The 112,122-nt window shown below is 63.1% G+C and carries 108 protein-coding genes, 3 tRNA genes, 1 pseudogene and 1 riboswitch (2 of these 113 only partly in view); of the genes and pseudogenes, 51 read left to right on the forward strand and 61 right to left on the reverse strand.

The features are described 5' to 3' along the window. Positions 1-339 carry the 3' portion of a pentapeptide repeat-containing protein gene (locus tag ACO08C_RS05655; RefSeq protein WP_421788250.1) on the forward strand. The gene continues 963 nt to the left of window position 1, outside the view, so only the last 339 of its 1,302 coding nucleotides appear in the window; the start codon falls outside the window, past its left edge; it ends in the stop codon at positions 337-339. A 61-nt stretch (positions 340-400) separates the two neighbouring features. On the opposite strand, the gene ACO08C_RS05660 is transcribed toward ACO08C_RS05655, so the two are convergent. Continuing rightward, entirely contained in the window at positions 401-877 is a 477-nt protein-coding gene (locus ACO08C_RS05660; RefSeq protein ID WP_421788251.1) for an Hsp20 family protein, read from the reverse strand. Positions 878-1,103: 226 nt separating this feature from the next. Between ACO08C_RS05660 and ACO08C_RS05665 the strand changes: the two genes are divergently transcribed. After that, complete coding sequence (locus tag ACO08C_RS05665) at positions 1,104-2,042, forward strand: class I SAM-dependent methyltransferase (RefSeq protein WP_421788253.1); 939 nt, start codon at positions 1,104-1,106, stop codon at positions 2,040-2,042. On the opposite strand, the gene hisN is transcribed toward ACO08C_RS05665, so the two are convergent. The 3 genes from hisN to ACO08C_RS05680 all read right to left on the reverse strand — a co-directional run bounded on the left by hisN (position 2,039) and on the right by ACO08C_RS05680 (position 4,275). Beyond that, positions 2,039-2,827, reverse strand: coding sequence for a histidinol-phosphatase (gene hisN / locus ACO08C_RS05670; RefSeq protein WP_421788254.1), 789 nt, complete (start codon positions 2,825-2,827; stop codon positions 2,039-2,041). The two genes, ACO08C_RS05665 and hisN, sit on opposite strands and share 4 nt — an antisense overlap. 44 nt (positions 2,828-2,871) lie before the next feature. Further along, positions 2,872-3,261 (reverse strand): helix-turn-helix domain-containing protein, encoded by a 390-nt coding sequence (locus ACO08C_RS05675; RefSeq protein ID WP_421788256.1) that lies wholly within the window; start codon positions 3,259-3,261, stop codon positions 2,872-2,874. Positions 3,262-3,378: 117 nt separating this feature from the next. Further along, positions 3,379-4,275: an N-formylglutamate amidohydrolase gene (locus tag ACO08C_RS05680; RefSeq protein WP_421788258.1), complete on the reverse strand. Its 897-nt coding sequence runs from the start codon at positions 4,273-4,275 to the stop codon at positions 3,379-3,381. A 114-nt stretch (positions 4,276-4,389) separates the two neighbouring features. Between ACO08C_RS05680 and cpdR the strand changes: the two genes are divergently transcribed. Continuing rightward, a complete protein-coding gene (gene cpdR / locus ACO08C_RS05685; protein WP_421788260.1) occupies positions 4,390-4,755 on the forward strand; it encodes a cell cycle two-component system response regulator CpdR in 366 nt (121 codons plus the stop codon). 75 nt (positions 4,756-4,830) lie between these two features. Here the strand turns inward: cpdR and ACO08C_RS05690 are convergent, their stop codons facing one another. Continuing rightward, complete coding sequence (locus ACO08C_RS05690) at positions 4,831-6,834, reverse strand: alpha/beta hydrolase family protein (protein WP_421788262.1); 2,004 nt, start codon at positions 6,832-6,834, stop codon at positions 4,831-4,833. Between the two features lie 166 nt (positions 6,835-7,000). Beyond that, the gene (locus tag ACO08C_RS05695; RefSeq protein ID WP_421788264.1) at positions 7,001-10,087 is read right to left on the reverse strand and encodes a TonB-dependent receptor domain-containing protein; all 3,087 of its coding nucleotides are present in this window, start codon (positions 10,085-10,087) and stop codon (positions 7,001-7,003) included. 280 nt (positions 10,088-10,367) lie between these two features. Here ACO08C_RS05695 and ACO08C_RS05700 point away from each other — a divergent pair. Together ACO08C_RS05700 and ACO08C_RS05705 are read left to right on the forward strand one after the other, a co-directional pair. Next, positions 10,368-10,442: transfer RNA gene (locus ACO08C_RS05700), tRNA-Val, on the forward strand. A gap of 104 nt (positions 10,443-10,546) precedes the next feature. Next, entirely contained in the window at positions 10,547-11,623 is a 1,077-nt protein-coding gene (locus ACO08C_RS05705) for an Mrp/NBP35 family ATP-binding protein (RefSeq protein ID WP_421788266.1), read from the forward strand. Here the strand turns inward: ACO08C_RS05705 and ACO08C_RS05710 are convergent. The 8 genes from ACO08C_RS05710 to motA all read right to left on the reverse strand — a co-directional run bounded on the left by ACO08C_RS05710 (position 11,620) and on the right by motA (position 20,179). After that, complete coding sequence (locus ACO08C_RS05710) at positions 11,620-12,381, reverse strand: ABC transporter ATP-binding protein (RefSeq protein WP_421788268.1); 762 nt, start codon at positions 12,379-12,381, stop codon at positions 11,620-11,622. The genes ACO08C_RS05705 and ACO08C_RS05710 overlap by 4 nt on opposite strands. After that, positions 12,378-13,346: a FecCD family ABC transporter permease gene (locus tag ACO08C_RS05715; protein ID WP_421788270.1), complete on the reverse strand. Its 969-nt coding sequence runs from the start codon at positions 13,344-13,346 to the stop codon at positions 12,378-12,380. Before ACO08C_RS05715 ends, ACO08C_RS05710 begins: the two co-directional genes overlap by 4 nt. Further along, the gene (locus ACO08C_RS05720) at positions 13,343-14,182 is read right to left on the reverse strand and encodes an ABC transporter substrate-binding protein (RefSeq protein WP_421788272.1); all 840 of its coding nucleotides are present in this window, start codon (positions 14,180-14,182) and stop codon (positions 13,343-13,345) included. Before ACO08C_RS05720 ends, ACO08C_RS05715 begins: the two co-directional genes overlap by 4 nt. Beyond that, complete coding sequence (locus ACO08C_RS05725; protein WP_421788274.1) at positions 14,127-16,007, reverse strand: TonB-dependent receptor; 1,881 nt, start codon at positions 16,005-16,007, stop codon at positions 14,127-14,129. Before ACO08C_RS05725 ends, ACO08C_RS05720 begins: the two co-directional genes overlap by 56 nt. A 100-nt stretch (positions 16,008-16,107) precedes the next feature. After that, positions 16,108-16,288, reverse strand: a riboswitch (cobalamin riboswitch). Between the two features lie 27 nt (positions 16,289-16,315). After that, the gene (locus tag ACO08C_RS05730) at positions 16,316-17,134 is read right to left on the reverse strand and encodes a WecB/TagA/CpsF family glycosyltransferase (RefSeq protein ID WP_421788276.1); all 819 of its coding nucleotides are present in this window, start codon (positions 17,132-17,134) and stop codon (positions 16,316-16,318) included. Positions 17,135-17,245: 111 nt separating this feature from the next. Then, on the reverse strand, positions 17,246-19,015 hold the full coding sequence (gene mnmD / locus ACO08C_RS05735) for a tRNA (5-methylaminomethyl-2-thiouridine)(34)-methyltransferase MnmD (protein WP_421788277.1): 1,770 nt from the start codon (positions 19,013-19,015) through the stop codon (positions 17,246-17,248). Between the two features lie 21 nt (positions 19,016-19,036). Further along, complete coding sequence (locus tag ACO08C_RS05740) at positions 19,037-19,237, reverse strand: PLD nuclease N-terminal domain-containing protein (protein ID WP_421788278.1); 201 nt, start codon at positions 19,235-19,237, stop codon at positions 19,037-19,039. Between the two features lie 69 nt (positions 19,238-19,306). Further along, positions 19,307-20,179, reverse strand: coding sequence for a flagellar motor stator protein MotA (gene motA / locus ACO08C_RS05745; RefSeq protein WP_421788280.1), 873 nt, complete (start codon positions 20,177-20,179; stop codon positions 19,307-19,309). Positions 20,180-20,410: 231 nt separating this feature from the next. Here motA and ACO08C_RS05750 point away from each other — a divergent pair, with 231 nt between their 5' ends. Next, a complete protein-coding gene (locus ACO08C_RS05750; RefSeq protein ID WP_421788281.1) occupies positions 20,411-21,697 on the forward strand; it encodes an MFS transporter in 1,287 nt (428 codons plus the stop codon). Positions 21,698-21,706: 9 nt separating this feature from the next. Here ACO08C_RS05750 and ACO08C_RS05755 read toward each other — a convergent pair whose 3' ends face one another. Genes ACO08C_RS05755 through ACO08C_RS05765 form a run of 3 tightly spaced genes read right to left on the reverse strand, consistent with a single transcriptional unit; the run spans position 21,707 to position 24,443 of the window. Then, on the reverse strand, positions 21,707-22,918 hold the full coding sequence (locus ACO08C_RS05755) for a lytic murein transglycosylase (RefSeq protein WP_421788283.1): 1,212 nt from the start codon (positions 22,916-22,918) through the stop codon (positions 21,707-21,709). Beyond that, entirely contained in the window at positions 22,915-23,712 is a 798-nt protein-coding gene (locus tag ACO08C_RS05760) for a DUF1194 domain-containing protein (RefSeq protein WP_421788285.1), read from the reverse strand. Before ACO08C_RS05760 ends, ACO08C_RS05755 begins: the two co-directional genes overlap by 4 nt. Next, positions 23,709-24,443, reverse strand: a complete 735-nt coding sequence (locus ACO08C_RS05765; RefSeq protein WP_421788287.1) for a DUF1194 domain-containing protein — start codon at positions 24,441-24,443, stop codon at positions 23,709-23,711. The genes ACO08C_RS05760 and ACO08C_RS05765 overlap by 4 nt, the downstream gene beginning before the upstream one ends. A 162-nt stretch (positions 24,444-24,605) precedes the next feature. Here ACO08C_RS05765 and ykgO point away from each other — a divergent pair, with 162 nt between their 5' ends. From ykgO to ACO08C_RS05795, 6 genes are all read left to right on the forward strand, one after another. After that, positions 24,606-24,731 carry a type B 50S ribosomal protein L36 gene (gene ykgO / locus ACO08C_RS05770; protein WP_421788289.1) on the forward strand — a complete coding sequence of 42 codons (126 nt, stop codon included), beginning with the start codon at positions 24,606-24,608 and terminating at the stop codon, positions 24,729-24,731. Between the two features lie 135 nt (positions 24,732-24,866). Beyond that, on the forward strand, positions 24,867-25,415 hold the full coding sequence (locus ACO08C_RS05775; protein WP_421788291.1) for a tetratricopeptide repeat protein: 549 nt from the start codon (positions 24,867-24,869) through the stop codon (positions 25,413-25,415). Then, positions 25,415-26,320 carry an alpha/beta fold hydrolase gene (locus tag ACO08C_RS05780; protein WP_421788293.1) on the forward strand — a complete coding sequence of 302 codons (906 nt, stop codon included), beginning with the start codon at positions 25,415-25,417 and terminating at the stop codon, positions 26,318-26,320. Before ACO08C_RS05775 ends, ACO08C_RS05780 begins: the two co-directional genes overlap by 1 nt. A gap of 87 nt (positions 26,321-26,407) precedes the next feature. Further along, positions 26,408-26,680, forward strand: a complete 273-nt coding sequence (locus tag ACO08C_RS05785; RefSeq protein ID WP_421788294.1) for a DUF2312 domain-containing protein — start codon at positions 26,408-26,410, stop codon at positions 26,678-26,680. Positions 26,681-26,687: 7 nt separating this feature from the next. Then, on the forward strand, positions 26,688-27,131 hold the full coding sequence (locus ACO08C_RS05790; RefSeq protein WP_421788296.1) for a hypothetical protein: 444 nt from the start codon (positions 26,688-26,690) through the stop codon (positions 27,129-27,131). Continuing rightward, positions 27,118-27,636: an ASCH domain-containing protein gene (locus ACO08C_RS05795; protein WP_421788298.1), complete on the forward strand. Its 519-nt coding sequence runs from the start codon at positions 27,118-27,120 to the stop codon at positions 27,634-27,636. The genes ACO08C_RS05790 and ACO08C_RS05795 overlap by 14 nt, the downstream gene beginning before the upstream one ends. A 242-nt stretch (positions 27,637-27,878) precedes the next feature. Here the strand turns inward: ACO08C_RS05795 and ACO08C_RS05800 are convergent, their stop codons facing one another. After that, positions 27,879-29,330, reverse strand: a complete 1,452-nt coding sequence (locus tag ACO08C_RS05800; RefSeq protein WP_421788299.1) for a sigma-54-dependent transcriptional regulator — start codon at positions 29,328-29,330, stop codon at positions 27,879-27,881. 182 nt (positions 29,331-29,512) lie between these two features. On the opposite strand from ACO08C_RS05800, the gene ACO08C_RS05805 reads away from it, so the two are divergent. From ACO08C_RS05805 to ACO08C_RS05840, 8 genes are all read left to right on the forward strand, one after another. Next, complete coding sequence (locus ACO08C_RS05805; protein WP_421788301.1) at positions 29,513-30,334, forward strand: CPBP family intramembrane glutamic endopeptidase; 822 nt, start codon at positions 29,513-29,515, stop codon at positions 30,332-30,334. A 59-nt stretch (positions 30,335-30,393) separates the two neighbouring features. Next, positions 30,394-31,332 carry an alpha/beta fold hydrolase gene (locus ACO08C_RS05810; protein ID WP_421788302.1) on the forward strand — a complete coding sequence of 313 codons (939 nt, stop codon included), beginning with the start codon at positions 30,394-30,396 and terminating at the stop codon, positions 31,330-31,332. Positions 31,333-31,417: 85 nt separating this feature from the next. Then, entirely contained in the window at positions 31,418-31,714 is a 297-nt protein-coding gene (locus ACO08C_RS05815; RefSeq protein WP_421788304.1) for an aa3-type cytochrome c oxidase subunit IV, read from the forward strand. 84 nt (positions 31,715-31,798) lie between these two features. Then, a complete protein-coding gene (locus ACO08C_RS05820; protein ID WP_421788305.1) occupies positions 31,799-32,920 on the forward strand; it encodes a Re/Si-specific NAD(P)(+) transhydrogenase subunit alpha in 1,122 nt (373 codons plus the stop codon). 13 nt (positions 32,921-32,933) lie between these two features. Further along, complete coding sequence (locus ACO08C_RS05825) at positions 32,934-33,272, forward strand: NAD(P) transhydrogenase subunit alpha (RefSeq protein ID WP_421788307.1); 339 nt, start codon at positions 32,934-32,936, stop codon at positions 33,270-33,272. Continuing rightward, a complete protein-coding gene (locus ACO08C_RS05830; RefSeq protein ID WP_421788308.1) occupies positions 33,269-34,033 on the forward strand; it encodes a hypothetical protein in 765 nt (254 codons plus the stop codon). The genes ACO08C_RS05825 and ACO08C_RS05830 overlap by 4 nt, the downstream gene beginning before the upstream one ends. Before the next feature lie 23 nt (positions 34,034-34,056). Continuing rightward, positions 34,057-35,457 (forward strand): NAD(P)(+) transhydrogenase (Re/Si-specific) subunit beta, encoded by a 1,401-nt coding sequence (locus tag ACO08C_RS05835; protein WP_421788310.1) that lies wholly within the window; start codon positions 34,057-34,059, stop codon positions 35,455-35,457. Positions 35,458-35,467: 10 nt separating this feature from the next. Next, a complete protein-coding gene (locus tag ACO08C_RS05840; RefSeq protein WP_421788312.1) occupies positions 35,468-36,505 on the forward strand; it encodes a helix-turn-helix domain-containing protein in 1,038 nt (345 codons plus the stop codon). Here the strand turns inward: ACO08C_RS05840 and ACO08C_RS05845 are convergent. From ACO08C_RS05845 to ACO08C_RS05860, 4 genes are read right to left on the reverse strand one after another with little or no spacing between them, the layout of a single operon-like run. Further along, positions 36,487-36,849, reverse strand: a complete 363-nt coding sequence (locus tag ACO08C_RS05845) for a VOC family protein (RefSeq protein ID WP_421788314.1) — start codon at positions 36,847-36,849, stop codon at positions 36,487-36,489. The two genes, ACO08C_RS05840 and ACO08C_RS05845, sit on opposite strands and share 19 nt — an antisense overlap. A 10-nt stretch (positions 36,850-36,859) precedes the next feature. Then, the gene (locus ACO08C_RS05850; RefSeq protein ID WP_421788316.1) at positions 36,860-37,300 is read right to left on the reverse strand and encodes a hypothetical protein; all 441 of its coding nucleotides are present in this window, start codon (positions 37,298-37,300) and stop codon (positions 36,860-36,862) included. Between the two features lie 2 nt (positions 37,301-37,302). Further along, a complete protein-coding gene (locus tag ACO08C_RS05855) occupies positions 37,303-39,063 on the reverse strand; it encodes an N-acyl-D-amino-acid deacylase family protein (protein ID WP_421788317.1) in 1,761 nt (586 codons plus the stop codon). A 12-nt stretch (positions 39,064-39,075) separates the two neighbouring features. Then, positions 39,076-39,786 (reverse strand): helix-turn-helix domain-containing protein, encoded by a 711-nt coding sequence (locus ACO08C_RS05860; protein ID WP_421788319.1) that lies wholly within the window; start codon positions 39,784-39,786, stop codon positions 39,076-39,078. 96 nt (positions 39,787-39,882) lie between these two features. Between ACO08C_RS05860 and ACO08C_RS05865 the strand changes: the two genes are divergently transcribed. Beyond that, positions 39,883-40,446, forward strand: coding sequence for a hypothetical protein (locus ACO08C_RS05865; RefSeq protein WP_421788321.1), 564 nt, complete (start codon positions 39,883-39,885; stop codon positions 40,444-40,446). Here the strand turns inward: ACO08C_RS05865 and ACO08C_RS05870 are convergent. Continuing rightward, entirely contained in the window at positions 40,425-41,345 is a 921-nt protein-coding gene (locus ACO08C_RS05870) for a bile acid:sodium symporter family protein (protein WP_421788323.1), read from the reverse strand. The two genes, ACO08C_RS05865 and ACO08C_RS05870, sit on opposite strands and share 22 nt — an antisense overlap. A 128-nt stretch (positions 41,346-41,473) precedes the next feature. Here ACO08C_RS05870 and ACO08C_RS05875 point away from each other — a divergent pair, with 128 nt between their 5' ends. The 3 genes from ACO08C_RS05875 to ACO08C_RS05885 all read left to right on the forward strand — a co-directional run bounded on the left by ACO08C_RS05875 (position 41,474) and on the right by ACO08C_RS05885 (position 44,351). Continuing rightward, positions 41,474-41,929 carry a host attachment protein gene (locus ACO08C_RS05875; RefSeq protein WP_421788325.1) on the forward strand — a complete coding sequence of 152 codons (456 nt, stop codon included), beginning with the start codon at positions 41,474-41,476 and terminating at the stop codon, positions 41,927-41,929. Positions 41,930-42,009: 80 nt separating this feature from the next. Further along, the gene (locus tag ACO08C_RS05880; RefSeq protein ID WP_421788327.1) at positions 42,010-43,236 is read left to right on the forward strand and encodes a parallel beta-helix domain-containing protein; all 1,227 of its coding nucleotides are present in this window, start codon (positions 42,010-42,012) and stop codon (positions 43,234-43,236) included. Next, positions 43,236-44,351 carry an SO2930 family diheme c-type cytochrome gene (locus ACO08C_RS05885; RefSeq protein ID WP_421788328.1) on the forward strand — a complete coding sequence of 372 codons (1,116 nt, stop codon included), beginning with the start codon at positions 43,236-43,238 and terminating at the stop codon, positions 44,349-44,351. The genes ACO08C_RS05880 and ACO08C_RS05885 overlap by 1 nt, the downstream gene beginning before the upstream one ends. Here the strand turns inward: ACO08C_RS05885 and ACO08C_RS05890 are convergent. The 4 genes and pseudogenes from ACO08C_RS05890 to aceA all read right to left on the reverse strand — a co-directional run bounded on the left by ACO08C_RS05890 (position 44,348) and on the right by aceA (position 48,875). After that, positions 44,348-44,740, reverse strand: a complete 393-nt coding sequence (locus ACO08C_RS05890) for a hypothetical protein (protein WP_421788330.1) — start codon at positions 44,738-44,740, stop codon at positions 44,348-44,350. The two genes, ACO08C_RS05885 and ACO08C_RS05890, sit on opposite strands and share 4 nt — an antisense overlap. Before the next feature lie 335 nt (positions 44,741-45,075). Beyond that, positions 45,076-45,696 (reverse strand): annotated as a pseudogene (locus ACO08C_RS05895) (AAA family ATPase); the annotation flags it as partial. 242 nt (positions 45,697-45,938) lie between these two features. After that, complete coding sequence (aceB, locus tag ACO08C_RS05900; RefSeq protein WP_421788332.1) at positions 45,939-47,570, reverse strand: malate synthase A; 1,632 nt, start codon at positions 47,568-47,570, stop codon at positions 45,939-45,941. Positions 47,571-47,591: 21 nt separating this feature from the next. Then, positions 47,592-48,875 (reverse strand): isocitrate lyase, encoded by a 1,284-nt coding sequence (gene aceA, locus ACO08C_RS05905; protein ID WP_421788334.1) that lies wholly within the window; start codon positions 48,873-48,875, stop codon positions 47,592-47,594. A gap of 157 nt (positions 48,876-49,032) precedes the next feature. Between aceA and ACO08C_RS05910 the strand changes: the two genes are divergently transcribed. Further along, a complete protein-coding gene (locus ACO08C_RS05910) occupies positions 49,033-50,451 on the forward strand; it encodes a helix-turn-helix domain-containing protein (RefSeq protein WP_421788336.1) in 1,419 nt (472 codons plus the stop codon). Between the two features lie 3 nt (positions 50,452-50,454). Here ACO08C_RS05910 and ACO08C_RS05915 read toward each other — a convergent pair whose 3' ends face one another. The 4 genes from ACO08C_RS05915 to glpK are packed head-to-tail and all read right to left on the reverse strand — an operon-like array spanning position 50,455 to position 54,299. Then, positions 50,455-50,832 (reverse strand): hypothetical protein, encoded by a 378-nt coding sequence (locus ACO08C_RS05915; protein ID WP_421788338.1) that lies wholly within the window; start codon positions 50,830-50,832, stop codon positions 50,455-50,457. After that, positions 50,819-51,046, reverse strand: coding sequence for a hypothetical protein (locus tag ACO08C_RS05920; RefSeq protein ID WP_421788339.1), 228 nt, complete (start codon positions 51,044-51,046; stop codon positions 50,819-50,821). The genes ACO08C_RS05915 and ACO08C_RS05920 overlap by 14 nt, the downstream gene beginning before the upstream one ends. A gap of 56 nt (positions 51,047-51,102) precedes the next feature. After that, positions 51,103-52,752, reverse strand: a complete 1,650-nt coding sequence (locus ACO08C_RS05925) for a carboxylesterase/lipase family protein (protein ID WP_421788340.1) — start codon at positions 52,750-52,752, stop codon at positions 51,103-51,105. A 53-nt stretch (positions 52,753-52,805) separates the two neighbouring features. Continuing rightward, on the reverse strand, positions 52,806-54,299 hold the full coding sequence (gene glpK / locus ACO08C_RS05930) for a glycerol kinase GlpK (protein WP_421788342.1): 1,494 nt from the start codon (positions 54,297-54,299) through the stop codon (positions 52,806-52,808). A gap of 90 nt (positions 54,300-54,389) precedes the next feature. Here glpK and ACO08C_RS05935 point away from each other — a divergent pair, with 90 nt between their 5' ends. Then, entirely contained in the window at positions 54,390-55,307 is a 918-nt protein-coding gene (locus ACO08C_RS05935; RefSeq protein ID WP_421788343.1) for an alpha/beta fold hydrolase, read from the forward strand. Here ACO08C_RS05935 and ACO08C_RS05940 read toward each other — a convergent pair. The 8 genes from ACO08C_RS05940 to ACO08C_RS05975 all read right to left on the reverse strand — a co-directional run bounded on the left by ACO08C_RS05940 (position 55,304) and on the right by ACO08C_RS05975 (position 69,814). Next, on the reverse strand, positions 55,304-55,963 hold the full coding sequence (locus ACO08C_RS05940; protein ID WP_421788344.1) for a DUF6624 domain-containing protein: 660 nt from the start codon (positions 55,961-55,963) through the stop codon (positions 55,304-55,306). The two genes, ACO08C_RS05935 and ACO08C_RS05940, sit on opposite strands and share 4 nt — an antisense overlap. Continuing rightward, on the reverse strand, positions 55,960-56,262 hold the full coding sequence (locus ACO08C_RS05945) for a hypothetical protein (protein ID WP_421788346.1): 303 nt from the start codon (positions 56,260-56,262) through the stop codon (positions 55,960-55,962). Before ACO08C_RS05945 ends, ACO08C_RS05940 begins: the two co-directional genes overlap by 4 nt. 19 nt (positions 56,263-56,281) lie before the next feature. After that, positions 56,282-59,512 carry an amidohydrolase family protein gene (locus ACO08C_RS05950; protein ID WP_421788347.1) on the reverse strand — a complete coding sequence of 1,077 codons (3,231 nt, stop codon included), beginning with the start codon at positions 59,510-59,512 and terminating at the stop codon, positions 56,282-56,284. A gap of 139 nt (positions 59,513-59,651) precedes the next feature. Then, entirely contained in the window at positions 59,652-63,308 is a 3,657-nt protein-coding gene (locus tag ACO08C_RS05955) for a M1 family aminopeptidase (RefSeq protein ID WP_421788349.1), read from the reverse strand. 24 nt (positions 63,309-63,332) lie between these two features. After that, entirely contained in the window at positions 63,333-64,220 is an 888-nt protein-coding gene (locus tag ACO08C_RS05960; protein WP_421788350.1) for an ABC transporter ATP-binding protein, read from the reverse strand. Positions 64,221-64,357: 137 nt separating this feature from the next. Continuing rightward, positions 64,358-67,606: an error-prone DNA polymerase gene (locus tag ACO08C_RS05965; protein WP_421788352.1), complete on the reverse strand. Its 3,249-nt coding sequence runs from the start codon at positions 67,604-67,606 to the stop codon at positions 64,358-64,360. Next, positions 67,603-69,180: a Y-family DNA polymerase gene (locus ACO08C_RS05970; protein ID WP_421788354.1), complete on the reverse strand. Its 1,578-nt coding sequence runs from the start codon at positions 69,178-69,180 to the stop codon at positions 67,603-67,605. Before ACO08C_RS05970 ends, ACO08C_RS05965 begins: the two co-directional genes overlap by 4 nt. Continuing rightward, a complete protein-coding gene (locus tag ACO08C_RS05975) occupies positions 69,077-69,814 on the reverse strand; it encodes an ImuA family protein (protein ID WP_421788355.1) in 738 nt (245 codons plus the stop codon). Before ACO08C_RS05975 ends, ACO08C_RS05970 begins: the two co-directional genes overlap by 104 nt. 109 nt (positions 69,815-69,923) lie before the next feature. On the opposite strand from ACO08C_RS05975, the gene ACO08C_RS05980 reads away from it, so the two are divergent. From ACO08C_RS05980 to ACO08C_RS05995, 4 genes are all read left to right on the forward strand, one after another. Next, positions 69,924-70,268 (forward strand): type II toxin-antitoxin system RelE/ParE family toxin, encoded by a 345-nt coding sequence (locus tag ACO08C_RS05980; protein ID WP_421788656.1) that lies wholly within the window; start codon positions 69,924-69,926, stop codon positions 70,266-70,268. Then, the gene (locus ACO08C_RS05985) at positions 70,265-70,588 is read left to right on the forward strand and encodes an XRE family transcriptional regulator (protein ID WP_421788357.1); all 324 of its coding nucleotides are present in this window, start codon (positions 70,265-70,267) and stop codon (positions 70,586-70,588) included. Before ACO08C_RS05980 ends, ACO08C_RS05985 begins: the two co-directional genes overlap by 4 nt. Before the next feature lie 85 nt (positions 70,589-70,673). Beyond that, positions 70,674-71,498: a ferredoxin--NADP reductase gene (locus tag ACO08C_RS05990; RefSeq protein WP_421788358.1), complete on the forward strand. Its 825-nt coding sequence runs from the start codon at positions 70,674-70,676 to the stop codon at positions 71,496-71,498. Then, on the forward strand, positions 71,498-73,315 hold the full coding sequence (locus ACO08C_RS05995; protein ID WP_421788359.1) for an ABC-F family ATP-binding cassette domain-containing protein: 1,818 nt from the start codon (positions 71,498-71,500) through the stop codon (positions 73,313-73,315). The genes ACO08C_RS05990 and ACO08C_RS05995 overlap by 1 nt, the downstream gene beginning before the upstream one ends. 1 nt (position 73,316) lies before the next feature. Here the strand turns inward: ACO08C_RS05995 and ACO08C_RS06000 are convergent. After that, positions 73,317-73,392: transfer RNA gene (locus ACO08C_RS06000), tRNA-His, on the reverse strand. Positions 73,393-73,517: 125 nt separating this feature from the next. Here ACO08C_RS06000 and hisS point away from each other — a divergent pair. Together hisS and ACO08C_RS06010 are read left to right on the forward strand one after the other, a co-directional pair. Continuing rightward, the gene (gene hisS / locus ACO08C_RS06005) at positions 73,518-74,849 is read left to right on the forward strand and encodes a histidine--tRNA ligase (protein WP_421788361.1); all 1,332 of its coding nucleotides are present in this window, start codon (positions 73,518-73,520) and stop codon (positions 74,847-74,849) included. Then, complete coding sequence (locus ACO08C_RS06010) at positions 74,849-75,712, forward strand: Rossmann-like and DUF2520 domain-containing protein (RefSeq protein ID WP_421788363.1); 864 nt, start codon at positions 74,849-74,851, stop codon at positions 75,710-75,712. The genes hisS and ACO08C_RS06010 overlap by 1 nt, the downstream gene beginning before the upstream one ends. 484 nt (positions 75,713-76,196) lie before the next feature. Here the strand turns inward: ACO08C_RS06010 and ileS are convergent, their stop codons facing one another. After that, positions 76,197-79,316, reverse strand: coding sequence for an isoleucine--tRNA ligase (gene ileS, locus ACO08C_RS06015; RefSeq protein WP_421788364.1), 3,120 nt, complete (start codon positions 79,314-79,316; stop codon positions 76,197-76,199). 116 nt (positions 79,317-79,432) lie between these two features. Then, on the reverse strand, positions 79,433-80,950 hold the full coding sequence (locus tag ACO08C_RS06020; protein ID WP_421788366.1) for a leucyl aminopeptidase: 1,518 nt from the start codon (positions 80,948-80,950) through the stop codon (positions 79,433-79,435). Between the two features lie 112 nt (positions 80,951-81,062). Between ACO08C_RS06020 and ACO08C_RS06025 the strand changes: the two genes are divergently transcribed. From ACO08C_RS06025 to ACO08C_RS06035, 3 genes are all read left to right on the forward strand, one after another. Continuing rightward, entirely contained in the window at positions 81,063-81,983 is a 921-nt protein-coding gene (locus ACO08C_RS06025; RefSeq protein ID WP_421788368.1) for an alpha/beta hydrolase, read from the forward strand. A 90-nt stretch (positions 81,984-82,073) separates the two neighbouring features. Beyond that, a complete protein-coding gene (locus ACO08C_RS06030) occupies positions 82,074-82,559 on the forward strand; it encodes a hypothetical protein (RefSeq protein WP_421788369.1) in 486 nt (161 codons plus the stop codon). 181 nt (positions 82,560-82,740) lie between these two features. Continuing rightward, entirely contained in the window at positions 82,741-83,256 is a 516-nt protein-coding gene (locus tag ACO08C_RS06035; RefSeq protein ID WP_421788371.1) for a curlin-associated protein, read from the forward strand. 66 nt (positions 83,257-83,322) lie between these two features. Here ACO08C_RS06035 and ACO08C_RS06040 read toward each other — a convergent pair whose 3' ends face one another. Continuing rightward, positions 83,323-84,405, reverse strand: coding sequence for a DUF2855 family protein (locus ACO08C_RS06040; RefSeq protein WP_421788373.1), 1,083 nt, complete (start codon positions 84,403-84,405; stop codon positions 83,323-83,325). A 146-nt stretch (positions 84,406-84,551) separates the two neighbouring features. On the opposite strand from ACO08C_RS06040, the gene ACO08C_RS06045 reads away from it, so the two are divergent. Then, positions 84,552-85,232: a type 1 glutamine amidotransferase domain-containing protein gene (locus ACO08C_RS06045; protein ID WP_421788375.1), complete on the forward strand. Its 681-nt coding sequence runs from the start codon at positions 84,552-84,554 to the stop codon at positions 85,230-85,232. A gap of 7 nt (positions 85,233-85,239) precedes the next feature. Here the strand turns inward: ACO08C_RS06045 and ACO08C_RS06050 are convergent, their stop codons facing one another. From ACO08C_RS06050 to ACO08C_RS06075, 6 genes are all read right to left on the reverse strand, one after another. Beyond that, positions 85,240-86,499 carry a hypothetical protein gene (locus tag ACO08C_RS06050; RefSeq protein ID WP_421788377.1) on the reverse strand — a complete coding sequence of 420 codons (1,260 nt, stop codon included), beginning with the start codon at positions 86,497-86,499 and terminating at the stop codon, positions 85,240-85,242. A gap of 202 nt (positions 86,500-86,701) precedes the next feature. Continuing rightward, a complete protein-coding gene (locus tag ACO08C_RS06055) occupies positions 86,702-86,869 on the reverse strand; it encodes a hypothetical protein (RefSeq protein ID WP_421788379.1) in 168 nt (55 codons plus the stop codon). Positions 86,870-86,872: 3 nt separating this feature from the next. Next, positions 86,873-87,265, reverse strand: coding sequence for a hypothetical protein (locus ACO08C_RS06060; RefSeq protein WP_421788381.1), 393 nt, complete (start codon positions 87,263-87,265; stop codon positions 86,873-86,875). Positions 87,266-87,398: 133 nt separating this feature from the next. After that, complete coding sequence (locus ACO08C_RS06065; RefSeq protein WP_421788382.1) at positions 87,399-88,145, reverse strand: Crp/Fnr family transcriptional regulator; 747 nt, start codon at positions 88,143-88,145, stop codon at positions 87,399-87,401. 205 nt (positions 88,146-88,350) lie between these two features. After that, on the reverse strand, positions 88,351-89,283 hold the full coding sequence (locus tag ACO08C_RS06070; protein WP_421788384.1) for a class I SAM-dependent methyltransferase: 933 nt from the start codon (positions 89,281-89,283) through the stop codon (positions 88,351-88,353). A 235-nt stretch (positions 89,284-89,518) separates the two neighbouring features. Further along, positions 89,519-89,608 (reverse strand) — tRNA-Ser (locus ACO08C_RS06075). Between the two features lie 301 nt (positions 89,609-89,909). Here ACO08C_RS06075 and ACO08C_RS06080 point away from each other — a divergent pair. The 4 genes from ACO08C_RS06080 (at position 89,910) to ACO08C_RS06095 (ending at position 91,882) form a co-directional block, all read left to right on the forward strand. Further along, positions 89,910-90,215, forward strand: coding sequence for a hypothetical protein (locus tag ACO08C_RS06080; RefSeq protein WP_421788385.1), 306 nt, complete (start codon positions 89,910-89,912; stop codon positions 90,213-90,215). A gap of 178 nt (positions 90,216-90,393) precedes the next feature. Beyond that, positions 90,394-90,966, forward strand: a complete 573-nt coding sequence (rplU, locus tag ACO08C_RS06085) for a 50S ribosomal protein L21 (RefSeq protein WP_421788387.1) — start codon at positions 90,394-90,396, stop codon at positions 90,964-90,966. A 3-nt stretch (positions 90,967-90,969) separates the two neighbouring features. Further along, a complete protein-coding gene (rpmA, locus tag ACO08C_RS06090) occupies positions 90,970-91,236 on the forward strand; it encodes a 50S ribosomal protein L27 (RefSeq protein ID WP_421788389.1) in 267 nt (88 codons plus the stop codon). Positions 91,237-91,351: 115 nt separating this feature from the next. Further along, on the forward strand, positions 91,352-91,882 hold the full coding sequence (locus tag ACO08C_RS06095; protein ID WP_421788391.1) for a GNAT family N-acetyltransferase: 531 nt from the start codon (positions 91,352-91,354) through the stop codon (positions 91,880-91,882). Here the strand turns inward: ACO08C_RS06095 and ACO08C_RS06100 are convergent. Both ACO08C_RS06100 and ACO08C_RS06105 read right to left on the reverse strand, forming a co-directional pair. Further along, on the reverse strand, positions 91,879-92,553 hold the full coding sequence (locus ACO08C_RS06100; protein ID WP_421788393.1) for a hypothetical protein: 675 nt from the start codon (positions 92,551-92,553) through the stop codon (positions 91,879-91,881). The genes ACO08C_RS06095 and ACO08C_RS06100 overlap by 4 nt on opposite strands. Before the next feature lie 136 nt (positions 92,554-92,689). After that, positions 92,690-93,607, reverse strand: a complete 918-nt coding sequence (locus ACO08C_RS06105) for a hypothetical protein (protein ID WP_421788395.1) — start codon at positions 93,605-93,607, stop codon at positions 92,690-92,692. Positions 93,608-93,803: 196 nt separating this feature from the next. Between ACO08C_RS06105 and obgE the strand changes: the two genes are divergently transcribed. The 9 genes from obgE (at position 93,804) to ACO08C_RS06150 (ending at position 101,793) form a co-directional block, all read left to right on the forward strand. After that, positions 93,804-94,847, forward strand: coding sequence for a GTPase ObgE (obgE, locus tag ACO08C_RS06110; protein WP_421788397.1), 1,044 nt, complete (start codon positions 93,804-93,806; stop codon positions 94,845-94,847). Further along, entirely contained in the window at positions 94,844-95,500 is a 657-nt protein-coding gene (locus ACO08C_RS06115; RefSeq protein ID WP_421788398.1) for a nicotinate-nucleotide adenylyltransferase, read from the forward strand. Before obgE ends, ACO08C_RS06115 begins: the two co-directional genes overlap by 4 nt. A gap of 25 nt (positions 95,501-95,525) precedes the next feature. Further along, positions 95,526-96,506, forward strand: a complete 981-nt coding sequence (egtD, locus tag ACO08C_RS06120; protein WP_421788399.1) for an L-histidine N(alpha)-methyltransferase — start codon at positions 95,526-95,528, stop codon at positions 96,504-96,506. An 83-nt stretch (positions 96,507-96,589) separates the two neighbouring features. Beyond that, positions 96,590-96,964, forward strand: coding sequence for a ribosome silencing factor (rsfS, locus tag ACO08C_RS06125; RefSeq protein ID WP_421788657.1), 375 nt, complete (start codon positions 96,590-96,592; stop codon positions 96,962-96,964). 6 nt (positions 96,965-96,970) lie between these two features. Continuing rightward, positions 96,971-97,441, forward strand: a complete 471-nt coding sequence (rlmH, locus tag ACO08C_RS06130) for a 23S rRNA (pseudouridine(1915)-N(3))-methyltransferase RlmH (protein WP_421788400.1) — start codon at positions 96,971-96,973, stop codon at positions 97,439-97,441. Between the two features lie 5 nt (positions 97,442-97,446). Continuing rightward, positions 97,447-98,661, forward strand: a complete 1,215-nt coding sequence (locus ACO08C_RS06135) for a murein hydrolase activator EnvC family protein (protein ID WP_421788401.1) — start codon at positions 97,447-97,449, stop codon at positions 98,659-98,661. Between the two features lie 30 nt (positions 98,662-98,691). Beyond that, a complete protein-coding gene (locus tag ACO08C_RS06140) occupies positions 98,692-99,981 on the forward strand; it encodes a S41 family peptidase (protein ID WP_421788402.1) in 1,290 nt (429 codons plus the stop codon). A 118-nt stretch (positions 99,982-100,099) separates the two neighbouring features. Next, a complete protein-coding gene (locus ACO08C_RS06145; RefSeq protein ID WP_421788403.1) occupies positions 100,100-101,287 on the forward strand; it encodes a divergent polysaccharide deacetylase family protein in 1,188 nt (395 codons plus the stop codon). Further along, positions 101,287-101,793 carry an RNA pyrophosphohydrolase gene (locus tag ACO08C_RS06150; RefSeq protein WP_421788404.1) on the forward strand — a complete coding sequence of 169 codons (507 nt, stop codon included), beginning with the start codon at positions 101,287-101,289 and terminating at the stop codon, positions 101,791-101,793. Before ACO08C_RS06145 ends, ACO08C_RS06150 begins: the two co-directional genes overlap by 1 nt. 54 nt (positions 101,794-101,847) lie before the next feature. On the opposite strand, the gene ACO08C_RS06155 is transcribed toward ACO08C_RS06150, so the two are convergent. Beyond that, positions 101,848-102,246: a DoxX family protein gene (locus ACO08C_RS06155; RefSeq protein ID WP_421788405.1), complete on the reverse strand. Its 399-nt coding sequence runs from the start codon at positions 102,244-102,246 to the stop codon at positions 101,848-101,850. 9 nt (positions 102,247-102,255) lie between these two features. Further along, a complete protein-coding gene (locus ACO08C_RS06160) occupies positions 102,256-102,732 on the reverse strand; it encodes a YybH family protein (RefSeq protein WP_421788406.1) in 477 nt (158 codons plus the stop codon). A 134-nt stretch (positions 102,733-102,866) separates the two neighbouring features. Between ACO08C_RS06160 and ACO08C_RS06165 the strand changes: the two genes are divergently transcribed. Continuing rightward, complete coding sequence (locus tag ACO08C_RS06165) at positions 102,867-103,772, forward strand: LysR substrate-binding domain-containing protein (protein WP_421788407.1); 906 nt, start codon at positions 102,867-102,869, stop codon at positions 103,770-103,772. 64 nt (positions 103,773-103,836) lie between these two features. Here ACO08C_RS06165 and ACO08C_RS06170 read toward each other — a convergent pair whose 3' ends face one another. The 7 genes from ACO08C_RS06170 to ACO08C_RS06200 form a co-directional block, all read right to left on the reverse strand. Continuing rightward, a complete protein-coding gene (locus tag ACO08C_RS06170) occupies positions 103,837-104,100 on the reverse strand; it encodes a CBU_0592 family membrane protein (RefSeq protein ID WP_421788658.1) in 264 nt (87 codons plus the stop codon). Further along, entirely contained in the window at positions 104,097-104,498 is a 402-nt protein-coding gene (locus ACO08C_RS06175) for a F0F1 ATP synthase subunit epsilon (RefSeq protein ID WP_421788408.1), read from the reverse strand. The genes ACO08C_RS06170 and ACO08C_RS06175 overlap by 4 nt, the downstream gene beginning before the upstream one ends. Before the next feature lie 66 nt (positions 104,499-104,564). Further along, positions 104,565-105,332 carry a hypothetical protein gene (locus ACO08C_RS06180; RefSeq protein ID WP_421788409.1) on the reverse strand — a complete coding sequence of 256 codons (768 nt, stop codon included), beginning with the start codon at positions 105,330-105,332 and terminating at the stop codon, positions 104,565-104,567. Positions 105,333-105,568: 236 nt separating this feature from the next. Continuing rightward, the gene (atpD, locus tag ACO08C_RS06185) at positions 105,569-107,002 is read right to left on the reverse strand and encodes a F0F1 ATP synthase subunit beta (RefSeq protein WP_421788410.1); all 1,434 of its coding nucleotides are present in this window, start codon (positions 107,000-107,002) and stop codon (positions 105,569-105,571) included. Between the two features lie 26 nt (positions 107,003-107,028). Continuing rightward, positions 107,029-107,916: a F0F1 ATP synthase subunit gamma gene (locus ACO08C_RS06190; RefSeq protein ID WP_421788411.1), complete on the reverse strand. Its 888-nt coding sequence runs from the start codon at positions 107,914-107,916 to the stop codon at positions 107,029-107,031. Positions 107,917-107,939: 23 nt separating this feature from the next. Next, positions 107,940-109,469, reverse strand: coding sequence for a F0F1 ATP synthase subunit alpha (gene atpA, locus ACO08C_RS06195; protein WP_421788412.1), 1,530 nt, complete (start codon positions 109,467-109,469; stop codon positions 107,940-107,942). Between the two features lie 8 nt (positions 109,470-109,477). Further along, a complete protein-coding gene (locus ACO08C_RS06200; protein WP_421788413.1) occupies positions 109,478-110,035 on the reverse strand; it encodes a F0F1 ATP synthase subunit delta in 558 nt (185 codons plus the stop codon). 233 nt (positions 110,036-110,268) lie between these two features. On the opposite strand from ACO08C_RS06200, the gene solA reads away from it, so the two are divergent. Beyond that, entirely contained in the window at positions 110,269-111,369 is a 1,101-nt protein-coding gene (gene solA, locus ACO08C_RS06205) for an N-methyl-L-tryptophan oxidase (protein ID WP_421788414.1), read from the forward strand. On the opposite strand, the gene ACO08C_RS06210 is transcribed toward solA, so the two are convergent. Further along, positions 111,354-112,122, reverse strand: partial view of a primosomal protein N' gene (locus tag ACO08C_RS06210; RefSeq protein ID WP_421788659.1) — the final stretch only. It continues 1,367 nt past the right edge of the window; 769 of the gene's 2,136 nt are visible here — the last part of the coding sequence; the start codon falls outside the window, past its right edge — the gene reads right to left on this strand; its stop codon occupies positions 111,354-111,356. The two genes, solA and ACO08C_RS06210, sit on opposite strands and share 16 nt — an antisense overlap.

A 112,122-nucleotide genomic window follows, 5' to 3' on the forward strand; every position in this document is an offset into this window, starting at 1 on the left:
TGCCTGCGGGGGGCCGATCTAAGAGGCGCGGACCTGACGGGTGCACGGCTCAACAATGCCGACCTGCGTGATTGCAAGCTCGGTCCGCTGAAGCTGGAAAACGACCGGATTCTTCCCGCCTCGCTGGCGGCGGCAAAGATCAGATATGCCGATCTGTCCGGCGCGGACTTGCGGTATGCCAAAGCGTCCGGAGCCGATTTCTCCTACACTTCGCTGGTCGGGGCAAAAGTCCTGGATGCGCATTTCACCGGATCCTGCTTTACCGGCGCCCGCATCGACGGCGACTTCCGCAACGATGTCCACGACGCCGATGGCGCGGTTGATCTGGACGCTGCCTGATCAAACTAAAACGCGCGCCTGAAGGGGCAGGCGCGCGCTTCGTTTCAGTTTCGAAAGGCCGTTAGGCGGCTTTCGTTTTACCGCCTTCGATCACCTTGCGGGCTTTGCCGCCGGACTGGCCGATTGCGATACGGCGCGGCTTCGCGTTTTCCGGGATTTCCCGGCGAAGCGTGACCGCCAGAAGGCCGTTTCTCAGTTCCGCGTTGTCGACCACAACATGGTCGGCCAAATGGAAGCGGCGCTCGAAAGCGCGCTCTGCGATACCGCGGTAGAGATAGTTCGGACCTTCGTCTTCGGACTGGCTCTCCTTGCGGCCGGATACCGTCAACACGTTTTCCTGGACTTCGACCGTCAGGTCATCCTCACCGAAACCGGCGACCGCCAATTCAATGCGGTAATCGTTCTCGCCGAGTTGTTCGATATTGTAGGGTGGGAAGCCAGCCGATGGATCCGACTTGCTGGCCGAATCGATCATATTGGCCAGACGGTCAAAACCGACAATGCTGCGGTAGAGTGGTGAATAATCCAAGGTTCTCATAATCTTATCCTCCTTAGAAGCGACAAGTTCGCGGGTCGGGCCCGAACCTCCAGACCGTCCCCAATGACCGCGGCTTTAAGCCCGCCATTTGGCCGGGCCGGGCCGCGCGCAGAGCCCTGACAGGCGCCCTGCATGACCTAAATGGGAATGTGTTGCCGCGCTTGCAAGAGGCGCGTCGAGCCTTTAGGCGTGTGCCGTCATTGGGAATAGAATTGGGGAGTTTCACATGCGGCGTATAGGCGTTCTGGCGGCGTTGGGGCTGATCGTTGCGGGGTGCAGTGGATCGACGGAATCAGATGAATCGGTGGCCGTAGCCGAACCGGAGGCCGAGATCGTTGCCGAGACCGTCCTGCCCGCCGAAACGGAAATCGACGCTGCCGATCGGGGCTCGCTGGAATGGGCCATCGCCGGCGATTGGCGCGGCGAGAATGCCGACCGCGACACCTTCCGGAATCCGCTGGAAACCCTGACGTTTTTCGAGATCGATCCGGCATCGACGGTGATCGAGATCTGGCCCGGCGGTGGCTGGTATACCGAAATTCTCGCCCCCTGGATCAACGCCAATGGCGGGACCTACATCGCCGCGCACTTTCCCGCCGACAGCGCGAGCAGCTACCGTCGCCGCAGCCGTGCGGCATTCGAAGCGCGCTTTGTGAATACCGAGCCGTTCGGTGATATCGATCTGCGCGGTTGGGGGCCAGCCGATGGCGGTCTGGGTGATCCGGGCTCGGCGGACGCTGTGCTGACATTCCGCAATGTCCATAACTGGATGCGCGGCGGCTTTACCGAGCGTGCCTTTGCGGATTTCTACGATGTGCTGCGCCCGGGCGGCGTGCTCGGCGTCGTGGAACACCGCCTGCCCGATACGCGCGAGCAGGATCCGCTGGCCGAGTCCGGCTATGTGCAAGAGGCCTACGTTATAGCCCTGGCGCAGGAAGCCGGGTTCGAGCTGGTCGCGAGCAGCGAAATCAATGCCAATCCGCTCGATACCGCGGATCATCCGAATGGGGTCTGGACGTTGCCGCCGGCGCGCCGCGGATGGGATGATGCGGACTTCGATACGGCGCCGTTCGAGGCGATCGGCGAAAGCGACCGCATGACGCTGCTGTTCCGGAAGCCCGAAACGGAGTCAGTGCCGGAATCCGGGACCGACGACGCAAACTAAAGCGCCAGTTTCTCCAGAGCCGCAGCATGCAGTTCGCGGGTGGCGGCTGCGACCAGCCGGCCGGTGGCGAAATCGTCACCGCCGCGCCAGTCTGTGATCAGGCCGCCGGCGCCCCGCACCACCGGTATCAGCGCATGGATGTCGTGCGGCCCAAGCCCGCTCTCGACGACCAGGTCGATACCGCCGGCGGCGAGCAGAGCATAGGCATAAGCGTCCATGCCGAAACGGGTGAGGCGGACGTCGCTGTGCAGCCTGGAGAACAGCTCGGCCTCACGATCCCTGAACAGGTAAGGGTCGGTTGTCGCGAGAATCGCGTCCGCCAGCGCCGCCGTACCGGACACCGCCAGCTCGCGCCGGGCACCGCGTATTTGCAAGCCAGCTTGCTTGCCATGACCGGAAAACCGCTCACCCGTATGGGGCTGATCGATCACGCCCAACACCGGACGGCCGTCATAGGTGAGCGCGATCAGGACGCACCAAGTCGGGGATCCGGCGATAAAGCCGCGCGTACCGTCGATGGGATCGAGGGTCCAGGACCAGCCATTGCGGCTGTCTTTTGGCGGAAACTCCTCGCCGAGCACGCCGTCGCCGGGCCGTTCGGCTCGGATCAATTCGCGCATGGCCTGCTCGGCGGCGCGGTCGGCGGCGGTCACCGGATCGAATCCGGAAGCGGCCTTGTTCTCGACGTCGGGCGCCTGCCGGAAATAGGGTAAAATGGCAGCACCGGCGGCATCCGCCAGCCGGTGTGCAAGAGCGAGTTCAGTATCGAGGTCGCGGCGGTTCATGCCGCTGGCGTATCAGGCTGTTGCGCGCCTGTCAGCCGTGAGACTCAAGCGGCGTCATTGGCGGGCTCGGACGGCTCCAGCGATTTCGCCAACTCCAGGAGACGCTTTCGCGGCCGCTCCCCCAGCTTGTAATAGGCACGGACGAGATCCATGGTTTCCTTTTGTGACAGGATGTCCGGCGACATCGTGTCGGTATCTTCATCGGACTCGTCATTCACGGCCAGCCCGTCATAGAAATACTGCGCCGGGACATCGAGCGATTGCGCGAGCTCGAACAGGCGCGAAGCGCTGACACGGTTGGCACCGCACTCATATTTCTGGATTTGCTGGAATCGGATTCCGACCGATTCGGCCAGCTGCTGCTGGGTCAATCCCAGCAGACGGCGGCGGCGGCGCAGCCGCTTGCCAATATGAAAGTCGATCTCGTTCGTCATCGTGTCGGCTCCGCTTGTCGCTTTTCACCCCACGCCGGTCCGGCGTATTCGCGTGAAAGGGGAGCAAGCCCCATGCCGAACACGTGCTGCGGCATCTAACTTATATAAAACAGTAACTTAGAGCCTATTCTCGTGCCAATTGACGGCGGCGAGGTCAGTGAGCACAGTCGTCAAAACGGTTTGCAGCGCCGCGAATGTCCCGGAACGGGTCACTCGTGTCTCGTCAAGGTAAAGACCCCGGTTGATCTCGATCTGGACCGCGTGCCGGCAGTCCTTCGGCCGCCCGTAGAAGGCGGTGGTGTATCCGCCGGCATAGGGCTGGTTCCGGCGCACGGTAAGGCCGGCATCGCGAAACGCCGCTTCGATGCGGGCCATGATCTCGGGATCACAGGAGGTGCCGTGACGGTCGCCAAGCACGGCATCGATCCCGCCTCCGGCTGCGGCCGGCATCGAATGCATGTCGAGCAGCAATCCCATGCCGAAGACATCGCATGCCGCCTGCAGTTCGACCTCGATAGCGCCATGATAGGGCCGGTAATAGGTCGCGATGCGGCGACGGGCTTCGGCCAGGTCGAGCGGCTGGGTGTAGATCGGGCGGCCATCCGCACTGATGCGCGGCACGACGCCGAGCCCCGCCTGCACGTGCGGCGTATCGCCGGTTTCGTCGCCGGAGAAATCCGCGAACAACTCGCGGTCCAGCTCCCGTGTCGAGCGGTTGGGATCGATAAAGACACGCGGAAACGGTGCAAGGATTGTGGTGATGCCGATGCCGGGACCCGGCTCGACCAGCAAATCCATATAGGCATCTTCCGACCGCCGCAGCACCGGGAGCGGCAAGGCAGCCTGTGCTATAATGTCCGGCGGATAGGTGCGGCCGCTATGCGGCGATGCGATCAGGATCGGCGTTTTCCGGGTTTCCGGGCGGCGCACGATGACCGGCTCGTCTATCCGGCCGATGATGGCCGGTGACGGGTCCATGGCGGGCAAGGCGCGATTGGGATGAGCCGGTGTCATGCGGGCACCTTGGCGGCAGCTGTATTCAGCGGTCAAGCGGTTCAGCCGCGTTCAGCGGGTTTTTACCTTAATGAGCTAGCTTGGTGTCTGATTATTGAGGGTGGAGACCGCACAATGGCGAAAATACTGCTGGCGGAAGACGATGGATCCATGCGCGACTTTCTGGCCAAGGCGCTGAAGCGCGCCGGTCATGAAGTCACGGCCTGTGCCGACGGGGATGAAGGCCTGTCCGTGTTCGAGGCCAATCAGGACAATTTCGATCTTCTGCTGACCGATATCGTGATGCCGGGCATTGACGGCATCGAGCTGGCGCGGCGTGCCGCCGAGCTGGCGCCTTCGCTGAAAATCATGTTCATCACCGGCTTTGCCGCCGTGGCGCTGAGCCCGGGCTCGAGTGCACCGACGAATGCGAAAGTGCTGTCCAAACCGTTCCATCTTCGCGAGCTGGTGGACGAGGTCGACCGGGTCATGGCGGCCTAACCCGTCCTTCACGTCTGGAACAAAAAAAAGGCCCGCTCGTTTGAGCGGGCCTTCAATTTGCGCCGAAGCGGCCGGCTAGTTCTGGCCAGATCCCTGACGTGGCGGATTCTGATCCGTTGCCATGCCGCATTCATTCGCCAGCCAGCCGGTCAGCTCGCGGAAGAGCGTCAGCTGGTTGTCGAAGTTCAGCGTGTTGGAGAAGTGATCCGCATCCGGTAGTTCGACATAGCGATGCGGGATGCTGTTGCGCTGCATCGCCCGGATCATGAACTGGCTCTGGTATTGCGGCACGCGCTGGTCGACCTCGCCATGGATGATCAGGATCGGAATCCGGATATCCTCGGCGAATTCGTTGGGCGACATGCCGGCATAGCCTTCGGCAATCAGTTCACGCTGGATCGGGCTGTTGCCGAAATCGCGCTGGATCACGTCGAGATCGGACACGCCCGCACCGGCGATCACGCAATTATAGACTGGAGGCTGGCGGACCGCCGCGGCGAACGCGGCATAGCCGCCATAGCTCCAGCCGAACATCGCGATCTCGTCGGGATCGGCCAGGCCCTGATCGATCAGGTAGCGGACGCCATCATCCTTGTCGTCGGACATGGTGATGCCCCACTGCCCCCAGCTGGAGAGCCAGTGGTCGAGACCATAGCCTTCGGACCCGCGATATTGCGGCTGCATGACCATATAGCCGCGATTGGCGAGCACCGAGACCCATTCATCATAGGCGCGGTTCTCGGCTACCCAGGGGCCACCGTGCGGCACGACGACGAGCGGATAGGGCGCTTCCCCGAAGGGCGGCAGGGTCAGAATGGCCGGAATGTTGCGGCCATCGCGCGAAGTGTAGTTGATGAAGGTTTCGCGGCCCAAAGCGGCATCCAGCAATTGCGGATACTGGCGGCCGATCACGACCGGCTGACCGTTCTCGATGTAGTAATAGACTCCCGGCTCCTGCGAGGATTGCGAGAACACCAACATCTGCGAACAGTTGTTCACGCAGCTGTAGACCGTGTTGCGGGTATCTGGAAACGCCGCATCGACCATGTTCTGGATCGAGGCGGTGCGTTCGTCAATGAAGGCCCGCTGGAGCTGGCCATCGGCGTAGAATGAGAACCCGGCCAGCTCTGCTTCGCGGTCGATGTCGGGTTCGAAGATGGGTCCGAGAATGTCGACATCCTCGCGCTGATAGATGGTGCGGACGATGTTGCCTGTGCGCAAATCCATGATGTGTGCGCCGATCGTGTTCTCGCCATTGTGGGCGAGCACATAGGCCCGCGAGCTGTCATCCGGATCGAAGCCGACGACACTAACGCCCGACTGGCCATAGCGATCATATTCGGTCAGCGACCAGGACATGACTTCGCGCCAGCGCGTGTCGTCCGGATCGGGGCGCCAGAAATAGCTGACCGTCTCGCTGCCCGTATCGAGCGAGGACGCAAATCGCGGATTGCCGTTCTGGTCGAGCTCGTAGTTGAAGAAGCGTTCGCTGGCGCGGAGGATCCGCTGCTGGCGCCCGGTTTCCACATTGTACCGGTAGAAGTCGGGATTGGTGACGCTGTTGATCGAGCGGCTGCCGATATCCTCGATATCGTCGTCGCTATCGAGGCCTGCTGTCCGAATGATGATGTGGTCGGGATCTTCGGCCACGCGGCGGACAATGTCGAAATCATCGGAAACGCGGCGGAAACCCCCGCGGCCGGAGTGGTGCACTATTGCCTGCCGGAAACCGTAAACGCCTTGGTTCACGCCCTCGATACGATCGCGGATCTGCTGGCGGAAATTGACCAGCAGGTATTCCGGCGAAATCCAGCTGACATTGAGGATATCCATCCGTTCGGCGCCGAGCCGTACCGGATCGCCGGCCAAATTGTCGGTACGGCGCACCTCCACAATGTAATTGCCGTCGCGCGCGGTCAGCCGCCGCAGCGCAAGATACTCGCCGTCAGGCGACAGCGCGACATTCGACACCGCGGAATAGGTTGCAAAGTATTCCAGCGGGACAACTTCGCCCTGGCGGGCATCGGCGGAAATTGAAAATCCGAGCGCCAGGGCGCCCGCGAGTCCGAATCTGAACATGTCTGGTCCCTTGGTTTAAACCGGTCCTGTCACCTCAAGTATGTGCGGAATCCGGGAGAGGTCAAAGTGCAATGTCGCAGTTTGCGCAGCCGCGACGGGTATCAGCGCAAAGAAAAACGGCGGCCTCTTACGAGACCGCCGTTTCCCTTAGATCAGTCGGTTCGGATTAGAACTCTTTCCGAACACCGATGAACCAGCGGCGACCCATCTGGTCGTGGCCGACACCGAGAGGCCGGTTGAAGACGGAGAACACGCCGTTGGCATCAACGTAAGGCGGATCTTCGTCAAACAGGTTCTCGATACCGACATTGATGGTCCAGTCGTTCGGCGTCCAGGAGACGGAAGCCGTGTGGACATAGTAGTCGTCGGTGTACCAGATCGGACGGCAGACCGTACCCGGGCAGGTGTCGTCCGCACCGAGCGCCGGCTCGTTCTCCTCGCCGGCACCCACATAGCGGGTGAACCAGGAGAAGCGCCAGTCGTTGCGGTCCAGCGTTGCCCGGACGTTACCGACCCAATGCGGAACGTCGGTCTCACCAGCATTGTCATCAACCGTGCCCAGCACGTTGAAGATCTGCTCGTTCGCGCGGGTGGCACGAACGTCCAGGGTGAAGCCCCAGTCGCCCAGGAAGCTGATGTCGTCCTGGAACACCAGGTTAAAGTCGACGCCCTTTGAGGTAATCGTACCGATGTTGATGAAGGACGAGTCAACCAGGTCGATGAAGCCATCGCCGTCCCGCGTGATGCGGTTACAGAAGCCGGACGAGAAGTTCGGCTGATCTGCGTAACAGTCATTGATGATGAAGGTCTGACCCGGCTCTGCGATGGAGTCCGTCACGACGATGTCGTAATAGGTCACCGCGAAGCGGAGATCGAATGCGTCGAACCAAGGTTGTTCGATCACCGTGCCGAAGGTCTGCGACGTCGAGGTTTCGGCATTCAGAGCCGTCGTACCACCGGTGATGATCTCGATGCCGTAGGACGGCTGACGGTCAGGGTCCAGTCCGAGTGCGAACGGATTCACACCGGCAGCCTGACAGTTGGCGATCACGATCGAGCTACGCGTCTCACCGCTCGGATCATACGTATCCGGCGTATTCGGGTTGCCGTCAGACTGACGGGCATTGACCGGAACCACGCAGGGGTCGGAGATCGTGTTGAAGCCCGAGGCGCCAGCAAGGAATTGCTCGCGGGCGTTCGGTGCGCGGTAGGACGTGCCGTACGAACCCCGGAAGGTCATCCAGTCGTTCGGACGATAAACACCCTTCACCGAGTAGGTGAAGTCCGAGCCGTAATTGTTCTCGTCGGTGTAACGGCCGGACAGGTTGAAGGTCAGTTCTTCCACGAAGCGGCGGCCGCGGATCGGCGACAGCTCGGTTTCGAAGAAGGCTTCCCACAGATGACGGCGGCCAGCGGCGCCGCGGTCCGTGTTCCGGCGGTGCAGATTGCCGTTGGCACGAACGTCGTCAGCCTGCGAGTCGAGGGCGTCTTCACGCCATTCAAAACCGAGGATGAGCGGCACGTCAGAACCGTTGGCGAGCTGCATCAGCGTACCGGAGAAGATACCACCGATCATCGTCTGCTCGACGACGGTGCGGTTGGTGGCCTGGGTCAGCAGGTAATCAGCTTCTTCCGGCGTGAAGTAACCGCCGCCTTCCTGGTACAGGTTGGCCGCGAACAGGTTCACCGGAACACAATCCAGGACAGCCGGCTGCGGGTCCGTACAGGAGTAGGTGCCCGTGACCGGATCATACTCCGTGTTGTACAGCGAGGTCTGCAGACGGTCTTCGTTCACACCGTAGATGCGCTGGAAGCCCTGCGAGCGGGCATACGAACCGAACAGTTCGTAGGTCCAGTTGTTGAACAGCGGCAGATCGCCCCGGAATCCGGTGACAAAGCGGGTCTGCTGCAGTTCCGTGTCATTCCGGTCGAGGTGACCGTTGACCCGGACGATCGGGAAGTTGTCCGAGAAGATCGGTGCCAGCGCATCCGGAATACCGAAGCCCGTGAAGCAGTTCACGCCGTTCGGGTTGGACACGTTGTTACACGGGTTGAACGGGTTCGAAGCCGGAACGTCCGTGGCAACAAAGAAGGGGTCGCTGCGGATGATCGACTGACGGTTGGCGACCAGCAGCTCGTAGAAAACGCTGGTGTTGGAACCCCAATCAATGTCGTGCTCACCATAGGAGAACAGGCTGTAACGCTCCTGCTCCGGGATCCAGTCCGACTGACGGGCACGATCCGAGGCGTTGTAGTTATAGAACGGATCGTAGAAGTCGAAGTCGGCCAGGCCGTCGCCATTGCCATCGACAACAACGCCGCCGAGCGAGCTTTCCGACCAGCCCGGGATGTTGATGTTGGTCTGACCCGGCGTCCAGTAGACGGAGCCGTAGCCGGCAATCGACATACGGTTGATCAGCGACAGGCGGCATTCCGTAAAGTCTGCGCCCATGCCCGGCAGCACGTCTTGGTCAGCCGTGTAGATCTGGCCGTTTTCGTCGACGCGAGCGAAGGTCTCACAGAAGGAGATATCGCCAACCGGCGTCGCTTCACGATGATTGTACTCGAAACCGAAACCGGCATAGCCGCGGTCAGAGGTTACGCCCCAGGCACCGGCATAGGTGGTTTGCACGCCATCCTGACCGGTCGGCGCCTCACGGCGGTATTCGAACTCAACACCTTCGAAGTCCGTGCGAAGGATCACGTTAGCCACACCGGCGACCGCGTCCGAACCGTAGATCGAGGACGCACCGTCCAACAGCAGGTCAAAGCGCTCAACGATGATGCCCGGAATAACCGTCAGGTCTGGACTGGACGGCGCGCCGCCAATACCGGCCGGCGACATGCGGCGGCCATTAACCAGAACCAGCGTCCGGCTCGCATCCAAGCCGCGCAGGTTGACCTGGGACGAGCCCGGGCCGTTGTCCAGCACGAAACCGGTGAAGGTTTCGTCGATCTGGAAGCCGGCGGCTTGCGATTGCGACTGCAGAACTTCAGCTGCGTTGACCAAGCCGACTTCACGTGCCTGCTCACCGGAAATGATCTGCACCGGTGAAATGGACGTGAATTCGGACCGCTGAATACGAGAACCGGTGACGATGATCGTATCGCCGTCATCCTCTTCTTCTTCAGCTTCCTGTGTTTCATCAACAGCGTCCTGAGCGAACGCCGGCGTAACGGTCAGGCCCGCCGCAGCGAAACCTGCCAGAATGGTAGAGCGCAGAAGACGCTCGCGATCCCAGAAACTGCTCACTGTCATACCCCTTCATGACTTTTCTAATTTGGTCCGCCGCGATGTTTCAGACGACAGCGAGGCGAACGCGCACAGCCGGAAAGTGGCTACTTTCCTGACCGCACTATCGCGTCGCACAAATGACACGTAAAGCGCGCGCCCCATATTCGCCGCATTTCCGCCCTGTATGTTGCATAAAAGTCATACGGCAGGCATGTCCCTGTCATGTTAGGCCTCCGGTGAAGCTCGGGCTTGCGTCCAGCAGGCACCGGCGCTAAGAGCCCTGCTCCCTTTGATGGACGGGCGCGTAGCTCAGCGGGAGAGCACTACGTTGACATCGTAGGGGTCGCTGGTTCAATCCCAGCCGCGCCCACCATTTCCTCCGATTAAACAGATAGTTGAACGATTGCTGTCCAGCATGCATTGGCAGTCGCGCTGGCGTCATTATCTTACAGGCCGGAGAGCCAAGGAGCCCGTCCTGTGTCCGATGAATTGACCGCAAAACTGGATCGCATACCCGACCCGAAAACGGGCAAGGGATTGCAGGCGGCGGGCCGTCTCGACGGGGTCGCAGTGCGCAATGGCGTTGCCACAATCGTGCTGAAAGTCGAGCCGGACGAGGCGATTGACCGGCTCAAGGCGGACATCGAATCGGCGGCGCGAGAGGTCGACGAGGTCGATCGTGTGCAGATTATTACCACGCTTCAACGCCCGGCGGGCGGAGGTCGCGACAAAGCCGCTCCGCGCCAAGCGAGCGCTGCTGCCCCGCGGCCCGCCCGGCAGATCATCGCCGTCGCCGCCGGCAAGGGCGGGGTTGGGAAATCCACGGTGGCGGCCAATCTGGCAGCAGCGCTGGCAAAAGCCGGGCAGCGCGTCGCGGTCCTGGATGCAGATATTCACGGCCCGTCCATTCCGCGCCTATTCGGGCTGCGCGACATTAAGGGGCTACGCAAGACCGATACAGGAATCGAGCCGGCGGATGCCCATGGCGTGCGCGTTGTCTCGATGGGGTTTCTGACCAAGCCCGGCCAGCCGGTGGTCTGGCGCGGCCCGATGATCCAGGGCGCGATCCAGCAATTCCTCAACGAGACTTACTGGGGCGATCCCGATGTGCTGATCATCGACATGCCGCCGGGCACGGGGGATGCGCAGCTGGCGATCGCACAAACAGTCTCGATCGACGGGGCGGTAATCGCCTGCACGCCGCAAGATCTCGCCCTCGACGATGCCCGCAAGGCTATCGCCATGTTCGAAAAAACCCACACACCGATTCTTGGCCTCATCGAGAATATGAGCGTTTTCCTGTGCCCGCATTGCGGCGAGCCGAGCGAAATTTTCGGCCATGGCGGAACGCGCGCCGAAGCCGAGGCCATCGGCGTACCCTTCCTTGGCGAGATTCCGCTGACGATCGAGCTGCGCGAGCGCTCAGATACCGGGCGGCCGGTGGCTTTCGATGACGGCCCTGTCGCTGACGCCTTCGCCCGGGCGGCGATGGCCATGCTTGACTCGGCCCGGGAAGCCCGCAAGCCGGCACCCGAGATCGTTTTTTCCAGCTAGCCGGTTTGCCAGGTCTGCACCGCGATGCCGTCCGGCGCGTTGAGGCCGAACACGTTGCGAAGCGTGTCAGCGTCGAGCGCCAGGCGAGGAGCGCCATCAGCGGCGATCCGGCCTTCATGGACCACGATCACCCGATCCGCAAAGCGGCTGACCTGGTCGAGACTGTGCCCCGCGAATGCGACGCAGCGGCCGTTTTGTGCTTCGGCGGTCAGGATTTCCATGACCGCCAGCTGATGGCGCGGATCCAGGGCCGCGCCCGGCTCGTCCAGCAACAGCGCCTCGGCCTGGGTGGCCAGCGACCGGGCCACCAGGATGCGCGCCTTTTCGCCCGAGGAGAGCTCGCTGAAGGCGCGGTCTGCCAGGTGGCCGGTGTCAGTCAGCGCCAGGGAGGTTTCGACCGCTGCGCGGTCGGCCTCGTCCAGCCGTGTCAGCGGCTTGAGAAAGGGAAATCGTCCGAGCTCGACCACACGCCGCGCGATCATCGGCCAGGCGAGACGGGAATCGGCCGGCAGGTAGGCGATTCGTCGGGCCCGCTCGCGGTCGGTGAAACGGGACAGGTCCACACCCTGCAGACGGATCGTGCCGCGCGCGGGTGGCATGACGCCGGCCAGGCAGCGGATCAGGGTGGACTTGCCTGCGCCGTTGGGCCCGACGATCGCCGTGACTTCGCCGGACCGGAGGGCCAGGGCCGGCACCTCCAGCACAGTCCGCCCGTCATAGGCGCAGGCCAGATCCTCGATCTCGAAATGCGCGGTCATGGCGCCTGCCTCCCGGCACTGCGGATCAGCTGGAAGAAAAAGGGCACACCGATTAGCGCCGTCATCACGCCGAGATAGAGCGGCACGCCCTCGCCCGAAATCTGCCGGGTGGCGGCATCGGCCAGCATCAACAATGCGCCGCCGCCCAGCGCCGAGGGCAGGAGCAATTCGGCGGGCTGTGCGTCGACATAACGCCGCAAGAGGTGCGGCACGACCAATCCCACAAAACCGATCGCCCCGGCGACCGCGACGCTGGCACCGACCGCCAGCGCGGTGCCGAGGACGAGCCGGATCTGCAGTCCGCGCAGATCGACACCGATAGCGCGGGCGCCCTCTTCACCCAGCGCCATCCCGTCAAGCGCCCGGCCTGTGGTCAGGATCAGCGCGCCACCGGTCAATGCCAGCGGCAGCGCGATCTGCACGTCCGTCCAGCTGGTATTGCGCAGCGATCCCATCAGCCAGTAGGCGATCTCCGATAGGGCCCAGGGATTGGACGAGAAATTCATGGCGAGCGCGACCAGCGCGTTGGCCATGGCGCCAATGGCGACACCCGACAGGATCAGCGTGGTCGCGGTGGCGCGGCGTCCGGCGATCAGCAACATCAGGACCGCTCCGATACCGGCGCCCGCGATGGCCAAGGCGGGCAAGACAAGGGCCGACAGGGCGGTCAGTCCGAAATAGAGCGCTGCGACGGCACCCAGACCGGCGCTGGCCGACAGGCCGATGATCCCTGGATCGGCCAGCGGGTTACGGAAATATCCCTGCAACGCAGCGCCCGACAGAGCGAGCGCAGCGCCGACGACAAAGCCGAGCACCACGCGCGGCAGACGCAATTCCAGCAAGATCAGGCGCGCCGTTTCATCACCCTGTAAAAGCGCCCCGGCCGGAAAGCCGCCCGCGGACAGGCCGGCCAGCGCCGCCAATGCACATAGGCCCGAGAGGATGAGCCAGAGCCGTGGCTTCATGAGCCCGGCTCCAGACGATCGAGCGCGTCGGCAATCTGTTCAGCGGCGTCGATGAGCTGCGGGCCGGCACAGGACCATGCCGGCGCCGGTACGTCGAGGCGCGGCCGGCCGTCCAGCAAGCGCCGGAACGCCGAGTGCCTGACACCGGCGTCCGTCCGGGTGACATAGCCGTCGACGAAATAGCTTGTGACGATCAGGTCGGGATCGACCCGAAACGCCCATTCGGCATCGGCGCGCAGCCAGCCGCTCGCGCCCGCCTCGGCCGCCGCATTGATGCCGCCAGCGGTGCGGATGGCGGCATCCACCAGCGTTTCCGCTCCGGCTGCCCCGCCGGTGACACTCAGATAGAAGACTGAGGGCCGGCGCGGCCGGGCATCGGATCGCTGGCGCAGAGCTTCGCGTCGGTCACGCAATTCCGACACAAGCGTTGCGGCGCGGGGCGATTGTCCGAGCGCGTCGCCGAGCGTTTCGAGATTGGATTCAATCACAGCCCAGTCCTCACCCCATCCGAGTGCTATATGGGCGATTCCCGCCGCGTCCAGAAAAGGCGCAGCCCGGCCCGCGCCAGACGGGCCGAAAACGACGAGGTCCGGATCGAGCGCGACCAGACGCTCGGCATCGCCGCTGGCCCGCGGCAGGCCGATGACCCATTCCGGAGCGCCGGACACGATCTGCCCGGCCTGCCAGGAGACGGCGGCGATATCCTCACGGTCGGCAAGCGCCAACACATAGGCATCGGCGCACAGATCGGCGGAGGCGATGCGCGCCGGACCGTCGGCATCAGCCGTCGAGGCGCAAGCCCACAAACAGGCCGCGGCCTTCAGATGCGTAGCCAAAGACGTCTGTCGCCTCCTCGTCGGTGAGATTGGTGCCCCGGACGTAGAGCTGTGTGGTCCCGGAAACCTGCCAGCCCAGCCGGGCCGAGACCAGCGTATAGGCCGGCAGGGTGACGGTCGTAAACGAACCAAAGTCCGTGTCGCGCTGATCGCCGGTGTGATCTGCGCCGAGACTGGCCTGCCAACGCCCGCCACCGGATTGCCAGCGTAACGCCAGGCTGCCCGTTGTTTCCGGACGGCGCAGTTCCGGCGTGCCGTTCTCTTCGGCATCAATCAGCGTGGCCGATCCGGCGAGTTCCAGCCCGCGGCCCAGATTGACCGCGCCGCCAATCTCGAGACCCTGGCGCTGTGATTCCGTTGAGCGGTTTCGGGCGGTGAACGGGAAAGCGCTAAAGTCCGTGAAGATCTCGTCGGTCAGATCCGCCTCAAACCAGGTGACGGACAGTTGTGCCGTGTCGCCAAAGGCCTGGTCCCAGCCAATCTCCCAGCTGCGGGAGCGTTCCGGCGTCAGAGCGGGATTACCCGTGAAGAAGCCGGGAAAGAAGCCGAACAGCTCGTAGACGCCGGGATTTTTTACGCCCTCGCCGATGCTGGCGCGCAAGCGGCCGCCGATTTCGTCGAACTGCCAGGCTGCGCCCATGCGCCAGGTCGTGGCGTCGTCAAACCGGTCATTCCAGTCCTGGCGGGCCGAAAGCGATACGCGCAACGCCGTCCAGGAAAAGCGGTAATCGATGGCCGCCGCCACATTCCCGATATCCTGCGACTGGTTCGAACCTGCACCGGCACCGGCGAAGCTGGAAAACGACTCATTGGTCGTCTCGACCAGTCCTGTCAGCCGGTGGCGGGCTGCTCCTGTCTGCCAGTCGCCGGTCGCCTGATAAAAGGCCTGAACGCGCTCGGCCTCGGTTTCGCGGTTGAAATTCGCATTCGCGTAGCTCGCCAGCCGGTCGGTGGCGAGATTGGCCGCGAGATCGTGCCGCAGGCCGAGACGATTGAGTGTCAGCCGGGCCCCGATCGCGGTCTGCCGGCCCTCCGCACTGTCGCGCGTGTCGTCCAGCAAGCCGTTGAAATCAGAATCGGAATCAAATTCGCTTTCAAAATCGGCGAACCGTGCAGATGCTTGAATCGACTCACCTTCTCCCAGATCGAACATCGCAGATGCCGTCGCATGAAAGCGGTTGTAGCCGTCCGTTTCACCGCCAAGTCCCGAGACGTCGATACCGCCGGTCTCGAAGCGTGAGGCCGCAACACCACCCGTCACACGGCCCGACACGCCCGATGCCACTGCACCGAGAAACCGCGTATCGAACGAGCCGGCTTCGAACTGCGCCAGGCCTCGCGGCGGCGAATCCGGATCGGCGGTGCGGATGTTGATCACGCCGCCGATTGCATCGCTGCCCCACAGCGCGGACTGTTCGCCGCGCAGGATCTCCACACTGTCGACCCCAAACCCGGGAAGGTGGGCGAAGTCATAACCGCCGGTCAGCGGCACTCCGGCCTCGATTCCGTCGATCAGAACCAGGGTGTGGTTGGCTTCCGAACCGCGCAGGCGCAGGTCGGTCAATGCCCCTGCCCCGCCAGACCGGGAAACGGCGATGCCGGGCACAGCGCGCAGCGTGTCGGCCAGCGAGAGGCCGCCTCGCAATGCAATGTCGTCGCGGCCGATGACATCCACCGCCGAGGTTATGTCTGCCGCCGGGACAGGGACACGGCCGCCGATGACAATCACCGTGTCAGTATCGGGCTCTGCGTCTTGCGCGAACGAAAGGGATGGAAAAACAAGAAAACAGGCGAGACTTCGCCCGAGAATGCCGGTAACGGCCATGATCACAACTCCAGTGTCGGCCGGATCTCTCTCCGGCCGGTTTCAAGGGAGTCGCTTCAAACGGAATGTTCCGTGCCAGCTCTGCGTGACCCCGCACAGGTGACGAGCGACGGCACAGGCAGGTCTTCCGGCTCCCGGGTCATCACGCACCCCGCGCCTTCCCGGGTTTCCCCAGTGGCATGTTGCGAGGCCGCTCTCCGGTCACGGCTGCGGGCACAGCGGGAGACTTTCACTCCCTTCCCTATTGATCCCTCGCGGGAACCTGTACGGGAGCCCGTGTATCCCGGCTGTTCTGGAAAGGCCAGACACTAGATACGCGCGAGGCGCTTTTCGAATTCGCGCAACTTGGCGCGGGCCTTGCGCCACTCCCACCACAGGAAAGCGATTTTCGGCCCGTCGACGAGATAGCGCTTCCACATGCGCTTGGGTTCGTGCGTCAAACGATGCAGCCATTCCAGCCGGGCCCGCTGCATCCATTTTGGCGCGCGCTCGGCCTTGCCGCCCAGGAAATCGAGCGAAGCGCCGACGCACAGGCCGATCCCGGTGCAATCCCCCCGGTCCAGGCAGGCTTCGGCGATCATTTCCTGCTGCGGCGAGCCGACACACAGGAAGATGAAGCGCGACGGGTTGTCGGCGACGAATTGCGCGCATTCGGCAATCGCCTCGGGATTGTTGCGCAAGCCCATGGGCGGTTCGTGCCAGCGCACGTCGCGCAGCCCGTATCGGGCCTTCACATTGTCGACGACCTCACGGGTTCCGCCGATGATCGTCACCGGCTCGTGGCGCATCACGACATTGTTGAAGAGCGTCTCGGTCAGATCGGAACCCGGCGTGACATCCACTTCTTCGCCGGAGAGCGAGGCGATCAGTTCCAGCACGCGGCTGTCGCACACGGTCAGCCAGGCCTGCGCATAGAGGGGCGCCAGAACATTGTCGCGCCGCAGCCGGACGAGGTGATCGACATTTGGCGTCACCACGAAGGCGAAGGGCGCCTCCGGGTCGCGATCGGCCAGCCGCAAAACCGTGGTCGGGAAATCGATATTGTCGAAAGCCGAGTTCAGAAACCAGATATGGCGCGGTTTGGCACGGCGTTCGCGCTCGGTCAGGATCGGCGTGTGGATGGTCATCAATACGTGTCCCGTTTCGCGTCAGTCTCGCGTGTACGGGAGGGTTAACTGCAAACACCTTGCCTCATTGGACCAAGCGGTCGGAAACCCGCCGGCATGGTTTACGGCCGGTTACTGCCCGCGCCGCAGCGCACGCCAGCGGAAGCGGGCGGGGTGCAGGGCTTCCCGGCCGGCCTGCTCGAGTGGCGAAGGCTCGCCGCACAGGTCCGAGGCCAGCGCCTCGGCCAGCAGCGGTGCGTGCGCGAAGCCGCGCGAACCGAGCCCGGAAAGCATGACGCCCGGGGCGGGTTGCTCCGCTATTTCCGGCCAGCGTCCGCCGCGGGCGGCATCGCGCCAAATCGTATCGAAGCGGGCATCCGGCAGGGTTCCGGCGGCCGGCAGGCGGTCGGGTGCCGTCGCCCGCACACCTGACCAGCTATCGCCCTCGCCCGACAGGCTGGCCGCGATGTCCGGGCCACGCTGTTCGAGATCGGACCGTAAACGAACGATGGCTGCCGCTTCATTGCCAGGGGCCTCGCCCTTCTCATGGGTCGCCCCGATGAGGACGCGGCCATCGCCGGTTGCCGAGACATAACCGCCCCAGACGATCGGGTGGGGCGGCGGCGCGCCGTCGAACACGGCCAACCGGCCGGCGCTGGCGGAGATGTCGTCCAGCGCGGCCTGAAAGCCTCTGGCATCAATGACAAATGCAGTGCCAGGCACGCGCCCGGCGGACGGGACAACGGGCACATCGCCGGCGAGCGCCGCGACCACGTCGTGCGGTGAAAACCGTCCGGCGCGGTCCATCCAGAGCCCGTCCTCGCGGATCTCATACCCTTCGCCCATGGCATTGGCGATGGCCGTATAGCGGGCGGTCTCGGCGTCATCGGCGAGGAGGCGCAGCGCGCCTTCCGGCACAAACACGCCCAGATTGCTGAAGAGCTGACGTGCATAGTCGAACGCGGCGAGCGTCGCACGGACATGCGGCCGGTCGGCGTTTTCGAGGCGCGGCGTCAGAAGACCCGACGGCGCGCCCGATGCGCCCGCGGCCAGACCGCCCGGATCGAGGATGACCACGTCCCGCCCCCGGCGCCGGAGCGCGTAGGCCAGGCTGGCCCCGGCGATCCCGCCGCCCCGGATCAGGATTCGCCCATCGATTGCCGGCAAGCGCGGAAACGGCGTCGGCGGCGGTGTTTTGGCCGGCGCCCCGAACACCGCCTCCAGCCGCTCGCGCTTGCGTCCGAAGCCCGGCTTTTTCTCGACCGAGAACCCGGCATCCCTTAAGCCGCGTCGAACCGCGCCAGCGACCGTGAAAGTGGCTGCGCGGGCGCCGGGCCGCGACAGGCGGGCGATTTCCGGCCAGATATTGTCCGACCACATCTCGGCATTGCCCGACGGCGCGAAACCGTCGAGGAACCAGGCATCGACGTCCGCTTCGATCTGCGTCAGCGCGGAGGCGACATCGTCCTGAATGAGCGTGAGCGAGACGCGATCGGCCTCGAAGCGCCGCCGGTGCGCGCCTTTTATGGGTTGCGGCCATTGCGCTATGAGCTGATCCGCGAGCGGCGCCAGTTCCGGCCAGGCCGAAAGGGCACGCCTGGCGTCATCGCGGCGCAGCGGGAATTTCTCGACCGAAACGAAATGCAGCCAGCCCGTCTTCGGCCCGGTCTCGCGCCAGAGCTGCCAGGCGGCGAGGAAATTCAGCCCGGTGCCAAATCCCAGCTCGCCGATGGTGAAGCGCTCACGGCCCTGCCAGCCTTGCGGCAGGCCGCAGCCGGACAGGAAGACGAAGCGGGTTTCCGCCAACCCGTCTTCGGCTGAGAAGTAAATATCGCCGAAATCGCGCGCCACCGGACCGGTCTCGCGCCAGTCCAGCGCCGGCGGATCGCAATAGAGCTTCATGGGGCGGCTTATAGCGCGGGATCAGCGCCGGAACAGGCTGCGTTCCTCACGCGGGCCGAAGAACAGCCAGACCAGAAATCCGATGATCGGCGCGAGCAGGATGAAGACGATCCACAAAACGCGCGCCACGCCGCCGGCATTGGAGCGGGCGGTTTGCATGATGGCATAGACGTCGAAGACGAGGACCAGGAGCGCGATCGGTCCGCCCAATTCGAATCCCAAAAGAAAATCTCCCTCATCCGGCGGGATGAGGGAGACTATCAAAGCCTGCCGAGAGCGTCAGCTTTCCATTTATCCAGCATCGGTCTGGATGCTGCCGAGCGCTTCTTCGAGTTCGGTGAAGCTCGGCTGCGACTTGCTCGGGACGCTGCCGCGGCCGATCTCGACCGAGATCTGGGCGGCATTGCCGTGCAGGTGAGCCACCAGCACCGACTGGATAATCAGGTAAAAGGCGTGTTCCTCGTCATAGACCTCTTTCAAGCGAACCGCCATCGGACCGACGAAGCCATAGGCGAGAAACACACCCAGAAAGGTCCCGACCAGCGCCGAGCCGATCTTGCCCCCTAGCACGGTCGGCGGGGAGTCGATCGCGCCCATCGTCTTGATGATCCCCAGCACGGCCGCGACGATACCCAGCGCCGGCAGGGCGTCGGCCAGATTCTGCATGGCGTGGGCCGGGGCGGCGACCTCGTGATGGTGCTTTTCGAGCTGTTTCTCCATCGCGTCCTCGACCTGGTGCGGATCTTCGAGGTTCATGGTCATCATGCGCAGCGTGTCGCAAATGAAGTCGGTCGCGAAATGATCCTTCAGGATGCGCGGATAATTCTGGAAAATCGCCGAGTCCTTCGGATTCTCGATATGCGTTTCCAGTGCAATCACACCCTTGGTCTTCATCGTTTTGGTGAGCTGGAACAGGAGGGCGAGCAGGTCGCTGTAATCCTGCGTCTTCCATTTGGGACCGGTGACGATTTTGGCCATATCGCCGATCGTCTTCATGACGGTCTTGGCGGAGTTGCCAATCAGGAAGGCGCCGACGCCGGCTCCGCCAATCATCATGAATTCGAACGGCGCCGCCTTGGCGATAATGTCAAAATGACCGCCGGCAAGCGCAAACCCGCCAAACACCATCACAAAGACGACGACGAACCCAATGATCTGAAACATTGCTCTACCACCACCCGTTTTGTTTGCCGGCATCCTCTTTTTGCGGGACTGTCCGGTTTCGGGACGCACTATCGCCAATTAAGTTTAATACCCGGTGTAATGGCCGTTAGGACGTGGTTTACGGCTGGCGGCGGGATGACCGCAAAGTTCCCGTCTAACATCATGGCCTTAAGCGGTGTTTGAAGCACTGGGTGACTTTACCCGGCAGCAGGGCAGGCATAAGTCTGCCGCATGCCGCCAATCTACGATCCTTCAAACCCGTCCGGCCCGGCTGAAAGACGGCGCTCCTTCCGCTTGCTGTTCATCTGCCTGGTGGTGACCGGAATCGGCAATTCCATGCTGTTTGCCATCCTGCCGCCGCTGGCGCGCGAGCTGGACGTGGCCGAAGCCTTCGTCGGGGCGATCTACACAATCTCGGCGCTGTTGTTCCTGATCATGAGCCCGATCTGGGGCGCCCTGTCGGACCAGTATGGCCGGCGGCCGCTGATCATGTTCGGCCTGACCTCCTTTGCCGTCTCGACACTGGTGTTCGCGCTGGCCACGGTTGCGGGCCAGATGGGCTGGGCGCCACCACTCATCGCGATTATCGGCATGGCCGCGGCACGGGCGCTGTTCGGCGGGTTCGGCTCTGCCACCAATCCGGCCGCCCAGGCCTATGTCGCGGACCGCACATCCCCGGAGGAACGGACGGAAGCCCTCGCGGGCTTGACGGCGGCTTTCGGGCTGGGCGGGATTGTCGGCCCGGCGCTCGCCGCGGCCTTCGTCGAGCGCATCGGCATCGCGCCTTTCATGGTCGCGGTGGCGATCCTGGTCGGCGGCGCCGCGCTCGCCATCCGTGTGCTGTTGCCGGAAAAAACGCCACCGAAACAGCAGAGCCGGCCGATCAATCCCCTCCGTCAGCTGGCCTTTGCCTTCGACAAACGGGTGGCACCGTTTTTCCTGTTCGGTTGCGGGCTCTGGCTGGTGCAGGCGATCAGCCTGCAGGCGATCGGTTTCTACGTGATGGACAAGATGGACCTGACGCCGCAGGAGGGTCTGCAGCTGGCCGGGGTGGCGCTGACCGCCGGGGCCGGCGCGTTGATCTTTGCCCAGCTGGTGGTGATCCCGGCCATGAAAGCCAGCCCGCGCGCCCTGATGACGACCGGCGCTGTCCTTGCCGCGATCGCCAGTATCGAGATGGTCTTTGCCGCCAATTACGCCTCAATCGTTTTCGGCTACATGCTCGGCTCATTCGCTTTCGGGCTGGCACGATCGGGCTTTACCGGCGGGGCGTCGATTGCGGTGACGCCCGAGGAGCAGGGCCGGGCCGCGGGCTCGACGACAGCCACGGCCGGGCTGGGTTTCCTGATCGCGCCGGTGGCCGGTCTTTGGCTGTACCAGGCGATCGGTCCGGAAGTGCCCTACTTGCTGAACGCCGTGCTCGCGCTTCTGTCGGCGCTTCTGGCCTGGCTGCATCCGCGGATCCGCTCGGTGACGGTCATCGCGCAGCCCCGCCACGAGCCGCGCGGACCGATCTAGGCCTTTATCTTAGTCGGCCGGGGCCGCGGAGATGGCCGACATCACCTGATCGTACATGATGCGCCCCGCATAGCCGTCGACGGGATAGCCATTGTTGCGCTGGAAGCCCATGAGCGCACGGCGCGTATTGGGACCGAACATGCCGTCCGGCGCACCCGGATCATAACCGAGATCCAGGAGGCCCTGCTGCAATGCGAGCGTCTGCGAACGCGTGATCGGCGGATCGTCTTCCGGCCAATCGCCGCGAATGGCGAATTCGCCCGAGAAGCGCTGTGACAGCAGCCAGACGCCGATCCCGTAGGATGTGGAATTGTTGTAGCGCATGAGGGCGCGGAAATTCGCGAAGGTCAGGAAGGCCGGGCCACCCAGGCCGGCCGGCAAAACCAGCCGAGAGGCGTGCATCAGCGTGTCGGCCTGCCAGTCGGTGCCGTCGGCGCGCCGGACGCCGCGCATCGACCATTCCGCCGTCATGCGGGCTGAACCGGGATCCCAGCTGGTCAGATCAAATGTCTCCGGCACCACAACTTCCACCACGACCGGTGCGTCGCGGGACCAGCCGGCTTGGCTCAACAGATTGGCCGAGGACGACAAGGCGTCGCCAATATTGTTCCAGATATCGATCCGGCCATCGCCGTCAAAGTCCGCACCGCGCGCGAGATAGGTTTCGGGAATGAACTGGGTCTGGCCCATCGCCCCGGCCCAGGAGCCGCGCAGCTCGTCGCGATTGGCATAGCCATTGTCGATCATCCGGGCGACGGCGATCAGCTGGGCTTCGGCCCAGCGTTGGCGCCGGCCCTCCCAAGCGAGTGTGGCGAGCGAACGCACAACATCGCGGTCGCCCTGGATCGCGCCATAAGAGCTTTCGAGCCCCCAGATCGCGACGAGAATCTCATAGTCCACGCCAAACCGGTTTTCGATCGAAGCCAGCATGCCGCGGCGGGCGTCAATCTGCTCGGCCCCATTGCTGACCCGGAGGTCGGACGCGGCGATGTCGAGATATTGCCAGAGCGGGCGGACGAATTCCGGCTGGTCGCGGTCGCGCTCGACGACCGTCAGATCCGGTTCCAGCCCGTCAAGCATGGCCGAAACCGTTTCCGGACTGGCACCGCTCGCCGCCAGACGCGGCCGGAAATCGGCCAGCCAGTCTGCGAATCCCTGCTCTTGCGCCTCGGCCAGGGCCGGCCAGAGCGCCACTACCAAAACAATTATGAAGCGTGTCATCCCTTGTCCGTCAGCTCGGCCGGAAACAGCCCGGCAATCTCAATGATAAGCTTTCTGCGCAAAGCTTCCACGAAATCTTCGTGGGTCCGGCTGGGCATGACAAAGGATCGTGGCCCCACGATGACATGTTCCTCGAAATACCGGCTGACATCGATATTCACCGGCGGCCGGAAGGGATGCTGACGCTCGCTCTGCATGGAGATGCCATTCACCGTCACCCGGGCCTGCGAGGCGGATTCACGTGCAGCCGGCAGGCTGGGCCCGGCATTCTGCGGCCCGTCGCCGGACAGATCGATGATCTGGCGGACGCCATGATAGGGGTTGGATTCAATCAATGAAACGGCGTTGCCGATCGCCGCCCCAATGGCCGTCCGGCGGCCGGACACGAAATCGGCCTGAGCCAGCACCGCGGCGAAGGCGAGCGCGTCTGCCTCGGTCTCGATGATCGTCCACGGCGCCACGATGCGTTGGAAATCCGCATCCGCCCATTCCAGATACATGACCGCGATCCGTCCGTGGGCGCCGGCCCGGATCGACGAAATGACATCGGGATCGGCCAGGGCCTCGACATGGCCGCGGCGCTGCTGCAGCGCTTCCATCTCGTCAATCGAGGCCGACACATCGACGGCGAACACCAGTTCGAGATCGACAATCAGCTGGCCGCCCTCAGTGAACTGGCGCTCGCGGAGATCCTGAAAGCTGCCGGAAAAATCGGCCGGATCGGCAAAGCCCTGCGCATGGGCCGACCCACAGGCCGCAAGGCCCAGGCTGGCGATCGCGACGAATCGGATCACGGCGCGGGCCGCGCAAGTTCGATGACGGACGGCGCGGCACCGGCGATTTCCAGCGTCATTTTGCGCAGTATTGCGGTCCGGAATTCCTCCGCGGTGCGAGCCGGCAGCACAAACGCCCCCGGGCCGGTGACGACGCTCTCGCTAAAATAGGCGTCGAGATTGACCTCGACGGGCCGCACCCAGCGCCCCGGACGATCGGTGATGACCGGCAACCCGTTGATGATGATGCGTGCTTCGTCCGCCATGGCGCGAGCTTCGTTCAGATCCATTCCCTGGTTCTGCGGGCCGTCACCGGAAATATCGATCAACCGGCGATAGCCCTGATATTCATTGGTCTCGATACGGCGGACCGAATCGGCAATCGCCGCGCCAATGGCCGTGTAATGCCCCCGTTCCAGCGGGGCAGCGGCAACCCGGGCCGCAAACTCCAGCGCATCGGCTTCGGACGCAATCACGGTCCAGTCTGCCGCCGCGCGTTGAAAGCGGGCGTCGGCCCATTCAACATAGGTCACCGCGATGCGGCCGAGCGGTCCGCCCTCGATGGCGGAAATGACGTCTGGGTGGGCGAGGGCAGCGACATAACCCTCGCGCTGGCGGCGCGCCTCGTCCTCGTCCACGGAATACGAGATATCGACGGCCAGAACGAGTTCGAGATCGACCTCGATCAGGTCCTGAGCCGAGCCAGCGGAAGCGGTCAAACCGCCGAAGAAAAGAGACAGGATCCAGCGCATGGCGCGGGAAGCTAGGCAAGCCCGCAAGCCAGGGCAACTAACGGTGTCGTAAGGAGATGATTTTTGCGCCCCGCGCCAGTTGACATTGGCCATTCGCCCCCGTAGATACCGCGCCTCTCTGGCGGCTGCCGGAAAAGACACGACAACCATAGGGCCGGTCCGATGAAAGTTCGCAGCTCGATCAAATCGCTGAAAAACCGCCACGCTGCTTGTCAGGTGGTGCGTCGCCGTGGCCGGGTCTTCGTGATCAACAAGAAGGATCCGCGTTACAAGGCGCGCGCCGGCTAGGCTCGTTGCGTTTTGTTATGCGCCAACGCCCCGGTCTTGCCGGGGCGTTTTTGATTCCAGCCCCCGCGTTAAACTTCGGTCACGCCTGCTCGGCTGCGCTGGACGGGCCGCAAAAGCGGCGTATCTTCGCGCGTCATGAAAGCGCTTCTTCTTGCCCTCGCCCTGCAGGTCACCGTGCCGGTGACCGGTCCGGAATTCCAGACGCCGGAAGAAAGGCTGGAGGAGCGCCTTGATGCGCTGCAAACGGCGACGCCGGATGCGGCGCCACCGCTGGTCGACGAGATTCTCGCCCTATGGGCGACATCGGGCAGCGACACGATCGATCTGCTAATGGATCGCGGCGAAACAGCGATGGCGGCCGAGAATCCCGACATCGCCGCGCGCATGTTCAATCATGTCACCCAGCTGCAGCCGGACTATGCCGAGGGCTGGCTGCGGTCGGCGCAGGTTGCCTTCGCCCAGCAGGACTGGAGTTATGCGCTGGAAGCGTTGAATGAGACGCTGGCGCTCGAGCCGCGCCGCTTCGATGCGTATTTCCTGCTGGGATCGACGCTGGAACGCGCCGACCAGCCGCAAGCGGCGCTGGAAGCCTATCAAGAAGCGCTGGCGATCTATCCGACTTATGAGCTCGCCGGGCGCGCCGCGGCGCGGATCCGGGCCGAGCTTCGCGGGCGCTCGCTGTAATGCGCGCGATCGCCGTCCTGGCGCTGCTGATCCTGTTCCCAATCGCATTAAGAGCCGACGACATGCCTCCTGCAGGACACTTTATCGAGATTGACGGAGCCGAGATCCGCTATGTCATCGAAGGAGAGGGTCCGGACGTGGTGCTGTTGCACGGCGCGTCGTCCAATGCCGAGGACATGCGGCTGGCGCTCGGCGGTCATCTCGACGGTTATCGTGCCGTCTATGTGGACCGGCCGGGCCTCGGCTGGAGCGAACGGCCGGACGGCGCGTGGACGCCGGAACGCGAGGCCGCGCTGCTTGCGGAGCTGATGACGTCGCTCGACCTGTCCGCCCCGGTCGTCGTCGGGCATTCCTGGGGAGGGGCGATCTCCATGCGGTTGGCGATCGATCATCCCGACGCGCTGTCCGGCCTCGTGCTGATCGGCGCGCCGCTCTATTCCGGTGTCGGCGAAGCGGCCTGGTATAATCGGGCTTCGCGCTGGTTTGGCGTCGGCCCGCTGATCACGCGCGTGGTCATTCCGCTGGTGGGACCGTCGCGGATTGGCAGCGGGCTCGAGGAGACCTTCCACCCAGCACCGGTCCCCGCCGGCTATGCCGAGGCCGTGCATGTGGACCGGGTTTTTCACAGCCGGGTCTTCAAAGCCAATGCCGAGGACATGGCACAGGTGAACGATCATCTGGCGCGGCAGGAGCCGCATTACGCCACGGTCGGCCTTCCCGTCATCCTGCTGGGCGGGCGCAGCGATCGCGTGGTGTTTACCGACCGGCATGCCGTTCCGGCGGCGGAAATCCTCCCCGATGCGCAGACGGTGATCCGCGAGGATTGGGGCCACATGCTGCACCACCAGGCGCCGCAAGCCGTACGTGAGGCCATCGGCATACTGCACCCCGTTGGGGACAACTGAGGCCCGCACCGCCCAACCGTCTTGAGCGGGCGCGTCCGACCTCCTAGTTTCGCCGGCGTCTTTCACCGCCAGCCGGAGCCTGCCATCATGGATGATGTGTCCGCCGTTACCGACAATTCCCAATCCATGGGCAATGCCGCCCGCGAACAGCTGAAAGCGTTCGTGGCGCGCATCGAACGGCTGGAAGAGGACAAGAAGCAGGTGATGGACGACATGAAGGAGGTCTATGCCGAGGCCAAGGCCATGGGCTATGACACCAAGATACTCCGCCGCGTCGTGGCGCTGCGCAAGATCGACCGCAATGAGCGGCAGGAAACCGAATCCCTGCTCGAGCTCTACATGGACGCGGTCGAGGGCTAGGCCCGGCTTGCCGCGCGAGGTCGACCCCAAGAAGACCCGCAAGGCGCTGCGCCGCCTGCAACGCGCGCGCAAGAAAATCGAAACCAGCGAGAAGTCCGACACGCTGTCGGATTGGGAGGACGAGTTCCTGGACTCCGTCGCCGGCCGGCTGGAGACCTATGGTTCGGCCTTCAACGATCCCGACAAGGGCCAGCTGGACGAGGCGCTGTCCGGTCTGCAGACGGCCAAGCTGCGCGAAATCGAGAAGAAGGCCGCCGGCAAGACGCGAAAGCCGATGTCACGCGGCAAGGGGTTCAAATCGTCTTTCAAGAAAAAGGGCGCCGGGCCGCGCGTGCGGGATATCAATGAGGATATCGAGGATGAGGCGGCGGAAGAGCCGCCTGAACCGCCCCGCCCCGGCCGGCCGCCGAAGCTTCGCGTGGTGAAGGGCGGCCAGGATGATGACGCCTGAACAGCAGTCCTTCTGGGACCGCTTCTGTGCGGAAACCGGCCATTCCGGCGAGCCTTTCGATGTCGATCAGTTCGGCGATAGCGAAGCATTGGCCGATGAGCTGCTTGAGCTCGTGCTAATCGGACAGAAGCGGGCGACCTGCGCCCTCGCCCGCGGGTATGAGCAGCCCGGCGCGCGGTTTCCGAGGCCGGGCGATCTGTTCCTGATTCTGGATGGACGCGGCGCGCCCGCTTGCGTCATCCGCACAACTTCTGTCGAAGTCAAACCTGTGCGCGACGCCGATGCGCAATTCGCCTGGGATGAGGGAGAGGGCGACCGGTCATTTGAATGGTGGCGGCGCGAGCACCTCGCCTACTGGCAGAGGGAAGCCGAACGCGAGGGCTTCGAATTCACCGAAGACCTGCCCGCTTGTTTCGAGCGGTTCGAATTGGTTTGGGCGCTGGACGGCTCCGCGCGACCGTCCGGCTCGCCAAGGCTGCGGATGGTGAAGGGCGACGAGGAGTAATCTTCCAAGGCTCTTGCCGCATGCCACAGATTTCTCCCCCCGCCTGCGGGGGGAGTATCGCCCACGGGTCCGACCTGAGGTCGGCCCGAGGACAGGCTCCGGGAGGAGGGGGCAATTCCCCCCTCCACCACTTCGTGGTCCCCCTCCCCCGTTCACGGGGGAGGAAAAGCAGATCAGCCCCCGGAGATCTAGCGTGAACCAGGCTCTCCGAGGGCTGCTGGGAGAATGCGGTTGAATACGGATCAAGCCGAGCGGGCCTGATCCACATCCAGATCGTATTCGCGGACTTTCCGGTAGAGCGTCGAGCGGCCGAGGCCGAGCCGGCGGGCGACTTCGGCCATGCGGCCGGCATAGGTCTCGATCGCAAACTCGATAAGGTCGCGCTCGATCGATTCCAGCGGACGCAAATGACCGCCTTCGTCGAGGATCGGCACCGGCGCGCTTTCCGCTGAGACCGCTTCGGCGAGGAACCCGCTGTCTTCCGGCATGGGCGGCGGCGGCAGATCTGCCGGATCTGCCACCAGGCCCGAGATCTGCGGGAAATCTTCCGGCCGCAGATACTCCCCCTCGCACAGGACCACCGCCCGGAAGACGGCATTTTCGAGCTGGCGCACATTGCCCGGCCAGTCGAAGGCGCACAGCATCGCCATCGTGTCCGGCGCGGCATCGAGTACCGAGCGGTTTTCCTGCGCATTGAAGCGCTTGATGAAGTGACGCACCAGGGCCGCAATGTCTTCCTTGCGGGCGCGCAGCGACGGCACCTCGATCGGGAACACATTCAGCCGGTAGAACAAATCCTCGCGGAAACGGCCGGCATCGACCTCCTTGGTCAGTTCGCGATTGGTGGCGGAGATGATCCGGACATCGACCTTGACCGGGGCTTTTGACCCCACCGGATCGACTTCGCCCTCCTGCAGGGCCCGCAACAGCTTGACCTGCATGTCGAGCGGCAACTCGCCGATCTCGTCGAGGAAGAGCGTGCCGCCATCAGCCTCCTGGAACTTGCCCTTATGCTTGCCGGTCGCGCCGGTAAAGGAGCCCTTCTCGTGACCGAACAAGGTGGATTCCACCAGGTTTTCGGGAATTGCGCCGCAATTGACCGCGACGAAGGGCTTGTCGGCGCGTTCCGAGGCGGCACGGATAGCGCCGGCGACCAGCTCCTTGCCGACACCGCTTTCGCCGGTGATCAAGATCGGGATCGAGCTTGCCGCGGCGCGCTGTCCCAACCGCACGACCTGCCGCATAGCCGGCGCGCCGGCGATCATGTCGTCGAATCCGAGAGACCCGTCGGTGCGCGCCTTTTTCAGGCGCTTCACCTCACCGGTCAGCGTCTGCATTTTCAGCGCATTGCGCACCGAGACCGTGATCCGTTCCGGGCTGGCCGGCTTGATGAAGAAGTCGGCCGCGCCGGAGCGCATCGCCGCGACCACAGTTTCGATGCCTCCGTGCGCGGTCAGCACGATGATCGGCGTATCGATCCCCTTGCGCTGAACCGCTTCAAGCACGTCCATGCCGTCCATGCCCGGCATCACCAGATCGAGGAGAGCGACATCGACGCCGCCGCGTACGAGGCGGTCGATCGCCGCTTCGCCGCAATCGGCCGCGTCGGTCTCGAAGCCCTGCTTTTCAAGAACTGCCTGCAACAGGCGGCGTTGCGTCGGATCGTCATCGACGATCAGCACGGTCTTAGCCATCTCACCCAAGCCCTTTCGGCTACCCACATGTTCAATTGCCGGGCCTTTTGGCCTCGCCTGTCCCGGTGTTTTCACCGGTGACGGGGGCAATCCATCCGGGTGCCGTTATGGGACATGGGTAGTAAAATTCACGTGTATGCGCCGGTGACACAGTATTAAGCATAAGCGCCAGTTGACGCCCGATGGCGCGTACTCAACCTGTCGTCATGAGTACGCCGCCGCCGCCCTTCGGATCATCTGCCCCGCAAAAACCGGGATGGCCGTTCAAGCCCATCGATCTGATGAATCGCGTGGTCCCGGAAGGGCGCGCCGCGATCGGCGGCCTGGCGATCTGGTTTTTCATCTGGCCGTTCGTGATCCTGTTGTCCGGCGATATTGCCGGCCTGTTGACGCTCGCCATCGGCGAGGTGAGCGCGGCCCTGGGTGAGGACGATATTTCCGAGCAGTCCTATCTGCGCTCGCTCTATCTGCTGCTGGTGGTTACCGACCTGGCGCTGCTGTGGATTTTCGCCGGTTGGCTGCAACGCCGCGGCCTGACGGCCGCCGTGCTGGATGTCCGGCCCGGCCGGTTCGGGCTGGAGACCGGCTATGCCGGCGTGTTTCTGATTCTGACCGTGGTTTTTGCGGTCGCGGCGACCGACTGGCTGACGACTTATACGCCGCTGCCGGACATGACGAATGAATTGCCGGTGCCGGGCGATGACCCGTCAGCGATCTGGTACATGATCCCGGCCATCGTTTTGCTCGGGCCCTATATCGAAGAGGTGGTCTTCCGCGGCTGGCTGCTGCCGGCGCTGGTCAAGCGGATGGGCGGCTGGGTCCTCCCGATCCTGATTTCGTCGCTCATGTTCGGCGCGCTGCACGTCTTCGTCGGCGTGCCGGTCGTGATCTACACGGCCGTGCTTGGAATCTGTGCCGGGCTGGCACGGCGGGTCACCGGCCGGTTGTGGGCACCGGTGCTGCTTCATGTCGCGAACAATCTGATCGCCACCGTTGAAATGTGACGCGAACGTCAACGGTTCGGCTAATTGACGCACTGCACAATCGGGTCTAGCCGATAAGCATGAGCAAAGCGACGCAAGCCCTGCGCGAGATCCCGCCTCCCCTCAAATCCTTTGGTGGCGCGAAGCCGCCCTATCCCGATTGGCTGAACCGGCTGCTCGCGGTTTCCAGCGAAACGGGCGTGGTCGAGGTCGACGGTGCAGCTATCGCCTGGAAAGCCTGGGGCGATCGCGGCAAGCCGGGCGTGATGCTGGTGCATGGCGGCGTCGCTCACAAGCAATGGTGGGATGCGCTGGCGCCGGCTTTCATCGAGAACCGGCGGGTCGCGGCGATCGATCTGTCCGGCATGGGCGATAGCGGCCATCGCGACGTCTACCGCATGCCGCTTTATGCACAGGAAGTCCGCGCCGTGGCCGAAGCCGCGGGCCTGTTCGAAACCGGCAAGCCTTTCCTGGCCGGCCATTCATTCGGGGGCTTTGTCGCGATGGTGGCGGCGATGGAATTCGGGGACGAACTTGCCGGCGCCATCATTCTGGATTCGCCTGTCCGCCCGCCGGATGAGCAGCGCTCGTCCTCGCCGCCCCAGCGCGGCGGAAAAGTCTATGCGGACATGGCGACGCCGATCGCGCGCTTCCGTCTCCTGCCGCCGCAGCCCTGCGAACAGGTCGCGGTGGTCGATCACATTGCGCGCAACTCTCTGAAAGCTGTGGAGGGCGGCTATTCGTGGAAATTCGACGTCAATCTCTGGGCCAAGCTGGAATATCAGCGCCGGGATCCAGACGTGTTGCGCGATACGGCAAAATGCCCGCTGGCATTCTTCCGGGGGGCGGACACCACGCTGGTCACCGACGAGATCTGGTCCTTTATGGCCAAGACTTTCGGCGCGGATACACCGATGATTTCGATCCCCGAAGCCCAGCATCACCTGATCCTGGACCAGCCGCTGGCGGTGGCATCCGCGCTTGAAACGCTCATGCAATCGGGCTGGGGCCAGCGCTGACACGCCGCATCCATCAAGACTTGGCGGACGTGCGAACGCGTGATAATCCGCACCTCATTCCGGTTGAGACTTTCAGGGGGTAGAAATGGCTGAATACGAACGCGGCAGGATGGATGTTTCCGAGCAGAGCCGCACGTTTTCCAGCTTTATGGGCCTGTCCGTATGGTTCGGCGGTCTGACCGTCCTGTCCGTGCTGTTTCTGTCGCTCACCTTCGCCGCGCATGCCGGTTGGATGGTGTCGCTGATCGTCACCACGATCGTCGGAATTCTGTTGGGCATGGCACTCAAACTCAAGGCGAATTGGTATGCCACCGTCATCGGTTTCGCCCTGATCTGTTTTGTCAGCGCGGTCATCGCCGGACTGGTCGGAAGCCTGCTTTAAGCGGCGCTCGCGATTGTCTCTTTTATTTCGTTCGGGAATCCGACAAGGTGCTCGCAAAATTTGTGAGCTGGTCATCCTGAACGCATGAAAATCGCCATCCTCAAAGAGCGCCGCGATGGGGAAACCCGCGTGGCCGCGACGCCCGGTACCGTTAAAAAACTTGTCGATGCGGGTCACGAAATCCGCGTCGAGAAGGACGCCGGTGCCGATGCCAGCCTGCCTGACGCGGCTTATGCCGAGGCCGGTGCCCAGATGGGTACGTTGGCCGCAACCCTGAAAGGCGTCGACGCGGTCTTTGCCGTGCGAACGCCGGACGACGAGACCCTCGCCAAACTGCCGAGAGACTGCTTGCTGGTCGGTCTGCTCGAGCCGCACGGCAACAAGGACCGCGCTCAGCTCTTCGCAAATGCCGGCATCAATGCCCTCGCGATGGAATTCACGCCGCGCATTACCCGTGCGCAGGCGATGGATGCGTTGTCCTCGCAATCCAATCTCGCGGGGTATCGCGCTGTGATCGAGGCGTCGCAGCTCTATCGTCGCGCCTTCCCGATGATGATGACGGCAGCCGGCACAGTGGCGGCCGCCAAGGTGTTCGTGATGGGGGCCGGCGTGGCCGGCCTGCAGGCGATTGCCACCGCGCGGCGTCTGGGCGCGGTGGTCTCGGCCACCGATGTCCGGCCTGCCGCGAAGGAGCAGGTCGGCTCGCTCGGCGCGAAATTCATCGCCGTCGAAGACGAGGAGTTCAAGGCAGCCGAAACCGCCGGCGGCTATGCCAAGGAAATGTCGAAAGAGTACCAGGCCAAGCAGGCCGAACTCGTCGCCAACCATATCGCCAAGCAGGATGTGGTTGTGACCACCGCGCTGATACCGGGACGCCCGGCCCCGCGGCTGATCACCAAGGCAATGGTGGAATCGATGAAGCCGGGCGCGGTGATCGTCGACATTGCCGCGGCGATGGGCGGCAATTGCGAGCTGACCGAAGCCGACAAGGTGGTCGAGCACAATGGCGTTTCGATCGCCGGTTACACCAATCTGCCGGGCAGGCTCGCCGCGGACGCGTCGTCGCTATACGGGCGCAACCTGGTCAATCTCGCCCCGTTGCTGGCGGGTGAGGACGGTGCACTCGCCCCGCATTGGGACGACGAAATCATCACCGGCATGACGCTGACGCGCGACGGCAAGGTCGTGCACCAGACACTCAAATAGGAAGGGCATAGTCATGGACGCTGTCGATCCGATCACCCTCCGCCTCGCCATTTTCGTGATGGCGATCTTTGTCGGCTATTACGTTGTCTGGTCGGTGACCCCGGCCTTGCACACGCCGCTGATGGCGGTGACCAATGCGATCTCCTCGGTGATCATTGTCGGCGCCCTGCTGGCCGCCGCCGCACCCGCCCTGATCGAGGGCAGCGGCATGGGCTCCGGTTTCGCCAAGGGCGCCGGCGGGCTCGCGGTCATTCTCGCCAGCGTCAATATTTTCGGCGGCTTCCTCGTCACCCAGCGCATGCTGGCCATGTACAAGAAAAAGGAAAAACCGGGCGGCGGAGACAAGTCATGATGCGCAGGGCGCTCGCCCTTGCCGCGCTGACGGCCGGCATGGCGCAGGCACAGGCGCCGGGTATCGGCGAAGGCGTCGTCGCCGAATGCGCCATCGAACAGGCGCGGCTGACGGAATCCGAATTGCGCCTGACCTGCGACCCGGCCGGATTTGACCGGTCGGGACTGAATGACGAAATGATCATCCAGCTCGGCAATGAGACGCGTGACTGGCTGGCGGAGCGGACGCTGCATTTGATGGAGCTTGCCACGCGCGATTCGCGCGGCCGCCCGGTGCTGGACATCAACATCATGTACCAGGGCAGCGGCAGCCCGGGCCGGATCATGGATGTGCGCGCCGTCTATGCCGATGGCGGACGGGTGAGCCCCGTGGCCGGTCTGCGCAATCCGCGCGGCGGGACGGCGGTGCCATCCAGGGTGCGGGGCGGTACGCGGCCGAGCAATCCGACCGGCGGCACGGCGACACCGCAGCAGGGCCAGGGCGGTGTTATTCATTGCCGCATCGAAACCGTCCAGATCACCGAGCAGATCGCGCGCTTCGAATGCGATGAAAGCCGGCTCGACCAGCCGGGTTTCGACCATCGCGCCGAGATCGATCACCAGCAATCCGCGCAGCGCCGCTGGCTGCTCGAGCGGGCGCTCGATCTGATGGCGTCGGCGCCCGAGGAAAACGGCGCGCCCGCCATCGCCTTCAATGTCATGTTCCAGGGATCCGGCCGGGCCGGGCGGATCATGGATGTCCGCGCCCGGTTCGACGACTAGACCCAGAAAGAAGCTGAACGCCCATGTCCGCTGATCTTGCTGCCATTCTTTACCTCGTTTCCGGCGTGTTGTTCATCCTGGCCCTGCGCGGGCTGTCGCACCCCGAGACATCCCGGCAAGGCAATTATTTCGGCATGGCCGGGATGGCGATTGCCATTCTGGTCACGCTCTTGGTGTCCGGCATCGGCTTCGGCGGCCTGGTGGTCATCCTGATCCTGATGGCAGTCGGCGGCAGCGCCGGCGCTGTCATCGCACAGCGTATCCCGATGACGGCGATGCCACAGCTGGTCGCGGCGTTTCACTCGCTGGTCGGCATGTCGGCCGTGCTGGTGGCAGCGGCGGCCTTCTACCGGCCGGATGTCTTCCACATCGGCACATTCGGCGACATCAAGGGGCTAAGCCTGCTGGAGTTATCGCTCGGTTCGGCGATCGGCGCGATTACCTTCTCCGGCTCGGTCATCGCCTTCATGAAGCTTCAGGGCCTGGTGTCCGGGGCGCCGGTCGTGTTCAAGGGCCAGCACTGGATCAATCTCGGCATGGGCGGGTTTATCGCCCTGATGATCGTCTTCCTGATGGCGTCGGGCGGCCAGCTTTCCTTCGCCTTCTGGGCGCTGACGATCGTCGCCTTCGTGCTCGGCGTGACGCTGATCATCCCGATCGGCGGGGCCGACATGCCGGTCGTCGTGTCGATGCTGAACTCCTATTCGGGGTGGGCGGCCGCGGCGCTCGGCTTCACGCTGGAAAACACAGCGCTGCTGGTCACCGGCGCGCTGGTCGGCTCGTCGGGTGCGATCCTGTCCTACATCATGTGCAAGGGCATGAACCGGTCCTTCATCTCGGTCATCCTCGGCGGGTTCGGCGGCGAGACTGCCGGTCCGGCGGGCGACGGTCCGCAAGGCACGGTGAAGCAGGGATCGGCCGACGATGCCGCCTTCATCCTGAAGAACGCCCGCAAGGTGATCATCGTGCCAGGCTATGGCATGGCGGTGGCGCAGGCGCAGCACGCGCTCAAGGAGATGGGCGACATCATGAAGGAAGAGGGCGTGGACGTATCCTACGCCATTCACCCGGTCGCCGGCCGCATGCCCGGCCACATGAATGTGCTGCTCGCCGAAGCCCATGTCCCCTATGACGAGGTGTTCGAGCTCGAAGACATCAATTCGGAGTTCTCCAATGCCGACGTCGCTTTCGTGATCGGCGCCAATGACGTCACCAATCCGGCCGCGGAAGACGATCCGTCCTCGCCGATCTACGGCATGCCGGTATTGCAGGTGTGGAAAGCCGGCACAGTGTTCTTCATCAAGCGCTCGCTCGGCTCGGGATATGCCGGGGTGGAAAACCCGCTCTTCTTCCGCGACAACACGATGATGCTCCTGGGCGATGCCAAGAAGATGACGGAATCGATCGTCAAGGCGATGGATTGACCGTGACGGTATGGACGCGCCCGTCGCCGACCTGCTGATCCGGGGCGCCATTCTCGGCCTGCTCGCGCTTTTCTTCGTGGTGTTTCTGCGGATTGGCCGCGGTTTCGATGCTGCGCGCCGCGCAGCGCTCTTATCCTTCGGTATCGCCTGCTACACGCTGAACGCTTCGCAAACCCTGTTGCCGGTGCTACCGCCTGAATTGCGCTATGGCGTCCTGATCCCAGTCTCGGTGATCAATCCGGTGCTGCTCTGGTGGTTTGCGGGCGCGCTGTTCAAGGACCGGTTTCCGGTCATTGGCTGGCGGCTGATCCCGCCGGCGGTCTTGCTCGTGAATTATGTCGTCTGGGAGCTGGTCATCGGGATCGAACCGTTTGCCCAGCTCCTGGTTCACACCCTGGCCTCTATCGCGGTGTTCGGACTGGTGATCTGGCTGCCGCTTCAGGACCGCGCGTCGGACTTGATCGAGCGGCGCCGGGCAATCCGGTCGGCCTTTGCCGTTATCACCGGCTTGCTTGGCGTGATCATCATTTCCTTCGAGTTTGCCGATGCAGGGACTGGCTGGCCGACCCTTGCGCTGTTTGCCACCACTTTCCTGTTCGGCGCCGCCTTCCTGTCGGTCCGGCTTGACCCGTTAGCGCCTCGCCCGGCTCTTCCTAAGCAGGAAGCGCGGCGGCGCATGGCACCCGAAGATGCGCATTTTCTCGACCGGCTGATCGCGCTCATGGATTCCGGCGTCTATCGCGAGGAAGGCCTCACGGTGGCCCGCCTCGCCGAGAAGGTGGGCGTACCCGAGCACCGGCTCAGGCGGATTATCAATCAGGGCCTCGGTTACCGGAATTTCGCGGCGTTTCTCAATGAGCGGCGGGTGGCCGACGCCAAGACCTGGCTGGCCGATCCGGAAAACGGGCTGACACCAGTTTCCAGTCTTGCCTATGATCTCGGCTACGCCTCGCTTGGACCGTTCAACCGTGCCTTCAAGGAGGTCACGGGCCAAACGCCGACAGAATACCGGCGCAGCCGGCTCGCGGCTCACCAACAGCCCTCATAGACAATGACCTGAATGCCCAGCGGATCGCGCAGATAAAGATAGCGTGCGCCCCAGGGCCGGTCCTTGAGGTCTTCCGGTTCGATGTCGTCCGGCAACGTCTTGATGAAATCGTCAAGCGGCTCGACCTTGTATTGCAGGCTGAGACCCGAGAAATCATGAACGACATCGGTGTCGTAGATTTCGAGCAGCGCTTCGTTATGACCGTCCGCAAAAGCGAGAATGACGCCCTTGTCGCCGTCATGATCCCATTCCTCGACCACGACCATGCCGAAGACATGCTGATACCAGGCCTGCACTTCGACGAGTTTCGGGGTGGATATCTTGGTTTTCTGGGAGAGCTTCATTCTACGCAATTTAGTTCCTGCCCTGAGTGCCGACGGCAATCCAATTCGCACGTTCAGTAGCTCTAGCCGTGATGGTTTCAATTAGCTCTGCTTCCTGAAGTGCAGAAAACACCGTTGGAAAATAATATTGCCCATCGAAAACGGGCATTCTGTCTTCGCTTCTAATGTATCCATCCTGTAAAGCTACGCTAGCTGCACAGTTTCGATTATCGTCCGTTACTACGATCGTTATCTGAATGAATTCATTGGGATATGAGGCAAGATGACCGTCTTCAATTCGGATCATCGACGGAATCCCAGTCCTCCTTTCAATGACTGCCGCGAGCCTGTCATCAAATGATTGATCCAAACAAACACCACTAGATATGACGTCGATTACAAACGCTTCGGGCACTCCGTCGAATTCGGCAAAAGCCCCATAAAATAGCGAACTGACCAAGAACGAAATCATAGTCACCTCCCCGCCCGAACCAACCGGCCCGGCTTCTCGCCGGTGAACGCATCGTCCATCACGACCGGCACACCGCTGACCAGCGTCGCCTTATAGCCACGTGCGCCCTGTAACAATCGCTGACCACCGGCGGGCAGGTCCTTGACCATGTGCGGCGGTTCCAGCTGCAAGCCGCCATAATCGATGATGTTGATGTCGGCCTTCAGACCCTCGCGCAGATAGCCGCGGTCGGTGAGCGACAGGAAATCCGCGATATCGCCGGTCATCATCTGCACCGCGCGCTCGACCGGTATTCTCGGTCCGCGCGTGCGGTCGCGGGTCCAGTGCGAGAGGAGGTAGGTCGGCATGGACGCGTCGCAGATCGTGCCGACATGCGCCCCGCCATCACCAAGGCCCTGAAGGGCTTGGGGGTGAGTCATCATTTTCATGACATTGGCATAATCACCCTCGGTGTAATTGTAGATCGGGAAGTAGATCAGCTCCTTGCCATCACGCTCCAGCAGCGTGTCGTAGAGCTTCTCCATCAGCGGCACGCCTTCCGCCTCCGCTTTCGCGGCCAGCGCGTTTTCCGGCGGCTGTTCGTAATCGGGCGGATCGCCGAGCTGGAACAACTTGGTCGCGACGAAGTCGATATGCTCCATCAATAGATCGGCCAGCGGCGGGATGGACGAGCCGGGACCGGAGAGCTTGTCGGTTTTCTCCGACAGGATCTGCGCCTTGAAGTCCGGCGTCTTCATGATCGCGACGCGTTCCTCGAACGGCTTGTCGGCGATTTTCTTGTAGCTGGGATAGCCCATGAAGAAGTGGAAGGTGCATTGCAGGCCAAGGAAAACGCCGATGCCGCGCGGTGCGGTCTGGACGCGCATATCGACGCCTTCGGCTTTCATCTGTTCCGCTTTCTCAAGGATCCGCACCCATTGGTCAGGCGCGAAATCGCGCTGCATCAGCGACATGGAGAAGGGACGTCCGCCGGCGGCCCTGGCGTAGGCTTCGAGCACTTTCCATTCGGCTTCGAAACGGTCGCCCTCGCGCTCGAGATCGAAATCGGACACCGCCTGAACGACGCCGTGATCCAGGCCGTCGAACGCCTGCGCAATGCCGGCCAACTCCTTGGCCGTTGCCTCCGAGGACGGGGTCCAGTCGCCATCCGCGGTCTTGTGCACGTCGGACCGGCCGGTCGAGAACCCGATCGCGCCAGCCTCCATCGCCTCGCGGACGATCCGGCGCATGGACGCGATATCGTCCGCGCTGGCTTGCTCGTCGGCGATGGCGCGATCGCCCATGACATAAACGCGCAGCGGGTCGTGACCGATATGCACGGCGACATCGATGGTGCGGTTTTGCGCATCCAGCGCGTTCATATAGTCAGGGAAGCTCTCCCAATTCCATTTCAGGCCCTCGGCGAGCGCTGTGCCGGGAATATCCTCGACGCCCTCCATCAGCTTGATGAGGCGCTCATGGTCACTTGCCTTCACCGGGGCGAAGCCGACACCGCAATTGCCCATTACGGTCGTGGTCACGCCGTGACGGGAGGACGGTTCCAGCTGGTCATCCCAGGTGGCCTGGCCGTCATAGTGCGAGTGCAGATCGATAAAGCCCGGCGTGACGAGACAGTCAGTGGCATCGATTTCCCGATCCGCCGCCTCCGGAAAGGCGCCGATTGCCACAATCACACCGTTGCGGATGCCGATATCGGCACGACGCGGCTCATGGCCGGACCCGTCATGGACGAGGCCGCCCTTGATCTTGATATCGTAGGCCATGTCACTCCCCGGTCAGTTTTCCGGGAGTGTGGCCCGAAACTGCGCCGGGGTTAAGCCGGTGAATGCCTTGAAGGCCCGTGACAGGGCGGAGTGTTCGGAATAGCCGGCTTCGAGCGCTGCATCGATGATCGGCCAGCCGGCCCGGAGGGCGTCCATGGCGCGCTGCACTCGCAGCCGGGCGCGGTACTGTTTCGGGCTCTGCGACAGCACGGACCGGAAATCGCGTTCGAGCTGTGCAACCGAACAGCGGGTTGTAGATGCCAGGGATTCGATGGCGGGCGGGTCGGCAAGGTTATCAGCGATGCAATCGGTAGCGGCCGCCAATCGCGCATAGATGCGGTCCGCCGCGGGCCGTTTGGGCAAGCGGAACGACACGCCGCGGATTACCGGTTCGCCATTCCGCCAGGTCTGGGTCCGCGCATACAGATACCAGTGCCGCAAACCGGTATGATCGTAAGTGAAATCGAACCGGTCGATCAGCGTCTGGCCTGTGGTGACGGCGCGGTCGAGCGCGTCATAGCGGTTGACGATGCCGGTATCGAAGAAATCCGTGGTGCGGCGCCCGATGACGTCGCCAACGGACGATGCGCCGAAGAATTCCGCCAGCCGTTGATTGGCGGCGATATAGCGGCGCTCCGCGTCCTTGAGAAATTGAATACAGGCATGCTGCCGGCCGAGATTGGCCGACAAAACCAGCGGTTCGCAGGCGAGCCCAGCAGTCATGTCATCCAGCATCGGGTCCTGCGCAGTGAGGTCAAGACGGCGCGTCGATGGCTGGCGTAACGTCTGCGTGAAGTCCGGAAACGGAGACGGATCACAATGCACCTTCCCAATTTGCGGATTCTCGCGGCCCTGGCCGTGGGAACCAGCCTGAGCCCGGCGGTGAGCGCCCAGTCGAACACAGCCCCACAAGTGCCGCCGTGCTCAGGCGAGGAATCTCGTCAACTCGACTTCTGGGTCGGGGACTGGCACGCCGAATGGGATAATCCCGACGGCTCGATCGGCCGCGGAGAAAACCGCGTCTCCCGCGATGAATATGGCGATTGCGTCATCTATGAGCGCTTTATCGCCTATGATTTTCCGGGGGTCGGCCGTATCCACGGCATGTCGATCTCCAACTATTTTGCGGCCACCTCGAACTGGCGGCAGACCTGGGTCGACGATCAGGGCGGGTATTTCGCGCTATCAGGCGGTCCGGTGGAGGACGAAGATCATGTCTTCGAACTGATCAATCAACGCCCGACCGACGCCTTCCCGCATCTCCGCATGATCTGGCAAGACGTCACCGGGGATGCCTTCACCTGGCGGTGGCAGGGCCGCGCCTCCATCGACGAGGACTGGGCCGACCGCTGGGTGATCCGCTATACGCGCATGGCCGAATAACGGTCCCAGAGCCGGAACGCACCGGCCAGCGCCAGGCCGGCAAAAAGGTGCCAGATCGACCAGAAGCCGGTGACGGCTGCGGCCCCGCCGAGTGTTGGGAACTGCGTCAGCAGAATAACGAGGCCGAGACCGGCATTCTGGATGCCGATCTCGAACGTCAGCGCCCGGCGGGAGGGCGCTTTGAGCACCAGCAGGCGGCCAGCGAGCGCTCCAAGCGCGAACGCCACTGCATTGTGAAGAATGGCGACCGGTGCGATCACATCGCCGCTGGCGAGGATCAGCTCCCAGTTCGAGATCAGTCCGACGGTCACCAGCAGGACGAGAATGGCGATGGCCAGGATATAGAAGACCGGCTGGATGCGGCGGGCGATGGACGGATAGAAACTCGACAGCAACATGCCGGCCGCGAGCGGCATTCCCAGCGCCATGGCGGTCTGGAGAATAAAAGACAGGGCCTCGATCTCGACTGCGTGTATCAAGGCCGCTGTCGGCGGATAAAGGCTCGCCCAACCCAGTATCGCAATCGGTGTCACGAGGAAGGCCAGCGCGCTTGAGGCTGCTGTCAGCGACACAGAATAGGCCGCGTTGCCGCGCGCCATGAGCACCATCAGATTGGACACGTTGCCGCCCGGACAGCAGGCGACGACGATCATGCCGAAGGCCACCGATGGCGGTGGCGATAATAGCAGCGCCAAGCCAACAGACATGACCGGCAGTGCGAGCAATTGCGTCGACAGTCCGCCGAAGAACATTTTCGGATGCCGCCCGAGAAAGGCGAAGTCGGCCGGTTTGAGCGTCAGGGCGACTGAAAACATCATGACCGCCAGGCCGGCGGTCAGCCCGATCCGTGAGCCTTGGCTGACGGTCACCTCAATGGCGTCGAGTGCGGCCGCATCCAAAGCGCAATCCTTCCGAGACGAGATCGGATCATCGGGCAATTGGACGGGGTTTCAACCCGCGCAGAAGCGGTTGCGCAGTGGGGCGGGTTTCCGGCTATGATGACAGCCGGTGCAGAAGGGAGCCTCGCATGACACGTGGACCGCGCAAGACGCTCTGGGTGGCCGTCATGGACGGCAGCAAGGGGCTGGTTTTCCGCAATGACGGCGACGCCGTCTATCCGGTGCTCAAGTCGGTCGATATCCGCGATCAGGATGTGCCACCCGATCGCGAGATCCAATCCGACAAGCCGGGCCGCGTGTTTGACCGCATGGGGCATCGCAGCGCGGTCGACCAGGGCGATGCCCACGAGTTCGCGGAAAAGCGGTTTGTCGAGCGGCTCATCGCGGACCTCAACGCTGCGGCGCTGGACGGCGAGTTCGATCAGTTGTTGATCTATGCCGACAGCGAATCCCTCGGCGAGATCCGCGAACACTATCATGACGCGCTCAAGTCGCGGCTGCTCGAGGAGTTTCCGCTCGATGTGGTCAACGAGCCGGTCGACAAGCTGGAAAAGCGCGTGAAGATAGCACTGCGACCAGACTAACTCCTCGACAATCCCGGGGCGGCCTGCCTAGTCTAGCACCGAGTGAACACTGTTCAGACCGGCAGCGCGGGGAGGCTCTCATGGTCAATCTCAAACCCTGGATCACGATTCTGGCGGGTCTTTGTGTGGCCGCCTGTGGCGGCCGGGACGGCCGCGACATTTCCGGCGCGGACACCGATTTCCAGACCACGCTGATCGAGCAGCTGATCGATGCCCGGCCCGGCGATGTGATCGAGATCCCGGCCGGGATCTTCGCTTTCGACCGGTCGCTGTCGCTGACTGTGAACGGGGTCACGATCCGCGGGGCGGGCATGGACGAGACCATCCTGTCCTTCGCCAATCAGACCTCCGGCGCGGAAGGCCTGCTCGTGACCGCGAGCGATTTCACGATCGAGGATCTGGCGATCGAGGATACGCGCGGCGACGCGCTGAAAATCAATGAGGGCGACAACATCATCATCCGCCGCGTGCGCACAGAATGGACGAACGGGCCGGACACGGACAATGGCGCCTATGGCATTTATCCGGTGCAAACGCGGAACACGCTGGTCGAAGGTGTCATCGCGATCGGCGCGTCGGATGCCGGTATCTATGTCGGCCAGTCCGAGAATGTCATCGTCCGCGACAGCATCGCCGAATACAATGTCGCCGGCATTGAGATCGAGAACACGATCGGCGCCGATGTCTATGGCAATATCGCGCGGCACAATACTGGCGGGATTCTGGTCTTCAACATGCCCAACCTGCCGCAGCCGGGCCATTCGACGCGCGTCTACCGCAACGATGTGCACGAGAACAATACCGGCAATTTCGGTCACCCCGGCACGCCGGTGGCGAGCGTTCCCGCAGGCTCCGGCATCGTCATCAACTCGAATGACCGGGTCGAGATTTTCGACAATGTGATCCGCGATCACCGTACCGCCAACATCATTATCTCCTCGGTCTACTCGACCGGCTATTCCGATGTCAGCGTGCAGGAGGATTTCGATCCCTATCCGGAGACGATCTGGATCGCCGGCAATGCGCTTGGCGATGGCGGCGGGAATCCCGACAATGTCGAATTGCAGGCCCTGCGGGTGATGATGTTCGGCCTGACCGGCAATATTCCTGACGTTCTTTGGGACGGTTATGTGAATCCTGAACTGGCCGGCGAGGACGCGCTGCCGGCGGGCTATCGGATCTGCCTCGACAATGGTGACGCGCAGATGCTCAATATCGACGGACCTAACGGCTATTCCGACCCGCATATCGTGGACAACACCGATTGCGAACATGAGCGGCTGCCGGAGATATCCCTGCCCTTCTGATGCGGATCCTGTTTTTCATTTTTGCGGTCCTTTTGGCGGCCTGCAGCGAAGGTCCGCCGGAGCCGGCTTTTCATGCCGAAGGACGGCCCGAATGGTTGTCCGACTGGGGGATGATGGCGGCGCGCGACGGCCGGCTGGTGCTCGCCGACCGCGTGGAACCCTATGATCTCAATTCGGCGCTGTTTACCGATCATGCCGGCAAGCTGCGCACGGTCTGGATGCCGGAAGCCGTGTCCGCCCGCTATCGCGAGGGCGCGGTCTTCGACTTCCCGGTCGGAACCGTCATCACCAAGACCTTCTATTATCCGGTGGATGGCGACGGAAATGTGTTGCGCGGCGATGCCGCGATCATTGTCTCCGACCGCCCGGAAACGCTCGACCTGTCGCGTGTGCGGCTGATCGAGACGCGGTTGCTGATCCGGCGCGAGTCGGGATGGGTCGCGCTGCCATACGTCTGGAACGAGGATGAAACCGATGCCCGGCTGATGCGGGCGGGATATTCGGAGACGCTGACGCTTGCGGAGGCCGGCGGGACGTCACGGCCGATCAATTATCTGGTGCCGAATGTGAACCAGTGCGCCGGATGCCATGCCACCAACAATACGACGCGCGACCTCTTACCGATCGGGCTGGCAGCGCGTCACATCAATCGCGATTTCGACTATGCCGAAGGCCGGGAGAACCAGATCGCGCATTTCATCGCGTCAGGCTATCTGACGGGCACGCCGGATATCGATCAGGCGCCGCGTGCGGCGGTCTGGAACGATCCCGATCAACCGCTGGCGGCGCGTGCCCGTGCCTATCTCGACATCAATTGCGCGCATTGCCACAATCCGGTGGGTCCGGCCGATACGTCCGGACTGCACCTCAATTTCGATGCCCCGGAAAATGCCAATCTCGGCCTGTGCAAACCGCCGATCGCGGCCGGGCCGGGTTCCGGCGGGCTGCGCTTCGACATTGTCCCGGGGGAGCCGGAGCAGTCGATATTCATCTACCGGATGGCGTCGACGCGCGGCGACGAGATGATGCCTGAGCTGGGCCGGTCCCTGGCCCACGAAGACGGCGTTACCTTGATCGCCGACTGGATCGCCAGCCTCGAGGGTGATTGCGGCTAATCTTTCTGCGCGAGCGCGCGGAAACAGGCGCAGCCCGCCAATTCGGTTTCACCAAGATGGGTCAAGAGGTTGTCGACGGCTTCCGACAACAGCTCGTGGCAGGTGGTATCCAGCTTGGCGGCGGCCAGCCGCAGGCGCCGGTCTTGGTACCCGGTCAGTTCGAAGCCGGCCTCATCGTCTGGCGATGGCGGCGTGTCGAGCCCGTCGCACGGCCCCGGATGCGGTTGGGGTGGGGGGGCGGTATCCGCATCCGAGGCGTCGCGGCGTGCGACCGAGAAAGGATCAAAAGCCGCATCCGGCGCAGTCCGGACACCGGCGGGTGACGGGACGGCGGCCCCCTTACGGACGAGCAGGTCCGAGCGGAGCGATGCGTAGCCAGGCGTGCTCATGGTCAGCCTTGCCCCGCGATCCGGTGGACGAAGGCCGTGCGGCGGCCGAAGACCGCGCGCGGCGGTTGCCGCCGCTCGGTCTGGCCTTGCGGCGGACCCGCGTCGGATCTCCGGCGGTCGATACCGTCCCATTCCGGCTTGCCGTCGGCGCGCGCCTGCGGCTTGGGCAAGTCCTCCTCGCGCCAGCCCGGCAGCACAAGCTCGCCGAGGCCGGGGAGGTCCGCCTCATCCTCTTCACCGAAGATATCCGGCGCGCCACCACCCGGCGTCAACGCCGCAACGGCGAGATCGGCGGCGTCGTCATGACCGTTCAGGGATGTGCCCTGGCGCACAAAGCGGGCGCGCAGATAGCGCCAGAGCTTGGAGATTTCATCGGCCGATTTCGAGCCGTCATTGATCTCGCCGACGGTGCGGCCATCGATCATCGAGGCGGCGAAATCGGTGCGGTGGTGGACGGTGACCGGTGCGACCACGCCATGCTGCGACAGCGCGACGGCGGTTTCGCCCGTGATCCGGGCGCGCGCGGTCGCGGAATTCACAACGAAGACCAGCGGCTTGGCGAAGCTCTCGACAATGTCGACGGTCGGCCCAACCGCGCGCAGATCGTGCGGGCTAGGCCGGGTCGGCACGACGACGAGGTCGGCGAAGCGGACCACGCCGGCGATCGAGTCGGTGACGGCCGGCGGGGTGTCGATGACGATCAGCTTGAAGCCGGATTTTTCGAGATGGCGGATGCCGGCCTCCAGCTCGCCGATCGAGACACGCGCATAGGCCGGCGTGGCACTGGTGCGGGCATTCCACCATTTCGCCAGCGAACCCTGCGGATCGGTATCGATCAGCGCGACCGGGCCGTCGCCACTGCGCTCGGCTTCGACGGCGATATGCCCTGAAAGGGTGGTCTTGCCGGAGCCGCCTTTCTGCGACGCAAAAACGACGACATTCGCCTTGTCCGCCATGTGCACCCTCACACCATCGACGCCGGTCTTCCGGCTGTTCGGGCAGAAGCGGACCACAGCGGCACATAAGGGCCGTTTAAACGCATAGTTCGAATTCGAACGATCGGCGGCGATGCGCGGAAAGGGTTAGCGGGCGCTGAACGGGATTGCGCGGATTTGCATGGATGGGCGCGGCAGGCCGGATTGCGAGGAGCCTGCCGCGCCCTGCCCCCCGGTCCCGCCGGTTGGCAAGCCGGTGCGGTCTAGTCGAATTCGGTGAGACGCATGGAGACCTGCAATCCGTCGGTGAGCCGGTCATAAGCCTTGAGCGTCAGGAATTCCTCGAACGTGTCGGACAGCACCAGATTGCGCAGCAATGACGCCGCCGCCCTCACCTCGTCCGGTCCGGACAGGCGATGATCCGGATCCTCCAGGATTTCCGCCTCGGCGATGTTGATCGCTTCCTCGATCCATGGCGCATCGAGCGCCACGCCGGAATCCGTTTTGGCGCCAGCGACCCGCCATTGCCAAAGCTGGGCGCGGGCGATTTCGGCGGTGGCGGCATCTTCCATCATGTTGCGGATCGGCGCCGCGCCGCGTCCCGCCAGCCAGCCGGCGATATAGCGGATGGCGACATCGGCATTTTCGCGCGCGCCGGCCTCGGTGATGGTGCCCTCGGGCGTCGCCACGAGATCGGCCGCACTGCTGCTGACATTCAGCTTGCGGTCAATCTGGTTCGGGCCGGGCATGACATCGTCGAATGCCGCCTTGGCGATCGGCACGAGGTCCGGATGGGCCACCCAGCAGCCGTCATGACCGTTCGTAGCCTCGCGCGTCTTGTCGGCTTTAACCTGATCGAAGGCGCGGGCATTGGCCGCTTCGTCGCCCTTGACCGGGATGAAGGCGGACATGCCGCCCATGGCGTGCGCTCCCCGGCGATGGCAGACGGCGATCACGCGCTTGGAATAGGCGTCCATGAAAGGGGTCGCCATGGTGACCTGTGAGCGGTCCGGCAGGACGCGGCCGGTGTGGCTGCGCAGCCGCTTGATGTAGGAGAAAATATAGTCCCAGCGGCCGCAATTGAGACCGACGCAATAATCGCGCAGCTCGTAAAGGATCTCGTCGAGCTCGAAGGTCGCCGGCAGGGTCTCGATCAGCACGGTACAGCGGATGGTGCCGCGCTCGAGCCCGAGCACTTCCTCGGCATGGGAAAAGACCAGCGCCCAGAAACGCGCCTCAAAACAGCTCTCGAGCTTGGGCAGATAGAAGTAGGGCCCGGTGCCGCGCACGTTCAGCGCATCGAAATTGTGGTAGAGGTAGAGGCCGAAATCGAACAGCGAGGCCGAGATCGGCTGGCCGTTGACGACGACATGACGCTCGTCGAGATGCAGACCGCGCGGACGCACGATCAGAGTCGCGGCGTCCGACGAGACCCGATAACGCTTGCCGCTCTTTTCATCGGTGAAATCGATCTGGCGGCGGATCGCTTCGCGCAGATTGATCTGGCCCTCGATCATGTTGGTCCAGGTCGGCGAGGACGCATCCTCGAAATCTGCCATGAAGCAGCGGGCGCCGGAATTCAGCGCATTGACGACCATTTTGCGGTCGACCGGGCCGGTGATCTCGACCCGCCGGTCGCGCAGGTCGGCCGGGGCCGGCCGTACCGTCCATTCGGAGGCGCGGATGTCGGCGGTCTCGGCCGGGAAGTCGGGCAAGGCGCCGGCGTCGTACTCAGCCTGGCGAGTTTGACGATCCTCGAGCAGCGCTTTGCGGCGGCTGTCGAAACGGCGATGCAGGCCGACGAGGAAGGACAGGGCGTGCGGGGCGAGAATGCCCCGATAGCCGGGTTCAAGCGGGCCGAGCAGGTCGACCCCGTTGGGGTTCGTTGTGTTCATGATCGGGCTCCCGGTCTGCACCTATTCCGCCGCGAACTGGGCGGCTTCCGTGGATTCGCCCATGGCTGTGGTCGAGGCCTGGCCGCCCGACAGGGTCTGGTTGACGAGATCGAAATAGCCGGTGCCCACCTCGCGCTGGTGGCGCGTGGCGGTGTAACCGTCGACCTCGGAGGCAAACTCGGCCTGCTGCAGTTCGGAATAGGCGCCCATGCCGCGGTCGCGATAGCCGAGGGCGAGATTGAACATGCCGTGATTGAGCTGGTGGAAGCCGGCCAGGGTAACAAACTGGAATTTGTAGCCCATCGCGCCGAGCTCGCGCTGGAAGGTCTCGATCGTCGCCTTGTCCAGATTGGCCTCCCAGTTGAAGGAGGGTGAGCAATTGTAGGCCATCATCTTGCCCGGGAATTGGCGCTGGATGGCTTCGGCGAAACGGCGCGCCTCGTCGAGATTCGGCTTCGAGGTTTCCCACCACAGAAGGTCGGCATATTTCGCATAGGCGAGGCCGCGCTTGATGCAGTGATCGACGCCCATCCCCTTCTTCAGGCGATAAAAACCTTCGGCCGTCCGGCCGGCGTCATAGTCGATGAATTCATGGTCGCGCTCGTCGACATCGGAATTGATCAGCGTCGCCGATTCAGCGTCGGTGCGGGCCACTGTGAGAGTCGGCACGCCGAGCACGTCAGCGGCGAGACGCGCCGCATTGAGATTGCGCTGATGCGCCTTGGTTGCGATCAGAACCTTGCCGCCGAGATGGCCGCATTTCTTTTCCGCCGCGACCTGGTCCTCGAAATGGACGCCCGCTGCGCCCGCCTCGATATAGGCGCGCATGATCTCATAGCAGTTGAGCGGACCGCCAAAGCCGGCCTCGGCATCGGCGACGATGGGCGCGAACCAGTCGCGGGTCAGGTTGCCTTCGGACACCTCGATCTGATCGGCCCGCTGCAGGGTGCGGTTGATACGCTTGGCCAGTTCGGGACCGGAGTCGGCCGGGTAGAGCGATTGGTCCGGATACATGGCGCCCGCCTCATTGGCATCGGCGGCCACCTGCCAGCCGGACAGGTAAATCGCCTTCAGTCCGGCCCGCACCATCTGCATCGCCTGCCCGCCGGTGAGCGCGCCCAGCGCATTGATATAGGGTTCGGTCTTCAAGAGGTTCCAGAGCTTGATCGCGCCGCGCTCGGCCAGCGTGTGCTCGATGCGGACCGAGCCGCGCAGCTTGAGCACATCATCCGCCGTGTAGTCGCGCTCGATGCCGCTGAAGCGATCCGGCGTGGCGCCCGGTACCAGGTCGGTGAAATTTGTCATGTTGCAATCCTTATAATTGATTGAGCCGCGTTCATGGGCCGTTGACATCGAAGCTGAACTACAAAATTGACAGCGTCTATGGTGGCTCAACGCGAAAGAGGATCAGCTGTATTCACGATTGACTTGTCATTATGTCGTTATGTAAATTTTTGACATTATGGATTTGCCGAATGAGAAAATCTTCGCCGGAGCCCGGCTGCGGCGGTTACGCCGGGAACGCGGGCTGACGCAGGCCGACACCGCCGACCTGCTGGGCTTGTCTGCGAGCTATCTCAACCTTTTGGAGCGCAATCAGCGGCCGGTTACGGCGCGGGTCCTGCTGGCCCTGGCGCAAACCTTCGACATCGATGTCCGGCATTTCGCAGACGGGTCGGACCGGCAATTGGTGACCGATCTGGAAGCCGCGGCCGCCGATCCGGCGGTCGCCGAGCTGGCGCTTGACCGTACCGAGCTGACCGAGCTGGCCGAATCCCAGCCGCGAGCGGCCGAGGCGCTGACACGGCTGCACCAAGCCTATCGCGCTGCCGCCGATTCATCGGCGGATCTTGCAGCCCAGCTGGAGGGCGGCGACCGTCCGGGCCGGCTCAACGATACGGAGGCGGTGCGGAACGCCATTGATCGCCGCCACAATCATTTCCCGGCGCTGGAGACGGCCGCCGAACGATTTGGCAGCGAGCTGAAACTGAGCCTGGACAATCGCACATCCGTCTTCGAGGAGCGGCTGAAGACAGAGCATGGTATTGTGGTCCGGACCTTTGACGATGCGGTGATGGGAGGTGCGCGCCAGCGCATGGATTTTCATACCCGCCGGCTGATGCTGTCCGACCGGCTGCCGCCGCAAGCCCGGCCGATGCAGATGGCGACCACGTTGGCGCTCCTCGAGTTCGGGGATTTGCTGGATGGGGAAGTCAGCGATGCCGGCTTGTCTACGAAGGCCGAGTCGGCGCTCTACCGGATGGGTCTGGCACGGTATTTCGCCGGGGCCTTGCTGGCGCCTTATGAGGCCTTTCTCTCCGCCGCCGAAAAGCTGCGATACGATATCGAAGCGCTTCGGGCGCGTTTCGGTCTGAGCTTTGAGGCGGCCTGTCACCGGCTGACCACGCTGCACAAGCCAGAGCGCAGCGGCATCCCGTTCTTCATGGTGCGGATCGATCCGGCCGGAAATGTGTCGAAGCGCTTTGGCGGTGGCGTTTTGCCTTTCGCCCGATCGGGCGGATCCTGCCCCAAATGGACGCTGTTCGAAGCCTTCAGAGCGCCGGAACGCTTGCATACGCAGCGCTTCGCTTTGCCGGACGGTAGTGAATATCTGTCAATTGCCAGTGCGACGTCCCGTGCGGCCGGACCGGATGAACCGCCAGTGATGCATGTTGTCGCCGTCGGTTGCGACTGGTCGCGGGCCGGGGAAACGGTCTATGGCGACGCGCTGGCGCCCACATCGCCGACGCCGGTCGGCATTACCTGCCGCCTTTGTGAGCGGGCCGCGTGTGCGCATCGCGCCTTTCCGTCCATGCAGCGGGAGATGTCGGTCAATCCGTGGCGTCAGGCCGCCGGGCCCTATGCCAGCGACGAGCTCTAGACTTCAATCGCTTTCGCCGTCGATCACGGAGCGGACGCGCTTTCCTCGTCCAGCGATCGCCAGAAGCTGAAGGGCTTCATAGCGGTTCTGGGCTTCGGTCTTGATCTGGTCGCTGGACAGCGGATCGGCATTGAGTCGGTCACAGGCACGCTTGGCCGCCGCCAGTTGCCGCGCGATCTTGATATCGGCGAATACGTCCTTGAGCAGCTGTACGACAAATCGCCAGCCCAACCCTATCAGCACCGCCATGGCGGGTGCCAGAATCAACAGGGCGGATCTGAGGCTGCTTTCGGGTAGCAGGCTGACGAGCGAAGCAATGGCCGTTCCCGACCCGGCTCCCACCGCGCCAATTTCGAGCGTGTCGGATTTAGGCGCGCTCAAGCAATTCAGAGCCGGCGGTTGCAAGCGAGCGGCGGATGTTTGCCACATCAACTGCCGTAAGGGCATTGATATCGGCGATGTGGATTCGGTCTTTAGATGCCTCGATGACGACGTCCAGCGAGCGCCCTTGCAGGATCGACGCAATGCGCATTGCGATCGCGGCCACACTCGCTGTGATGCCGCCGATCAGGCCGAATACTGGAACAAACTCCATAATTTAAAAATACAACCTTAACGATATTCCGTCAATATCTTTAGCTATTCCTGACCCTAGCAACTCGTCAATGGTCCGAGTGCGTTTGTATCGTCAAAGTACGGTCCCTGCATGGAGGCCACGAGTTCACAGCGGCGGCCCTGGGGAATCCGGCTATCGCCATTGATCGCGGCGGCGAGCGCCTCGTTTGTCAGCCGCCCGTCCAGCATCGCCGATCCGCCCGTATCGAAGCGCATCCGCGCGGGCCCTTCGCTCCAGCGCCGCCAGCTGGCGCCCGGATCGCCCTGACGGGCAAAACGTCCCCAATAGCTGCCCATCTCCCGGGCGAGCGCTTCGCGGCCTTCCGCATTGCCGTCGGTGAAGACGAACGGATCGAGCCGCGGGCCGAAAAACTCGAAATGGTTGAAGACGAACGGAATTTCCATCGAATGCATGGCGCCGAATACCTCGGTCGTATCGAGAAAAATGTTTGATCCGCCTTCGTCCCAGTCGAACCGGTAAGCCCAGACCTCGTCATGGCCCGCCGCGACCATTGTATCGGCAATCTCATCGACACCGTTGAGCGCCCAGATCCGCGCCTGGTATTCATTGATGGCGTCATAGAGTTCCCGGTCCCGGATCCGGAAAAAGAGCCCGAAATGACGCGCGACATAATCCTCGTCGAGCGCATTGTACAATTTGGTCTCGTCGCGGTTTGTGCCGAGAATCAGCGGCACGGCATTGAACGTCTCGAGATCGTTGAAAGCCGTCATCACACCGGTGTCCGGCAGCGAGGCGCCGTCGGCGATGACCGTGGGCAGATCGATGCGGCCGCCCGGACCGGCATAGGCCGCGTACACCGCTTCGACCGGGACAGCGCGAAGGTCGTCGGCCGTGGCCCGCGGACCGGCGAGGTCTTGCGCGATTACCATTGACGGGTTGGCGGCTTCACCCAGCCGGCCTTCCGCGACATCGCGCGGAACCGAGCTGGCCGAGCCTGACTGCATGATCGCGCGGTGAAAGAGTCCGCTGGCCAGGGGCGATGCCATGAGCGCGGCAATATTGGTGCCACCGGCGCTTTCGCCGAACAGGGTGACGGTTCCGGGATCGCCGCCATAGCTTGCGATATTGGCCTGCACCCAGGACAGCGCTGCCACATGATCGGTCAGCGCGAAATTGGCGATGTCGGATCCGGCCTCGCGCAGCGCCTGATGCGCAAAAAAGCCGAGCGGTCCGAGCCGGTACTGCACCACCACCACGACGGCATTCTGGTCCATGGCGAGCTGGGCACCGTTGTACTGGTCGGCCCAGCCCCAGGTATTGCCGCCGCCATGGATCCAGACCATCACCGGCAGGTCGCGCGCGTTCGGCGGGGCGTAGACGTCGAGATAGAGGCAGTCCTCCTGACCGGCGAGCTCGCCGGCGTCGGCGCCCAGCAGATCGGCGCTAAGACCGTTTGCCATCTGCGGGCAGGCCATGGGCCGCGTCACGGCTTGGCGTTCGCCGGTCCAGCCGGCCGCCGGTTCGGCCGGAGCCCAGCGCAGGGCGCCGACCGGCGGGGCCGCAAACGGGATCGCCCGCCAGACATGGGCGCCGCTATCGGCGACATAGCCGATCAAGCGGCCTTGCGGTGTGTTGATACGCGTTTCCGGTGCCGGATCCGGCACGCGTTCGCGTTGGGCGCATCCCGAAAGCGCGACAAGGACACAAAGCAAGATCAGGCGCATCAGCCCATCCCCCAACCGATCCGGGTTCAGAATTGCTGCGAAAACCGCCGCGGTCAAACGCCGGCGAGCGTTTGCCGGACCGCTTTCTGCCAGCCGGCGCGTTGAAGGTCGCGTTGGCCGGCCTGCATGGCCGGATCGAAGGCGCGATCGGCGCGCCACAGCTTGCGGCCTTCTTCAAGCGAGGCGAACAGGCCGGCCCCGAGACCGGCCAGGAAGGCCGCCCCCCAGGCCGTTGTTTCGGTATTGACCGGACGCACCACCGGCGCATCGCAAAAATCCGAGAGCCGCTGCAGGAAGCGGTTGTTGTTGGCCATGCCGCCATCGACCTTGAGCCGGGCCGCCGGAACGCCGTCACGCGCCATCGCTTCGAGCAGATCGGCGGTCTGGTGCGCGGCGGCATCGAGCGCGGCCTGGGCGATTTCGGCACGGCCGGACCCGCGCGTCAGCCCGACGATCGTGCCGCGCGCATCGGCCGCCCAGTGCGGTGCGCCAAGGCCGGCGAAGGCGGGCACGAGATAGACGCCGCTGTCGGGATCGGCCGAAGCCGCGAGCGATTCAATCTCGGCGGCCTTGGCGAACAAGCCCAGCCCGTCGCGCAGCCATTGCACTGTGGCGCCGGCCGAGAGGATCGAGCCTTCCAGCGCGAAGGTGGTCTTGCCGTTTATCCTCCATCCGATCGTGGATAACAGCCGGTTTTCCGACACCGCCATTTCGCTGCCGGTATTCATGATCAGGAAGGCGCCGGTGCCGTAGGTGGATTTCACCTCCCCCGGCTTGAAACAGGCCTGGCCGATGGCCGCCGCCTGCTGGTCCCCGGCCATCCCGGTGACCGGCAATTCCTCGCCGATCGTGTCTTTCCGGCTGGTACCGAACGGGCCAGCATTGTCGCACACCTCCGGCAGACAGGCCGGCATCACATTAAACAACCTGCAGAGTTCAGGGTCCCATCCCCCTTTCTGCAGGTCGAACAGCGATGTGCGGCTGGCATTGCTGGCATCGGTTTTGTGCGCCGCGCCGCCGGTCAAACGCCATAACAGGAAAGAATCGACCGTGCCGAACGCCAGTTCGCCGCGTTCCGCGCGCTCTCGGGCACCGGGGATAGCGTCGAGGATAAAGGCGAATTTGGTGGCGGAGAAATACGGGTCCAGCACCAGGCCGGTTCTCTCCCGGACCAGCGCCTCATGACCGGCCTGCGCGAGTTCGCGGCAGGCCCTGGCGGTCCGCCGGTCCTGCCAGACAATGGCATTGTGGACCGGCTCGCCGGTGGCCCTGTCCCAGATGATCGCGGTTTCGCGCTGGTTGGTGATGCCGATGCAAGCCGGCTTCCAGCCTTTGGCCCGCGCCTCCTTCAGCGCCTTGCGGGCGGTCGCGATCGCCGTCGCCCAGATTACCTCCGGATCGTGTTCCACCCAGCCCGGCCTGGGATAGATCTGCGCAAACTCCTGTTGCGCCAGCGCAATCACCTCGCCGGATTTCGAGAACACGATGGCCCGCGAAGACGTGGTACCCTGATCGATCGCAAGGATCGCCGTTTTGTCGCGGAACATGCCGCCTCCCCCTTGATCCGGCTGCGGACTATAACGTGGCTGGCGGACACGAACAGGGCGCGCTAGCCTCGGTGGGCAAGGGAGATCGGCTTGGCATTCGACGAAGGCATTATCGAGAGCCCGACGGGCGCCCAACTGACCGTCTACTGGCGGGCGCCGGAGGGCGATCCCAAAGGCATTGTGCACATCAATCACGGGCTGGCCGAGCATGCCGCGCGATACGAAGCGTTCGCGGGTTTTCTGTCGATAAGGGGGTGGGCAAGTGTCGCGCACGACCATCGCGGTCACGGCCGAACCATCGCGCCGGACGGGGCGCCGCGGCTTTTCGCCTACAAGCAGGGCTGGGACAAGGTGATCGCCGATGTCGGTGCGGTGAACGCCTCGATCCGCAAGAATTATCCTGGCCAGCCCATTGTCGTCTTCGGCCACTCCATGGGCGGCACAATTGCCTTGAACTACGCCATGCACCAGCCCGACAGCATTGCCGGGTGCGCCATCTGGAATGCCAATATCGACAAGGGCGTTGCCGGCCTTCTGGGGTTTGTCGCCGGGCTGGGCTTGATGGTGTCAAAACCGGAGAGGCCCGCGACGCTGATCGACCAGTTATCCTTCAAAGCCTGGGACCGGAAGTTCCGTGACGAACGGCCGGCGTTCGGCTGGTTGTCCCGCGACCTGGCAGAGGTCGACAAATATGTCGCCGACCCATTGTGCGGGTGGACTGCCAGCTGGTCTCTCTGGCGCGACTTTGCCCATGGACTCAAGTACGCCGCCGATAACCGGCATCTCAAACAAGTCCCGAAATCCTTGCCCTTCCATCTTGTCGGCGGCAGCGACGATCCGGCGACAGACGGAGGCGAGGCCGTAAAGAAGCTCGGCGCGCGGCTGCGCCGCGAAGGCTATGGCGCCGAAGAACTAATCCTCGACGGCTTCCGCCATGAGACACTCAATGAAAAAGACCGCGAGAAGGCGATGGAGGCCTTTGCGAACTGGTTGGCGAAAATTGCCTAGGGCTGACAGTCAGGTCTAGGCCGGTCAGTGAACGAATCTGCCAGCGGCCCCAAGCCGACCTCGGCGCGCCGCTCGTCCACGGTTTCCGGGTCCATCAGGTCGTGAGGCCCGAATTCACCGTCGCGGCAGCCCCATTGTGTGCCGTAGATTTGCTGCTCGCCTCTTCGGCGCATTATCCGGTCCGTCAGCGTTGCGAGATGGTTCGGCCTCGCCTCGCCGCGGGCAACGGCGTCCTGAATGAAGGGAAGCATGGCTTCTTGGGTATCGAGATTGGAATGTTGGAGGATTAGCCAAGCGTACAGGGTGAAGGTTTCGCCCATTTCGCTTTCGTTCGGCCAGCCGTTCGACGCGACGTATTCCTCCAAATAGGCGGTATTCGACCGATCCGACTGGCAAAATCTGAATGACACGGACATGTCGACGAAAGTCCGCAATTCAGCGTGTTCTTCAATGTAGGTCCGCATCTCCCGAAAGCGGATCTCGCGCCAGAACTGATCTGCGACACCGCGCTGGATCATTTCTATCCGGGGGTCAGCGGGGTCCAGATCGCCGACAGCTTCGGTCTGTTCCTGATAGAGGCGGGAATCTGCCTCTCCGATCCAGGCCTGGCCTTGCGCAAGACGATCTTCGAACGATCTGTCTGACTCGGCCCTCAACAATCCGATCGGCGCCGAGGCTCCGATCGCGATGCAAGGTATGACGGACCCGGGCCGGGCACCGGATCGCCCGGTTCGTATCCAAGCGCGCGCAATGGACGCCTGACCTCGGCCATCATCGCCCGAAAACTGGCCTGCGTTGCTTCCTCGTCGTGAATTGCCGCAGCGGCCACGCCGGACCAGTCCGCCATTACGGGGTCGATCTCGCCAGCCGCTATGGCGTCGAAAAAAGCATCGACGTCAAAGTCAGTGTCCACAGCGCTTATGGCGGCTATCGCCAATACAATCCAAACGTTCATTCAGATTGCATAACTGAAACTACTCCCAGAAGTAAGCCCCGCGGACGCGATCGCCGGTGACCGTCTCATTCAGCGTTTCCGCTTCATAGAGGCGGCCGTTCAGCATGATCATGTCGATCTGATCCGAGTTGCGGATGTCGGCAAGAATGTCGCCTTCCAGGATCACCAGATCGGCGAGTTTGCCGACTTCGATCGAGCCGAGATCCTGATCGAAGCCGAGGTGGATCGCCGGATCGATCGTGGTGGCACGCAGCGCTTCCAGAGTCGTGCCGCCGCCGCGGCCCAGCGACCACATTTCCCAGTGGGCGCCGAGACCTTCCTGCTGGCCGTGTGCACCGATCGCCATCAGCACGCCACGGCGCGCCAGCATCAACGCCACAAGCGCGGCATCGTCGTCGACATAATCGTGTTCCGGCGCCCAGGGCCGACGGATGGATCCGCGCAAGTAAGCCGGCGGAGCATGGCGCGAGAGAATCGGATGCTCCCAGACATTCATGCGCGAACGCCAGTAGGGATCGCCGGCCAGGCCGCCATAGGTCACAACCAGCGTCGGATTGTTCGCGACTTCGGTCTGCGAGAACATCTGAAGCACGTCCTCATAGATCATCTCGACCGGCAGGTTGTGCTCCATCGATGTGTTGCCGTCGGCGACCATCGACATGTCCATGTGGTAGTTGGATCCGCCCTCCGCCGCGACGATCACATCGGCTTCGATGGACGCGGCGACGACTTGCTGACGCTGTTCACGGCGCGGCTGATTGTAGTTCTTGATGCCGTGCGCCCCCTGCGAAGCGAGCCGGAAAATATGCTCCCTGGCATCGCTCTCATCCTCGATGCGGGCGAAGAAGCCCGGAGCCCGGGCGCCATAAACCACTTCGCCGGTCGAATAGGTGCGCGGCTGCAATTGCAGGCCGGCGCGCTGGTATTCGGCGGCCGGGAAAATGGTGCTCGCCTGGCTCGACGGATCGAAGATCGTTGTCACGCCCAGCGCCAGGTGGGCCATTGTCGACCAGTTTTCCTCCGGAATGATTTCGTCAGTGCCTTGCGGGCCGTGCGCGTGAGCATCGATCAGGCCGGGAATGATCGTGCGGCCGGACGCATCGACGATCTCGGCGCCTGCTGGCACTTCGATGTCGTCGGTAGCCCCCACGGCGACGATGCGGTTGCGCTCGACAATGATCGTCCCGTTCTCGATGATGCCGCCTTGGTCATCCGACATGGTGACAATGCGGGCGCCGGTCAGCGCGACCGTGGTCGCCGGAATGTCGGTTTCAACCGTGATGGCCAGGGAGCGGCCGGATTCCGGCGGTTCGAAGCTTTCCGGCTCTTCGTCTTCACCAGCCGGCCCATCCGGCATCATGTCGTCGATACGCGCCGAATAGAGCACCGGGCCCATTGTCCAGTGCAGGCTGTCGCTGCCGCCGGACCAGGACGGGTAGGTGCCGCCATTGAGCGAGGCTTCCACGACCGGCAAGGCCGACGCGCCCATGCCGGCGGACACCTCCTGGGGACCCGGCGGCATCGGCATGGCGTAGACATCGTAATTCTCGCGGAAGGAAAGGTAATTGCCATCGGGCGATACGAGATAGTTCGAGACCATGTCGGATTGCGCATGTACCCGCCGCGCTTCGCCATTCATGTCGACGCTGATCAAGCGCCGCTGCTGGCTCTCGAAAACCGTCAGGAAGAGGCGGTCATTGCGCGCGCCAAAGTGCGGTTCGGAGCCCGAGTCCGATACCCGGCGCATCTCTCCGCCAGCCGACGGAACGGCAAAAATGCCCGTCGTTTCCGACCATTCCCGCGCGGTCAGGAAGCCGCCGCCATCTTTTTCGAACACGATGGTGCGGCCATCCGGTGAAAAGACCGGACGGCGGTAATGACCCGGCTCGCCGGTCACGACACGCTCGCCGCGGCCATTCGCATTGACGACCCGGACTGCGCCGAGCTCATCGTCATCCCAGGTGGCGAACACGATCGACCGGCCGTCGCGCGACCAGGACGGGAAGAACTCACGATAGCTGCCGTCATTGCGCGTGAGCGGCCGCGGGTCGCCGCCGGACATGCCGGCGATGTAGAGGCGGCCGAGCGTCTCGAAGACGACCTGCGATCCGTCCGGCGACACGCTGGCAAAACGCGGCATGCGCGTCTCGAATGTCGCCGGCGCGACTTCGACCTGCGGCCGCGGAGGATCGATGACTTCGCGGTTGTCATCGACCTGGAACGGAATCTGTGTGACCTGACCGGACGCGACATCTACGCGATTGATCTGGCCGCTGGCCCAGAACACGATCGAGCCGCCATCCGGCGTCCAATCCATGTTCGGATACATGCCGTAAACGCCCCAGGTTTCCTGGTTGTCGCGATCGAGATCGTCAAAGATCATGCGCTCTTCGCCGGAGCGCAGATCCTTGATCCAAAGCTGCGATTGCAGGCGGTCGCGGCGCACGAAGGCCATGGTGTTGCCGTCGGGCGAGATCGCCGGACGGACGGACCCGCCGGCGCCGGACACAGCGGTGGTCGTTTCACCTGTCTCGAGGTCATAGCGGCGGATGTTGAACAGGTCGGTGTTCGAATCCTGGGCGTAGATGAAGGTGTTCCCGGACGTGATGTTCTGCGTGAAGTAAACGTAACGGCCATCCGGCGAGAAAATCGGTTCGCCCAGCTCTTTCTGGAATGACTCGTTCGGACGCTCGACGAGCTGAACGCCGCTGCCGCCGGAGAGGTGGTACATCCAGATTTCGCCGGTTCCGGCCGAGCGCGACGTGGTGAAGTGTTTGCGCGCCGCGATGTATTCCCCCGAGGGGTGCCAGGTCGGATTGTTCAGGAGCCGGAAGCTCTCATTTGTGACCTGGCGGCGGTTAGCGCCATCGGTGTCCATGATCCAGATATTGTCGCCGCCGGCGCGGTCCGAAGTGAAGGCGATCATCTCGCCGTCGGGCGAGAAGCGCGGCTGGATTTCCCAAGGCAGGCCCGAAGAAATATTCGTCGCCTGACCACCCGAGATCGGAATTGTGTAAATGTCGCCGAGCAGATCGAACGCGATCGTCTGGCCGTCCGGGCTGACGTCGAGGCTCATCCAAGTGCCTTCCTCGACTCTGATCGGGATGAAGCGGGTCGGCAGGGGCGGCGCGGCAACGTCCCAAGGGCCGTCATCTTCCGCGGTTTCGTCTGGCGAAGGCTCGGCATCCTGAGCGTAAGCGAGCGAAAAGGCGAGCGCGCTAGCCGTCAGCGCGGCGAGTGTACGATACATGATGTCTCCCCGGATCATCCACGTGATATGTGGCGGGGACACTAGTGCGGGCCCAGATGACCGGCAAGTTACCGGACTGTCAGTTCGATCACGCCGCAGAGAGCGTCGCCGGCGGGTTCCGGTCCGCCGGCAATGTCCGTTATTCTTGCAACATCAAGGCGGCCGTTTCCTCGGATTCGTTGTCCTGAACGCCTCTGCCGTCCGATTCCGTGTTGTGCAGCGCCTCGAAGTCGGGCCGCAACAGATTATCGTCGGAATCGCGGTCGATCAGCTTGTTGTAGGGATCGATCCCTACCCAGGCAGGGCGGACATCGGTGAGGAAGGTAAAGCTCATCTCGTTTTCATTGATCCGGGTCGGCTCGAAATGGAGGATGTGATCGGTGCCTTCGAGCGCGCCATCCAGCCCGCGCGAGAACGCGCCGATATCGATGACGTAGTCGATCGGCTCCTCGGTTTCATTGCCCGCCCCGTCGGCCTCGAACAGGCGCGCTTCGATCGACATGGTGGTCTCATAGCGGCCATCTTCCAGCTCGCGAACTTCGGCTTCCGTCACCGACAGGTCGAACAGGACAATTCGCTCGAAGAAGTCATGGATGAGCCGTTCGTGCTCCGGACCGGCCTCCTCGCGCAGAATGCGGAGGAAATCGAGCGTCGTCGGATAGGGGTCGCTCTGATACTGAAACGCGTCGACGAGCCGCGCGAGCGCCCGGTTGACGACGTCCTCGCCGACATAGTCCTGCAAGGCGTACATGACGACGGCACCCTTGCGGTAATGAATGTAGGGCTGGTTTTCGACGCGGTAGAGCGGCATCTCTTCGCGTACCTCATTGCCGCGCTGCGACAGGTAATTGTCGAGCTCGTACTTGAGAAAACGGCGCATGTGATCCTCGCCGTATTCCTGCTGCATCACCATCATCGCCGAGTACTGGGCGAAGGTTTCGACGAGCACGGTTCCGCCCTGCACATTCGGTCCCATGATCTGGTGGGCCCACCATTGGTGAGCGGCCTCGTGCGCGGTGATGTAGTAGACATAATCGATATTATCGGGATCCCGCAGGTCGGCGATGAAGCCAACATTCTCCGAATAGGCGATGGTGTTTGGGAAGGACTGCGCGAAACCGCCGTACGGGAATTCCAGCGTGCGGTACTGGCGGTACTGGTAGGGGCTGATGTGTTCGGACATGTAAGCAAGCGTATCCTGCGCCGCCTCCATCATGCGCGCGATATTCCAGTCATGATCGGCGTGATAGAAAATCTGATAGTTGATGCCGTCGCGTTCTTCTTCCGCCAGCGCATAGTCTGCTGACATCCAGTTGAAGAAGTTGAGGCTTTGGTCCTCCATCACATACTCGAAATAGTGACGGCCGTCCTCGACCCAGTCGCGTTGAAGATAGCCTGGCGCGACGACCGTCTGGCCCTCATCGGTTGAAACCAGGGTCCGGAACAAGACGTAATCGCTATCCTGCCGGATATAATTCTCGTCCCAGCGGCTTTCGTCTTCCAGCGGATAGGCGCGGTCGATCGGCGGCAAATCGAGACGGCGGCGCGAGGCCGGGTCCTGGATCAGCGCCGACCGGCTGAAGCCGATGGCCGGTGCGAACTCGCCATTATTGAAGAAGGTGCCATTGTAGCGGACCGACGAATTGTTGCCGTTGTTGCGGAAACCGGGATTGGTCAGCTCGACCGCAAAACTTAACGTCCGGCGCTCGCCCGGCTGCATGGGCGGGTCCAGCTCATAGGCGTGGAGATTGGCGTATTCGTTGCGTTCTTCACCGCCGACACCGTCCAGATCGGAGCTGAGTAGGTCTGCCGAGCCATAGGTCACCCAGACGACGGGGATGGGCTCATCGGTCCGGTTGACGATGATATTGGTGCCGGTCGCCGCCATCCGCCGTTCGCGCGGATAGATGTCGATCATGTATTCCACGTCGGTAATGGTCGGCTGAGGCAGGTTTTCGAGCTGATCACGCCATTCGCGTTCGAAGGCCGCCGAGCGCCGCTCCAGCTCGCGTCCCGACGCGAATTCGTTGAGGACGGTGGTGTTGTAGAAAATCCAGCCGCCCGCCCCCGCCGCGACAAGGATCGACAGCGCGGCAAGGCCTGCGGTCGGCCCGTTGAACGCCCGCGGCAAGCCGATAAGTCGCGAGGTCAGCGGCGCCAGCGCGCCGCGACTGAACATCACTGCCGCGACCACGAACAGCAGAACCGCGATGGCGCCCCAATAGAGATGGAACCAGAGCTGTATGCCCAGGAAATGGCCATAGTCATTCATGTCGGAATACGGATTCAGCGACACGAAGGGGAAGAGGTAGAGATTGTGCGACAGGCCGACATTCGGCAACACGAAGGCGGTGACAATGAACAGGGCGCCAACGGCAAAGATCCCGATCCATTTATTGTTGCTCACCACCTGGAAGAACATCGCAATCATCGACAGGAATGTCAGCGGTATCACCAGATCGACCAGCGAGCGGATCAGGTACTGGTCCAGCTCAAGCTGGGTATAACCGCGGATCAGCTGCGAGCCGATGGCAATCAGCGCGGCCACCAGCAGAAGCCCCAGAATCACGACGAACATGGCGATCAGCTTGGCGGTCATGAAAACCCAACTGGGCGTCGGCGATGCGTCAACGATCTCCGAAAAGCGGATGGTCCGCTCCCGCCAGATGAGCTCGGATGCGTAATAGATCACGATGATGATGGGGATCAGGACAAAACCGCCGATCATGCTGTTCACAACGATGCGGGTCAGCGGATAGCTCGGCGTGCCGTAAACCGGTGCCATCAACACCATATTGATGCCGACCAGCAGGACGCCCAGCGCCAGCAGGATCCAGAAGCCGATATTGAAGACGACGCCTTTCACCTCGAAAGCGATCCGCGCCAGAAACTGCTTTCTCGCTGCGCGCTCCGGCGTCGGGCTCGATTTCGGCAATTCGATCTCGGCCGGCACGAACGGGGCTTCGGCCCGGCGGGCGTTCTTGTTGCCGAAACGGGCATTGCCGCGGCGGAACGAGAAAATCATCAGGTTGAGGACAAATAGCGCCAGCCCAACGCCCATCCAGATCAGGCGATTCTGGAGGAATACGCCTTCCATCGGCACCAGCCGGGTGTTCTGGTCGGCCGCCGTCCAGTAGCGCGTGATATCGAAAAGAGCATTGCCGCCGAAAGGATCGGCGAGCGCGGCGGCCGTGCGCCATTCCGGCTGTGAATCGAGGAAGCCGGCGATGATGTTGAACACGAACAAGGCTAGCAGTCCGACCCAGGTGATCACCAGCGACCGGCTTAAATTGGCGACCGTGAACAGGATCATTCCGATAATGAACATGTTGGCGACGCCGAGCACGAGATAGGGATAGAGGTAGTATTCGAGGCGGAACGGACCGATCGATTCCGGATCCACCCACGGCATGAGCGAACCGATGGCATTGCCGAGTGGCAGGCTCAGCATCACCAAGGCGGTGACGGCGAAGCCGCCGATAAAACGGCCGAGCAGATAGTCGCGCTCACGGACCGGTGTTGAGTAGAAAAGCTCATAGGTGTTGTAGCTGCGATCGCGCAGGATGCCGCTCGCCAGGAAGACGATCGGGATCACCATGCCGAACAGCGAAAAGATCAGGATATTGAGCGAGATCGCATAGGGCGAATTGGCGTTGACGACGGCGCTGTCGCCAATCTGGATCTGATCGGATGCCGCGGCGCCGAACACGAACAGGAAGAAGATCGCGAAGATCCAGTAGAAAGCCTGTGAAAAGATATGATAGCGGAACTCGAAGCTGGCGATCTTGCCGAGCATGACGTGTCTCCTCTTGCCCAGGGCTTAAGCCGCAGCGTTCTGCGTCTGACTGGCGGTGATGGTCGAGAAGTAGACGTCCTCCAGATCCGGTGCCACAGGCTCGAATCCGTCGCCCGGCGAAGCATCGGCTTCAACGTGGATCAGGACCTCGCCCTGGGTCAGGCGCATCGAGATGACGTTGTATTGCGCGCGATGCGCCGGCAGGTCCGCCTTGGCAATGCGCTTCATCCAGACCTTGCCCTCGAGCCGTGAGATCAGCTCGGACGGTGCTCCTTCGGCAACGATCCGGCCCTGGTTGAGGATCGCCATTTGCGGGCAGAGATCGGCGACGTCCTCGACAATATGGGTTGAGAGGATCACCACCACATTCTCGCCGATCTCCGACAACAGGTTGTGGAAGCGATTGCGCTCTTCCGGGTCGAGCCCGGCCGTGGGTTCATCGACGATGATGAGCTGGGGGTCGCCGATCAGCGCCTGCGCGATGCCGAAGCGCTGTCGCATGCCGCCGGAGTAAGAGGCGACCGACTTCTTCGCGACTTTCGTCAGGTTGGTCTGTTCGAGCAGACCTTCGACAACCCGCTTACGCTCCTTGTTGTCGGACAGGCCTTTCAAGATGGCGAGATGGTCCAGCATGGCGCGCGCCGACATGCGGGGATAAACGCCAAAATCCTGCGGCAGATAGCCGAGCTGAGCGCGCAATTTTGCGGGTTCCCTGAGGACATCGATTCCGTCGAAATCGATGGATCCCTTGTCGGCATTCTGAAGCGTCGCAATGGTCCGCATAAGGGTCGACTTGCCCGCGCCGTTGGGGCCCAGAAGACCGTACATGCCCTTGGGGATCGACAGCGAGACATTGTCGAGCGCGCGCACGCCATTGCCATAGGTTTTCGAAAGCGACTTGATTTCCAGCATCTTTTATCCCGCCGCGCAGCGCGCAGCGTCCCTCCTGCCTGTGCGAACCGACCATAGGGGACGATCCGTGTCCGCGGCCAGTGAACAAAACGCCACTTTCGGGGAAAAGGGGGATGGTCCTGACCTTGGTCCCCTGCCTAGTGAAAATCGCGGCTCCTGGGAATCACACGGACATTTCGGGGATGACGCGGGGCGGGCACGCGATGGTCGTCGATCGGACGGCGCACCTCGTCGGCATGGGCCAACGCATTGTCCATGGCGCGGCGGGCATCTTCCGAAAGTAGGGTGAGATCGGCGGTGCGGTCGATCAGCTCATCGGCGACGAGGTGAACGACGCCTTCGGCGGACTGTACCCGTCCTTTCACGAGAAGCACGCGGGCGCCCATGACGACCGGCCGGTAACGTTCCATGACGCGCGGCCAGACGACGAGGTTGGCGATGCCGGTCTCGTCCTCAATGGTGATGAAGCACACCCCCTTGGCCGAGCCGGGCCGCTGTCGCACCAGCACAACGCCCGCCAGAATAGCCCGAGCGCCATTGCACAGATTGTTGATCTCATTGGTGGTTTTTATCTTCATCTCGCCATAGGCGCGGCGCAGGAAGCGCATCGGGTGGTCTTTCAGCGACAGGCGGATGGTCTGGTAATCCTGCAGCACGTGCTCCGAGCGCGGCATGTCCGGCAGCGTCACCGGCGCATCGGCGCCCTGCTCTTTCGCATCGGCGGCCGCAAACAGCGGTAAAGCGAGGTCCTTGGCTTCGCCGCGTACCGCCCACAGTGCCTGGCGGCGATCCAGCCCGATCGAACGGAAAGCGTCGGCTGCCGCCAGGGCTTCGAGTGGCTGACGGCGCAGGCCGGCCCGCCGGCGCAGAGCGGCCGGATCCTCGTAACCGGCCCCGCGGGCCTGCATCAGGCGCTCGGCATCCTCCTGCTTCAGGCTGTCGACCAGCCGCATGCCGAGCCGCAGCGCGCACGGCCAGGGCCCGTCCTCCGCCGGTTCCAGCGTGCAGTCCCAGTCGGAATGATTAACGTCAACACCGCGCACCTCGACCTCATGCTCGCGGGCATCGCGAACCAGTTGGGCGGGGGCATAGAATCCCATGGGTTGGGAATTGAGGATCGCCGCCGCGAAGGCATCCGGGCGGTGGCACTTCATCCAGGAGGAGACATAGACGAGGAGCGCAAAGCTGGCGGCATGGCTTTCCGGGAAGCCGTATTCGCCAAAGCCTTTGACCTGGTCGAAACAGCGCTTGGCGAAGTCTTCTTCATAGCCGCGGCTGACCATGCCGTTCACCATTTTTTCCTCATAGTGCTGGATGGTGCCGACCTTGCGGAAGGTTGCCATGGCGCGGCGCAGCCCGTTCGCCTCGTCGGGCGTGAACTTGGCGGCGTCGATGGCGATCTGCATGGCCTGTTCCTGAAACAGCGGCACACCCTTGGTGCGTGAAAGTATCTTTTCCAGCTCGTCCGGCGGGCCATGGTCCGGGGCCGGAGAGGGATAGGAGACCGGTTCCAGCCCTTTCCGGCGGCGTAGGTAAGGATGCACCATATCGCCCTGGATCGGGCCCGGGCGGACGATCGCCACCTCGATCACCAGATCGTAGAATTGCCGCGGCTTGAGGCGCGGCAGCATGTTCATCTGGGCGCGGCTCTCGACCTGGAAGACGCCGACGGAATCAGCCGCGCACAACATGTCATAGGTTGCCTTGTCCTCGCTCGGCACGCTGGCGAGGTCGTAGCGCGATCCGCCATGCAAAGCGATCAAGTCGAACCCCTTGCGCAGGCAGGTCAGCATGCCGAGCGCGAGCACGTCGACCTTCATGATGCCGAGCGCGTCGATATCGTCCTTGTCCCATTCGATGAAGGTGCGGTCGTCCATCGCCGCATTGCCGATCGGCACGGTCTCGATCAGCGGTCCTTGGGTCAGCACGAAGCCGCCGACATGCTGGGAGAGATGGCGCGGAAAACCGATCAGCTCGGTGGTCAGCTTGATGGCGCGGCGGATCATCGGATTGGCCGGATCAAGCCCGGCTTCCTCGATCCGCTTGTCGGACACCTCGCGGCCCCAGCTGCCCCAGACCGTGCCGGCCATCGCCGCGCCGATATCTTCGGACAGGCCGAGCGCCTTGGTCACTTCGCGCACCGCCGAGCGCGGACGGTAGGAGATCACCGTGGCGGTCAGGGCGGCGCGGTGGCGGCCATAGCGCCGGTAGACATACTGGATCACCTCCTCGCGCCGCTCATGCTCGAAATCGACGTCAATGTCGGGCGGCTCGCGCCGCTCCTTGGACATGAAGCGCTCGAACAGAAGGCTCGACTTGTCGGGATCGACACTGGTGATGCCGAGACAGAAACAGACCGAAGAATTGGCCGCCGACCCCCGGCCCTGGCAGAGAATGTCCTGCGTGCGGGCCCAAGCGACAATGTCATGCACGGTGAGGAAGTATTGCGGGTAGCCGAGCTCGGCGATGAGGGCGAGCTCCTTCTCGATTGCTGCTCTCACCCGCGCCGGCACGCCATTGGAATAGCGTTCCTTGGCGCCCTGCCAGGTCAGGTCAGCAAGGTGTTGTTGCGGCGTCTTGCCGGGCGGCACCGGCTCGTCGGGATAGTGATAGGCCAGCTCGTCGAGCGAGAAGTCGCAGCGCGCCGCGATCTCCAGCGTGCGGCGCAGCGCCGCTTCCTGACCGGCGAACAGGCGCGCCATCTCCTCGGGCGGCTTGATGAAACGCTCGGCATTGGCCTCAAGCCGGAAGCCGGCGGTATCGATGGTGACACCCTCGCGGATACAGGTCAGCACATCCTGCAGCGGGCGGCGGTGCGGGATGTGGTAGAGCACGTCATTGGTCGCCACGATGGGCGCACCTGTCCGCTCGCCGAGCGCTGCCAGGCAGGCGATCGTTTCGCGATTGCGGCCCCGGTGGCGGAAGGTGGCGGCGAGATAGCAACGGCCGGGCCAGAGAGCGGCCAGTTCCGTCAGCCGGATCTCGAAGGCGTCATCGGGCTCGACTGGCGGGAGGACGATGAAGATTTGCCCGTCGGCGCGCGCTTTCACATCCTCCAGCGTGATGTGGCATTCGCCCTTGGGCACGTCGCCCATCTTGCCCTTGGAGAGGAGGGTGGAGAGCTGGCCGTAGGCGGCGCGATCGGTGGGATAGCAAAGCAGGCTTAGCCCGCAGGTCAGGTCGAGCCGGCAGCCAACCAGGAGTTTGAGCCCGTGTTCCCGGGCCGCGAGATGGGTGCGGACCACACCAGCCAGCGTGTTGCGGTCGCAAACACCGATCGCCTTGAGACCGCAAACGCGCGCCTGAAGCACCAATTCCTCCGCGTGGGACGCGCCACGCAGGAAGGAAAAATTGGTCGTGACCTGGAGCTCGGCATAACCGGTCATGCGAACAGCGCCTGCACGAACCAGCGCGGTGTGCCGCCGCGCCCGTCCTGATAGAGGCCTTCGCGAAACACCCAGTAACGCCGGCCCTCCTCGTCCTCGATGCGATAATAATCGCGTGCGCGCGCCTCGGCATTGAAGGTGCGCCACCATTCCGGCGCGATGCGTTCCGGCCCGTCGGCGCGCTTCACCCGGCGCGGCACACGCCGCCAGATGAAGCGCACGGGCGGACCGTCGGGGACTTCGGCGAGTACATCCACAGCTTCAGGCCGGTCGAACATGCGTACCGGCCGGGCGCCGCGCGGGGCGGCAAGGGCCGCTTTCCAATCCGCCATCTGTCCTTCGAAGGCCCGCATCGTTTCGCCGCGCTGCGGATCGTGGCTGTTGACGGGTTCGGCCAATTGCACCGCGCCCTCGCCCAACCGTGCCGTCAGCCGGTCGGCCAGGGCCGCCAGGGCGGTGGCATCGACCGGACCCGGCGCCAGCTCGGCCGATAAATGCCGGGCCTCAGTCTCGAGATTGTCGGGACGCGCCGCGGTGAAGGCCAACAGGTCGATGCCGAAGCCGGGATCGATCTTCTCCAACCGGTCGCGGAACAGGCGCTGGAGATGCGCCGGGTCGCGCACCGGGCGGGCCGTCGACAACGCAACGAAGCTCGCCGTGCCATTGGAGCGGAAAGCGGTCAGCGTGAAGTCGCGGGCGCCTTTCCCATCTCTTTCCAATTGTTGGCAGAGCCGTTCCGACAAGGTGACGAGACCGGCTGAAATGCCCTCGCCACAGATCAGCGGATCGACATAACTCTGCCGCGCCGCATAGTCCGGCGGCGGGCGCAACGGGGTGAGCGGTTCCGACATCAGGCCGAGTGCCTGGTCGAGACGCAGGCGCACCGCTTCCACCGCCTCGCGGGAGGCAAAGCGGCGGGTCAGCGCTGTGCGGTCAATCTCGTAGAGCTGGCCGATCCGGGTCAGGCCGAAGCGGCGCAGAAGGCGTTCGGCCTCCTCCGACAGGCGCAGCCCCTGCACCGGGAGGTCCTTCAGGATTTCGCGGATGTCCTGGTCGGTGCGGCAAACATTGACCCGCCCATTGCCATATCGCGCCAGCGCCCAGGCGGCCCCGGCCGTCGGTGCGGCGCCAATGCGGCAAGACAGGCCGTCACCGGAAAAGCGTTCGCCGATCTCATTGAGCAACGCACCTTCGCCGCCGAAAAAGCGGGCGCAGCCGGTGATGTCGAGCCGCAAGGCGTCGATCCCGTCGACCGCTGACAAGGGCGTCCAGCGAGTCGCCCACAGGCCGAGCGCCTCGAGCGCGGCGGCATCGGCGGCGCGATCGACCGGCTCGACCTGCAGGTGCGGCGCGCGGCTTTTGGCATCGGCAAAGCGCAGGCCGGGGCCGATGCCGAGACGGTTGGCGGCATTGTTGGCCGCCGCGACGCGCAAGCCGGTCACGCCCTGCTCTGTCAGAATGAAAGGCGTCTCATCCGGCTTTTCGGAAGGGCAGGACGCGCCCCGCTTGCGGCGGGCGCGCCGCAGCCGGTCGATCGGCCAGTCCGGGAACCAGACGCTGGCATAGCGTCGCATCGTCAAACTCCAGATCAAAATGGCGGCCGGCCTGTCCCGGTGCCTGCCGCGAGCGTTCCAGCAACGCCCGCCAGCGCGGACGGCCCGGCGCACGGGCGTCGAACAGGTTCGGCGCCGAAGGCATGGGTGAGATCCGCCAGCGGGCATGCGCCGCGGTCGCGCCTTCGCGCGTGTAGGGCAGGAGCAGGACGGACGGGGTCGCCGTATGCTCGCTGGCCAGAACCAGGCGGCGGCTGGCGGTGAAATCGAGATCGCGCAGCTCGGTGATGACCACCGAGACCGCGCCGGAGCGCAGCCCCTCTTCCGTTGCCATGAGCGCCTCGAGCACGGAGCCTGTCTCGACAAACAGCAAGCGCGCCGGGTCCAGCCCGAAAGCCGCTGCGCCGAGCCCGGTCAGGCGGCCGTGATCGAGGGCAATGACACGCTCTCGGATCCATAGCCAGATACCGGGCCGGGAGCGGGCCAGCGCCGACAAGGCAAAGCCCGCTATCGCGCCGGCATCGCCATGGCTCGCCTCGGCGATCTCATGCACGCCTTCCGCCGCCAGTCCGAAGGGAAAGGCGGCGGCAGCGGCGTCATCGCGCAGCCGGTTGGCGGGCTGCACGAGGCGGTCTATCCCCGATGGCGCGATCATTTGTTCTATTTTTGTTCCGCGCATGGTAAGAGTCAATCGGGGGCGTGATGCGGCGGAAATGTACCTTTACCGGTACATATTATTGATGTAGGAGAGGCTGACATTGGCGATCGCGCCCAAGCAGATCAGGGCCGTTTTCTACCGTACGCCGTCGGGCCAAGAGCCGGTCCGTGACTGGTTGAAGGCTTCGCTCAGCCCCGCGGACCGGAAGATCGTGGGTGCCGACATCGCGACCGTTGAATATGGCTGGCCCGTCGGAATGCCCGTCTGCCGGCCCTTGGGCAACGGGCTCCGCGAAGTCCGCTCAACCCTTTCGAACGGGCGCATCGCGCGAGTTCTGTTCTGCATCAAGGGCGAGAAAATGGTGCTTCTGACCGGTTTTGTGAAAAAGACACAGAAGACGCCAGGAGCCGAAATCGACAAGGCAATCAAACGCATGAAAGCGATACGATGACCGATGGCGAACCAAAATCCCGTGTCCAAGACTCCGCGATCGGATCGGATTTCGACGACTTCCTCCACGAAGAGGGCCTCTACGATGAAACGCAGGCGATCGCGATCAAGCGCGTCCTGGCATGGCAGCTGGCCGAAGAAATGAAGCGGCAGGCCATCACGAAAGTGGAAATGGCCCGGAGGATGCAGACCAGCCGCAGCCAGCTCGACCGGCTTCTCGATCCCGAGAACGACAAAATCGAACTTGCAACGCTTGGCCGCGCCGCCCGCGCACTGGGCCGCGAACTGGAAATTCGATTGACCCCCGACCCCACTCCCTGATCCGTAACACCACACCCTCGTGCAATTGGCGGCGCAAGACGCTAAGTAGGCGCGCAAACGCAACCGGCTGCCGGACCTCCCCGACATGTTCGACAATATCCTGACAGACGATTACACCCCGCCGAAGACCTGCACGGTCGAGCGCGTGACAGCCGTAAAGCACTGGACGGACACACTGTTTTCCTTCCGGATCACGCGGCCGCAGGCCTTCCGCTTCCGCGCGGGCGAATTCATCATGATCGGGCTGATGATCGGCGGCAAACCGGTCTTGCGCGCCTATTCGATCTGCAGCCCGACCTGGGACGAAGAGCTTGAATTCTATTCGATCAAGGCGCCCGGCGGGCAGCTGACGACGGAGCTGCAGCACATCAAGGTCGGCGATGGCGTGCTGCTTGGAAAGAAGCCGACGGGGACGCTGGTGCATGATGCACTGGTGCCGGGAAAACACCTTTACCTGTTCTCCACCGGGACCGGAATTGCACCGTTCGCGAGCATCATCCGCGAGCCGGAAACCTACGACAAGTTCGAGGAAGTTATCCTGACGCATACCTGTCGTACGGGTGAAGAATTGGCGTATGGCCAGCAGCTGGTAGAGGACATTCGGCGTGATCCGCTGGTCGGCGAGCTGGTCGGCGACCGGCTGATCCATTTCACCTCGACGACGCGCGACGACAGCCAGTCGCAACGCGGCCGGATCACCGACCTGATCGAGAATGGCGAGCTCGCCGCGGTGATCGGCCGTCCGGACCTCGATCCGGCGACCGACCGCGTCATGATCTGCGGCTCAGAGGCGATGCTGCGGGATCTGAAAGACATGATGATCGCGCGCGGCTTCACCGAGGGCTCGAATGCCGTACCGGCGCAATTCGTCATCGAGAAGGCTTTTGCCGGAGACGGCGTCACGAGCTGATGGCGACGCCCCCGCTCCTGACCCTGCAATCCATGGCGCTGACCTTCGGCGTCACGCCGCTTCTGCGCGACGCCAGCCTGATGGTGTCGGAAGGCGACCGGATCTGCCTGGTCGGGCGCAACGGGTCGGGCAAGTCGACCCTCCTGAAGATCGCTGCGGGTCTGGTCGAGGCCGATAGCGGTGAGCGCTTCCTGCATCCCGGTGCAACGGTGCGTTATCTCGACCAGGATCCGGACCTGTTGGCGTTTCCGACCGTGTTCGACTATGTCCGCGACGGGTTGGCGCCGGGCGACGACGAGCACCAGGCGCTCTATTATCTGAACGCGCTCGGGCTGACCGGCGACGAGACGACCGGCACGTTGTCCGGCGGCGAACGGCGGCGCGCCGCGTTGGCGCGGACGCTGGCGCCGGCGCCGGACCTCCTACTGCTGGACGAGCCGACCAACCATCTCGACCTGCCGGCGATCGAATGGCTGGAGGGCGAGCTGAAAGCGAGCGGGTCTGCTCTCGTGCTGATTTCGCATGACCGGCGGTTTCTCTCGAACCTGTCGCGGAAAACGGTCTGGCTTGATCGCGGGGCAACGCAGGAACTCGACAAGGGGTTTGCCGCCTTCGAGGACTGGCGCGACGATCTCCTGGAAAAGGAGGCCGAGGAACAGCACAAGCTGGACCGCCAGATTGCGCGCGAGGAGCACTGGGTGCGTTATGGCGTCACCGCGCGGCGCAAGCGCAATGTCCGGAGAATGCGTGAGCTGTCCGAGCTCAAGGACCAGCGCCGGAATTACGAGAAGACGGCGGGCTTGGCGTCGATCGAGCAGAGCGACGCCGGCCAGAGCGGGAAACGGGTGGTCGAGGCGAAACAGCTGTCAAAAGCCTTTGGCGACACGGTCATCGTCAAGGATTTCTCGATCCGCATCGAGCGCGGCGAACGGCTCGGCCTGATCGGTCCCAACGGCGCCGGCAAGACGACGCTGCTCAACTTGCTGACAGGCGCTTTGGCGCCGGATGACGGCGTACTCGTGCTTGGCACAAATTTGGAGATCGCCACGCTCGACCAGCACCGCGCGGCGCTGAAGCCCGACTGGACGGTCAAGGACGCATTGTCGCCGGGCGGCGACATGGTCGAAGTCGGCGGCAGGTCCAAGCATGTCATGTCCTACATGAAGGATTTCCTGTTCCGCCCCGAACAGGCCGGTACGCCCGTCGAGACGCTGTCGGGCGGTGAGCGGGCGCGGCTCCTCCTGGCGCGGTCGCTGGCGCGGCCATCGAATGTCTTGGTGCTGGATGAGCCGACCAACGATCTCGATCTCGAAACCCTGGATTTGCTCGAGGATTTCATCGCCAACTATGACGGCACGGTGATCCTGATCACGCACGACCGGGACTTCCTTGACCGGATCGCTCAGCGCGTGATCGCGCCGGAGGGCGGCGGCAAATGGCTGATCTATGCCGGTGGCTATACCGACATGTTGGCGCAACGCGGCGCGGATGTCGCGGCGCGCAAGGCGGTGAAGTCCGTATCGGCCCCGAGTTCCGGTTCGCCGGTTGCCGCCAAATCGGCGAAGCGGAAAATGTCGAACAAGGACCGCTATGCGCTGGAGAAGCTGCCGGGCGAGATCGATGGGTTAACGGCCGAGATTGCGGAGCTGGAATCCGAACTCGCGGCACCGGACCTGTTCACGAAGGATCCAGATCGCTTCAAGGCAGCGTCGGAGCGTCTCTCCCTGGCGCAATCCACGCTGGACGAGAAGGAAACGCGCTGGCTCGAACTGGAGGCTCTGCGCGAAGAGATCGAAGCCGAGACTGCGCAAAAATAGATGGGGCGACTGACGGGGCTTGAACCCGCGACCGCTCGGATCACAACCGAGTGCTCTACCAGCTGAGCTACAGCCGCCACAGGGAGAGGACGCGGGTTATAGAAGCCCTATATGCCGCGTCAAGCATGCCGGGGAGTGGACAGAGGTGCCCCTCCAAGGCTATCGCCTCCTCCAAAATAGTGCGCAGAGAGCCCGGTTGAAAGTGTCTGACAAAGCCAAGCCCATCGCCAAAGCCCGCGCCATTAGCGGTTTCCCGGAATACACGCCCGATCTGCGGCGCGCCGAGCTGCGCTGGGTCGACACGATCCGGCAGGTGTTCGAGCGCCATGGCTATGTGAATATCGAGACGCCGTCCGTGGAAGAGGTCGAGACGCTGGCGGCCAAGGGCGGCGATGTCGACAAGGAAATCTACGGGCTGCAGCGGCTGAATGCCGAGGCCGATGAGAAAGGTGCGCGCCTCGCCCTGCATTTCGACCTGACCGTGCCGACGGCGCGTTATGTGGCTCAGCATTTCAACGAGCTGACCTTCCCGTTCAAGCGCTACCAGATCCAGCGAGTCTGGCGCGGCGAGCGTCCGCAGGAAGGCCGCTTCCGCGAATTCCTGCAATGCGATGTCGATGTCATCGACCAGGACGAGATCAGCCACGATTTCGACGCCGAGATCGCGCTGATCGCGATGCAGGCCCTGAATGCGGTCGGCGCTGGGCGGATCCGCTTCATGCTGAACAACCGCAAGATCCTGATCGGCTTTTATGAAGGGCTCGGGATTGAGAACGCGGCCGACGTGATCCGCGTGGTCGACAAGATCGACAAGCTGCCGGCCAGTGAAATCGAGCGCCTCCTGGTCGAGGAGAACGGGCTTTCGACCGACACGGCGAAAGCCTGCCTCGCGCTGGCGCAGATCCGCTCGACCGATAACAGCTTCGCGTCCGACGCGCGGAAGCTGGGCGTTGAAAACGCGCTGTTCGAGGAAGGCCTCGCCGAGCTCGAAACCGTGATGAACCGGCTGAATGCGGCCGAGAAGGGCGGTTGCGTGGTCGAGGCCAATCTCGCGATCGCGCGTGGGCTTGATTATTACACGGGCGTCGTCTACGAGGCGCAGCTTATTGATTATCCGGAGTATTCGGCGATCTGTGCGGGCGGGCGTTATGCCGATCTCGTCGGCGCCTACATCAAGCGCGATCTGCCCGGCGTCGGCATTTCCATCGGCCTGACCCGCCTCTTCGCCAAGCTGGTGAAGGAGGGCGTGATTACCGGCGAGCGTGCCTCGCCCACCGACGTGCTGATTGCCCGATTCCCGGAAAGCGATGTGCTGGAGCTTGACAAGCTCGCCAACCGGCTGCGGTCGCGCGGCATCAATGTCGAGGTCTACCACGCGCCGGCCAAGCTCAAGAACCAGTTCCGCTATGCCGAGCGCAAGGGCATTCCCTATTTCTGGTTTGCCGGCGAACCGCATGAGGTCAAGGATCTCGGCGCCGGCGAACAGGCCGGGGCCGATCCCGACCGCTGGCTCCCGGCACGGCTCCTGGCCTGATGAAACGCCTCGCCGTCATCGGGCCGGGCAAGGTCGGACGGACGCTGGCCCGGCTGTTTCATGACAATCAGGTGTTCGAGATCGGTGCGCTGATCGGGCGGGACAAGCGACCGGTCGATGAGGCTGTGGCGTTCATCGGATCGGGCGAGCCGGGCGGGTCACTGCAGGACGCGGACATCGTCCTTGTGGCCGTTCCCGACCCGGCGCTGGAAACGGTCATCGCCGATCTGATCCAGCAAGACTTAAAGCCCGGCGCCATTATCGCCCACACGTCGGGTGCGCTCGGCCTGGATCTGTTCGAGCCACTGGCGAGCAAGGATGTACGCTGTGTCTGCGCGCATCCGGTGAAGGCTTTCGCCGATCCGGCACGCGCGGTCGAGACCTTTGCGGGCACGATGACGACGCTGCAGGGCGAGGCGTCGGCGCGGGCCGAACTGGCGAAGGCGTTTGCGGCGATCGGTGGGCGTACGCTCGACCTGCCGGACGAGATCGACCGGACGCTTTACCATGCGGCCATCGTGTTCATGGCCAATCATCTGCCGACCCTCGTTGCAGCGGGACTGTCGACCTTCGAACAGGCTGGAGTATCGCGTGAGGACGGGATAGCGATTGCCGGGCCGATCCTGCGAGACGTGCTGGAGGCCGTTCTCGAAACCGGCCCTGCGGCAGCCCTCACCGGCCCGGTGGCGCGTGGCGATCCGATAACGGTGGCGCGGCATCTGGAAAAGCTAAGCCATGCGGATGCCGATCTTGCTGCGCTCTATGCGGCGCTGGCACGGGCGACGGCGGATGTGGCCGCCGAGAAGGGCGAAGCATCCGTGGAGAGCTTGCTGGCGATCCGGGAATTGACGAATCCCGGCTGAACTCCGCCGTTGTGTCGGGCAGGCGTCAGCCTGATCCAGGACCCCTTCGGGAATGGTGACGATACGGCATGGGTCCCGGGTTCACGCCTGCGGCCTGCCCCGGGATGACGAGTAATTGAGTGGAGAGTTCCACATTTTTCTCCCCCCGTTCACGGGGGGAGTGTCCTGAAAGGACGAGGGGGGGCATGTGCCCCCTCCACCACTTCGTGGTCCCCCTCCCCCGCAAGCGGGGGAGGAAAGCATAACTTTCCCGCCTCCCTCCGGCTTGACCGGAGGGTCTCTGAGATCCTCCGATTAAATCGGAGGAAGACGGGGATTGGAGGTTTGGGTTTGTGTCGCTCTCCCCGTTGGGGGCTCGAGGAACGAACCCCTCACCCTCGCAATCCGGTCACTGACGTGACCGTCCCGCTCTTCCCTCTCCCCTTCGTAAGGGGAGAGGGGAAGGGTGCGAAATCGCGCAGCGATGAGCATCCCGGGTGAGGGGTTAGGCCTTCACCACGGCGAGTTTCACCGTCTTGCCGGTGAGCTTGGCGTCAGTCGTGAAACCGTCACCCAACGACGATGCCAGATCGACCGCTAGGGTTTCCGCCTTGATCATGTCGCCATGGGCGGCGAGCGCCGCGGCGACATCGTCATCGCCCTCGACACCGAGCCGGATACGGTCGGAGACGTCGAGGCCCGCGTCTTTACGCGCAGTCTGCACCGCCCGGATGAGGTCGCGGGCGAGGCCTTCGCGTTCCTGGCCCTCGTCAACGGACACGTCGAGCACGGCGGCGCCGATCTTGTCGAAGGGTTCGGCGGCGGTGCCCTCGGCGCTTTCCAGACGCATCTCGAAATCGTCCGGGCCCAGCGTTTCGCCGGCGACTTCCGCGGTGCCGTCATCATTCAGCGTGAAATCGCCCTGGCGCGCGGCGGCCATGACGTCCTTCATCTTGGCGCCCAGGCGGCGGCCGATCACCGGGTTCACCTTCATCTGCAGCTCGCCATACTTGGCAAGATCGTCGGCGAAGATCACTTCGCGGACATTGACCTCATCGGCGATCAGGCCGGCAAAGTCCTCAAGGCTGCCGGCTTCCGGATGGGCGACGACGAGCGACTTCAGCGGCAGGCGGACGCGCAGGCGGAAACGTTCGCGCACGGCGAGCGTAGCCGAACAGGCTTCGCGGACGCGATCCATCGCGGCGACCAGTTCATGGTCCTGCGGGAAGAGGTCGGCTGACGGCCAGTCGGTGAGATGCACCGAGCGCTCGCCGGTCAGGCTCTTGTAGAGCTTCTCCGCGAGGAGCGGCATCAGCGGCGCAACCACTTGCGAGACCCGCACCATAACCGTGTAGAGCGTGTCAAAGGCAGCGGCGTCGGCGGCCTCACCCTCACCGCCCCAGAAGCGGGCGCGCGAGCGGCGGATATACCAGTTGGTCAGCGCATCCATGAAAGCCTTGGTCTCGCGGCAGGCGCCGGGCACGTCATAGGCGTCGAGCCGCTCGGCCACGGTGACGGCGAGCTCGCCGGTCTTGGTCAGGATGTATTTATCGAGCGGGTCGGACGCTTCGGTGACCAGTTCGGGGCGCCGGTCTTCGAGGTTCGCGTAGAGCGAGAAGAAGGTGTAGGCGTTGACCAGCGGCGAGATCGCCTCGCGCTGCACGGCCGCGACATCGCGGCCTTCCTTGGGCACCAGGAGATCGCCGCCGGTCAGGACCGGCGAGGAGATCAGGAACCAGCGCATCACGTCCGAGCCATAGGCGTCGAAGAATTCGAGCGGGTCGGGATAGTTGCGCAGCCGCTTGGACAGCTTCTGGCGGTTTTCGTCGAGCACGACGCCATGGCAGATCGCCGATTTGAAGGGCGGCGCGTCGAACAGCATCGTGCCGAGCACCATCAGCGTGTAGAACCAGCCGCGCGTCTGGGCGACATATTCGACGATGAAATCGGCCGGGAAATTGGCCTCGAACCAGTCCTTGTTCTCGAACGGGTAATGCACCGCCGCATAGGGCATGGAGCCGCTCTCGAACCAGCAGTCGAAAACGTCCTCGACGCGGCGCATCACCGACTTTCCGGTCGGATCGTCCGGGTTGGGGCGAGTCAGCTCATCGACATAGGGCCGGTGAAGGTCATCAACCTTGACGCCGAAATCGGCTTCGAGCTCGGCGATCGAGCCATAGACATCGACGCGCGGATAATTCGCATCGTCCGACACCCAGACCGGGATCGGCGTGCCCCAGAAGCGCGAACGCGAAATGTTCCAGTCCTGGGCATTGGCGAGCCAATTGCCGAACAGCCCGTCCTTCACGTGGGACGGCGTCCAGTCGATCTGCTGGTTGAGCTCGACCATGCGGTCGCGGAATTTCGAAACTTCCAGGTACCAGCTCTCGACCGCCTTGTAGATCAGCGGCTCGTCGGTGCGCCAGCAATGCGGATAATTGTGGTCGATCGTATCGTGGCGGAGGAGTTTGCCGTCCTCCTTGAGGCGCTGGATGATCAGCTTGTTGGCGTCGAAGACCAGCATGCCCTCATAGTCGGAGACGGCACTGGTATACTTTCCGGTGTGATCGACGGGCACGACGACGCCGATGCCGGCCTCGCGGCTGGCCTTGAGGTCGTCCTCACCGAAGCCCGGTGCCATGTGGACGATGCCGGTGCCGTCCTCGTCGACGACAAAGTCGCCGGACAGCACCTGGAAGGCGTTTTCCTGGCCGAGGAAATAGTCGAAGGGCGGAGTGTAGTGCAGACCCTTGAGATCTGACCCCTTCACCTCGCCGAGCTTTTCATAGCCCTCGAGTTCCTTCTTGTATTTCTCCAGCCCGTTGACCGAGAGGACAAGCTTGTCATCGCCCTTGCCCATCACGGCATAGGTGATGTCCTCGCCGACCGCGGTCGCGAGGTTGGAGGGCAGGGTCCAGGGCGTCGTGGTCCAGATCAGGATGCGCGCATTTTCGAGAAGGCCGGTGCCGTCCGTCAGCGGGAAGCCCACGGTGATCGCCGGGTCGGTGCGCATGCGATAGGCATTGTCGAGCCGGGTCTCGAAATTGGAGAGCGGCGATTCCACGGCCCAGCTATAGGGCACGACACGGTAATCCTTATAGACCAACCCCTTGTCGAAGAGCTGTTTGAACGCCCAGATGCAGCTTTCCATGAAGGAGAGGTCGAGCGTCTTGTAGGCGTTCTCGGTGTCGACCCATCGCGCCGAGCGGCGGACATAATCCTCCCAGTCCTTAGTATAGCGGAGCACGGCGGTCCGGCAGGCATCGTTGAACTTGTCGATGCCGAGATCGAGCACCGCCTTGCGGCCGGAGACGCCGATCTCCTTCTCGGCCGCCAGCTCGGCCGGCAGGCCGTGCGTGTCCCAGCCGAAGCGGCGCTCCACGCGCTTGCCCTTCATCGTCTGGTAACGCGGGATGACATCCTTCACGAAGCCGGTCAGCAAATGGCCGTAATGCGGCAGTCCGTTTGCGAAGGGCGGGCCGTCATAGAAGACGAAATGATTGTCGTCAGGGCGCTGTTCGACCGAGGCTTCGAACGTCTTGTCGGCGGCCCAGAAATCCAGAATTTCGCGCTCGATCTCCGGCAAGGAAACGGGCGAAGAGAGCGTCGGAAAGGTCTGGGTCATGGCGAATACCGGTCAGGACTGAAAGTGGGGCGGTTGATTCCACTCTTTGCGCACAAGAACAAGCCGCGCTGCTGTACAGCGCGGCTTGCCGATTTAGGGAGTTTTGGCCGCCAATACTAGTCGCGGGCCTCTTCCTGGCGCGCAATAGCGTCAAACAGGCGGACGCCCCAGCCGACACCGCCCTCGGGCGTGGTCGGCGTGGAAGAAAACGCCCAGCCGACGCCGGCCATGTCGATATGGGCCCACGGCCTATCCTCGTCGACAAAGGTGGCGATGACCTGGGCGCCGATCCCGGCCCCGGCGCCGTCGCCGCCGGTATTGCGGATATCGGCGATCGGCGAGGCGATATCGTCGGCATAGGACGGATCCAGCGGCAGCCGCCAAAGGATCTCACCGGTTTCTTCTCCGGCATCGAGCAAGCGCTGCGCGACCTCGTCATGCCGCGAGAACAGGCCCGCATATTCGCGGCCGAGCGCGACCCGGACCGAGCCGGTCAGCGTGGCGATATCGATCATCAACGAGGGATTATATTCATCCTGAGCATAGCGGACGGCATCGGACAGGATCAGGCGTCCCTCGGCGTCGGTCGAAAAGATCTCGATGGTCTGGCCGGACATCGTCGTGACGACATCGCCGGGACGCTGCGCAGTGCCGGAGGGCATGTTTTCGACGAGCGGTGCAACGGCGATGGCGTTCACGGCCGCGTCACGGCGCGCCAGCGCCAAAACGGCCGCCACGGAGGCCGACGCGCCGGCGAGATCGTACTTCATCCGCCACATGCCGGAATTATCCTTGATGGAAATGCCGCCGGTATCGAAGGTCACGCCCTTGCCGACAAAGGCGAGCGGCGCGTCGCCGCTGTCGCCGCCGGTGTATTCGACGATCAGCAAGCGCGGCGGCCGCGAGGACCCTTGTCCAACGCCCAGAATGGCGCCCATGCCGAGCGCCTGCATGGCGGCCACGTCGAGGACGCGAATGTTGACATTGCGCTCGCCATCGAAGGCGGCGCGGGTGCGCTCGACAAAGACTTCGGGATAGACCTCGTTGCCAGGCGCATTGATCATGTCGCGGGCGAAGGCCGTGGCTTCGATGATGGCGGCCTGATTGGCGTTGAACGCCGCTTCCACGCCATCCGGATCGGAGAGATGAACGCGCAGTTCCGGTTCATAATCGGAGGCATCCGAGAGATAGCGGTCAAAGCGGTATCCGCCGAGGCCCGCACCCAGCGCCGTGCTGAGCGCATGGTCGGCCGTCAGCGTGTCCGGCCAGACGAGATGCACCGCCTCTTCTTCATCCCGCGACAGATTGATCAGATGGCCGCCCAGCGTCTCTGCGCCGGCGCGGTCGAGATCATCAGTACCGACGAGCATAACGCGTTCGAAATTGCCGATAGCGTACAATGTGGTGGTCGCGCCGGCCTCGCCGCTGAAGCCGGCCGCTTCAAGGGCGCGGGCGATATAGGCCGCGTCGCCTTCCGCCAGACCGGTCTCTGGCAAGGTTAGGTCACTTCCGACCGGAATAACCAGAATGCCGCTTTCGGGCAGGCCGGGTTCGTCGAATGCGATTTCGGCAGCGTGAGTTGCGGCGACGACAAACAGTGCCGTCATGACGGCTGTCAGGAGCCGAGCGATCATGGATTCCTCCCCAGGACGTTGTTCGGTTCCTGAGATAAAAAGCAAACGCACGCGGACAAGTGACATTTTGGACAGATACGGCATCCTCGGCGCGAAAAGGGGATGCTGTCAGATGACCGTCATCACAATTCCACCGCGTTTTGGTCTGCGGCTGCGTAACCGGCTGGCCCGCAATTTGGCGCGCAAGGCGGGGCAGGCGCTGAGTCCGGATATCGACATGGAAGTCGGCCGGAAGCTGCTGCACGCAGCCGGCGACCGCATACCGCCTGACCGATCGGTCGTGCGCGCCGATGTCGAGCTGGCGGGTCTCAACACGCTGGTATTCGGACCCAAAAATCCACGGCCGGGACAGATGCTGTTTATCCATGGCGGCGGCTACAGCCGCGGCTCGGCACACGGGCATAGCCCGTTCATTTCGCGATTGGCGGCGCGGCTGAACCTGAAAACGCGGGCCATCGACTACCGGCTCGCGCCAGAACATCCTTTCCCGGCCGGGCTGGATGATTGCGACGCCGCCTATCGCGCGCTGCGTGACGGGCTGGAGGGTCCGTTGGTGCTGGCCGGGGATTCCGCAGGGGCCGGCCTGGCGCTGGCCCTGACCGCACGTTTGAAAACGCAAGGCGCGGCACTACCCGACGCGCTGATCCTTTATTCGCCCTGGTGCGACCTGACCGTGTCCGGAGACAGTGCCCGGACCAAGAATGATGGCGATCCGATGCTGAAAGGCGACTGGTTGCCGCTCGGCGCAGAATTGTATGCGCCGGGCGCGAACCTCACCGAACCGGAAATCTCGCCCTTGTTCGCCGACTTCATCGGGTTTCCGCCGACTCTGATCCAGGTCGGGTCGGACGAGGTCCTGCTCGATGATTCGATGCGGCTGAAAGCGCGCATGTCCAAGGCCGGTGTCGATGTGACATGCGAGGTCTGGGAAGGAATGTGGCACGATTTCCCGATGTTCCAGCCGCTCTTGCCGGAGGGCCGGATGGCCAACAAGCGGGCGCGGGCCTGGCTGGATGCCCGGTTCGGCAGTTAAACAGAAGCTGAACGCGCCGCTCACGCATCGCTCAATTCCGTTCAGGCAGGTTGCAGGTCAGTGTTGAACGCCTGCCTGAAAGGACATCCCATGGCCCGTTTCAAAACTGCCGCACTCGCCGCCGCGCTCGCGGCGTCCGCGCTGACCGCCGGTACGGCGCAGGCCGCGTATAATCGCGTCAGCTGCGATATCGAAGTACACAATACCCGCGATGGCAGCGGGTCGATCGTGGCCACCGCAAGCGGTTCGTCCGCGGCGTCCTACGAGCTGATTGCCGCTCAGATCATTCCGGGTGGATCGATCGATCTGTCGCAGTCCGGTCCGGTCAATGCCCGCGGTAACGGCCGCACCGTACTTAGCCGCGCCTATCTCTCGACCCTGTATGATGGTCCGCCGGCTGCCGGCCCGGAAGGCCCGCGCGGCGTCCGCCCCGCACAATTCGGCGTCGTCGACGGCCGTTATGGCGTCGATGCAAGCGTTGCGGCGATCCTGCGAGTCTATGACCGCAATGGCCGGCAGGTCTGCTATGACCAGTTCACCAATCTGGCCTTCGGCGGCAACCGGTTCGGCCGGTAATCGCTATCAAAACCAATATCTTGAAGCGCCCGGCCACGGCCGGGCGTTTTCGTATTCCAGGCGGTTCATATTGCTGAATTCATCGTGAACGCGGGTGTCAGCATCGCCTCACGCGGGACGCGCTAGAGGAATGATCAGGCCGGCGGGATACGCCCGGCCGGAGAAACCAGGAGAGACCCAAATGAAAGTACGTACGTTTATCGCCGGTGCCCTTGCAGCTGCTTCCATCGTCGGCCTGGCCGGAGCGGCCGAGGCGCAATCCCGCCGCAACGAAGTTCGCGTGAACCAGTACGGTGTTCAGAACGAAGTCGCCGGCCGGCAGTATGGCTACCGCAACAGCGCCTCGCTGCGCCAGGACGGCTATCGCCAGCACATCCTCATCATGCAGGATGGTGCGCGCAATGGCACAACCGTCGCCCAGCAAGGCTCCTACAATGACGCTTATGTCGATCAGTACGGACGCCGGAATGATGCAGTCATCGGCCAGCAGGGCTACAATAATGGCGCCACGGCTGTTCAGACGGGCCGCAACAACCTGTCAGGCATTTACCAGATGGGCTCGAACAATTCCGCGGTGACGGACCAGGCCGGTTCGAACAATGCCGGTGCCGTCATCCAGGTCGGCAATGGCAATAGCGGATATCTGCGTCAGCGTGGCAATGGCAATGTCACCCTGGTCATCCAGGGCGATCACTAAGCCTAACCACGCCAGTTGAACCGGACGCGCGGCCCGAGGGGCCGCGCGTTTGCGTTCGGGCGAGGCTCAAACCCGTATGGTCAAGCCGTCGCGGGCAATCGCGTCCCCGGCAATCAACCGCCGGTAGATATCGAGACAGGCCTGTGCGCCCTCGAATTCGCGGAATGCCAGCCAGTCCCGGGCGGACGCCGCGAAATCCTGCCAAGCCGCGCCATAGGCGGACTGGAATCCCTCCGGTCCCAGCTCCGCGATGGCTTGCTGGACATGATCCGGGGCAAAGAAGAAATGCGGCCGCGGTCCGGGCAGATCGCTTGCCGGTGCACTCTGCTCCCAGTGCGCCCCGCCGACCCGGATATTCGCAGTCAGATCGTCGGCCAAGCGCTCATGCAGCGCGCGATTGATGTCGGCATCGCCGGCAAAGTCGACAATGGCTGAGGCGTCTCCGGTCGGCAGATCGGCAATCTCCGGATAGGTCACGACATCATCATAGCAACCGAGACCGGAAACGAATTCGCGTGAACCGGGCGAGGTCAGGCCGATGATCCGGACAGCGTGCGGATTGTCCGCGCTCAGGCTCCGCGCCAGGCCGATGGCGGTCTTGCTCGAGGCGCTGGTCAGAAAGACGAGGCGGGCGCCGAAACCCTTCTCGGCGTTGAGATAGCGGGCCAGCAGCCATCCGGTCAGGAAGAGCGGCTGCAACACCATCTGCTCGGCCTCGCGGTCTTTGCCATAGCCGGCATCCCCGGCGCAGCGGACATAGCGATTGTACGGGGCAGGCAATTCCGCACGGTGCGCCGCGGCGTCAATGAAGCCCGATGCCGATACTTTGACCGGCTGAACGATCAGCTCGCTGGCCGCCGGGAAATACCCATAGATGCGGTCGCCGACAGGCAGGTCCGGATGACGGCTTTCGGCAATGTCCGCAAACCCCCAGACCGGCAGCCGTCCGCGACCTGAATCACCAGCAGGAAAGAACTCCCAATACCGCATAGCATCGCCGAAGGCAGCATAGGTGATATTATTGGCGGTTAGCGCAAATCGATCGATCACCAGCCGCACTTCGCTTTTTCTCAGGTCTTTGCGCTGCGGCGTGACAAGTTGTGCCTTGGTGATGTCCTGCCGGTCGATTTCCATTGCCCAGTTCTGCATGTCGCCTCCCAATGGCCGCGGTGTTCCGTTGCGGCGATACATTGACGGGGGAACCGGCTCGACGTCCACCCGTTACCGTTGCATGGGCTGCTTCCGACACAAGGACGCGAGCCCGGCGAGATCGCAAAGACAAGAGGATCCCCGACATGGCCAAAGTTCTTATTCTATCCACCGCCCATTCCGCACTGGGCGACACCGGCAAGAAAACAGGCGTCTGGCTGGAGGAATTGGCGGCCCCCTACTACGCGCTCAAGGGGAAGGGCCACTCGGTGACGGTCGCCAGTCTTGACGGGAAACCGATTCCGATCGACCCGGGCTCCGAGCCCGAAGGCGAAAACGCTGCCGAAGCGGCTGTGCGCTTCCGGTCGGACGGCGCTGCATTGGCGCAATTACAATCGCCAGCCCGGCTGGAAGACCAGTCGCCTGACGATTTCGATGCCGTGTTCATTCCGGGCGGTCACGGCGCGGTCTGGGACCTTGCCGATAGCCGCGCCGTTGCCGATTTCCTCGCGGACATGTGGTCGAACGGCAAGGTGCTGGCATCAGTATGTCACGGACCCGCCGCCTTTGTCGGCGTTGAGGTCGATGGCGCACCGCTGGTGAAAGGCCGCAAAGTCTCCGCTTTTACCGACAGCGAGGAAGATTCGACGGGCCTGACCGATGTCGTGCCCTTCCTCTTGGAATCCCGGCTCCGGGAGCTGGGCGCCGAGTTTTACGGTGCAGCCGATTACACACCGCAGGCCGTTTCCGATGGGCGGCTGATAACCGGTCAGAACCCGATGTCATCCGATCGCGTTGCGGAGTTGCTCCTGGCCGCGCTGGAGTGACGACCGGTCAGACCTCAAAAATGTCGTCGGTCACATTGGCCATCTCGCTGCGGCGCAGCGCATAGGGCGGAGACGCATAGGTCTGCGAAGCGCCAATAATTGTGCCCGCGATGAAGTCGATGCCGGCCTCCACGCACTGGTCGAGGGCGCGGGGGCTTGAGACCTGGGCCATGAATGTCCGGCGTTTCTTCTGTTTGGCGATACCGGTGAAGTGCCGGATGTCCTTGATCTGGACCGGCGAAAGACCGGACACCGGCTCGTGCGCCGGGCAAGGCCATCCCACCAGCCGCATTTCGACATTGTTGAACGGGCTCAGATCGGTGTGTCCGAATTCCAGCATGGCCATCGCGCCCGCGCCGAACGGACGCAGCGATCTGAACGCGTCTTCGATCTGGCTGATCGGCGTACCGGCCAGTATCCCGTCGATATAGAAAAAGAGATATCGCCTTAGCGGCTCCGACAGGGCGCGAATAAGGTTGAAATATTCCATCCGAGATTCACGCCGGCAGATCGTTTGAATGTGGATGGGTACGCTGAAGGCCGCCGGTTGCCGGGCTTCGCGCATGGACTGGATTTCCTCGATCGTTCGGTTCAGTACCAGACAATCGTAGCGCGCATTGTGACGCCGGCGGTTGTCGCCGAAGCACAATTGCCGGCCGCGCAATTTGTGGCCGGTTTGCGGGTGCGGGCCGCGCGCGAGCACCATGTTCGTGGTCGCGGTTTCCAGTCTTGGGTCCCAGACCGGTTCGAAAACGATTTCGGCGTCGGACAATGGATCGCTCTCAACGAGGTCCGGTTTCTTGGGCTCAATCGGCGGTGCCGCCGTTTCGCCGCTGTCATCAGAGGCGGCGCGTGGCATGCGCGCGGATTCATTGAGGGTCGCATTCTGACCGGCCAGGAACACCGCCAGCTCGCCCGGCTGGAACTTGAGGTGGTTACATTTGATCGACAGCGCCCGGAACGCCTCTTCGCCGACAAAGAACTCATTCATTTCCAGCGACAAGGCCTCGGCGCGAAGCGCGGGCGGCGGCGGCAGGGCGTCTGCAAAAATGACGATGTAACCGTCCTTACAGCGCAGAATGATATCGTCCTTATGTAACCGCTTTTCGATGAAGAAGGCGCCGATATCGAACACCTTTGCCTTCAGTGCCCCCCATCTCTCCCCGGACTGCCGGCGCACCAGCTCGATATTGATGAACTGGATCTGGCAGATCTCAATGTCGCCATGGCGCATCCGTTCGGCGATATGCGGCGGAAAATCGATCATGACTGCGGGTCCCCGCTTGGTCGCGAGCGAAACGAGAGGTCCGTGGAAGATGCCATCGCACTTCGTGGACAAGTTGCAGCATGCCGTCACGTCGATAATTTTTCCTGAACGCCATGCCCGAAGTCCCGTCGTCTCGGATCGCCCGGGCGGCAGATGCCTTTCAAACCAGGATCGGCGGCCGGACCGCTACGCCAAGGACGCGCTAGTCCTCGCTGGAATTCTTATGGACGTCCGCAGATTCCTGCTCAGGAGCGGATTTTGCATCTCCGCTTGAAAGAACGGTGTCGTTCAGCGACTCTAGGATTTCGTCCGCCATTTTCTGCAGCGCGTCGGTGAGCGGCTTGAATTGCGGGTCGTCCTTTTCGCCCATCAGCTAATCCCTTTCAGTCAGTCGCAGACGCTCCAGTTTTGCGAGCGCGTTCGCGGCATGGATTTCAACAGTTGCCGCCTGCATACCGGCGATATCTGCCGCCTGTTCCGTTGAGAATTGTTCAACATAGATCAGGGACAGGACAAGCCTTTCCTCATACTTCAAGGACCAGACGGCCGGCAAAAGCGAGGGCCGGAAGCCACGGCGGCCGGGCAATGTCGCGAACACTTTCAAGAAGCGCGCGTCTTGCTCGAGAATGAGGATAACGGCTTTGAGCAGGGCTTGTATGGAGGCCGGTTCGCTGTGCGCCGGGATCAATTTCGACGGCCAATCCCTCAGCACACTCAAGATAGCGGCATCGCCGGCTTCAAGGTCCGCGACGAGGATCCACGCCATACGCCGCAGCCTCGGAATGAATGTCTCCAACTGACCAGGAATCTCCGCCTCCCGTGATCACGGGGAGCGGGATTAGGGCGCCAGGGGCCGGCGGTCGCTAACCTATGTTATCAACTGTCTGCCATTTGCAGCGCTATTCGGCGACCCGCAGCAGCCATTGTTGCGGCAAGGGCTCGGCGCCGAGATGCAGATGCGCCTGGTCGAATCCGGAGATTGCGGCGAGGCATTCAGGGTCCAGGATTTCAACGGCCCGGTTCGTCCGTACCAGCTTCATGCGCTTCAATTCGGAAATTGTCCGCGAAACGTGGACGCTGGACAGGCCGAGGGTGTCGGCGATCTGGCTGCGCGTGATGGGCAACGACACGATGTCGTCATCCCGGCATTCGCCCGACAGGAGCAACCGCCGGCGCAACTCGATCAGCAGATGTGCGACGCGTTCTATCGCGCGTCTCTGACCGAGCAGAACGAGATGCTCGCGCAGCAGCGCCTCCTCTTGAATTGCGGCCCACCAGAGCGCCGAAATGAAATCGGCATGGGACACCGCTGCCTGCATGAAGTCGTGCCGGTCGATGAGGCGCGTTTCGCAGGGTGTGATGGCCTCGACGCCGTGATCTGCCTCCGTCTCGATCAGGGCCTGGAGGTCGAAGACGTCGCCAGGCAGCACGAAGTTCACGATCTGCCGGCGGCCATCCTCGACGATGCGCTTCCGGATCGCCATCCCGCGCTGAAGGATATGAACGTCGGTCAGTCGCTGCCCCTCGCGGACAAGCGAATGCAAGCGGGGATATTCCCGAATCCGGTGCGGCGTGGCCTCCAGGCGCTGCCAGACCGCGTCCGGCAGGTCTGCATAATGCCCTATACGGTGTCGAAAGGCCTGCATATTGATGATTCATCCCCGAGTCTGGACGACAGTCGACCACTCTAAGAGGAAAGCTCGCCGCCATGCCAGAAAAAGTGGCGAGGCGTGTTCTGCTTCAACGCAGCCCTCCGCGCCCGCATGATGGCCGGAAAGAAATCCAAACCTACCGCGGCGGCGGCAAGCGGGCGGCACGGAAATGCCGCCCGTTCCACCTTTTCGATCCGGCCTATTCGGGCTTGCGGAAACGCAAGGTCATGCGATCCGATTCGCCGATCGCCAGGGTGTCCGGATTGTTCGTCGTCGTCGGCGGCAAACGCCAGACAAAACCGTCAACCGGGTCGTTCGGATTGGCGTTGATCTCGCTGCTGGCTTCCAGAACGAAGCCCGCCCGTTCAAAGGCGGCAATCACATCGCTCTGTTTCAGATAGCCATTATCGCCACTGGCAAAGGCGTCGTCCGCGCTTTCCGGCGCGCGGTGCTGAACCACGCCAACGACGCCGCCGGGGGCGAGCATGTCGAACACTTCGGCAAGCGCCGTATCGATCATCGGTTCTTCAAAACGGAACAGGTGGTGCAAAGCGCGGAAAAACAGAACCGCGTCCGCCTCGCCATTTTCCAGATCGGGAATATTGTCGATCGTATAGCCGACGATCGGTTGTGTGCTGACCACGCCTTCGACGCTCATATACCGGCCCATCTGGGTGATATCGGCGCCGAAGCGTTCGTAATTGTCTTCGCTCCAACTTGGGAACATCTGCGTCCAGAGACTGTCGGGATAGGTCACCCCGATCAGACGGCCCTGCTCTGCGGTATACGGCGTGAGAATCTGGGTGTACCAGCCGCCGTTTCCTGGCAGAATCTCGACGATGGTCATGTCTGGCTCAAGGCCGAAGAAGGCCAATGTCTCGGACGGGTGCCGCCATTCGTCGCGGGCCCGATTCTCATCGCGGCGTTCATGGTCAATGGAATTGGCGAGCGCCATCGACGCCGATTCATCGGCGGATGCATTCTCACCGTCTGCGCCCGAGGTTTCCGCCGTATCAGCTGCCGCGTCGTTCACGCCGCCGGTTTCGTCCGGCGAAGACGAGTTGGCCTCTTCGCCGTTGGAACATGCCGCCAGAACCAGCGCCAATGCGCTGACATAACCGATTGCTTTCATGAAGCCCTCCCAGAGCGTGTCGTCGTCACAGGTATCCGATCCGTCCCTCGCCAGGACAGATTGCGCGGAGTCCGGCGTGATCGCGTTGGCGACCTACCTCTTCTTGTGACGTGATTTTAGGCCCTGCATTCGCCATGTATCAAGCGCCGATCGGCGAGCGGCGCGCGCTCGGCCTCGGCCGGACGAGATGCGGGCGCATCAAATGTGTTAGAGATCGTCCGCATGCGCGGCCAAGTGGCGGAGAGAGAGGGATTCGAACCCTCGGAACGCTTGCGCGCTCAACGGTTTTCGAGACCGCCCCGTTCGACCACTCCGGCACCTCTCCGCGGGGACCCGCGTTAAATACGAGTGGTCGAACAAAATCAAGAGTAACGCGCTGGCCTAGGCCAGCGCGGGGCGACCACTCCGGCACCTCTCCGCGGGGGACAGGCTTGGGCCCGAGGGTTCGGGCAGAATCACCAGAACACTGTAGCCATGGCGGAGCTCTGCCCAACATTTCGAAGAATCGATTTCGCGCCGGTGACCTTGCGCTCATTACAAAAAAGTTATGGTTCGGCCAATTGAACGCTTTATGCCGTCTGATAGCGTCCGCGCCTTGTTATCTGGACCGTTAATCGGGGGCATTCATGATACGCGTAATGTTGCTGGGCGCCAGCATGCTCAGCCTTGTGGGCTGTTCCACTTATGATAATCCGAACTCGCCGCTGGCGGGTCCGACCCTGCCGCCCGGCCTGCAAGGCCAGGCTGCGGTCCGCGAAACCCGGCTGATCAATGAAGATGGCGAAGAAGTCGTTTGCCGGACCGAGCCCGTGGTCGGCAGCCGCATCGGTCAACGCATCTGCTTTACGGAAGCGGAATGGGACCAAATTCGCGAAGAGCGCAATCGCCTCGACGATAGCAATGTTAGCGAGCGATTGCCGTCCCCCTTCTGATGGGATTGCCGCCTTAGTTGCCGGAATTGATAGCAACGTCTTTAGACGTTGACTCTGCGGGCTGGTTGAGGGTATGTCGCGCGCTCAATTCGGCCTTTGGCCGTTCCACAACGCCCGCCGGGACAGGTGGGGAAGAAAAAGAGCAGGCGTAAAGTCCTGCTGCAGAAAGGATAACACCATGTTCGCAGTCATCCAGACTGGCGGCAAGCAGTACACCGTCGCACCGGGCGACGAGATCTCCGTCGAAAAGCTCGAAGGCAAGGCCGGTGACAATATCGTCATCGAGGACGTGCTGATGCTGGGCGGCGACAAGGGCGTCACGGTCGGCTCGCCGCGCGTTGAAGGGGCATCGGTCGTCGCCGAGCTCGTCGAAAGCGCGCGTGACAAGAAGATCATCGTCTTCAAGAAGCGCCGCCGGCAGAATTATCGCCGCAAAGCCGGCCATCGCCAATGGTTCTCCAAGCTGCGGATCTCCGAGATCCTGGAGCCGGGTGCCAAGAAGGCTGCGGCGAAGAAAGCGGCTCCGGCCAAGACGGCTGACGACGCGGACGCCAAGCCGGCTGCAAAGAAAGCCGCGCCGAAAAAGGCTGCTGCTTCGAAAACCGCTGCAACCAAGGCTGCGCCCAAGAAGGCCGCTGCCAAGACAACGGCGAGCACGGCCAAGTCGACCGCCAAGAAGCCGGCTGCCAAGAAGGCAGCCCCGAAGAAGACGGCAGCCAAGAAGCCGGCTGCGAAGAAGTCGGAGGACTAATCCATGGCTCATAAAAAAGCAGGCGGTTCATCCCGTAACGGGCGCGACTCAGAAGGCCGGCGCCTGGGCGTCAAGAAGTTCGGTGGCCAGGAAGTGGTTCCGGGCAACATTCTCGTGCGCCAGCGCGGCACCAAATTCTATCCGGGCGACAATGTCGGCATGGGCAAGGATCACACCCTGTTTGCGCTGACCGAAGGCCGTGTGGCGTTCGCCAAGAAATCCGGCGGCAAGATGTTCTGTTCGGTCGTCGCGGCCGAGGCGGCCAAATAGGGCGGACGGACAGACCCGGACCGCCTCTCGCAAAGGGCGGAACCGGTAGCTGGACTAGGATCAAGGGGAGGCGGTTCCGCCTCCCCTTTTTTCATTCCCCTTCGGAGCCAGATCCATGAGGGACAGGATCGAGACCGACAGGCTGCTGTTGCGGCCCTTGGAGCCACGCGATGCCATCGATATCCACCGTCACTGCCAGGACGGTGAGATCGCACGCAATACGGCGCGCATTCCAATGCGTTATGGCCTTTATGACGCGGAAATGTTCGTCCTGGTCTGCCGTGCCGCGCGCGGCAAGCGCGCGGGCCATATCTATGCCATCGCCGATCGTGGATTGGACCGGCTTGTCGGCACGTGCGGCGTTTTCAAGCGCCAGCCCGACAGCGCGGACTGGGAAATCGGCTATTGGATCGGAGCGGACTCGCGGCGGCGGGGCTATGCGACGGAAGCGGTCGGCGCGTTGTGCCGGGATGTCCGCGAAACGCTAGCACCGCCGCGCATCACCGCGGGCCATTTCGCCGACAACCCCTTGTCCGGCCGGGTTCTGGAGAGGCTGGGCTTTGCCTATACCGGCGGTGAGACCCCGCTCTTCTGCATGGGCCGGATGACGTATGTGACCAGTTTGGACATGGCGCTGGAGGGTTAGTCGTCGAGCGTCAGCGGCGTCAGTGTTATCATGATTTCGGCTTGTGTGCCGAAACGTGATTCAACAGACGCCGGAGAATCAAATCGTGTGACGACGACCGGATTGACTGGTGTGGCGTGAACGATCCCGGTGGGGTCTGTCACGGTGAAACTCACGGCATAACGGATCAAATCGTCTACAACGGGTTCGGCGATCACGAAGTCGGCAGTCAGGATCCCACTGCCTAGCTCAGCCTCTGGCAAAAGAGCCTCGATGATGGCGGGCGAAACGTTCTCGAATGTCAGCGAGCCGGTCTCCCCGGGGGCAACAACGACGCGCGTTATTGTACGAAAGGTCTGGCGCGCATCGCCCTCTTTCGCCTGTATTCTAATCTGCACATTGGATGGAATACCATTCGCGTAGGCGGCGCCGAAACCTGTCCTGTTTGCCAGTTCCCATCCACCAATTGACACTAGGGCAATTGCGAAAACCAGCCCTCCAGCCATCATTCTGTTTCGCATTCTCTGTCTCCAGTTTGCTGGCGTGCCTGCGAAACGCGCCATCGCTTCTCGGATAACTTCGCTGGCCGATTGACCGCGCGCGGCGACCGCCTTCATGAAGTCCCGCTTCTCTTCATGAGAGACGCGGATATCCATGGTTTCGGTCTTCTTGTACCGGCGGTTTCGGGCCATTTTTGCGTTATCCGCTCATCAGGAGACAGCGCGTCACGCCGACGATCCAGACAAATCGCGTCGTGACGCTCCGACTTTTTGGTACGCACGGTTTTTCCGCAAGCGGTTTCGTGTCGGTACACGGATGAGAGCGGGTTTATTCGCGGATTGAATTCGACCAGTCGCGGTATTCGGCCCAGCTTACCTCGCCACTCTGATCGAAATCCCAGCTTGTCATAAGGGCGGCTGCAGCCCGACGGCCATCTTCGGGAGACAGAGGCTCCTGTTCGACTTCGGACGATGGCCCGAAACAGATCGCGACATGTGCTGGTAGTTGCCGGGCTTCCTGACGCGTATTCGCGCCATAGTCGTTTTCGGCGGCAGCTTCGCGACTGTCTGGCCCAACGGGATTCAACTCATCGAAACCCAGGCTGCCATTTCCGTCCGCGTCCATATAGCGGAACAAACCGCGCAGCTGTGCGGTCTGCCGGTCACTGAATTCCTGAAACGAGATCAGCTCGTCCTCATTTGCGTCGAGATTGGAAAACTCATTGGACGTGGCGCGGCTCCAGCTGTCTTCGAGCGCGGACCAACACTCCGGCGATATCTGTTCAGGCGTCTCGTGAGCCGTTGGGCCAAATCGAGATGGCGCGCGATCTCCGTACCTGGCCACGAGGGCTCCGAGCGCTGCGCCAAAAGCACCGGCACCTTTAGCGCCGCTTAGACTCTCGTACGCGGTCCCGCGATAGGCGCGAAACTCGTCCAGCGTGACGTGCCGGTCACGATCGGAATCGATCTCATTGAACTCGGCTACGCCCGCCCAGGTCTCTGACTCGGCGTCGTCGGTTATTGCAACAAACCCCGCCGCCAATGCGACCGCTACAAGGCTTCCACTGATCATCACGTTTCTCCTTCTGATGCGGCCATCCCGGACGAACAGGTCCATGGCCTCGCGGATGACGTGACTGGCGGTGGTGCCGCGCTGTGAGACCGCGCTCATGAAGGCTTGCTTTTCCTCATGGGAAACGCGGATTTCGAGTGCTTCGCTCTTCTTCGAACGCGGCTTCTTCGCCATGCCTGTCCTCATCCAGCACCAGGAGAACGATGCGCCGCGGCCCGTATCCAGCGAATTGTTGCCGCGACAGAACTGATTCTTGGCCCGGACGTTTTGTCCGCAAGGAAAATCGTGTCCGGGCAGTGATTTTCAGTGCGGCTGGTGTGTTATCGCGTGCAAGCGCGTATAGAGGCGGCAACAACGGAAAAGACCGATCATGAAGTTTCTTGACCAGGCCAAAATTTTCATCCGTTCCGGCGATGGCGGGAATGGCGCGGTTGGATTCCGGCGCGAGAAATATGTCGAGTTTGGCGGGCCGGACGGCGGCGATGGCGGCAAGGGCGGCGATGTCTGGGCCGAGACCGTCGAGGGACTCAACACGCTGATCGACTATCGCTACCAGCAGCACTTCAAGGCCGCCAAAGGCGATAGCGGGGCGGGATCGAACCGGACCGGCGCGGCAGGCAAGGACGTGGTTCTGAAACTGCCGGTGGGCACACAGATCCTGGACGAGGATCGGGAAACCGTTCTGCTGGACCTGACCGAGCCCGGTCAGCGCGTGCTGCTGATGGAGGGCGGACGCGGCGGCAAGGGCAATGCCTTTTTCAAGTCATCGACCAACCAGGCGCCGCGTCATGCCCAGAAGGGCGAACCGGGTGTGGAACGGTGGATCTGGTTGCGGCTGAAGCTGATTGCCGATGCCGGTCTCGTCGGCCTGCCCAATGCCGGCAAGTCGACTTTCCTTTCGGCCGTGAGTCGTGCTCATCCAAAGATCGCGGCCTATCCGTTCACCACGCTGCACCCGCATCTGGGCGTCGTCGATCTTGCCGCCGATGCGCGCTTCGTGATCGCTGACATTCCAGGGCTGATCGAGGGCGCGCATGAAGGCGCCGGTATCGGTGACCGCTTCCTGGGTCATATCGAGCGTTGCGCGACGCTTCTGCATCTCGTCGATGGCACACAAGAGGATGTCGCCGGCGCCTACCGGACGGTGCGGGGCGAACTGGAAGCCTATGGCGCCGGACTGGCCGAAAAGCCGGAAATCGTCGCACTCAACAAGATCGATGCGATTTCCGAAGACGAGCTGCCGGACAAGATCGCGGTGCTGAAGGAGGCCAGCGGCAAGGACGTGCTGGCTCTTTCCGGGGCCAGCCAGGCCAATGTGCGCGAGGCGCTGTTCGCGGTCTGGGAACAGATCAAGGCGGCGCGTCAGGACGAGCTGGAAGAGACGGCCGAACCAGAGGAAAGCTGGACGCCGTGACCCGACGGTCGGCTCCGGTCCGGTTTGCCGGCGCGATCGCGCGCGGTCGGCGGGCGCCGCCACTGAAAGGCGAGACGCTGGCACCCGGAATGACTGTGGGCCTGTTTGGCGGTAGTTTCGACCCGGTGCATCGCGGTCACGTGCATGTCGCCGAAACGGCGTTGAAGAAACTCCAGCTAGACCGTGTCTGGTGGATCGTGTCGCCGCAGAATCCGTTGAAGGATCGTCGCGCCGGCGAGTTCCTGCGGCGCCTGATCGGCGTCCAGGAGGCGGCCCATGCACCGCGCATGGTGGTGAGCGATATCGAGAACCGTACCGGCATCCGCACGACCGCCGATCTCATCTCCGTTCTGCGCGCCCGTCATCCGCGGGTCCGTTTCGTGTGGATCATGGGCGCTGACAATCTCGGCGAGTTTCACAAATGGCATCGCTGGCGGGAAATTGCCGCGACGGTGCCGATCGCCGTCATCGCCCGCCCGCAAGATCCGGTCCGCGCGCGGCTGTCGCCGATGGCCCGCGAACTGGCCGCTGCCCGGCGCCACGAGACCCGCGCCCATCACCTTGCGAAATCCGCGTCACCAGGGTGGACGTATCTGACAGAACCCCTACATAGCGAAGCCTCGTCGCATCTGCGTGGCGACAAGCCCTCCTGATCCGCTATTGCCGAGCTCTCACATCATGACCCCGTCACAGAATGCCGGCGCCTTGGCTTTCTTCGAGGACTTGCATCCGCCGAAATCGCGCTTCCTGGACGACGTGCTCACGGGGCTGGCGAAGCGCCAAAAGAGCATTCCGCCGAAGCATTTCTACGACGCAAAGGGCTCGGCGCTGTTCGACGACATCACCGGCACGGACGATTACTATGTCACCCGGACCGAACTCGGCATTCTGGACGGCATTGCCGACGATATCGCAGCAAGGGCTGGAAAAGACACGGTGGTGATCGAACCGGGGTCGGGCTCCAGCGTTAAAATTGATCGGCTGCTCAACGCGCTCGACGCGCCGGCGGCCTATGTCGGGCTGGACATATCCAAAGACCATCTGATCAGCGCCTGCGAGGATCTCGCGGCCCGCTATCCGGGACTGACCGTCGGGGCGATCTGCGCCGATTTCACGCAAGCGGTCCCGCTGGGCGAGTTCCCGATTCCGGACGGGCGCCGGCTGGTGTTTTTTCCCGGATCGACCATCGGCAATTTCGAGCCGGACGGCGCGCGCTCGCTATTGTGCCGGTTACGCGATTGGCTACGCCCGGGCGATGCGATTCTGATCGGCGCCGACCGGGTGAAGTCGGCCGAGGTGCTGGAGAACGCCTATGACGACCAGCAGGGCGTGACGGCAGCCTTTAATCTCAACCTGCTGACGCGCATCAACCGCGAACTGAACGGCGATATCGACACCGGCGCGTTTTCGCACCGCGCTGTCTGGAATGCCGAATTGTCGCGTGTTGAAATGCACCTTGTCGCGAACCGCGACATGCAATTCACCGTCTCCGGGCAGACCTTCGCGATGAAGAAAGGCGAGACCATCCACACCGAGAACTCGCACAAATTTACGATCGACCGCTTCACCGCGCTCGCTGCGTCGGCTGATCTGTCCGTCAAGACACACTGGAGCGACGATCGCGGGTATTTCACACTCTACTGGCTCGAACGCGCCTGAAGCCTGTGTTAGGCTTTGGTTGAATCGCGCAAAGGAGCAGACCGCTGAACACGCAATCCGAACGGTCGGCGAAGGCCGCCGACATCGCCCCGGTTCTACCGCCCGACGACAAACATGCCGGAGAAGACCTCGAAGCCCTGATCATGGGGGTGTTGGAGGATGACAAGGCGGAAGACATTCTCTCGATCGATCTGCGTGGAAAGTCCTCGGTCACCGATTTTATGATGATTGCGTCCGGCCGCTCGCACCGCCATGTCGGCGCAATCGCCGATCATGTATTGCGCAAGCTCAAAGAGTCCGGCGCCGGGAAAGCAAGGGCCGAGGGGCTCGAAACCGCCGACTGGGTTTTGATCGATGCCGGCGATGTGGTGTTGCACATTTTCCGGCCGGAAGTGCGCAGCTTCTACAACCTCGAACGCATGTGGTCGGTTGAGCCGCCGCAGGGCGCGGACCGATAAGTCCAAATGCGCCTGACAATCATCGCGGCCGGGCGGTTGAAATCCGGTCCCGAGCGCGAGCTGGTCGACCGCTATGCCGACCGCATCCGTTCGAGTGGCAGCGGGATCGGTCTGGGACCGCTGACGGAATGTGAGGTCGATGCACGGTCTCATTCGGACAAGACGGCGGAATCGGCCGCACTGGCCGCGCAGATTCCAAGCGGCGCCGCGCTGTGCCTGCTCGATGAGCGCGGCAAATCTCCGACAGCACGCGAATTTGCCGCCATTCTGGCCGGCTGGCGCGATGACGGTTTTCGCGATGCGGCCTTTGTTATAGGCGGCGCTGACGGGCTTGACCGCAAGGCATTCGGCCAGCCGCACCTGGTTTTGTCCTTCGGTAAAACCGTCTGGCCACACATGCTGGTCCGCGCGATGCTAGCGGAACAGCTTTACCGGGCCGTCTCGATCCTGTCGGGCGCGCCCTATCACCGGGACTGATACCCATGTGGTTTGCCGCCCTTTTCCTTGCCCTGCAGTCGGCGTCGACGCCGCCTGATGCTGGCGAGGTGGAGCAGTTGGAGCGGGAAGCGGAAACTGCGCGGACGAATGCCGAGACTGCCGCTCGCGAAGCAGATGCGCTCGCCACGGAAATCGTCGAATTGCAATCGCGCCTCGTGGCGGCAGCGGGGCGGGTTTCGGCCAACGAACAATCGGCGCTGGAGATTGCGGGCCGGATTGAAGCCCTTGCGGATCGGGAAGCGGCGATTCTGGCGCGACTGATGGTGGATCGTGAAGCGCTGATCGACGTGCTGGCCGCATTGCAGCGGATCGAACGGGGCACACCACCGGCGCTGGCAGCAGCTCCCGGAGATGCAGAAGAAGCGGCCCGCGCGGCCAGTCTCCTGGCAGCGATCACACCGGATCTGCAGGCTCGGGCGGACGCCTTGTCACGGGAACTCGACTCCCTGCGGTCCGTACGGCAATCGCTGGAAAGCGAGCGCGCCTCGCTGACAACCACCGAAAACCGCCTGGCCGCTAGCCAGGCCGAGATCCGGGCCTTGATCGCGGAGCGCCGGCTTCTGGAAGCGCAGCGCCGCGGCGAGGCTGAAAGGTTTGCGGATGTGGCCGCCACGGCGGGCGCCCAAGCCCAGACCTTGCGCCAGCTTCTGGAAACGCTGCGCGGCATGACGGAAATTTCACCACGCTTTAATCCGCGGCGGCTGATCCGCCCCGATGCCCTGCCCGACCCGGTACTGCGCCCGGAAGACGGGCTGGTTGCCGCGCGTGCCGCTATGGCGCCGATCGAAACCCTGCGTTTTGCCGACGCCAGGGGGCGCTTGCGTGCGCCCGTTGAAGGGCCCGTCGCGCTGCGCTTTGGCCAGACCGACGAGAATGGCGATGCGATCGAAGGCATCCGTATCCGGACCCGAGCCGGTGGTCAGGTCGTCGCGCCGTTTGACGCCAGGGTCGAATACGCCGGATCTTTTAATACATATAACGGACTATTGATCCTGGGCGTCGGGGACGACTACTATATAGTCTTGGCTGGCTTGGGCGTGATCTATGCCGAGGCCGGACAGTCGGTTCTGGCCGGTGAGCCGGTCGGCGAAATGCCGTCGGTGGGTGAAACGGCACCGGATTTGTATCTGGAGATCCGTCGGGAAGAGACCGCGATCGATCCACAGCCTTGGCTGCGGAGCGGAACGCAGTCCGGATAAGCGGGGCGAGAGAAAAGGACTCTTTAGGCCATGCGTTTGAATTTTATAGCTGCTGCCATTGCTTTCGTGCTGGGTGCGGGCGCTCTCGCCGTCTCCGCAGAAGGCTTTCAAAGCAGCCGCGAGGACACCTATCGCCATCTCGAACTGTTCGGCGATGTGCTGTCCCGTGTTGAGGCAGATTATGTCACCGATATCGACGATGCCGCGCTGATCGAAGCCGCAATCGAAGGCATGCTCGAAAGCCTCGATCCGCACTCCAGCTATCTTTCTCCCGACAATTTCCAGGACATGCAGGTTTCGACACGCGGCGAATATGGTGGACTCGGCATGGAGATCACGACGCGGGATGACCTGATCACAGTCGTTTCGCCGTATGAAGACACACCCGCCGGCCGCGCCGGCATTCGCCCTGGCGACCAGATTATCGCGGTCGATGGAGAGTCGATCATCGGCTTCAGCACAGATGAAGCGGTCGAGCTGATGCGCGGTCCCGTCGGCGCTCCGGTGACCATCACCGTCACGCGCGAAGGCGAGGAAGAGTTCGATCTCAATCTCGTGCGTGAGACGATTCCGCTGCGCACGGTCGCTTGGCGCGAAGAAGAGGGATTCGGCTATTTGCGGATTGCCGGTTTCAACGAGCACACGACCGAAACGCTTCATGAAGCCATTGCGGAGATGCGCGAAGCCTTCGACGGCCGCGTTCCAGGTGTCGTTGTGGATCTGCGATACAATCCGGGCGGCTTGCTCGACCAGGCCATTGGTGTCACCGACACCTTCCTGGATGGCGGTGAAATCGTCACCACACGCTATCGCAATCCCGGCGAAAACCAGCGCTATAATGCCCGCCCGGGTGACATGCTCGAAGGCACGCCGATTGTGATTCTGATCAATGAGGGTTCCGCGAGTGCGTCCGAGATTGTGGCCGGTGCCCTGCAGGATCGCCAAAGGGCGACGCTGGTCGGCATGACCAGCTTCGGCAAGGGCTCGGTGCAAACCATCATTCCCTTGCGGGGTGGCCGCGACGGTGCGCTGCGGTTGACGACCGGGCGTTATTACACACCGTCGGGACGCTCGATCCAGAACACGGGCATCGTGCCGGACTGGATGGTGTCGCATCGCATCATTGAGGACGATGAAGAGCGCTACAGTGAAGCCTCGCTCGACGGCGCTCTGGAAAACGACACCGGAAGCGCACGCGAGGACGAAAACCTGGCCGCAGTCGAAATGCCGCCGGAAGACCATGAAGGCGACTTCCAGCTCGAACGCGCGCTGCAAGTGCTGGCTGGTCTGGCGGAAAGCGAGCAGGCGGCGCTGCAATAAGGCGGCCCCGCGGGGATACGCCTTAACCCTTTCTTACCCGCATCCGGGGCAGCAATCGGTGTGAGGTCAAGCCGGTGTGATTCGGCTTGCCTGCCCGATTGCGACGGATTTTGCGGAGATGAGCAGCACGACCTATAGCGCCGCTTCAGCGTTCAAAGGCCCGGCTTTTGCCGGGCTGGGAGCCGCCCTTTTATTCGGTATCGGCGCCGTTCTGATTGCCGTGCTGGGGGATCCGGATGGGCGGCCGCCGGTTGCACGCCAGGCGCTGGGACCAGCGCCGGTCGCGCCCGCACAAGAGATCATCACGGCTGAAGTGCGCCGCCCGGTGGAGTTCAGCCAGACAGATGCCGACATCGAGCCCTCGCTGGCGGGCGTTGCGGAGACTTTTGAAGCGCCCGCTGCGGCCGAAGGGTCAGATCCGGCCCAGGCCGAGGCCGTGCATGCCGGTCAGCTGGATCCCGATGCGCTGGTGGCGGCGCCCATCGCCGGTCTCACCACGCCGGGACCATCCGGTCCCCTCCCGGCGATCGGGCCGGATGGCACGCGGCCCGACCAGGCTTATGCGCGGCCCTGGCACGGCGATCCTAACACGCCGATGATTGCGATCGTGATCGGGGGCATGGGCCTCAACCGCGCGGTGACCGAATCTGCGATCGAGGACTTACCACCCGAGGTCGCGTTGAGTTTCGCCCCCTATTCGCGCGATCTGCAGAGCTGGGTCGACCGGGCCCGGGCGGCCGGGCACGAGGTGCTGATCGAAGTGCCGATGGAACCTTTCGATTATCCGAATAATGATCCCGGCCCGCACACGCTGCTGGCCGATGCGCCGCCGACGGAGAATGCCCGCCGTCTTTACTGGTTGATGAGTCAGGCGTCCGGGTATTTTGCGATGACGAACTATCTCGGCGCGCGGTTTTCGACGTCGGAACCGGCGCTGGAGCACGTCATGGCTGCGCTCGAGGAGCGCGGCGTGTCTTTTCTGCATGATGGGACGGGGCGCCGCTCGACGATCGAGGCTGCGGCCGATGGGGCCGGTGCACGCTGGGGTATCGCCGATCGCGTGCTCGATGAAGACCCCTCACCTTCTGCGGTTGACGATCGGTTGCTAACGCTGGAAGCGCTCGCGCTTCAGAACGGTGCCTCCATCGGTGCCGGTTTTGCCTATCGTTCGACGGTCGATCAGATCGCGCGCTGGGCGGAAGGGCTCGAAGCGCGCGGTTACGCACTCGCGCCGCCCTCCGCGGTGATGGCCCGGCAGCAGGCAGAGCGGGGCGGACCAGTACAGCACGCCGCCAACGCCCACTAATGGATGATCCCTATCCTCATCACCGGCCCAATGCCGGCGTGGTGATGTTCAATATGGACGCACTCGTCTGGATCGGCCGGCGCGCCGATGTCGAGGGCGACCATGTCTGGCAGTTTCCACAAGGCGGCATGGATGACGGCGAAGATGCCGAAAGCGCGGCCCGCCGCGAGGCATACGAGGAAACCGGTGCGCGAAGCGATGATCTCGTACTCCTGGGCAGCATTGATCGCTGGTTGGCTTATGACTTTCCGGCCGGCCTTCCGGCCCGGCCGGATCAGAAGCGGTACAGGTGGAAGGGCCAGAAGCAGCGCTGGTTCGCCTTCCGGTACACCGGACGCGACGCCGATTTCGATCTGACGGCGGTGCCGCCGCAAGAATTCGCCGAGTGGCGCTGGGAGCGGCTGGAAAATGTTCCACCACTGATCATCCACTGGAAGCGCGGCGTCTACGACGAGGTGGCGCAGGAATTTGCGCGTTTTGCCAGCTCGTCGAATTCCGGACGCTAGTCATTAAGCCCCCGCTAAGAGTGCGTTTACCGAACACGGCCCGCGCTCGCGGGATCAACTTTCTCGCGCCGCCATCAGCCGGTCAATGCTGAAGGCCGGCGCACTTTCTCTGGCGAGCAGAAGAAATCCACCTGCCATCGCCAGATTTTTGAGGAACATGACCCGCTGAATTTGATCGTCAAAAGCGGCGTGGAAAATCAATGCGGTCAGAAGGCAGAAACCTGCGAGCAGCACGGCGAGATAGCGCGTACCAATGCCGATCAGCACACCGATTCCCGCTCCAATCTCGAAGATAATCGTTGGCCAAAGCAGAAATGCCGGCACTCCGAATGCCTCCATGTAGCCGGCAGTGGCCTCGGTTGCGCCGATCTTGGCTGTTCCCGACAAGATGAAGAGGGCTGCCAGAAACGCTCGGGCAGGAAGATCGATATGTCGCAAACGCGGATTCAACATCGTGAAACCCTAGGGCTGTGGCGGATTGAGCGTGGTGAAGATGTAGCGTGCGATCTGCCATCCGGCGTCATCGTCGCGACGGAGCAGAAATAGTTCCTGATTAGCCTCGGGACCGGATTCGCCGGTCGCATGCACAATCACCTCACCGGCCGATCGGGTGCGCGCAATAGCCCAGTTGTCCGAAAGCTGCTCGACTTCGTCGATCTCGAATTCGATGTTTAGCGAGATCGTGTTGAACACATTGCCATAGGCCGCACGAATATTGTCGCGACCGACCGCTGCGGGGAAATGCTGCGGCATGAAAACGCCATCGTCGGCATAAAGCGCGACAATCGTATCCACGTCCGACGCATTCAGGGCGACTTCATAGGCGGTCAGCGTGATTTCGACCGTTTGCATTGCGGTCTCTCCATTTTCCGGTGTCTGAGCTGAACAGGCAGCGGTCGTGACCAGCACTGCCGCGAATATAACTCCGTATTTGGTCATGATTTCCGATCCCAATTGACGACGCTTTTGGATGCCGCAACCGGGCGCTATCTTACGATCAATGAGTTATGGTCATTTCATTTTTTGTATTAGGGGTATATTTATGCACTTTGTTTCTCATTTATGGGATAGTCATGAGTGTGCTGGACGCCCTGCTCATCTTTGCCAAGGTTGTGGATCTTGGGAGTTTTTCGGCAGCGTCGCGGCACATTTCGATGCCGGTTTCGACCGTCAGCCGGAAGATCGCCGATCTTGAGAAGACGTTGGGCGTGCGGCTGCTGGAGCGCTCGACGCGAAAACTCCGGCTGACGGATGTCGGAGCGGAAGTCTACAGTCAGGCCAGACGAGGCGCCGAAGTCCAAGAGGCCGTCGATCTGCTGATCTCAAACCAGCTGACCGAGGTTCGCGGCGCTTTGCGCCTGTCCGCTCCGCCGAATATTGCCGACAGCCTGCTCGCGCCGCTGATAACCGAATTCCAGTCGGACTATCCGGACGTTCAAATCCAGATCGTGGTCACCGACCGCATCGTCGATCATATCGCGGAAGGCGTTGATATCGCTTTCCGGGTCGGGCGTCAGGCGGACTCGTCGCTCGTCACGCGAACAATCCTGCATTATCGTCACCAGCTTGTCGCTTCGCCCGGCTATATTGCGGAGTTCGGCGCACCGGATCATCCCGACGATTTGCGGACACACCGTCTCCTGGCCTTTTCATTCTGGACGTCCGAACGCAGCTGGACATTCCATAACGGCTCGGAGCGGCGCGAGATTGTATTCGCCCCGCATCTCTCGATGAATGACTATGCCGGACTCGTCAGCGCCATGCTGGCCGGCAATGGAATAGGCGACCTGCCGCCGATTGTGCTGCCGGAAATCATGCGGTCCGGCCAGCTGGTCGAGGTTATGCCGGACTGGACTTTTGAACCGCTCGACTTGTCGATGGCGCATCTTGGCAATCGCTATGCGCCGCGCCCTGTCCGGCTCTTTAAATCCTTTGTCGCGCAACGCGCAAAAGCCCTGTTTCCCGATCTGCCAGCTTAAGATCACGCCGACGGATTCGGAGGCCCCGATACCCGGTTAATGACACGGATGTTTGCCGTGACGGTCAGGCTGCGCGTTTTGCGCGCTGACGATTGCGCAAGGCCCGCACCAGACCGACCACACTGATCCCGAACCAGGCAAATTCGATCGCAATGGACGCGGGATTCGGTTTGTAGATCAACGAGATGAGCAGAAGGACGGCGCCAATGCCATTTATGACGGGGTGGCGCCAGTCATCGTCGCGCACCCCTTTTGTCTGCTGCCAGAAATAGGCGAACAGAACGCAGGCAACGCCGGCAAATCCGATGATGTCGGTAAGCGTGATCAGCTGTTCAGCGCTTCGGTCAGCGCTTCCAGCTTGGCAACACGGGCTTCGGCAGCATGGCGTTCGTGATCGTCACGCGCCAGACCTATATCTTCACGCGCTTCCGCCAGTTCCTTGGCGGTCTGGGCGGCATCGACCGTTGTAAGATCGATGGCTTCCTCGGCCAGAACGGTGAGGCCTTCCGGCGTCACCTCGGCAAACCCGCCATGGATAAAGGTGCGGGTGACCGCATCGCCGTCATGCACCGAGATCGCACCGGAGCGGATGGCGCTCATGACCGGCGCATGGCCTGGCAGGACACCGAAATCGCCCTCTTCACCGGGCACAACAACCATGTCCACCTCGCCCTGGAACAGGCGGCGCTCGGGAGAGACGAGATCGAAGTGAAGCTTGTCAGCCATGGCAGGGAATCCTCGTGTTTCGCGGCGGCTTTTAGCAGGCCTTTTCACGCTTGTGGAGGGCGGATGTCACTCGGCGCCGTCACAGTTGTCCAACGGTGGAGCAAGTGCCGAGGCGAGGTTCATGAGGGCGCGGTCGCGATGGCCTTCCAAGCGCACCCAGTCCTCCTTCGATCCCATTGCGGTCCCCGGCATGTCGATCTGAATGAAAATATTGACCGGCAGGGGCGGCGGTGGCGGGCTTTCTGCGCTTGCGGTGCGTTCGGCCGCGAAGCGGGCTTGCCAATCGGCGACCGCGGCGCACTCATTCTCGGAGGCAATGGTCAGGGTGATCCGGTCCGCGACAGCCAGATTGAGATCATCGTTTCGCCCGAAAGCCCGGTGTTCGGCCGGAACCGCCATGCCGGGCTCTATGCCGGCCGCGCTTAGATAGGCAGCGGCAGCGTCGCCATCGAATAGCGCCTCGGCAATCGTATCAAAGGCGTCCGGCCTGCCGTCGATATCGACCCTGTGGTAGCGCCAGCCGCAGGAGGCGCCGTCGCAAACGCGGTTGAAGGCGAATCGGATTGTTTCGGTCCAGTAATAGGGCGCCAAGCGTTCGACACGCGGCCCTTCCGATTCAATCTCGGCGCCGGGCCGGTCCAGATTGTAGGCGCTATAGATTTCCCGGGCGTGGTTCGCCGCTGCGTCATAGGTCGCGCGTTGCCAGGCCCGCCAGATATCCCGGCCGGCAAATCCATCGAACTCGCCCTGCGCGATCTCGGGCTCCTCCGGCGGCGGTGGCGGTGGTGAGGCGGCCAAGAGGAAGAGGCCGGCGAGCGCGATGATCAGCTTCATGTGTTTCCCCTTGTCTGCCGGGGAGTTTGGCGAGGGCGTTGGGAAAAGGGAAGGCAGCGGCTTTCGATTGTTCATAATAAAACACGAGAAACAAAAGATTGCGTCTCCCTCCGACTTGATCGGAGGGTCTCTAAGACGAGATCGTCCGGTCAAGCCGGACGAAGACGAAGAGGAGGTGGAAAACGAAAAAGGCCGGTCGCAAAGACCGGCCTTTCCAATTCGGATGAGCGCGAGGCTTACGCCGCTTCCGCAGCCAGCGCTTCGGCTTTCTTCACGGCATCCTCGATGGTGCCGACCATGTAGAAGGCCGGTTCCGGCAAATGGTCGTACTCGCCGTCGACGATGGCCTTGAAGCCTTTCACGGTGTCGGCCACCGGGACCTGGATGCCCGGAAAGCCGGTGAAAACTTCGGCGACATCGAAAGGCTGCGACAGGAAACGTTCCACCTTCCGGGCGCGGGCCACGATCAGCTTGTCTTCCTCCGACAGCTCGTCCATGCCCAGGATGGCGATGATGTCCTGCAGGGCCTTGTAGCGCTGCAGGATTTCCTGCACGCGGCGGGCCGTCTCGTAGTGATCCTCGCCGACGACGCGCGGGTCGAGGATCCGCGAGGTCGAGTCGAGCGGGTCCACGGCCGGGTAGATACCCTTTTCCGAGATCGCCCGGTTCAGAACCGTGGTGGCATCCAAGTGGGCGAAGGTGGTTGCCGGAGCCGGGTCGGTCAAATCGTCGGCCGGAACGTAAACGGCCTGCACCGAGGTGATCGAACCCTTCTTGGTCGAGGTGATCCGCTCCTGCAGCGCACCCATGTCGGTGGCCAGTGTCGGCTGGTAACCCACGGCAGACGGGATCCGGCCCAAGAGGGCGGACACTTCCGAACCGGCCTGGGTGAAGCGGAAGATGTTGTCGACGAAGAACAGCACGTCCTTGCCTTCCTCGTCGCGGAAATATTCGGCCTGGGCGAGACCGGACAGGGCGACGCGGGCGCGGGCACCCGGCGGCTCGTTCATCTGGCCGAAGACGAGGGCGCAGCGCGAGCCTTCGGTAGAGCCCTTGGCCGGGTCCTTGTTGACGCCGGATTCGATCATTTCCCAGTACAAATCGTTACCTTCGCGGGTGCGCTCACCGACGCCGGCGAAGACCGAGTAACCGCCGAACAGCTTGGCGATGTTGTTGATCAGCTCCTGGATCAGAACCGTCTTGCCCACGCCGGCACCGCCGAACAGGCCGATCTTGCCGCCTTTCGCATACGGGCAGAGCAGATCGATGACCTTGATGCCGGTGGGCAGGATTTCGGCTTCCGTCGCCTGCTCCTCGAAGGAGGGCGCCGGACGGTGGATCGGGGCGCGCTGTTCGTACTGAACATCGCCAGCCTCGTCGATCGCCTCACCGGTGACGTTCAGAATGCGGCCAAGCACGCCGGGGCCGACCGGAACGGTGATCGGCGAGCCGGTGTCGGTGACTGCGGCACCGCGCTGCAGGCCTTCTGTTGCGTCCATGGCGATAGTGCGCACCGCGTTTTCACCGAGGTGCTGGGCGACTTCCAGAACCAGTTTCTGGTCACCATTCATGGTTTCGAGAGCGTTCAGGATGTCCGGCAGGCCGGCGTCGAACTCGACGTCGACAACAGCGCCCGTGATCTGAGCAACGCGTCCTTTGAGCTGTGCCATCTCGATTTTTCCTTCCAGGACGTAACTTACAAGGCCTCGGCGCCGGAGATGATCTCTGTCAGCTCCGTCGTGATTTTGGCCTGGCGTGTGCGGTTATAAACAAGGTTCAGTTTGTCGATCAGTTCGCCGGCATTGCGCGTGGCATTGTCCATCGCGGCCATGCGGGCGCCCATCTCGCCGGCGGCGTTTTCCAGCAGCGCGGAGAGGATGATGGTGTCGACATAACGCGGCAGGAGCACGTTGAGGATTTCCTCCTCGTCGGGCTCGTATTCATAGACAGCGCCGCCGAGATCGGGGCGCTCGACGCTTTCGTCAATCGCATCAACCGCGGGGATCAGCGTTTGGGCGCGCGGCTTCTGGGAGATCACGGACACGAATTCCGAAGAAATCAGTTCGCAGACATCAAACTCGCCGGCCTCGAACATCTCGCGGATGATCGCTCCGAATTCCGATGCTGCGCCCTTGCCGACATTCTTGCCGCCGGCGAGGTCGAAGCGCTTGACGATCAGGTCGCCATAGAGGCGCTTGAGCTGGTCGGCGCCCTTCTTGCCGATGGTGATCAGCTTGACGGTCTTGCCCTTGCCTTGCAGCGCGGTGATGCGCTCGCGTGCCTTGCGCACGATATTGGTGTTGAAACCGCCGCACAGGCCGCGGTCCGCCGTCATCACGACCAGCAGGTGAACGTCGTCCTTGCCCGTGCCGACGAGCAGCGGCGAGGCGCCCGGCGACTCTTTCATCGAGGTCGACAGGTTGGCCATCACCGACGCCATGCGTTCGGCATAGGGACCGGCGGCCTCGGCTGCGTCCTGCGCCTTGCGCAGTTTTGCAGCGGCCACCATCTGCATCGCCTTGGTGATCTTCTGCGTGGATTTCACGCTCGAGATCCGGTTGCGAAGGTCCTTGAGTGAAGCCATGCGGCTCTCCTTAGCCCCGCCCCTTACGCGAAGTTCTTGGTGAAGGCTTCCACGACGGAGGCGAGCTTGCCTTCGCTGTCGTCGGTCAGCTTCTTCTCGGTGCGGATGGTCTCGAGAAGATCGGCATGATCGGCGTGCAGGTGACGCAGAAGCTCTTCCTCGTACTGGCGCACATCGGCGACCGGAACACGGTCCAGATAACCGCGAGTACCGGCGAAGATCACGCAGACCTGCTCTTCCATCGTCAGCGGCGAGAATTGCGGCTGCTTGAGGAGCTCGGTCAGGCGCTGACCGCGGTTCAACAGGCGCTGGGTCGCAGCGTCGAGATCGGAGCCAAACTGCGCGAAGGCCGCCATTTCGCGGTACTGGGCGAGTTCACCCTTCATCTTGCCGGCGACCTGCTTCATCGCCTTGGTCTGGGCCGCGGAGCCGACCCGCGACACGGACAGGCCGACGTTCACGGCAGGGCGGATGCCCTGATAGAAGAGGTCGGTTTCCAGGAAGATCTGGCCGTCGGTGATCGAGATCACATTGGTCGGGATGTAGGCCGACACGTCATTGGCCTGGGTTTCGATGACCGGCAGGGCGGTCAGCGAACCGGCGCCCTGGTCGTCATTCATCTTGGCCGCACGCTCCAGCAGGCGGGAGTGCAGGTAGAAGACGTCACCCGGATAGGCTTCACGGCCCGGCGGGCGGCGGAGCAGCAGCGACATCTGGCGGTAAGCCACCGCCTGCTTGGACAGGTCATCATAAACGATGAGGGCGTGCATGCCGTTGTCGCGGAAATATTCGCCGATGGCGCAGGCGGTGAACGGTGCCAGGAACTGCATCGGCGCCGGATCGGAGGCCGTGGCCGCGACGACGGTGGTATATTCCATCGCACCGTTTTCCTCGAGCGTCTTCACGATCTGGGCGACGGTGGAGCGCTTCTGGCCGACGGCGACATAGACGCAGTAGAGCTTCTGGCTCTCATCGTCAGTGTCGTTGACCGATTTCTGGTTCAGGATGGTATCAATCGCGATGGCGGTCTTGCCGGTCTGGCGGTCGCCGATGATCAGCTCACGCTGGCCACGGCCGATCGGGATCATGCCGTCGATCGACTTGATGCCGGTGGCCATCGGCTCGTGCACGGATTTCCGCGGGATAATGCCGGGTGCCTTGACGTCGACGCGGCGGCGCTCGGTGGCGTCGATCGGACCCTTGCCGTCGATCGGCTCGCCGAGCGCGTTGACGACGCGGCCGAGATAGCCCTTGCCGACGCCAGTATCCACGATCGCACCCAGGCGCTTGACGGTGTCGCCTTCTTTGAGGCCGCGGTCATCGCCGAAGATCACGCAACCGACATTGTCGCGCTCGAGGTTCAGGGCCATGCCCTTGACGCCGCCCGGAAATTCGACGAGCTCGCCGGCCTTCACTTCGTCGAGTCCGTAGACGCGGGCGATACCGTCACCGACGGACAGCACCTGGCCAACGTCGGAGACTTTCGCCTCGGCGCCGTAATTCTTGATCTGGTCTTTCAGGATTGCGGAAATTTCCGCGGCACGGATGTCCATGGCGCTACTCAAGCCTCTTTCATCGCTGTCCGGAGTCCTTCGAGCTGCGTCCGAAGGGAGGAATCATACATGCGCGAACCGACCTGCACGATCAGTCCGCCGAGAATATCCGGGTCCTCATGGGTCCGGACGTCAACCTCGCGCCCGAGGGCGCGCTTCAAGGACGCCTTCAGAGCGTCAATGTCTTTTGCCGAGAGCTTCACGGCTGCGGTCACGTCGGCTGACGCGACGCCGCGGGCATCCGCTGCCAGCCGGGCGTAAGCAGCAGCCATGCTGCCCAGCTCGCCGGCGCGGCCATTGTCGGCGGCGACTTTCAGCGCGTTCGCGGTCAGCGCGTCAAAACCGGCCTTTTCCGCAAGTGCGGCGACAATGCCGTGCTTGGCGTCGGCTTCGACCAGGGGGCTCGAGAGCGCCGCTGACAACTCGTCATTTTCGGCCAGCAGACTGGCCAAATCGGCCATGTCGGCTTCGACCTTGTCGGCCTTTTTCGCGTCCGACGCCAGCTCGAAAAGGGCGCTGGCATAACGTCCGGCTGCGCCGGTGATTGTCGCGGTATCGCCACTCATCGGATCGTTCTGTCGCCTGCCTTTGCCGAATGTGCTGGCGAGTCGATGAGATCAACCACCAAACACTTGAGAACATTGCGAAAATTGGAGAAGTCTTGCGCCGGGAGGACACGCGCTTCTCCAGTCGGGCGCCCGCTTAGCACAGGGGCATGGGGGCGGCAACCCGGTTGCGGCAGGACTCCCGGGCTTGATCGGTAGGCGGATCGTCGCAGACTGCTGCCGGGAGGACAGGCGTGGCGGAGATCGGAATCATCGGACTCGGCGCGATGGGACTCGCGAGCGCGTGGGCGGCCGTGCGGGCGGGTGCTTCGGTGATCGGTTTCGACCGCTTCTCCGCCGGCCACGAGCGCGGCTCCAGTCATGGCGAAAGCCGCATGATCCGGCGGATCTATTCCGAGGGCGCGCTGTATAATGCGTTGCTCGACCGCGCCTATGATTTATGGGCCGCGCTGGAGGCGGACGCCGGCGAACGGCTTTTCGTGAAGACCGGCGGGATGGATGCCGGGATCGCCGGCAGCGCCTTCATGGCCGAGGCGCTGTCGAGTGCCGAGACGTCCGGCCAGGCCTATGACGTGCTCGATGCAGCATCGCTCCGCCGGCGCTATCCGGCCCTGGCCGTCCCTGACGATGTGATGGCGATTTTCGCGCCCGGTAGCGGGTACCTCTTGAGCGATGCGGCCAATGCCGCCATGGCGCGGTTGGCGGAGGCAGGCGGCGCCGACCTCTATTGGGATTGCCCGGTAAAGAGGATCGACCGCACCAATGGCGGCTTCCGGATACACGCTGCGGACGGCAATTATGACGCCGATCATGTGATCCTTGCCGCGGGGCCCTGGGTAGGCGAATTCGATGGTGATCTCGATCGCGCCCTGACCGTGGAGCGTCAGGTCGTCGGCCTGTTTGACGGACCGGATGACATGCCGCCCTTCCAGCGGGTGCTTGCCGACGGCCGGCGCATTTACGCCCTGCCCAACGGGCCGGGCGGACGCTGGAAGCTGGGCGTCTATCATCACCGCAAACAGCGTGGACCGGACTACCGCGAAACACTGCCGGTTGACGCGGCCGACCGGGCGCTGCTGGCCGATGCGCTGGGCGAGGTATTGCAGGATTGTCCGCCGCCGGATGCGTTCGAGGTCTGCCGTTTCACCAATACGGCGGATCACCGTTTCATCCTCGACACGGCGGAGGATGGGCGGGTGCTGGTCTCCGCCTGTTCCGGGCATGGCTACAAGTTCGCGCCGGCGATCGGTGAAGCCGCCGTGGCGTTGGCGCTCGGCGAGGCTCCGCGCGTTTATCTTTCGCCCTTCAGCCTGGCGCGTCAGACGAAGCTGTAGGGCTCGATGTCGATCGTGACGCGCACCGAAGCGACCGGCTTCATGCGGCTTTTCCATGCGGCAACATAGGCCGAGACATCGACATCGCGTTCGGCGCGGACCAGGAAGCGGCGGCGATGCCAGCCGCGGACCATGCCATAGCGCGGTTCGGCCGGACCCCAGATCGTGACGCCGTCGGCGTCGGGCGCTCGTTTCGCCCAGGCTTTCGCCACCTCGTCGACCTGATGACCATCCTTCGCGGCGAGGATGATCGCGGCCAGACGGCCATAAGGCGGCAATCCGAGCACTTCGCGGGCCATGGTCTCGGCTTGCATGAAGCGGTCGCGATCGCCGGCGACGAGCGCCGCGATAGCTTCGTGATCCGGGTCATGGGTCTGCAGAAGGGCGCGGCCCGGACGCTCCGCACGTCCGGCGCGGCCTGCGACCTGGACCAGGGTTTGGTAGGTGCGTTCGCCGGCGCGAGGGTCGCCCCCGGCAAGGCCCAGATCGGCATCGACCACGCCGATCAGGGTGAGATTCGGAAAGTTGTGGCCCTTCGCGGCGATCTGGGTGCCGACGAGAATGTCGATCTCGCCGCGCTCCATGCGGCCGATGAGGGCTAATAGTTTCTCGGCGGAATGGGCGGTATCGGAAGACAGGATTTCGACATTGGCGTCGGGGAATCGTGTACGGGCTTCCTCGGCCACGCGTTCGACTCCAGGACCGACACTGGTCAGGGAATCCACCGCGCCGCATTCCGGGCATTTCTCCGGG

This window comes from Hyphobacterium sp. (assembly GCF_965229905.1).
Classification (GTDB): Bacteria; Pseudomonadota; Alphaproteobacteria; order Caulobacterales; family Maricaulaceae; genus Hyphobacterium.

Bases quoted from the DNA above. Each gene is read 5' to 3' on its own strand.
- ACO08C_RS05800 (WP_421788299.1), bottom strand. From the start codon at position 29,330: ATGGCTAAGACCGTGCTGATCGTCGATGACGATCCGACGCAACGCCGC.
- ACO08C_RS05855 (WP_421788317.1), bottom strand. From the start codon at position 39,063: ATGGCCTACGATATCAAGATCAAGGGCGGCCTCGTCCATGACGGGTCC.
- ACO08C_RS05730 (WP_421788276.1), bottom strand. From the start codon at position 17,134: ATGACCATCCACACGCCGATCCTGACCGAGCGCGAACGCCGTGCCAAA.
- ACO08C_RS05795 (WP_421788298.1), top strand. From the start codon at position 27,118: ATGATGACGCCTGAACAGCAGTCCTTCTGGGACCGCTTCTGTGCGGAA.
- ACO08C_RS05955 (WP_421788349.1), bottom strand. From the start codon at position 63,308: ATGCTCGGCAAGATCGCCAGCTTCGAGTTCCGCTATCATATCTTTTCA.
- egtD (WP_421788399.1), top strand. From the start codon at position 95,526: ATGACCCCGTCACAGAATGCCGGCGCCTTGGCTTTCTTCGAGGACTTG.
- ACO08C_RS05775 (WP_421788291.1), top strand. From the start codon at position 24,867: ATGAAAGCGCTTCTTCTTGCCCTCGCCCTGCAGGTCACCGTGCCGGTG.
- ACO08C_RS05990 (WP_421788358.1), top strand. From the start codon at position 70,674: ATGTTCGACAATATCCTGACAGACGATTACACCCCGCCGAAGACCTGC.
- ACO08C_RS05875 (WP_421788325.1), top strand. From the start codon at position 41,474: ATGACACGTGGACCGCGCAAGACGCTCTGGGTGGCCGTCATGGACGGC.
- ACO08C_RS05995 (WP_421788359.1), top strand. From the start codon at position 71,498: ATGGCGACGCCCCCGCTCCTGACCCTGCAATCCATGGCGCTGACCTTC.
- ACO08C_RS06060 (WP_421788381.1), bottom strand. From the start codon at position 87,265: ATGGCGTGGATCCTCGTCGCGGACCTTGAAGCCGGCGATGCCGCTATC.
- ACO08C_RS06035 (WP_421788371.1), top strand. From the start codon at position 82,741: ATGAAAGTACGTACGTTTATCGCCGGTGCCCTTGCAGCTGCTTCCATC.
- ACO08C_RS06145 (WP_421788403.1), top strand. From the start codon at position 100,100: ATGAGCAGCACGACCTATAGCGCCGCTTCAGCGTTCAAAGGCCCGGCT.
- cpdR (WP_421788260.1), top strand. From the start codon at position 4,390: ATGGCGAAAATACTGCTGGCGGAAGACGATGGATCCATGCGCGACTTT.
- ACO08C_RS06105 (WP_421788395.1), bottom strand. From the start codon at position 93,607: ATGGCGAAGAAGCCGCGTTCGAAGAAGAGCGAAGCACTCGAAATCCGC.
- obgE (WP_421788397.1), top strand. From the start codon at position 93,804: ATGAAGTTTCTTGACCAGGCCAAAATTTTCATCCGTTCCGGCGATGGC.
- ACO08C_RS05765 (WP_421788287.1), bottom strand. From the start codon at position 24,443: ATGCGCTGGATCCTGTCTCTTTTCTTCGGCGGTTTGACCGCTTCCGCT.
- ACO08C_RS06180 (WP_421788409.1), bottom strand. From the start codon at position 105,332: ATGAAGCTGATCATCGCGCTCGCCGGCCTCTTCCTCTTGGCCGCCTCA.
- ACO08C_RS05880 (WP_421788327.1), top strand. From the start codon at position 42,010: ATGGTCAATCTCAAACCCTGGATCACGATTCTGGCGGGTCTTTGTGTG.
- ACO08C_RS06050 (WP_421788377.1), bottom strand. From the start codon at position 86,499: ATGATCGATTTTCCGCCGCATATCGCCGAACGGATGCGCCATGGCGAC.
- ACO08C_RS06095 (WP_421788391.1), top strand. From the start codon at position 91,352: ATGAGGGACAGGATCGAGACCGACAGGCTGCTGTTGCGGCCCTTGGAG.
- ACO08C_RS05665 (WP_421788253.1), top strand. From the start codon at position 1,104: ATGCGGCGTATAGGCGTTCTGGCGGCGTTGGGGCTGATCGTTGCGGGG.
- ACO08C_RS05820 (WP_421788305.1), top strand. From the start codon at position 31,799: ATGAAAATCGCCATCCTCAAAGAGCGCCGCGATGGGGAAACCCGCGTG.
- ACO08C_RS05945 (WP_421788346.1), bottom strand. From the start codon at position 56,262: ATGAACGTTTGGATTGTATTGGCGATAGCCGCCATAAGCGCTGTGGAC.
- ACO08C_RS05690 (WP_421788262.1), bottom strand. From the start codon at position 6,834: ATGTTCAGATTCGGACTCGCGGGCGCCCTGGCGCTCGGATTTTCAATT.
- ACO08C_RS06045 (WP_421788375.1), top strand. From the start codon at position 84,552: ATGGCCAAAGTTCTTATTCTATCCACCGCCCATTCCGCACTGGGCGAC.
- ACO08C_RS06135 (WP_421788401.1), top strand. From the start codon at position 97,447: ATGTGGTTTGCCGCCCTTTTCCTTGCCCTGCAGTCGGCGTCGACGCCG.
- ACO08C_RS06070 (WP_421788384.1), bottom strand. From the start codon at position 89,283: ATGAAAGCAATCGGTTATGTCAGCGCATTGGCGCTGGTTCTGGCGGCA.
- ACO08C_RS05985 (WP_421788357.1), top strand. From the start codon at position 70,265: ATGACCGATGGCGAACCAAAATCCCGTGTCCAAGACTCCGCGATCGGA.
- ACO08C_RS06175 (WP_421788408.1), bottom strand. From the start codon at position 104,498: ATGGCTGACAAGCTTCACTTCGATCTCGTCTCTCCCGAGCGCCGCCTG.
- ACO08C_RS05965 (WP_421788352.1), bottom strand. From the start codon at position 67,606: ATGACCGGTTATGCCGAGCTCCAGGTCACGACCAATTTTTCCTTCCTG.
- ACO08C_RS05925 (WP_421788340.1), bottom strand. From the start codon at position 52,752: ATGCGCCTGATCTTGCTTTGTGTCCTTGTCGCGCTTTCGGGATGCGCC.
- ACO08C_RS05715 (WP_421788270.1), bottom strand. From the start codon at position 13,346: ATGAAGCCACGGCTCTGGCTCATCCTCTCGGGCCTATGTGCATTGGCG.
- ACO08C_RS05785 (WP_421788294.1), top strand. From the start codon at position 26,408: ATGGATGATGTGTCCGCCGTTACCGACAATTCCCAATCCATGGGCAAT.
- motA (WP_421788280.1), bottom strand. From the start codon at position 20,179: ATGTTTCAGATCATTGGGTTCGTCGTCGTCTTTGTGATGGTGTTTGGC.
- atpD (WP_421788410.1), bottom strand. From the start codon at position 107,002: ATGGCACAGCTCAAAGGACGCGTTGCTCAGATCACGGGCGCTGTTGTC.
- ACO08C_RS05835 (WP_421788310.1), top strand. From the start codon at position 34,057: ATGTCCGCTGATCTTGCTGCCATTCTTTACCTCGTTTCCGGCGTGTTG.
- ACO08C_RS06165 (WP_421788407.1), top strand. From the start codon at position 102,867: ATGAGTGTGCTGGACGCCCTGCTCATCTTTGCCAAGGTTGTGGATCTT.
- ACO08C_RS06190 (WP_421788411.1), bottom strand. From the start codon at position 107,916: ATGGCTTCACTCAAGGACCTTCGCAACCGGATCTCGAGCGTGAAATCC.
- ACO08C_RS05885 (WP_421788328.1), top strand. From the start codon at position 43,236: ATGCGGATCCTGTTTTTCATTTTTGCGGTCCTTTTGGCGGCCTGCAGC.
- mnmD (WP_421788277.1), bottom strand. From the start codon at position 19,015: ATGAAGCTCTATTGCGATCCGCCGGCGCTGGACTGGCGCGAGACCGGT.
- ACO08C_RS05725 (WP_421788274.1), bottom strand. From the start codon at position 16,007: ATGGCCGTTACCGGCATTCTCGGGCGAAGTCTCGCCTGTTTTCTTGTT.
- ACO08C_RS05780 (WP_421788293.1), top strand. From the start codon at position 25,415: ATGCGCGCGATCGCCGTCCTGGCGCTGCTGATCCTGTTCCCAATCGCA.
- ACO08C_RS05660 (WP_421788251.1), bottom strand. From the start codon at position 877: ATGAGAACCTTGGATTATTCACCACTCTACCGCAGCATTGTCGGTTTT.
- ileS (WP_421788364.1), bottom strand. From the start codon at position 79,316: ATGACCCAGACCTTTCCGACGCTCTCTTCGCCCGTTTCCTTGCCGGAG.
- ACO08C_RS05840 (WP_421788312.1), top strand. From the start codon at position 35,468: ATGGACGCGCCCGTCGCCGACCTGCTGATCCGGGGCGCCATTCTCGGC.
- ACO08C_RS05960 (WP_421788350.1), bottom strand. From the start codon at position 64,220: ATGCTGGAAATCAAGTCGCTTTCGAAAACCTATGGCAATGGCGTGCGC.
- glpK (WP_421788342.1), bottom strand. From the start codon at position 54,299: ATGTTCCGCGACAAAACGGCGATCCTTGCGATCGATCAGGGTACCACG.
- ACO08C_RS06200 (WP_421788413.1), bottom strand. From the start codon at position 110,035: ATGAGTGGCGATACCGCGACAATCACCGGCGCAGCCGGACGTTATGCC.
- ACO08C_RS05975 (WP_421788355.1), bottom strand. From the start codon at position 69,814: ATGATCGCGCCATCGGGGATAGACCGCCTCGTGCAGCCCGCCAACCGG.
- ACO08C_RS06030 (WP_421788369.1), top strand. From the start codon at position 82,074: ATGGCCCGTTTCAAAACTGCCGCACTCGCCGCCGCGCTCGCGGCGTCC.
- ACO08C_RS06140 (WP_421788402.1), top strand. From the start codon at position 98,692: ATGCGTTTGAATTTTATAGCTGCTGCCATTGCTTTCGTGCTGGGTGCG.
- rpmA (WP_421788389.1), top strand. From the start codon at position 90,970: ATGGCTCATAAAAAAGCAGGCGGTTCATCCCGTAACGGGCGCGACTCA.
- aceA (WP_421788334.1), bottom strand. From the start codon at position 48,875: ATGACAAATTTCACCGACCTGGTACCGGGCGCCACGCCGGATCGCTTC.
- ACO08C_RS05710 (WP_421788268.1), bottom strand. From the start codon at position 12,381: ATGACCGCGCATTTCGAGATCGAGGATCTGGCCTGCGCCTATGACGGG.
- ACO08C_RS06020 (WP_421788366.1), bottom strand. From the start codon at position 80,950: ATGATCGCTCGGCTCCTGACAGCCGTCATGACGGCACTGTTTGTCGTC.
- ACO08C_RS05890 (WP_421788330.1), bottom strand. From the start codon at position 44,740: ATGAGCACGCCTGGCTACGCATCGCTCCGCTCGGACCTGCTCGTCCGT.
- ACO08C_RS05845 (WP_421788314.1), bottom strand. From the start codon at position 36,849: ATGAAGCTCTCCCAGAAAACCAAGATATCCACCCCGAAACTCGTCGAA.
- ACO08C_RS06040 (WP_421788373.1), bottom strand. From the start codon at position 84,405: ATGCAGAACTGGGCAATGGAAATCGACCGGCAGGACATCACCAAGGCA.
- ACO08C_RS06065 (WP_421788382.1), bottom strand. From the start codon at position 88,145: ATGCAGGCCTTTCGACACCGTATAGGGCATTATGCAGACCTGCCGGAC.
- ACO08C_RS06100 (WP_421788393.1), bottom strand. From the start codon at position 92,553: ATGGCCCGAAACCGCCGGTACAAGAAGACCGAAACCATGGATATCCGC.
- ACO08C_RS06025 (WP_421788368.1), top strand. From the start codon at position 81,063: ATGACCGTCATCACAATTCCACCGCGTTTTGGTCTGCGGCTGCGTAAC.
- ACO08C_RS05675 (WP_421788256.1), bottom strand. From the start codon at position 3,261: ATGACGAACGAGATCGACTTTCATATTGGCAAGCGGCTGCGCCGCCGC.
- ACO08C_RS05830 (WP_421788308.1), top strand. From the start codon at position 33,269: ATGATGCGCAGGGCGCTCGCCCTTGCCGCGCTGACGGCCGGCATGGCG.
- ACO08C_RS05805 (WP_421788301.1), top strand. From the start codon at position 29,513: ATGGCGCGTACTCAACCTGTCGTCATGAGTACGCCGCCGCCGCCCTTC.
- ACO08C_RS05755 (WP_421788283.1), bottom strand. From the start codon at position 22,918: ATGACACGCTTCATAATTGTTTTGGTAGTGGCGCTCTGGCCGGCCCTG.
- aceB (WP_421788332.1), bottom strand. From the start codon at position 47,570: ATGAACACAACGAACCCCAACGGGGTCGACCTGCTCGGCCCGCTTGAA.
- ACO08C_RS05750 (WP_421788281.1), top strand. From the start codon at position 20,411: ATGCCGCCAATCTACGATCCTTCAAACCCGTCCGGCCCGGCTGAAAGA.
- ykgO (WP_421788289.1), top strand. From the start codon at position 24,606: ATGAAAGTTCGCAGCTCGATCAAATCGCTGAAAAACCGCCACGCTGCT.
- rlmH (WP_421788400.1), top strand. From the start codon at position 96,971: ATGCGCCTGACAATCATCGCGGCCGGGCGGTTGAAATCCGGTCCCGAG.
- ACO08C_RS05680 (WP_421788258.1), bottom strand. From the start codon at position 4,275: ATGACACCGGCTCATCCCAATCGCGCCTTGCCCGCCATGGACCCGTCA.
- ACO08C_RS05810 (WP_421788302.1), top strand. From the start codon at position 30,394: ATGAGCAAAGCGACGCAAGCCCTGCGCGAGATCCCGCCTCCCCTCAAA.
- ACO08C_RS06055 (WP_421788379.1), bottom strand. From the start codon at position 86,869: ATGGGCGAAAAGGACGACCCGCAATTCAAGCCGCTCACCGACGCGCTG.
- ACO08C_RS06150 (WP_421788404.1), top strand. From the start codon at position 101,287: ATGGATGATCCCTATCCTCATCACCGGCCCAATGCCGGCGTGGTGATG.
- ACO08C_RS05910 (WP_421788336.1), top strand. From the start codon at position 49,033: ATGGATTTGCCGAATGAGAAAATCTTCGCCGGAGCCCGGCTGCGGCGG.
- ACO08C_RS06080 (WP_421788385.1), top strand. From the start codon at position 89,910: ATGATACGCGTAATGTTGCTGGGCGCCAGCATGCTCAGCCTTGTGGGC.
- ACO08C_RS05970 (WP_421788354.1), bottom strand. From the start codon at position 69,180: ATGCGACGCTATGCCAGCGTCTGGTTCCCGGACTGGCCGATCGACCGG.
- rplU (WP_421788387.1), top strand. From the start codon at position 90,394: ATGTTCGCAGTCATCCAGACTGGCGGCAAGCAGTACACCGTCGCACCG.
- ACO08C_RS05920 (WP_421788339.1), bottom strand. From the start codon at position 51,046: ATGGAGTTTGTTCCAGTATTCGGCCTGATCGGCGGCATCACAGCGAGT.
- ACO08C_RS06155 (WP_421788405.1), bottom strand. From the start codon at position 102,246: ATGTTGAATCCGCGTTTGCGACATATCGATCTTCCTGCCCGAGCGTTT.
- ACO08C_RS05865 (WP_421788321.1), top strand. From the start codon at position 39,883: ATGCACCTTCCCAATTTGCGGATTCTCGCGGCCCTGGCCGTGGGAACC.
- hisN (WP_421788254.1), bottom strand. From the start codon at position 2,827: ATGAACCGCCGCGACCTCGATACTGAACTCGCTCTTGCACACCGGCTG.
- ACO08C_RS05950 (WP_421788347.1), bottom strand. From the start codon at position 59,512: ATGTATCGTACACTCGCCGCGCTGACGGCTAGCGCGCTCGCCTTTTCG.
- ACO08C_RS05815 (WP_421788304.1), top strand. From the start codon at position 31,418: ATGGCTGAATACGAACGCGGCAGGATGGATGTTTCCGAGCAGAGCCGC.
- ACO08C_RS05850 (WP_421788316.1), bottom strand. From the start codon at position 37,300: ATGATTTCGTTCTTGGTCAGTTCGCTATTTTATGGGGCTTTTGCCGAA.
- atpA (WP_421788412.1), bottom strand. From the start codon at position 109,469: ATGGACATCCGTGCCGCGGAAATTTCCGCAATCCTGAAAGACCAGATC.
- ACO08C_RS05825 (WP_421788307.1), top strand. From the start codon at position 32,934: ATGGACGCTGTCGATCCGATCACCCTCCGCCTCGCCATTTTCGTGATG.
- ACO08C_RS06160 (WP_421788406.1), bottom strand. From the start codon at position 102,732: ATGACCAAATACGGAGTTATATTCGCGGCAGTGCTGGTCACGACCGCT.
- ACO08C_RS05860 (WP_421788319.1), bottom strand. From the start codon at position 39,786: ATGACTGCTGGGCTCGCCTGCGAACCGCTGGTTTTGTCGGCCAATCTC.
- ACO08C_RS06010 (WP_421788363.1), top strand. From the start codon at position 74,849: ATGAAACGCCTCGCCGTCATCGGGCCGGGCAAGGTCGGACGGACGCTG.